Raw genomic sequence first — 115,343 nt, 5'->3', positions numbered from 1 at the left:
GGTCGCCGGGGATGAGATCGGTCTCGAGCAGGGCCTCACGGGCGCGCATGCGGTTACGGTTGCCGCGCACCGTGTTGATCTCGCCGTTGTGCGCGACGAACCGGAACGGATGCGCGAGGGGCCACGACGGGAACGTGTTCGTCGAGAACCGCGAATGGACGATCGCGATGGCGCTCTGGCACCGGTCGTCGCGCAGATCCGCGTAGTACAGCGGCAACTGCATCGTGGTGAGCATGCCCTTGTAGACCATGGTGCGGCTCGACAGCGACGGGAAGTACAGGCCGGTACCCGTCTCCTCGACCTCCGGCGTGACCCGCTCGGCCTGCTTGCGGAACGGGTAGATGAAGCGGTCGAGGGCCACGCCGCCGATGCGTTCATCACCCGGTTCGGGATCGACCGTGACGAAGATCTGCATCATGTACGGCATGCACGCGACGGCGGTCCCGCCGATGTCGGCGTGTTCGTGGTCGACGGGCACATCACGCCAGCCGAGGACCGTGATTCCTTCGTCGGCGGCGAGCGCCTCGACCCGCGCGATCGCCCGCTGTCGCAGGTCCGGGTCCATCGGCAGGAAGCACGTGCCCGCCGCGTAGGTGTGGGAGCCGTCGGCGGCCGGCGCGGGAAGATCGAAGTCGGCGGTGGCACGCAGCAATTCGTCGGGCAGTTGGATCAGGATCCCGGCGCCGTCACCGCTGTTGGTCTCGGCTCCGGCGGCCCCGCGGTGCTCGAGGTTCTCCAGTGCCAGAAGACCGTCGGCGACGATCGAATGCGAACGCCGGCCGTGGATGTCGGTGACCATCGCGACGCCACACGAGTCGACTTCGGCCTCCGGGTCGTACAGGCCCTGCTTGGCCGGGAGCGCGGAAAACAGCATCACTACCTCCACTCGATCCGAAACGGATCGCTGCTGAGTGTCCACTGGGACAGCACTGGCCCGAGGAGTATTGCGCGGCGAGCGAGTGACCGTGCCGAGATCGGTACCGGGCTGATTCGAAACCGTCGCGACCCCGAGGGTCGTTTGCGAGGGTCATGGTGGTCGGTACCGGGCGGTCGGAGATCGCGCGTCGTGAGATTCGATCGTATCCGAACACCACGGGGCACGCCGGTGCTCGAGTCCTGTGATCCTCACGACCGGAATCCGCCCCGGAGAACCACCCTCGACAGAGGCGCCGACGAGAATATGTCGTTGGCTGCTCTCTGGAGGGCGCTTTACCGGGGTCTATTTCAGGGGCGGCGGCGACCGAATCTGGAGGCGACCCGGCGGCGGAAACTGCTCGTGGAGTCGGTCTCCCCGGCGTCTGGTCGGTCTGCGTCGGTCGCTTCCACGTCGGCTTCATCTGGGGCAGCAGACTCTGCGTCACCGGTTTCGGCGGCAGACGACGTCACGTCGCTGTCGGCGACGTCGCTTGCTGCGTCCTCGGATTCGGCGACGCCGCCCGCCTCGGATTCCGTGACCCCGGACCCGGTGATCTCGGAGTCGGTGATCTCGGAGTCGGCTGCATCGGTCTCCGGCTCGGGTGCGTCGGACTCCCCTGCGTCCGAGTCGACCGTGTCCGACTCAACCGTGTCCGACTCAACGGTGTCCGATTCGACGGTGCCCGACTCTTCCGCGTCAGACCCGACGGCCTCCACATCAGCTGAGTCCGAATCAACTGTGTCCGACGCAGCTGTGTCCGGCTCAGCTGTGCCAGGCGCCGTGTCGCCGGTTGGCTGCACGTCAGCGGACTCAGCGTCGGTGTCCGCGACCGCGGTTTCGTCGACCGCGGATTCCTCGAGCGCGGTTTCGTCGACCGCCGATTCGGCAGCCTCGGTGCCGTCGCCGTCCGCGGTCTCGGTGTCGGCCTGCGAGTCGTCCACCGCGCTCGGCTCGGCGTTATCGGCCGCCTCATCGGCGGATTCACCGTCCTGTGCTGTCGCTGTCTCGGCCACCGCCGGTTCGGCACTTTCGGTGGTCTCGGTCGTCTCCGCGCCCTCCGCCGCCTCGGCCTCCTTTGCCTCCGCAGCGATCTCGTCGTCGAGGACGTCCAGGGTGGTAGAGCCTGCTGCCGACTCGACCTTCTTACCGTCCAGGTCGTCGAGATCTTCGTCGTACCAATCGTCGACGTATCCGGCGACGCCCTGCTCCTCGAGTTCGGCGGCACGTTCGGGGTGGTACATCTCCAACCCTTGTTCACGTCCCTTGGGCGCGACCACGAAGTAGACGATCGCGCACACGAACACGAGCGCGGCCGTGAAGAGGTTCGGACGGATCCCGGCGATGTCGTTGGCGACGGCGGCACGGTCGTCGCGCAGCATCTCGATGAAGAACCGGCCAAGGCAGTAGCCCGCGATGTAGAGCGCGAACAGGCGACCGTGACCGATGCGGAACCTGCGGTCGATGACCACCAGCAACACCACGATCAGCACGTTCCACAGGAGTTCGTAGAGGAACGTCGGCTGGACGATGGCGACGACGACGCCGTTGGACTTGCCGTCGATCAGGCCCGCGTCGGAGTAACCGGCCTCGTTGACGCGCTCATAGATCTTGAGACCCCAGGGCAGCGTCGTCTCGCGGCCGTACAACTCCTGGTTGAAGTAGTTGCCGAGCCGGCCGATGGCCTGCGCCAACAGGATCGGCGGGGCGATCGCATCGCCGAAGGCGGGCAACCGGATGCCGCGGCGTCGGGCGCCGATCCACGCTCCGACCGCACCGAGCGCGACCGCACCCCAGATTCCCAGACCCCCGTCCCAGATTCGCAGGGCGTCGAGCGGTTCTTTGGGGGCGTCGGCCCCGAAGTAGGTCTTCCAGTCGGTGATCAGGTGGTAGAGACGACCGCCGAGGAGACCGAACGGCACCGCCCAGATCGCGACGTCGAGGACCTCGCCTTCCTGTCCCCCGCGGGCGATCCACCGGCGATTTCCCCACCAGACCGCGACGATGATCCCCGCGATGATGCACAGCGCATAGGCGCGCAGCGGGAACGGTCCGAGATCCCACACGCCCTGGGGCGGACTGGGGATGTAGGCGAGCATCGTCGAGGTCGGCGCGTTCACGGTGCAACCCTATCCGACCGGGCCACTCACGCCCGTCGGTCCGGGTGCCGGGTGGCGCGCCTGGCCTCGATACGGGCCCTCTGGTGGCCCCCCGGCCTCACTCGACCAGCAGGACACGCAGGAGCCGCAGGAGACGCCGGCGAACGACTCGCGCAGCAGGGCCGGCGTCAGACGGCGGCGTGGCGCGACCGCACGCCCTCGGCGAGTTCTGCGGTGAGCGAAGCCAGTCGGTCCTGGCCGGCCTTGGCCGCGGTCACGAGTGCCGACCCGACGATGACGCCGTCGGCATAGGACGCGATCTGGGCGGCCTGTTCGCGGTTGCGGACACCGAGGCCGACGCCGATGGGGATGTCGGAGTACTCGCGGACGCGGGCGCACAGCTCGGGAGCCATGTCCGACACCGCGTCACGCGCACCGGTGACACCCATGGTGGATGCGGCGTACACGAATCCGCGCGATGCGTCGACGGTGTATGCGATGCGTTCCGTGGTCGACGACGGCGCGACCAGATAGATGCGGTCGAGCCCGTGCTCGTCGGAGGCCGCGTGCCATGCGGCCCCTTCCTCGGGGATCAGGTTCGGCGTGATGAGACCGGCGCCGCCGGCGTTGGCGAGATCGCGTGCGAACTTGTCGACGCCATACTGCAGCACCGGATTCCAGTAGGTCATCACGACCGCGTTGCCGCCCGCCGCGGTGATCGCCTCGACTGCCGTGAACACGTCATGGACGCGGACGCCGTTGGTGAGGGCGAGATCGGCGGCTTCCTGGATCGTCGGACCGTCCATCACCGGGTCGGAGTAGGGCACGCCGACCTCGATGATGTCGCAACCGGCGTCGACCATCGTGCGGAAGGACGTCAGCGAATCGTCGACGGTCGGATAACCCACCGGGAGGTAGCCGATCAGGGCGGCGCGGTTCTCCGCGCGGCACTTGGCGAACACCGGTCCGGTTTTCGACGGGATCGTGTCTGCGCTCATGCCTGCTCTCCCGGTTGCCCGCTGGTGGTCTTCGCCTCGTCCTGTGACGGTGGGGGATCGAAGAGGCCGAACCAGCGCGCCGCGGTGTCGACGTCCTTGTCGCCGCGTCCGGAGAGGCTGACGACGATGATCGAGCCCTCGCCGAGTTCCTTGCCCAGCTTGAGCGAACCGGCGACCGCGTGGGCCGACTCGATGGCCGGGATGATCCCTTCCCGACGGCTCAACAGCGCAAGTGCGTCCATCGCCTCGGTGTCGGTGATCGGACGGTACTCCGCCCGGCCGGTGTCCTTGAGATAGGCGTGCTCGGGGCCGACGCCCGGGTAGTCGAGACCGGCTGAGATCGAGTGGGATTCGATCGTCTGACCGTCCTCGTCCTGCAACAGGTATGAGTACGCGCCCTGGAACGCCCCCGGCGTCCCGCCGGTGAAAGTCGCTGCGTGACGGCCGGATTCGACACCCTCACCGGCTGCCTCGAAACCGACCAGGCGAACGTCCTTGTCGTCGATGAAGGGGTGGAATATCCCGATCGCGTTGGAACCACCACCGACACAAGCGGTCACCGCGTCGGGCAGGCGTCCGGCCTTGTCCAGGATCTGGGCGCGAGCCTCGAGACCGACGACGCGTTGGAGGTCACGGACCATGACCGGGAACGGGTGAGGTCCCGCGGCGGTGCCGAAGCAGTAATACGTGTTGTGCGCGTTGGTGACCCAATCGCGCATCGCCTCGTTGATCGCGTCCTTGAGGGTTGCCGAACCGTTGTCGACGGCGATGACCTCGGCGCCGAGCAGGCGCATCCGAGCGACGTTGAGCGCCTGACGGTCGGTGTCGACGCGACCCATGTAGATCACGCACTCCAGACCCAGCAGCGCACACACGGTGGCGGTGGCGACACCGTGCTGACCGGCACCGGTCTCCGCGATGATGCGGTTCTTGCCCATCCGCTGAGCCAGAAGCGCTTGTCCCAGAACGTTGTTGATCTTGTGCGAGCCGGTGTGGTTGAGGTCCTCGCGTTTGAGGAAGATGCGCGCTCCCCCCGCATACTCGGCGAGACGCTTCGCTTCGTACAGCGGCGACGGCCGTCCGGCGTAATCACGCTGCAGACGGTCGAGTTCGGCGAGGAAGTCGTCGTCGGAGCGGATCTTGTAGAAGGTTGTGGTGACCTCGTCGATGACGGCCATCAACGCCTCCGGCACATGCCGTCCGCCGTAGACGCCGAAGTGACCGCCCTCGTCGGGTTCGATCGACGTACGCGTGGTCAGTCCGGTGCTGGCGGGCGGAAGCACCGTGCTGGCGGAAGAATCAGGATGGGCCGAATCAGGATGGGCGGTCACTACATCTCACAGTCGATCGGGCCGACGACGACATGGACCGAACACGGCCCGAAGGCGTATGTCAGCGAACTGGTTTCGGGCACGACGGATGGGTACCCGCGGTGACCAGCTCACGCACCGCGGCGCGGGGGTCACCACTTGTCACGAGTCCCTCACCCACCAGGACGGCGTCGGCGCCCGCGCCGGCATAGGCCAGCAGGTCGGCGGTTCCACGAACGCCGGATTCCGCGATGCGGATGATCTCGGTCGGCAGGCCGGGGGCGATCCGCGAGAAGGTGTCCCGCTCGACCTGCAGGGTCTTCAGGTTTCGGGCGTTCACGCCGACCACCGACGCACCGGCCTCGAGGGCACGGTCGGCTTCTTCCTCGGTGTGGACCTCCACAAGGGCGGTCATGCCCAGGCTCTCGGTGCGGTCGAGCAATGAGGCGAGGACGTTCTGTTCGAGGGCCGCCACGATGAGCAGGATGACGTCGGCGCCGTGGGCGCGGGCCTCGTGGATCTGATACGGCCCGACGATGAAGTCCTTGCGCAGGACCGGGATGTCGACCGCTGCACGAACGGCGTCGAGGTCGGCGAGTGATCCGTGGAAGCGACGCTCCTCGGTCAGCACGCTGATGATGCGGGCGCCGCCCTGTTCGTAGGCCTTGGCGAGTTCGGCGGGATCGCCGATCGAGGCGAGCTCCCCCTTCGACGGACTGGCGCGCTTGACCTCGGCGATCACACCGATGCCGGGCTGGCGGAGCGCCGCCATGACATCCCGGGGAGCGGGAGCCTTCGCCGAGGCGGCCTTGACAGCAGCGAAGTCGACCACCGCTTCACGTGCGGCGACGTCGGCTTTGACTCCCTCGATGATCGACTCGAGAACGTTGGGCATGCTCACAGCGACTCCGCTCCCTTCCGCTCGTCGTGTGGTCTCAGGGTAGACCGATCGTCTCGGCGGCCTGTCGTCGGGTTGGCCGAATCTCCACAAACCCGCAACGGTCCTCGACTGTTACGCATGTCTCAGTACGCATATCTCCGGCCTGTCGGGTGCGTCTCCCGGAGAACTCCGGTTCGGGTCATTGCTCGCCCGGAGGGTCAGCGCTCGTCCGGATCGGACGACTCTGTCGGGTCGATCCCGGTGTCGAGTGCGTCCCACATCATGCGCTCGTTCGCGTCGGGATCGTCGCCGGGCCGGCCGTCCTTCCCGCCCGTCTCGACCTCGCCCGTGGCCGGGGTGTCCCCGGTCGTGGCGTCCGCCGCGGCCGCCTTCTTCCTTCGCTCGTAATCGGCGAAGATCTCGGTCTCGAGCTCCTCCCGCCGGGCGGCGGGAGTCTTGTACTTGGACGACATCCTCGCACCCTTGGCCACCCGGAGCAGCACCACGGCGGCGACGACCGCGCACACCGTGCCGAGCAGCACCAGCGCGGCAGGCGGCCACTTGGTGTCGGTGTAGAGCACGATGTACCGGTCCGGGATGTCGCCCGCGTCGGCGGCGTACTCGGAGTCGGTGCCGCCGGTGATGAGTGAGATCGCCGGGAACGCGGCCAGCACACCGCCGGCGGCGACCAGCAGAGCGACGAGGCGCAGGCCCCAGCCCCGCACGGACAGCACCGCGGCGATACCGGCGAGATAGACCAGGGCGAGCGGCGTCAGCCAGGGGCTCCAGTCCGATCCCTTGACGTCGAACGCGCGCTGGGGTGAGAGGCCGTCCTCGGCCGAGACCGTCGCCCACGTCAGCCGGCTCGCACCCCAGAACGCGGCGGCGGTGGCCGCCATCAGGATCGCGGCGATGATCTGCGGACGGCGCGACGACTTCGGCCGGGACTTCGGCGCGGCGCCACCGGCCGGCTGCTCGGCTGAGGTCACGACGTCTCCCCTCCAGGTGTCTCCCCGACCCTGCTCATCGTCGACGCGGCGGCCACGGCATTGAGCACCGCGGTGGCCTTGTTGCGTGCCTCGTTGTACTCGTATTCGGGTTCGCTGTCGGCGACCACGCCGCCACCGGCCTGCACGTAGGCGTGCCCGCGTGCGAGAAGCGCGGTGCGGATGGCGATGGCGGTGTCGGCGTTGCCGGCGAAGTCGAGGTAGCCGACGATGCCGCCGTACAGGCCGCGTCGTGTCTTCTCGTGTTCGTCGATCAGTTCCATCGCGCGCACCTTGGGCGCTCCGGTGAGGGTTCCCGCCGGGAAGCAGGCGGTGACCGCGTCGAGCGCGTGCTTGTCCGTTCGGAGGGTTCCCGAGACCGTCGACACCAGGTGCATGACGTGGCTGTACCGCTCGATGTGGCGGTAGTCGCTGACCTTCACCGTGCCCGGGACGCACACGCGACCGAGATCGTTGCGGCCGAGGTCGACGAGCATGAGGTGTTCGGCGTTCTCCTTCTCGTCCTCCAGAAGGCCCTTGCCGAGCAGCTGGTCCTCTTCCTCGGTGGCGCCCCGCCAGCGCGTTCCCGCGATGGGGTGCGTGGTCGCGACCCGGTCGGACACGGTGACCAGCGCCTCCGGGCTGCTGCCGACGATCGTGAACGGCTTACGTGCGATCGCATCGGGAGCAGCGGTGTCGCTGTTCGCCTCGGTCCCCGGCATCCGCAGCAGGTACATGTACGGGCTGGGGTTGGACGCGCGGAGCACGCGGTAGACGTCCAGCGGATCGGCGTCGGTGTCCATCTCGAACCGCATCGAGGGGACGACCTGGAAGGCCTCGCCCGCCTCGATCTCGCCGACGAGGCTCGTGACGATCTCGCTGTACTCCTCCAGGGAGCGCTGCGCGGTGAAGTCCGGCTTGGGCCGGTCGAAGGTCGAGACGGTCGAGGACGCCGGTGCGGCGAGCGCCTCGGTCATCCGGTCCAGCCGCGCCACGGCGTCGGCGTAGGCCTCCTCGACGCGTTCGTCGGAGCCGTCCCAGTTCACCGCGTTGGCGATCAGAGTGATCGTGCCCTCGTGATGGTCGACGGCGGCGAGGTCGGTGGCCAGCACCATCATCATGTCCGGCAGGCCGAGGTCGTCGACGGTGGTCTCCGGGAGGCGTTCGAGACGCCGGACCATGTCATAGGCCATGAACCCGACGAAGCCACCGGTCAGCGGCGGCATACCCGGAAACGGGTCGGTCCGCAGGACGCGCAGCGACTCGGCCAGCACCTCGAGCGCGTCTCCACCTTCGGGCGCGCCCACCGGCACCGATCCCCACCAGTGCGCCTGACCGTCGACGACGGTCAGCGCCGATGGCGCTCCGGCCCCGATGAAGGACCAGCGCGACCAGGAGCGGCCGTTCTCCGCCGATTCCAGCAGGAAGGTGCCGGGACGGTCGCCGGCCAGCTTGCCGTACGCCGACAGCGGTGTCTCGGAATCGGCGAGCACTTTACGGGTCACCGGCACCACGCGATGGTCGCGGGCGAGGTCGAGGAATTCGGTGAGGGACGTCGTATGCGCCACGGCCGCCGAGTTCACGCCGCTCATCCGAGGGGCTCGCCGCCGACGCCCCACTGGGTGCGCGGTACCTCGGTGATCGTCACCCAGACGGAATCCGGGTTCTTGCCGGTTGCCTTGGCGTACGCCTCGGTCACCGCCGCGATGGTCTCGCGCTTGACGCGGTCGGAGAGTCCGGGGGTCTGCGAGATCTGGATGAGGGGCATGCAGCGTCACCGCCTTTCGGGTGTGATCACGATGGAAATCTACTGTGCGGAATCGACCGGACGGGCTTCTGTTCCGAAAGGCAGCGAGTCGGTGTCGAAACAGCTGTGGTTGCCGGTGTGGCAGGCCGCGCCGACCTGGTCGACGACGAGCAGCACCGTGTCGCCGTCGCAGTCGAGGCGTGCGTCGTGCACGTACTGGGTGTGGCCGCTGGTCTCGCCCTTGACCCAGTACTCCTGGCGCGAGCGCGAATAGTAGGTCGCCGTGCGCGTCGCGAGGGTGCGCTCGAGGGCGGCGTCGTCCATCCACGCGACCATCAGTACGTCACCCGTCGAGCGTTCCTGGGCGACCGCACTGAACAACCCGTCGGCGTTGCGCTTGAGACGTGCGGCGAGCTCCGGATCGAGTGCCATCAGCGTTCTCCTGCCTGTGTCATCGGACGGTGATCCCGGCGTCCCGCATGGCCGCCTTCACGTCGTGGATGGTGAGTTCACCGAAGTGGAACACCGAGGCGGCCAGCACCGCGTCCGCACCGGCCTCGACCGCGGGGGCGAAGTCCTCGACACGGCCGGCACCGCCGCTGGCGATGACCGGGACCTGCACGGCCTCGCGCACCGCCTTCAGCATGCGCAGGTCGAAACCCTGCTTGGTGCCGTCGGCGTCCATCGAGTTCAGCAGGATCTCGCCGACCCCGAGTTCCTGACCGCGCCGGGCCCACTCGATCGCGTCGATACCGGTGCCCTTGCGGCCACCGTGCGTGGTGACCTCCCAGCCGGACGGCGTCGGCTCGGAACCCTCCGGCACGGTCCGCGCGTCGACCGACAGGACGATGCACTGCGAACCGAACCGCCGGCTCATCTCGGCGAGGACCTCGGGACGTGCGATCGCGGCGGTGTTGACGCTGACCTTGTCGGCGCCCGCGCGCAGCATCGTGTCGACGTCCTCGACGGTGCGGATGCCGCCACCGACGGTGAGCGGGATGAACACCTGGTCGGCGGTCCGCTTGACGACGTCGATCATCGTCGAACGTCCCGAGCTCGACGCGGTGACGTCGAGGAAGGTCAGTTCGTCGGCACCCTCGCGGTCGTAGCGTTCGGCCAGTTCGACCGGATCCCCGGCGTCACGCAGGTTCTCGAAGTTGACGCCCTTGACCACTCGACCGTCGTCGACGTCGAGGCACGGGATGACCCGGGTCGCCAGCGTCATCGTCGTGACTCCTTCAGCTCGTTGACCTGTGGTGCTTCCATGGGATGCTCTCGCACCTCTCTCATCGGTGGCTGCCTCATCGGTGGCTGCCACGTCTCGGTTCTGCGGGGTCACGCCGACCAGTCCTCGACCGTTTCGTCGATCACCGCCATCAGCCCTGCGTGCACCGTGGGTGCGCCGGCCACCAGCGACGGGGACGCGACCGTCCAGCGCTCCCCCGCCAGGTCGGTGGCCACGCCACCCGCGGCGCGGACCAGTGCGGCGCCCGCCGCGTTGTCCCAGGGATGACGTCCGAAGGCAACAGCTCCGCCGAACACGCCCGAAGCGGTGAACGCCATGTCCACGCCGGTGCTGCCGGTCATCCGGATCCGTGCGACACGTGAGCTCAGCGCGCGCAGCAGGTCGGCCCGCTTGGCTCCCGCATAGCGACCGCGCCCGGCCGCGTTGAACGGCCCGAAGGCGATCGCCGACTCGTCGAGCGCCGGATCGGGCAGTGATTCCACGGCCGCACCGTTGACCATCAGTGGTCCGTCCGCGTGGGCGGCGTACTTCCGGTCCAGGAGCGGCAGCCACGTCAGACCCAGCGTCGCCTCACCGTCGACGACGAGACCGAGCAGGATGCCGGTCAGCGGCATGCCCGCCGAGTAGTTGAAGGTCCCGTCGACCGGGTCGAGCACCCACACCGGGCCGTCGATCGGGTCGGCACCGCCGAACTCCTCCCCGTGGACGGGGATCTGCGTCCGGTCCTCGAGTTCGGCGGAGATCTGCCGTTCCAGGTCGAGGTCCACCTGGGTGGCGAAGTCCGTCCCGCCCTTGTGCACGGCGCTCGGCGCCCCCAGCCCTTCGACGAAGGTCTCCACGGCGGCGTCGAGGACCGATCCCGCGGTGTCGAGCAACCGCGGGAGGTCGAGCGAACTCTGGGCTGCGCTCATCAGACCCCGGCGACGGCCGTGAGCGCCTCGGGCAGGGTGAAGCGGCCGGCGTAGAGCGCCTTGCCGACGATCGCGCCCTCGACGCCCTGGTCGACGAGACCGGCGATCGCGATCAGATCGTCGACCGCCGAGACCCCGCCGGAGGCGACGATCGGTGCGTCGGTGGCCGCGGCGACCTCGGCGAGCAGTTCGAGGTTCGGGCCCTTGAGGGTGCCGTCCTTGGACACGTCGGTCACGACGTAGCGCGAGCAACCGTCGCGGTTGAGGCGCTCGAGGACCTCCCACAGGTCGCCGCCGTCGGTGACCCAGCCGCGGCCGCGCAGCCGGTAGGACTGGCCGTCGCGGATGACGTCGAGGCCGACGGCGATGCGGTCTCCGTGGTCGGCGATCGCGCGGGCGCACCATTCCGGGTTCTCGAGGGCCGCGGTACCGAGGTTGACGCGGGTACAACCGGTGGCCAGCGCCGCGGCGAGCGACTCGTCGTCGCGGATGCCGCCCGACAGTTCCACCTTCACGTCGAGTTCGCCGACCACACCCGCGAGGAGCTCACGGTTGTCACCACGGCCGAACGCGGCATCGAGATCGACGAGGTGAATCCACTCCGCACCGTCGTTCTGCCACGCCAGCGCCGCGTCGCGCGGCGAGCCGTAGGAGGTCTCGGTGCCGGCCGCGCCCTGGACCAGGCGGACCGCCTGCCCGTCGGCGACGTCGACGGCGGGAAGGAGTTCGAGGGTGCTACCCATGGGTGGAGTTTTCCTGTCTGTTCTCGGGTCGGACTGTTGTGTCCTGGCTGTCGTGGGAGAGGGGTCAGGCCGGCGGGTGGTCGTCACGGGCTGCGATCAAATCGGCCCGCGCGCGGTTGACCATGCGGTTTGCCACCGTACCGATCGCCGCGATCATCGCGACCACCGCCGCCAGCGCGGCGATCAGACCGGCGACCGGCGACCAGTTCGCCAGCAGGACGATGATCGGGATGGACACCGCCAGAACCAGCACACCGGCGCCGAGAGCGTAGAACGCGAGCTTGGCGATCGAGAAACCGCCGCCCGCCGACGGGGTGTCGGCAGAGTTCCCGCCGGCCCCACCGCCTGCATCGCCGGCCGGCGTGCCGCCGGTCATGAGAGACCCTTCACCCAGTTCTCCAGGAGTTGGGCTCCGGCATCGCCGGACTTCTCCGGATGGAACTGCGTGGCCGAGAGCGGTCCGTTCTCGACGGCGGCCAGGAAACGTCCGCCGTGTTCGGCCCAGGTCAGCTTCGGGGCCGCGAGCGGCGAACCGACGTTGTCCATCTCCCAGCTCTGTGCGGCATACGAGTGCACGAAGTAGAAGCGGGTGTCGGCGTCGAGTCCGGCGAACAGCACCGACCCCTCCGGGGCCTCCACGGTGTTCCAGCCCATGTGCGGCAGGACCGGCGCGGGCAGCTGGGTGACGCTGCCGGGCCACTCACCGCAGCCGTCGGCCTCGACCCCGAACTCCACACCACGTTCGAAGAGGATCTGCATGCCGACACAGATGCCCAGAACCGGGCGTCCGCCGGCGAGACGGCGACCGATGATCCGGTCGCCCTTCACCGCACGCAGGCCTTCCATGCACGCGGCGAACGCGCCCACACCGGGGACGACCAGGCCGGTCGCCTCCAGCGCGGTGTTGAAATCGGAGGTCACCGTCACCTGGGCGCCGGTACGTTCGAGTGCCCGCTGCGCCGAGCGCAGGTTGCCCGAACCGTAGTCGAGGATCGTGACGTCGGTTTCGCTCACAGGGCTCCCTTCGTCGACGGGACGCCGCTGACGCGGGCGTCGTATTCGGTGGCGGTGCGCAGTGCGCGCGCGACGGCCTTGAACTCAGCCTCGGTGATGTGGTGCTGGTCGCGGCCGTAGAGCACCCGCACATGCAGGGCGATGCGGGCGTTGAGGGCGATGGACTCGAAGACGTGCCGGTTGATGATCGTCGAGTACGGAACACCTGGATAGCCGCCGATCACCGCGGTGAGCAGGTGTTCCGGTTCCCCGGTGTGCACGCAGTACGGGCGACCGGAGACGTCGACGACGGCCTGCGCGAGGGTCTCGTCCATGGGGATCCAGGCGTCGCCGAAGCGACGGATGCCCCGCTTGTCGCCGAGGGCCTGACCGAGCGCCTGGCCGAGCACGATGGCGGTGTCCTCGATGGTGTGGTGTCCCTCGACCTCGATATCGCCCTCGGCCTTGACCGTGAGGTCGAAGCTGCCGTGCTGACCGAACGCCGTCAGCATGTGGTCGTAGAACGCGATGCCCGTGGAGATGTCGGTGATCCCGGTTCCGTCGAGGTTCAGTTCGACCGAGATCGAGGATTCCTTGGTGGTCCGTTCGACCTTCGCGATGCGAGGCGCGGGGATGCTCACTGAGAGTTCTCCAGATCTGTTGTTGCGAGCGTGCGGCTGACGTCGAGGAAGGCGTCGTTCTCGTGCGGGAGTCCGATGGTCACCCGCAGGTGGCCGGTGATCCCGACGTCCCGGATGAGGACACCGGCATCGAGGTAACGCTGCCACGACGCCGGAGCATCCCGGAAGCCGCCGAACAGGACGAAGTTCGAGTCCGAGTCGACGACGCGGTAGCCGAAACCGGTGAGCGCGGTCACCACGCGTTCGCGTTCGGCGATGATCGCGGCGACACCGGCGAGGGTGTCGTCGCTGTGCCGCAGTGCGGCCCGCGCTGCGGCCTGCGTGAGCACCGACAGGTGGTAAGGCAGGCGGACGAGCTGGATGGCGTCGACGACGGCCGGGGCGGCGGCCAGGTAGCCGAGGCGTCCGCCGGCGAAGGCAAAGGCCTTGGACATGGTGCGGCTGACGACGACCTTGGTCGGGAACTCGTCGATCAGCTCGGTCGCGCTCGGTGCGGACGAGAACTCGGCATACGCCTCGTCGACGATCACGATGCCGGGTGCGGCCTCGACGATGCGCCGCAGATCGGCGAGCGGGATCGAGCCACCGGTCGGGTTGTTGGGCGAGGTCACGAAGACCACGTCGGGTTCGCGGTTGGTGACCTCGGCGACCGCGTAGTCCATGTCGAGACCGAAGTCGGGTGAGCGCGCGGCGACGAGCCAGGCGGTGTCGGTGCCGTCGGAGATGATCGGGTGCATCGAGTACGACGGCACGAAGCCGAGCGCACGACGCCCGGGACCGCCGAACGCCTGCAGCAGTTGCTGCAGAATCTCGTTGGAACCGTTTGCGGCCCAGAGGTTTTCGGCACCGAGCTGCACTCCGGTGGCTCGGGTCAGGTAGGCGGCGAGGTCGGTCCGCAGGGCGATCGCGTCGCGGTCGGGGTAGCGGTGCAATTCCGCCGCGGCGTCACGGGCCGAGGCGGCGACGTCGTCGATCAGGGCCTGCGACGGCGGGTGCGGGTTCTCGTTGGTGTTGAGGATCACCGGCACCTTGAGTTGCGGTGCGCCATAGGCGGACTTACCGCGCAGGTTCTCGCGCAGCGGCAGGTCGTCGACGGTGATCCCCGAGCCCGGGACGTCGCTTCCCGTGAGGTTCGTGACAGGCGCCTCCGATGCCGTCACGAGCGCACGCTCCCCGCGAAGCGCTGCTTGACCGCGTCGCCGTGACCGGGCAGGTCCTCGGCGTCGGCCAGGGTGACGACCTTGTCGGCGACCTCACGCAGTGCGGCCTCGTCGTAGTCGATGACGTGGACACCCTTGAGGAAGGTTTGCACCGACAGGCCCGACGCGAAGCGCGCCGAACCCGAGGTCGGCAGAACGTGATTGGAGCCCGCGCAGTAGTCGCCAAGACTGACCGGCGCATACGGGCCGACGAAGATCGCACCCGCGTTGTGCACGCGGTCGGCGATCGCGGCGGCGTCGCGGGTCTGGATCTCGAGGTGTTCGGCGGCGTAGGCGTCGACGACGGCGAGACCGGCTTCGAGGTCGTCGACGAGGACGATGCCGGACTGCTCCCCCGACAACGCGGTCGTGACGCGCTCGCGGTGCTTGGTCGCGGCGACCTGCTGGTCGAGTGCGACGTCGACGGCATCGGCGAGCTCGGTGCTGTCGGTGACGAGCACCGAGGCGGCGAGGACGTCGTGTTCGGCCTGGCTGATGAGGTCGGAGGCGAGGATGCCCGCGTCGGCCGAGTCGTCGGCGAGGATCGCGATCTCGGTGGGTCCGGCCTCCGAGTCGATGCCGACCACGCTGCGGCACAACCGCTTGGCGGCGGTGACGTAGATGTTGCCCGGGCCGGTGATCAGGTCGACCGGGTCGAGGACGGCGCCCGGCTCGTCGGCGGCATCGGTATCGGTTCCTCCGTAGGCGAGCAGCGCGACGCCCTGTGCACCGCCGACCGCCCACACCTCGTCGACGCCGAGAAGCGCGCAGGCGGCGAGGATGGTCGGGTGTGGCCAGCCACCGAAGTCCTTCTGCGGAGGCGACGCGACGACCAACGAGCCGACGCCGGCCTCCTGCGCGGGGACGACGTTCATGATCACCGAAGACGGATAGACCGCGTTGCCGCCGGGAACGTAGAGCCCCACGCGACGCACCGGAATCCACTTCTCGCTGACGACACCGCCGTCGACGACCTGGGTGTGGGTGGTCTCGCGCCGCTGGTCGGAGTGCACCTTGCGCGCACGGGTGATGGATTCGCGGAGCGCGTCGGCGACCTGGGGGTCGAGACCGGCGAGGGCATCGGCGATGACCTGGGCGGGGACCCGCACCGAGGCGGGCCGCACACCGTCGAACTTCTCCCCGAATTCCAGCGCCGCGGGCGTGCCGGTCTCGGCCACCGCATGCACAACCGGCGTCACCGTGTCGAGTACGGCATTGACGTCGGTACCCCCGCGGGGCAGCGCGCGACGCAATTCGGCGAGCGTCGGCGTGCTACCGCGCAGGTCAATTCGGGCGAGCATGATCTCTCCTGGTCGGTGCGGGAATTTACCCGTCCAGGATACGGGTCGGTGGCCAGCGGGTTTCTGGTGCGGGTGGGGAGGGTGTGCCGACGTCTCGCGTACTCGTCGTTCCCGACCACCGCCGACCGGCGAGAGACACGCGACAACCCATCATTCCTCGTACCGTGGGATGTGGGTGGAGGGCTCACATTCCCGCAACCGGACCGAACGAGCGGACCGTCGAGGGACGGCGGGGTGAGTGGACAGAGAGGTGAGAGAGTGTGCCAATACTGCGGTTGCCGGGACATGCCGCTCCTGCGGGATTACACCGCCGAACACGAGCGGGCCGTGAACCTCGGCGGCGATGCGGTCCGCGCACTCGATGCGGGTGACGTGGATCGTGCACGTGACCTCGCCGGAAGGCTGACAGTCGAACTCCGGTCGCACTGGCGTGGCGAAGAAGACGGCCTGTTCTCCCAGCTGCTCGACTCCGAACACGACCTCTTCGCCGAATACATCGACCCGCTCGTCACCGAGCATCGCGAACTCGGCACCTTCCTGGACTCGATGGACCTGTCAATCCCGGAAGACCGGGACCGATTCCGACGCGAGGTCTTCGCCCTGCACCGGCACATCGCGAAGGAGGAGGACGCCCTCTTCCCCGCGTCGGTCACCACCCTCGACGGCGACCAGTGGGACGCCGCGATCGCCGCGTGGGAAGCCGCCCACCCCGGTGAGCGACTACTGGGCACCGGGATCTAGGCGGCCGGGACCCTTGACCGGCCGCGGGAGCCGCATGAGTACGGAGGCACCTCCGATCAGGGGTTCTTGTCGATCGGCGACCGCTGGAACCAGCTCTCGAGGTCGAAGTCGGACTTGATGCTGCCCTGCTCGACGAGGAACGCCTTGGTGCCGGTGAGCAGTTCGACGGCATCCGCGGGGAACGGTTCTTCGGAGTACCCGTCGGGATTCGCTGCGGCACGGACCGCCGCCTCGGGAGCCTTGGAGTTGCCGAGTTCGAACTGCAGATACTCGTCCCAGTGGTCCTTGGCGTAGTCGACCGCGGAGGCGTGCAGCTTCTGCCAGATGGGCGCGAACTCTGGGTTCTTGGTGAGGAACTCCTCGCTGCTGACGGTCACACTGGTCCCGGCGAGATTCGGACGGTCCCGGTAGACGGAGTCGACGAGGTGGAACCCCTTCCCTTCGAACGTCTGCAGGGCGACCGACGGGATGACGCCCGGGAGGGCCGCTGCATCGATCTCGCCCGAGTTGAGTGGCGCCTCTTGATCTGCCGGGTACAGATGGATCAGGTTCGCCGAGATCCCCTCCTCGGCCAGGGCTCCCTGCAGGTACCGGTCGATGTAGGACCCCTTCGGGACTCCGATGTTCTTGCCCGCGAGGTCCGAGAGTGTCTTGATGGACGGGTCCTTCGCGACGACGCCGGCGTCGTTGTTGAACTGCTGAACCGCGACCAGTCGCGTCTGCAGGCCGGATCCGCGGGCCACCAACGCGGGCGTGTCGCCGTAGTTGGCCACGTCGAGTCGCCCCCCGACGAGGGCCTGGTTCAGATCGGGACCGTTCGGGAAACTGAACACCTCCACCTTGCTGACCCCGAGAGGCGCGAACGCCTCGAGGAGTTCGCCGCGGCTGTGTGCGAACCCGACCGGGCCGGCGATGACGTTGCTGGAACCGATGACACCGATACGGAGGGTGTCGATGACGTCGCGCTGGGCCGAGGACGTGTCGTCGGATCCGCATGCGGCGACGGCCATGACCGCAGATGCGGCCGCAAGGACGGCGACCGTGCGCGTGAATCGGCGGATCGGATGACGGCGGTCGATGTTCATGGGTGAGTTCTCTGTTCGTGGCGCGATCCCGGCAAAGGCATGACGAGAGCGCGCGGGTTCGGTGAACCGGTTGCGGTTCAGGTGATTTCGACTGAGGTGTGTTCAGCCGATGGAGGGAGAGGGTTCGTCGAGGATTCGCTCGACGAGCCGTGGCGGCGGATCCCCGTGCGGAATGGGCGGTCCGACGGCCGTTCGGCTTCCCGGCTGACGCCCCTTCCCCCAGCCCAGCTTCTCGCGGTAACTGCCGATCAGTTCCTCGCGGACCGTGTCATCGGAACCGATCGGCGTCGATTGAGGACTGACATAGAGCGCGTCGGTCGGGCAGTACGCCTCGCACATGAAACACGTCTGGCAGTCCGACTGTCGCGAGATCACCGGGATACCGTCTGTGCCCGTGTCGAAGACGTTCGTCGGGCAGACGTTCACGCACTTGTCGCAGGCGATGCAGGCGGACGCGACGACGAGTTCGATCATGCCGGAATCCTCGCGAGAGTCCCGGTTCCGACGTGGCCGGTCGGGCGAGGGCCGGAGACCCACACCTCGTCGAGTCCACCGGTACGCACATGTGCCTGCTGGGCGGGATCGAGACCCGGGATGTCGTCGCGCTTGCTCATCCCGCGGGATTCGGTGCGCGCCAGCGCCGATCGATAGATCCAGCGTCCGACGGCGGTGATCGCGGCGGCCTCTCTCGTCCGGATGCGACCTGCCGGCGTCGGCGCTCCATAGGAGCTGTCGGCGACGCCGTCCCACAGGGAATCGAGCCCCCGCAGAGCAGCGGCCATCCGATCACCGGTGCGAATGTAGTTCTTGTCGAACGGAGTCAGCTCGGCCTGCGCCGCTGCCACGACCTCGTCGGCGCTGAGCGAGCCGTGGGTGAGCGACAACCCGACGGTCCCCGCGCCGCGGAGCCGGTCGATCGGCACCGCGCCGCCCGCGCTGCGGGACGCTCGGGCGGCCGCCGCACCGGCGAAGCTGCCGGAGGACATCGCCCACGCCGAATTGTGGCTGCCACCACCGGTGAAGCCGCCACAGATGCGCTCGCGGGTCGCCGCGTCGCCGGCCGCGTACAGGCCGGGTACTCCCGTCCAGCAGTCGTCGTCGACGACGTCGATGCCGCCGGTTCCCCGCACGGTTCCCTCGGCGAGCAGGTCGACCTCGAAACGCTGTGTGAACGGGTCGATTCCACGGCGATCGAACTGCAGGAAGAAGTTGGGTTGCCCCTTCCGCATCTTCGCTGCGACCGTCTCGTCGGCACGGTCGAGTTGGGCGAAGACGGGTTCGTTCAGCAACGTCCGGGCGATCATCGACCTCCCCTTCATCGACCCCGCGCCCTCGACGATGCGTCCGTCGGCGTGGAAGAAGGTCGCGTACCCGTAGTACGCGGTCTTCGTTACCGTCGAGCCTTTGGGGACGATGGCGTAGGCGTTCGCGAACTCCATGCCGGAGAACGACGCCCCGACCTCGGCTGCCATGAGTGCACCGTCACCGGTGTCGACGTTGGTGCCCAGCGCTGTGGACAAGAACGCGCAGCCACCGGTGGCGAGGACGACCGCCCCTGCCGTGACGCGGAAGTCGCGATCGGCCTGGCGCTGGTAGCCCACCGCGCCGCCCACCGCGCCGGACGCGTCGGTGAGGAGTTCGAGAACCGGCGAATGGTCCAGGATCTGCACACCGCGGCGCTGGACCCAGGCCCGCATCCGTCGCATGTACTCGGGGCCCTGGACGCCGGTACGGATGGGTTCGCCGGTTCGGTCGTCGACCGGGAACGGATACCGGCCCTCGGTGCCCAGCCGGTGCATATTGGCGTAGGTCTGGTCGAGCACCCGGTCCATCCACGCGTGGTCGGCGAGGTTTCCGCCCAGCGTCTCGCGGCTCGCCTTGGCCTTGGCGCGCTCGTCAGGATCGGGAGCCACGTACCAGACACCGGTTCCGGCGGGCGCCGTCGTGCCCGAGGTACCGCAGTATCCCTTGTCGACGATGATGACCTCCGCACCCGCGTCGCGGGCATGGATGGCCGCCCAGGTGGCCGCCGGCCCGCCGCCGATCACGAGCACATCGGTGGACAGCGTCAGTTGCTCAGACATGTGTGTACTCCTGATCAGTGGTGGTCGTTCGGATGGGTTCGCCGTCGCCGACACCGAGTCCGGCGAGCAGACGCGAACGTAGGGCGACGAACTCGGGATCGGTCACCCGGCGAGGACGGGGAAGGTCGACGACGATCTCCTCGTCGATGTGGCCGCCCCGCAGGATCAGGGCGCGATCGGCGAGCAGCAACGCCTCTTCCACGTCGTGGGTGACGAGAAGAGTTGCCGGGCGATGTGTTTCCCACAGTCGCGCGACGAGCTTCTGGGCGTTGATCCTGGTCAGTGCGTCCAGTGCACCGAACGGTTCGTCGAGCAACAGCAGTTCGGGCTCGCGGACGAGGCCGCGGGCCAGTGCCGTCCGCTGCGCCTCGCCACCCGACAGGGTCGAGGGCCACGCGTCGGACTTCGAGGCGAGACCGACCTCCTCGAGCGCGCGTCTTGCACGGTCCCGCGTGTTGCCGCCGCGTAGGCCGAGAGCGACATTGCGCCATACGGACAACCACGGCATGAGCCGGTGTTCCTGGAACACGATGGCCTTGGCGGCCGGGGCCTCGATGATGCCGGTGAATCCACGGTCGAGGCCACCGATCCCCCGCAACAGCGTGCTCTTGCCCGAGCCACTCGCCCCGAGGAGGGCGACGAACTCTCCCGGTTCGATGGTCAGATCGACGTCGGCCAGGACCGTCCGCCCGTCGAACTCGCGGCCTGCTCCGGCGACCACAACCCTGTTCTCGTTACCGATGACCATCTGTCACCGACCTTCGAATCCGTTGCGCCAGGACAGGAACCGGCGTTCGAGCACACGCACGGCGATGTCGGTCAGCAGACCGAGGATCGCGTAGATGACCAGCACCAGGAAGATCTGGTCGGTGCGGAGGTATTCCTTCGCGTCGTTCATCAGGAAGCCGAGACCGACGGGCGTCGTCTGCATCTCCGCGACGACGAGCACCAGCCAGCCGATACCCAGCGCCTGGCGGAGGCCGACGAAGATCTGCGGCAGTGCACCGGGAAGGACGACGTATCGGATCAGCTCGAACCGTGTCAGTTCCAACGACTCCGCGGCCTCGATCAGTTTCTGGTCGACCCCACGGATGCCGGCGACGACATTGAGATAGATCGGGAAGATCGGCGCCACGATGATGAGTGCGATCTTGAACTCGTCGCCGATCCCGAACCAGATGATGAACACCGGCACCAGTGCGACAGCCGGCATCATGCGCAGTACCTGGACGGGCGCGTTGACCACATCCTCGGCGACCTTGAACAGTCCGGCGGCGGCACCCAGGACGGCACCGATGACGATACCGATGGCCAGGCCGATGGCCACTCGACGCCCGGAGGCGGCGAGGTGGGTCCACAGTTCACCGGTGCGAACGAGTTCCCAACCGGCGGTGACCACCTCGGTCGGCGCAGGCGTGGTGGCACCCAACCAGTCTCGTGCTCCGAGCTGCCAGACACCGACCACGAGGATCAGGCCGATGGACTGGCGCAGGACACGAATCGAATTGGTACGCAGGAGCGGGAGTCGGCGCGAGCGCGACGTGGACCGCACCGGCGTCGCCGCGGTCGCTGGTGCCGCGGGCACGGCACCGACGACACCCGGAGGCGTCGAGAGCTCGAGAGTCATGAGAGATCCGCCTGAGAAGTGGGCTGGCCAGGACGTTTCGGACGCTACTGACACGTCCCACCGTGAGGGACCCTTTGGCCCAGAGTGATTCAGAACACCCCACCGCCCGAACGACAGAGTGATCTGCGGTCATCATGCACCGAAGTCCCGCGCGTCCTAGCACGCCGTACCGACAATTCGCGACGGATAACTGATGATCGGTTTTCATTGCACGGCAACGCGATAGCGCGTACTGTCGAACATACATTCGCAGGGCGGACGGGGGTGTGCAGCATGTCCAGCAGTGAAGCCATCATCACTTCAGACGTGCCGCCGTCGCGGGCCACCGAACTCGTTCGCAGTCTGCACGCCCTCATTGATGGGATCCAGACTGTCGATCTGGCCTCGTGCACCGATTCCGAACTCGTGGAGGTCGCCGCGGAGACCGAACGTGCCGTCGCGCGACTGAGTTTCGCCGGGGACCGTCAGGTCGTCGAAGCCACCGAACGTGACCTACCCCGTAAGACCGGGCACCGCAGCGTCATCCAGTTCATGACCCACCGCCTCCGGATCGCCGAACCCATGCGGCGCCGCGACCAGATGTCGGCCACCGCAACCTTTCCCAGCCCTACCGGCGAACCACTCCCACCCCAGCACCCCACCCTGGCCGACGCCTTCGCCGACGGACATGTCGGCCCCGCCCATGTGCGTGCGGTCATCGACGTGCTCGACCAGATCCCGCACGCCGTCGACCACGACGTGAAGATCGCCGCCGAACGACAGATGACCGAAATCGCCGTCGACCACACCCCCGCCGACATCACCAACCTCGGCGCACGCCTGTTGGCCCACCTCGACCCCGACGGAACACTCGCCGACGACACCGACCGCAAACGCCGTCGCAAACTGTCGGTCAACCGGCAACGCGCCGACGGCACCGCCAAGATGTCCGCCGACCTCACACCCGAACTCCTCGCGCGGATCACCATGCTGCTCGCGGTCTGGGCCAAACCCGGCATGAACAACCCCGACGACCCCGAATCACCGCACGGGTCGATCGAGAATGCCGACCCCGAGATGGTCGAAGCCGCGGCCGCACGTGATGATCGCAGCGATGCGCAGCGCAACCACGACGCGTTCAACGCCTTGCTGAAGGCTGTGCTCGAGGACGGCCTGCTCGGCAAGAGTCACCGCGGGTTGCCGATACAGGTGATCGTCAAAGCCGACCTCAACGATCTGATCCGCGAAGCCGGGTTCGCCACCACCGCCACCGGCACTTTGATCCCCATCCCCGACCTCATCGACCTCGCCGCCGACGCCCAACACTGGCTGGCCGTGTTCAAAGACGCCACCGCGATACCGCTGTACTTCGGACGCGGCAAACGCCTGGCCACCCGCGAACAACGACTGGTGTCCTTCGCCCGACCCGACGGCGAGGTCTGCTCCACACCCGACTGCGACCTATCCGCAGCACACGTGGAAATGCATCACGCCCAACTCGATTGGGGCCTCGGCGGACTCACCGACATCACCGACCTCGCACCCGCGTGTCCGAAACACAATCGGATGGTCGGAGGGCAACCCGGCCAATACACCACCCGCATGGTCCGCGAGGGCCCCGACGCGGGCCGTTGCGCCTGGCGGCTCAACGCCGAACCCGGCGCGCCTCCGAATCCCGAACGCATCAACCGGCGACCCGACATACCCCGACGCTTCGCCGAGCACCTTGAACAGGTGCGCACCGAAATCCACGGACCCGACCCGGCGTCCGGCGATCAGCCACGCCTGCACCTGCGCCAAGTCATCGACCTGCGCAACGCCTCCGACGCCGAAGCCACCCTCGCCTCGATCCTCCTCGCAACCTTGTGCCCACGACCTGCGGGTACTTGGACCTCAATGATCCCGGAGTAGCTGCGGACGAACATCTCCCGCAGTACCGTGAGGCACATGCCAGCCTATTGGGTCATGTTCGTCGTCGCGCTGATCTCGTGCATCATCATCGGGGTCGGATTCATGGTCGGAATCCCCGGCAACAAGGACTGATTTCCGGTCCCTGATTCCGCGGCCGCGCCCGAGTGCGCGCCGTGATGATCGCGCGCGCAGATAAGTCTCCGCTTCATCGCCACTTCGGGCACACCGGCGCTACTCCCAAGCAGCGCTGTGCCGGAAGTGGCGATTCTACGTGTGTAGCGGGGTGTCGCACCTCACACTTCCCTGTTACTCTCTCGATACTTCAGGTCATCTGACCTGAACATGTGGTCGATACTCTCGCGCCACCAGGAGATCGGGGGATCACATGAGCACACACCTCTCACGCCGGAACTTCCTCGGCGGAACGCTGGCGGTGACCGGCGCGGTGGCGGGGGCTTCGCTCGTCGGTTCCGGACGGGCATCGGCGGCACCGTCGGGGATCGTCGACGTCATCGTCGTCGGAGCAGGACTGTCCGGACTCGCTGCTGCGAAGGCTCTCAAAGCCGCGGGAGCCTCGGTCACCGTGCTGGAAGCCCGGGAACGCGCGGGCGGCCGCGTGCACAACATCGCCTCGCCCAGGCTGGGTGCCACGCTCGACGCCGGGGCCGAATTCATCGGTCCGACACAGGGTCACATCGCCGGACTGGCGCGCGAGTACGACGTCCGAACCCTGCGCACCTACAACGCCGGCGACAGCATCTTCGTCAGCCGCACCGGCACGACGCGCGTACCCGCCGCCCTGCCGGTACCGGCCGTCGCCGACCTCGGACAGGCGGGTGCCGCCCTGGCCCGGGCGCAGGCCGATGCACTGGCCGGATTCCCCGTCGGCGAACCGTGGAAACACCCGAACGCCGCCTACCTGGACTCGATCACGTGGGGGCAGTACACCCACCAGATCGCCGACACCCAGACGGCGCGCGACCTGGTGCAGATCGCGATGTCGGCGCCACTGTCCGTCCGGCCCGACGAGGTGTCCGCGCTCTACTACCTCAACTACATCGCGGCATCCGGTGACGAACAGAATCCCGGGACCCTCGTCCGACTCCTGAGCACCGACGGCGGGGCGCAGGAGCGGCTCTTCGAAGGGGGCGCCGCACTCATCCCGCTGCGGATGGCCCGCGAGCTCGCCGCGAACGTGGTCTACCACGCGCCCGTCCGGTCGATCTCGTATTCCGACGGCATCGCGACCGTCACCGGCGACGCCGGAACCCACCGCGCCCGCCGTGTCATCGTCGCCATGTCCCCCGCCATCGCCGGCCAGATCGACTACCGCCCAGGGCTTCCCGCCGCACGCATCGGGATCCACCGCGGCTACCGGATGGGTGCGGTCAGCAAGTTCGCGGCGATCTACCGTCGACCGTGCTGGCGGGACAAAGGTCTGTCCGGGCAGGTCTACGGGTCCGGACGCCCCATCGATGTCACCTTCGAGAGCTACGCCGACAACCAGCACATCCTGATGGGCTTCATCTCGGCCGACGCGATGCGACGCCTCGACCACGCACCCGAATCCACGCTGGTCAGGGAGTGCATCGCCAACTTCGTCGAGTACTTCGGTCCCGAGGCACGGGATTTCATCGACCACGGTGTGTTCAAGTGGGACCTCGAACCGTGGTCGCGCGGCGGCCCGGTCGCCGTCAGCCGACCGGGGACACTAACCAGATACGGCCCCGCACTCCGCGAGCCCGTCGGCCCCATCCACTGGGCCGGGACGGAGACCTCGGACCACTGGACCGGTTACATGGACGGCGCGGTGCGCTCGGGCCGTCGTGCGGCACGCGAGATCCTCGATGACCTCAGATGACCCAACTGCGGTGACGGTGCCACGACCATGAGGATGCCTGTCGAGGAACGGCGAGAACTACTGCTGGAGTCCGCATTTCGGGTGATCGCCCGACGCGGGGTCGACGGCGCGACCACGCGAGCGATCTGCGCGGAGGCCGGCGTCACGCTGTCGACCTTCCATTACGTGTTCGCCACCCGTGACGAACTCCTCGCCGCACTCGTCGAGCACGGAACCGAGAAGGAGCTCAGCGCCGTGGGTGCGGCGCTCGGCGAGGGCACCCAGGACATCTTGCCGGGACGGGCCGGCGTGCTGGCGATTCTCCAGACCGCGCTCTCTGCCTACATCGACGGAGTGCAGGCCGACCCCGACCGTGAGCAGGCGATGATCTCGCTCAACCAGTACGCCAGGCAGACCGACGGTCTGAGCGACCTCGGCGCACAGATGTACCTCCGGTATTACGAGGCGATCGCCGGAGCACTCGACGGCGTCGCCACGGTCACCGGCACCGGCTGGGACCGGCCCACCACCGAACTGGCACCGCTCATCCTCGCCGCCACCGACGGAATCACCCTGTCGTACCTCAACATCCGCGACCGCACCGTCTGCGACCTCATCGCCGACGCCACGGTCACCAACCTGTCGACTCACATCGTCGACGCCCCAGAGAACGCCGGAAAGGGACCCACTACGTGAACGTGACACGGAGACAACTGATCGCCGGTGCGGCGGTGACCGCCGCGGGCGCCGGCCTGGCGCTGAACACGGGCCGGGCCGGTAAGGCGTCGGCGGCTCCGGCCGATTCGACGGACTACCTCGTCGGCTGCGGCATCGGCGACGTCACGGGTGCCGTCGCCGGACAGGGCATGATGGGCTACTCCAACCCCGAGCAGGTCGCGGCCGGACTTCTCCAACGATGCTGGGCGCGTGCCTACATCATCGTCGACCAGGCGACCGGCAAGCGCGTGGTCTTCCTGACCGCCGACATCGCCTGCCTTTTCCAGTCGCACCACATGGGGCTGATGGAGAAGCTGAGCAAGCGTTTCGGCTCGATCTACACCGAGGCGAACGTCAACCTCAACGCGCAGCATTCTCACGCCTCCTGCGGCGGAACCGCCTGGGACCACGCGTATTCGCTCGCCGCCTTCGGCTTCAAGAAGAACTCCTACGACGCCGAGGTCAACGGTATGTTCGCCGCCATCGTGCGGGCGCACGAGAACCTGGCCCCCGGTACGATCACCATCGGCCGCGAGGAACTACACAACGCCAGCGCGAACCGGTCCAAGGTCGCCTTCGACGCCAACCCGTCGTCGGAGAAGAAGCTGTTCCCCAATGCGATCGATCCGCAGGTCACCGTCCTGCGCCTGCGGCACACCAGCGGCAAGGACGTCGGGGCCATCACCTGGTTCTCGACCCATGGCACCTCGCTGGCCGACCACAACGTGCTGATCGCCGGCGACAACAAGGGGTACGCCAGCTACCTGTGGGAGCGCACCCGACCGGGCTTCGTCGCGGCTTTCCCACAGACGAACTCGGGTGACATGACGCCGAACCTCTCCCTCAAGTGGTTCACGCCGAGTGGGCCGACCACGGACAACAAGCGCAACTGCGAACTGATCGGTGAGCGCCAGTACATCGCCGGGCGACGCGCCTTCGACGCCAGCCGTCCGATGACGCGCGGCGGCGTCGACTCGGTCACCCGCTATGTCGACATGTCCGCGGTGCGGGTGTCCGGAACCTTCACACCCGACGGGAAACCGGCGTCGACGACGCCGGCGATGATGGGTGCAGCCGCCGCGGCGACCAGCAGCGAGGACAACTACGAGCAGCCGCTCCCCCTCCTCGTCGAGGGCATGACCAACCCTCTCGTCACCGCGCTCGGCGGTGACAAGACACCGCCGATCGCCCCGTGGGTGCGGGACATGCAGGCGCCCAAGCTGATTCTCTTCCCGCTCGGACTCATGCCGCCGTCGGGCTGGATTCCGTCCGTGGTCCCGCTGCAGATCATGCGGATCGGCGAGCTCGTGCTCGTCGCGGTCCCGGCCGAGGTGACCGTCGTCGCCGGACTCCGGCTGCGGCGGGTCGTCGCCGATGAACTGCGCGTCGACATCGACAACGTGCTCGTCCAGGGTTACGCGAACGCCTACACCCAGTACGTCACCACCCCGGAGGAATACGACCTCCAGCAGTACGAGGGCGGCGAAACCCAGTACGGCCGTTACACACTGCCGGCGTACATGCAGGAGTTCGCGAAGCTCGCCGGTGCCATGGCATCGGGTAGGGGTCTCGATCGCGGTCCGGCGCCGGTCGACAAGTCCGGCCTACAGCCGGATCTGGTCCCGCCGGTGCCCGCCGACCGGCCCATCGCCGGTCACGCCTACGGCGACGTGCTGAAGCAGCCCGGCGGGTCCCACCGTCCGGAGCAGACCGTGACCGTCGACTTCGTCGGCGCCCATCCCAACAACGACTTCCGCCATGGCGGAACGTATCTGGAGGTCCAGCGGCGCGACGGCGGGACCTGGAAGACGGTTGCCGACGACAACGACTGGTCCACCGAGTTCCGCTGGGCACGTCCGGCCGGCAGCACCGACACCTCGCGCATCACGATCACGTGGCGACCGCCCGCCGGGACATCGGGAACGTACCGGATCAAGTACAACGGCAACAGCCGTGACGGGGGTGGGCGCATCCGGCAGATCAGCGGTACATCGCGGACGTTCGAGGTCGGCTGAGCATCGGTCAGCGGATGCGCGCCCGCATCAATGAGACGTTGTAGTCGGTCCAGGTCGACATGGTGAAGTACAGATCCTCACCGCTCGACCATGGGTGCATGAAGCCGCCGTAGAGCTGGGCGTATTTCGACGAGTGGACCAGTTCTGAGGGCTCGGACCAGAGTCCTTGTGGCTCACGGGCCTTGCGCAACATGATCGCCCCGCGGAAGGCATCGAGGTAGGTCAGCTGCCAGCGCTGCGACTTCTCGTCGTACCGGGCCGACACCTCGCCCGCGGGGCCGGCGAAGATCACCGAGGCGACATTGCCGTCCCGGGCCGGAACCCATCTTCCGTCGCGCCAGTACTGGTAGGCGGTCTTGTTCAGCACGTGATCGCGGTGGACCCGCGCCAGGCCCACGGAGCCGATCCGCGAGTTGGGCGTACCGAACATGTACACGTACTCGCCCTGCGGCACCATCGACGACACCTGGAACTGGCTCACGCCGAAGATGTTGTCCCATCGGGCGTACGGGTCCTTCGTCCACGTCGACCCGCCGTCGTCGGAGTAGGCGAGCCCGCCGTGGTTGGTGAGCCACACCCCCGGGATCTCGCCCCACGTCCGCACCGACATGTAGGTCATGAACTGCCGGTCACCGACCGCGAAACCGGACGTCGGGATGACGGTCATCTCGTAGCGGTCGATGCGCCGTGCGCTGAGGAGTTCCGCGGCGTGGCATCGGCTGTCCTGGATCATCGTGTCGATGCTCATCCCGTCGGACAGCTTCTTGTCGCTCGAGAACCCGAGCACGTTGGAGCGCCAGTCCCGACCGTTGGCTCCCGGCGGACGGAACCCCTTGCCGAACGTGTCACCGAAGACGACGGCGACCTTGCCCGGCGTCGACTCCCACATGATCCCGAGGTCGGTGCCGTGGATCTGCCAGCGCTTGTCGGTGCGGCTCGTGGAACCCTTGCCGGTGAGCGTGCTGACGAGATCGACGTCGGACACGCGCGGACGCGCCGGCCTGGATGCGACCGGACCGGCGTCGACGCCGGGGGCGATGGCCGCGGGCGGTGGCGGGACCGGCGGCGGATTCGGGTTGGGCACCGGGACCGGGATGTCCTTCGGCGCCGGATCGAAGGTGATCTTCGGGAACTCGATGCTCAGGGCGGGCCCGCCGGTGCCGGGCTTCGGCTTGGGCGGGTCGGTGATGTCCGGGCACGGATCCGAGCACGGATCCTTCGGCGGTTTCTCCGACGGGATGCGCACCACCGGCTTCTCCGGGGCCGGCTCGGGCACCGGCACGATTCGCGGATACGGGAGCGGGATGCTGAACCGGTCGGGCAAGCGCGGGATCAGATCACGCGGATCGACCGGGCCCTTCTTCGGCTTCGGTGGCAGGTCCGCCTCGCACCCCGAGCTCGGCAACACGATCGACGGTGCTGCGTGAACCACTGCAACCGAACCCCCGAGCGCGGTGCCGGCAACCACCACCGCACAGGCCGGGACGATCCACCGGAGCCCTCCGCTCCTCAGCAGGCCCATGCGAGATCCCGGCGAGCGGGTCCCGGACAGATGAGTCATGGATCAGGAGTCGTCCGCGTTGCCCTTGCGCCACTCCGACCACGGGATGTTCCAGTCACCGAGCCCGTCGGTGCCCGAGAGGGTGCCGCCCGTGGTGTTCTTGACGACCACCGGGTCGCCGCGCAGCGTGTTGTTCATGACCCAGAGCGCGTTCTCCGGGCTGAGGTTGAGGCAGCCGTGGCTGGTGTTGGTGTTGCCCTGGGCCCACACCGACCACGGCGCCGAGTGGAAGAAGATGCCGCTGTAGGACATCCGCGTCGCATAGTCGACGGGTGTGCGGTAGCCGTTGGACGAGGTGATCGGCACACCGTAGGTCGACGAGTCCATGATGATGTGGTCGTGCTTGTCGGCGATCAGGTAGACACCGTTGTCGGTCTCGTCACCCGGCTTGCCCATCGACGTCGGCATGCTCTTGATGACCTGGCCGTCACGCTCGAAGACAACCTGCTTGGTGTTGTCGTCGGCGGTGATGATCATCCTGCGGCCCACCGTGAAGTTGGTGCGTACGTTCTCCTGGCCGTACAGGCCGTCGCCGAGGTCGATGCCGTAGGTGTTGACGGCGACCCGCACCTTGGTACCGGGCTTCCAGTACTCCTTGGGACGCCACCGGACCTCGCTGTCGCTGATCCAGTAGAACGCGCCCTCGACCGGCGGATCGGTGGTGACCCGGATGGCCTTCTGCGCGGCGCGACGGTTCGGGATCGGCTCGTCGAACTTCACCGCGATCGGCTGACCGACGCCGACGGTCTCACCCGGGTTGGGGGTCAGGTAGGCCTGCGTCAGGTTGTTGGGGCTGCTGGTCGTGAAGGTGACCTTCTTGGTGACCGCGCCGCCGATGCCGACCGCGTCGGTCTCCAGCGTGTAGGTGCGGTTGTAGCCGAGCGCCTCGTTGCTGACCCAGACGGTGTCGTTGTCGCTGAAGGAGCCCTTGAGCGGGGTCCCGTCCGACTTGGTGATGAGCACGCGACTGAGAGTGCCCTCGCTCGTGGCGACCTTGATCGGGGCACCCGGCTGCACGCCGACCGTGTTGTCACTCAGCGGCCGATTGTTCAGTTCGGTGATGTCCACAGCGGGCTTGAGCAGGTCGTCGAAGAGGCTCGAGCTGGTCACGTTGTCGGAGTACGACGCCTCCTGTGAGCACGACGTCACGAGCGCGATGATCGCGAGCAGCACACCACTGATGATCAGCGGCATCCGTCGAGAAGAACGACCGATCCCCATCTCTCTCCCACCTGTCTCGACCGACTCCGATGACCGGACGGCCGAATGCGTCCCCGAATCTCGCACCAGTGTACGAGAACCCGCCTGCAGAACTCCGTCTGTGTCGTCCGTTCGGCGGCGTGTCCTGCATGGTCCGGGCGACGATGCCCGGAAAATCCTCGGCACGCCACAGACCCCGACGTCCCGCCGACCCGAGATACCACAAAACGCCCCGCAGTTTCTGCGAGGCGTCTTGTGACACTCTGTGCGCCATCAGGGACTCGAACCCCGAACCCGCTGATTAAGAGTCAGCTGCTCTGCCAATTGAGCTAATGGCGCTTGCCGGTTTCGCCTCCGGTTTGCCTCCCGGCGGCGAGAAGGAACATTACAGGACACCGTCGCCAGTTGTGAAATCGCCTGGTCGGGACGGGTTTGTGTGAGTCGGCGAGACTATGTTCCCGGGGGGGCCGGCAGCGGCGCGGATCAGCTCCCGATCCTGCGGACCACGAGGACGAGCACGAGCGCGCCCACACCGGCGATCGAGTACATGACCGCGGGCTTCTGCAGCGTCGCCAGCGCTTTGGATCTGGCGTCGTCGGCGAGGCGCTGCGGGTTGGCACGTTCGGCGAGCGCGTCGAGCGTGTTGGCAAGGTCCTCACGGGCCCTGGCGATGTCCTGCTCGATACGTTCGGTGTCTCCGGCCACGTTGCATCCTTCCGGCGCTTCTCGCTCTGTCACGCGTCGTCACTGCTCACGCGTTGTCATTGACTTCCAGATCGCCGCCAGACGGCGGCGATTCGATGCTACGACATCCCCACCTCGCGACATGTGACCATGCACTAGCCTGGCTCTCATGGCAGAGGTCACTCCCCCCGCGGAGGCACAGCGTTTGTCCGTCGGTGATCGCGCTCCCGCGTTCACCCTGCCCGATGCGAACGGGAATCCGGTGTCGTTGTCCGATTACGCCGGCCAGAAGGTCATCGTCTACTTCTACCCGGCGGCGTCGACGCCCGGTTGCACCAAGCAGGCGTGCGATTTTCGCGACAACCTCGCCGAGCTCGACGATGCGGGCCTCACTGTGCTCGGCATCTCCCCCGACAAGCCGGCCAAGCTGGCCAAGTTCGTCGAGGCGGAGGGACTCACCTTCCCGCTGCTGAGCGACCCCGAGAAGAAGGTGCTGACCGAGTGGGGCGCCTTCGGCGAGAAGAAGATGTACGGCAAGACCGTCACCGGTGTCATCCGCTCCACGTTCCTCGTCGACACCGACGGGACCATCGCCCTCGCTCAGTACAACGTCCGGGCGACCGGGCACGTCGCCAAGCTGCGCCGCGACCTGTCCGTGTGAGACACCGCGATGACCGAGTCCGCCCAGCCTCTGGTGCCGCGTAAGCGGCCCACCCAGGAACGCAGCAAGCGCAAGTTCCAGGCGATGCTCGAGGCGGCGCGCGAACTGCTGATCGACGTCGGATTCGAATCCCTGACCTGCGAGGAGATCGCGACCCGCGCCGAGGTCCCGATCGGCACGCTGTACCAGTACTTCGCGAACAAATACGTCATCGTCTGCGAGCTCGACCGGCAGGACACCGTCGACGTGCGCGAGGAGCTGACCGCGTTCGCCAGCGAGGTGCCCTCGCTCGAGTGGCCCAGTCTTCTCGAGAAGTTCCTCGACCACCTCGCGGCGCTGTGGCGCACCGATCCATCGCGGCGTGCGGTGTGGCTGGCGGTCCAGTCGACCCCGGCCACCCGCGCGACGGCGTCGGAGAACGAACGCGTCCTCGCCGAGCAGGTCGCACGAATCATCGCGCCGCTCACGCCTTCTCAGCGTGAACGGCGCGAGATGATGTCGCAGGTGCTGGTACACACGGCGTACTCGCTGCTCAGTTTCTCAGTGCAGGACGGCCACGACCACGCCGAGACCGTCGCCGAGCTCAAGCGCATGCTCGCCGGCTATCTGCTGCTCGAGGAGTCGACGGCGGTCTGAACGCCCGGTCGTCGCGTACTGCGGGGCGCTATCTGCCCTCGAGAATCGCAACCGCCGCAGCCGTGTCCCCGTCGTGGGTCAACGACACGTGGACGACGGTGTCGCGCAGATGATTACCGATCTCACCGGACAACCGGATCGCCGGCCGGCCCCAGGTGTCGGTGACCACCTCGATGTCGCTGTGCCGGATCAGCGGCAACAGCGGGGAACGCGAGAACCGGCTCACCGACCACGCCTTCACCACGGCCTCCTTGGCCGCCCAGCGCGCGGCGAGATGCCGTGCATCGTCGCCGGTTCCGGCAGCCGAGTCCCGACGCTCGCCGACCGTGAACCGGTCGGCGAACGTCGTACCCGGCTGCCGGAGCTGCTCGGCGAACTCCGGGATCGACACGATGTCGATGCCCACTCCGAGAACGCTCATCTCCCCCGGCTTCGCCTCACTTCCCGAATCCACTGCGGTCAACGGTTTTCCGGCACCCGACCGGAACCGTACACATCCGCCTCGTCGAGACGCACCGACGGATCGAGCAGCATGCCCGCCTCGGCGTCGTGCTCGTCGACCGACTCGTCGAAGCGGCGGTTCGGCGGACGCTGGTAGGCAGGCTCGCCCCCGCAGATCGACTGCAGGAAGCGCTGGCTGCCCAGACGTGCACGCTCGTCGGCGCGCTGCCGGTAGGTCTCCCGCTCCTCGGGTGCCAGGGAGGCGATGAACGCCTCCGGATGGACGACCGCGATGAGCCCGGACACGTGGCCGAAGCCAAGGCTGGTCAGGAGACCGGCCTTGAGCGGGAACCGCTCGCCCAGCTGCAGGGTCTCGCGCGGCCAGACCAGGTGCGGGTACTCCTTCATCTTCTCGTCGACGCAGTCCAGGCTGCGGTTCGGCGGGATGACGCCGTCACGGAGCATCTGGCACAGACCGATCAGCTGGAAGGCGGCAGCGCCACCCTTGGCGTGACCGGTGAGCGACTTCTGCGACACCACGAACAGCGGGGCGCCCGTACCGCGTCCGATCGCCTCGGCGAGCCGTTCGTGCAGCTCGGACTCGTTGGGATCGTTGGCCTTCGTCGACGTGTCGTGCTTGGAGACCAGCGCGACGTCATCGGCGCCGACCCCGAGCACGCTCAGGGCGTTGGCCAGCGGGGAGGACAGTGCGCCGCGGGCGGCGCCCAGCGCACCGAGTCCCGGAGCCGGGATCGAGGTGTGCACGCCGTCGCCGAAGCTCTGCGCCCACGCCACCACACCGAGAACCGGCAGACCCATCTGCGCCGCGACATCGCCGCGGGCGAGCAGGATCGTGCCACCACCGGCCGACTCGACGAACCCGCCGCGTCGACGGTCGTTGGCTCGCGAGAACCGGCGGTCGTCGATGCCGCGTGCGGTCATCTTCGCCGAATCAGCGGTCGCCGACATCGCGCCGAAGCCGACGATGCCCTCGATGCCGAGATCGTCGAATCCACCGGCCACTGCGAAGAGCGCCTTGCCGAGGCGGATCTTGTCGACGCCCTCCTCGACCGACACCGCCGCCGTGGCGCACGCCGCGACCGGGTGGATCATCGCGCCGTAGCTGCCGACGTAGGACTGGACGACGTGTGCCGCAACGATGTTCGGCAGCGCCTCCTGCAGGATGTCGTTGGCGTTGGCCTCACCGAGCAGGGTGTTGACGTACAGGTCTCGCATCGACGCCATGCCGCCCATACCGGTGCCCTGGGTGTTGGCCACGAGGCCGGGGTGCACCCACCGCATCAGTTCACTCGGTGTGAAGCCGGACGACAGGAACGCGTCGACGGTGGCGACCAGGTTCCACAACGCGACCCGGTCGATCGCCTCGACCATGTCAGGGCTGACGCCCCAGCGCGTCGGGTCGAAACCGGTCGGGATCTGACCGCCGACCGTACGGGTCAGCGAGAACTTGCGCGGCACACGGATCTCCGTGCCGGCCAGGCGGGTGACCTGCCAGTCGCCGTCGGGGTTCTGCGTCACCCGGGTCTTCTCGGGGTCGGCACTGGCGAACGCACGGGCCTCGGCCTCCGAGTTGACGGTGAAGGTCAGATCCCCGTCGAGGAATACCGAGGTGAGCAGCGGCGAGGTGTTGTCGACCATCGCGCCGTCATCGGCGTAGCGGCGGATGCCGCACCGCGAGACGACCTCGTCGTGGTAGCGCTCGGCGATCTCGCTCTCCGGCACCGGATCACCGGACTCGGTGTCGTACCAGCCCGGCTTCGGAGCCGAATCCCAGTGGATCAGACCGGTGTTCCAGGCCAGCTCGAGAACACCTGCCGCCGAGAGCTTCTCGTCGACCTCCATCTCGAAACGGGTCCGTGCCGAACCGTACGGTCCGAGCTCGCCGGCACCCACGATGACCACCAGGTCCTCGGGACGAGCGTCGATCGACGGCCAGTCCGGACGCATGCCGCGCGGTGCGCGGGCAGGTGCCGGGAGCGCGGCGACGGTGGTCGACGCCGGTGCCTCGTCGGAGTCCTCGGCGCCCTCGGCAGCGGCTGCAGCGGTGGCCGCGAGCGCCTTGAGGTCGGTCGAGGCGTCGAGCCCGCCGGTGAAGTCGGCCAGGACGGGCGCGCCGACCGCGGACGCACGCTGCTCGGGCGTGCACAGCGTCAGCAGGTTGGCGGCCATCTCCCCGGTGCTCCAGGTGCGGACACCGGCGGCCTCGACCGCGTCGACCATGCCGTCGTTGTGGCCCATCAGCCCGGTGCCGCGCACCCAGCCGATGAGAGCGTGGGCCAGGGTGGTCTTCGACCCCCACGACTCCTCCGCCGACCAGCGCGTCACGAGCGCGTCGAGGGCGGCCTTGCTCTCGCCGTAGGCGCCGTCGCCACCGAACATGCCGCGGTTCGGGGAACCGGGCAGGACCACGTGGAGGCGGGCCGCGATGTCGTGGTCGGAGTGGACCTCCGCCAGACCGGCGATGAGCCGCTCGACCGACCAGAGCAGGACCTTCATCTCGAGCTCGGCGCGAGCACCGGCGTCGGTGAGATCGCCGGCCACCCGCGGGGCGGCAAACGGGAACAGCATCGTCGGCTTCATGGCCGGCTTCACCACCGCGGTCGTGCCGCCGAGGTTCTCGGTCTGTTCCGTCGCGACCCACTCGACCAGGTCGTCGACGTCGTTGTACGACGCCATGTTCGCCGGGGCGATCCACAGCGCGGCACCGGTGCGGGCGTTCTCGCGGTAGAGCTTCTTGTAGAAGGCCAGACGCTCGGAGTTCAGTCGCGAGGTCGTCGCGATGACGGTCGCGCCACCGGCGAGGAGGCCGGCCACCACACCCGCGGCGATCGAGCCCTTGCTGGCGCCGGTGACGACGGCGATCTCGCGGCTGTAGATGCCCTTCTCCGGGTTCTCGGCAGCGTGCGCGATCGCCCCGAAGACGCGGCCGTGCACGGCGTTTCCGCTCGCGAGGGCCTTGCCCTGCCACCAGGTGGCGTGTTCGGCGACGGTGTCACCGGCTCCGACGAACCCGTCGACGACCTTCTCGAAGTCGGCGTCGAGCTCGTGCTCGTCGGTCAGCCAGAGACGGACGAGATCCTCACGGGCGGTTGCCCACCGGTCGTCGATCAGGACGATCTTGGCGTCGTCGAACGCCGGTGCGACGGTGCGCGCCCAGTCCGATCCGAGTTCGGCACTGACGAGTTCGGCGAGCTCGGCGTTGGGGTCGGCCGCGGCCTCGGCGAGATCGGCGACCTCGGCGAGTCCCAGCTTCTCCAGCACCGTGTAGGCCGCCGAGGCGAGCGCTCCCGAGCGACCGGTGATCTGCTCGGTGAACTCACCGAGAGCGGCCGCGTCGACCGTTGCGCCGCCGCCGGATTCGCCGGCGGGCTTGCTCACCGCAATGCCCTTCTCGGCACCCACGGCGGTGACCGCCTTGTCGATCAGCGCGTCGAGCGCGTCGGCGTTGGCGACCGGGCCGTCGAGCAGGTTGCCCAGTGCCTCGCCGCGGACCGAGGCACCGTCCCGGGTACCGAGGGCGAGCGCCACGGTCGCGTGCAGGCCCCAGCCGGGTCCGAGCTGCCACACGTTGGCGACCCGGTCGGTGATGTAGTTCTGGCGCTTGCCCACTGGGCCGAGGACCTTGCGGATCTGGTCGCTGACGGCGTCGGTCAGGACCGGACCCAGCGGCCGGTAGCCGCGCGCCAGGGTCTCCACGGTCGATGCCAGCGCGACCATGTCGGCCTCGGCCGCTCCGTCGATGGCGCCGAGTCCGAGCTCGCCGCCGATGTCGAGCAGGAGCTGGTTGCGACGTGAGGACACACCGTCACACAGCGCCTCGATGGTGTCGGCCGCACCGATCTGGTCGACGCGCATCTTGGTCCACAGCGCGATCACGGACTTCACCGCATCCGACGGGGTGAAGGCGATGTCGTCGGGACGCGGGCCGCCGGCGGGGGCAGCCGGAGCTGCCGCCGGAGCCGGTGCCGCCGCGGCGGGAGCCGCCTCCGCCGGAGCGTCGGCCGAGGCCGCGGGGGCGTCGATCTCGTCCTCGTCCGGCTCGTGGCCGGCGTCCTTGGCCAGGATCACGTCGGAGTCGCGTTCGACGTTCACGACCTCGGTGGTGGCCGAGGCGTAGTCGTCGAGCTTGAGGGTGTTGTTCGCCAGACCGGTCAGGGTGGGGGCACCCTTCAAACCGATCTCGACGAAGCGCTGCACGCCGAGACCGTTGCGCTCCGGACCGCTGAACAGCAGGTCCTGGGTCTCGATCCAGCGCACCGGGCTCGCGAACTGCCAGGCGAGCAGCTCGATCAGGAGGACACGGGCCAGCTCGGCGGGCTTCGCGGTCCAGGAGTCCCAGTCGGCGAGAACGGCGTTCAGCGGATCGGACGGCACGAGTGCCGCGATCTCCTCGACGAAGTCGCGTCCGAGGTTGAACAGGCGCGGCACCAGGTTCGGGATGTAGCGACCGATCAGGATATCGATGTCGATGTCGGTGGGCAGCAGTTCCTCGAGCTTGCCGCGGAACTCCGGCACACCCGCGCGCAGCACGCTGGAGTGGAACGGGACGTCGATACCCGGGATGACGATGAAGGCCCGCTTGCCGCCGAATTCCGCACGGCGACGGTCGATCTCGGCCTCGAGGTGTTCCAGGCCGCGGACCGTTCCGGCGATCGCGTACTGCGAACCGAGCAGGTTGAGGTTGACGACCTCGAGGAACTCCCCGATCTCCTCGCCGAGGCCGGCCACGAAGCCGGTCACGTCGGCGTCGGCGAGTCCGAACTGGCTCGGCCGGATGGCGGCCATGCGGTAGTCGCTGCGACCCTGCTCATCTCGGGGAACGAGATGGTGCATGGCCTCGCCGCGCTGGAACACGACCTCGAGGACGGCCTCGAGCGGCAGGACACCGGCGCAGGCCGCGAGTGCGTTGTACTCACCGACCGAGTGACCACAGGTGATGGCGCCCTCGACAAACCCGCCGGCTTCCTTGAGCTCGGCGATCTGCGCGACACCGAGCGTCGCCATGGCGACCTGGGTGAACTGCGTCAGGTACAGCACGCCGTCGGGGTGGTTGTAGGTGGTGCCGTTGGCGACCAGGGTCGTCGGGTTGTCCCGCACGACGGCCAGGATCGAGAAGCCGAGCGCCTGGCGGGTGTGCTTGTCGGCGCGGTCCCAGATCTTACGGGCGGCCTTCGAGCGCGACCGTGCGTCGAGACCCATGCCCTTGCTCTGGATGCCCTGGCCCGGGAACGCGTAGACGGTGCGCGGGGCGGCCAGCAGGCCGGTGGCGCTCATGACCAGGTTGTCGCCGACCTTGGCGCTGACCTCGACGACCTCGCGGCCGTTGTCGAGGCCGACGCGGTCGACGCGCACGGTGATGGTGTCGCCGAGGCGCACCATGCCCAGATAACGTGCCGTCCAGCCGATCAGCGGACGCGGCGACGGTGTCGGGTTCTTCGAGTCGGTGGCGGTGACCACCTGCTGAGCGGCGGCCGACAGCCACATGCCGTGCACGATCGGCTCACCGAGTCCGGCCAGCTTGGCCGCCGAGGCGTCGGTGTGGATCGGGTTGCGGTCACCGGAGACGACGGCGAAACCGTGCATCCGGTTCGGCGCGGTGATGGTGGCCGAGCGGAGCAGTTTGCGGGTGGCCGACTGCTCGGCCGTCGGTGCACCGCCCGCCCGGAGGGGGTCGGTGAGTTCGGCCGCACCGAGGCGTCCGCGGATCGCGAACCGCTCCTCGAGGGTGGCGATCGGTCCGGCCGGTCCGGCGATCTCGACCGAGACCTCGACGACACGGCCCACCTCGGAGTCGCGCACCGCCCCGGTACGCGCGGTGATCGTCAGTGCGGCGGTCTCCGTGGGGATCTCACCGGTGAGGGCGATCGCATGGTCGAGATGGACCAGGTCGAGCAGTCCCTCGACGACCGGTGCGCCGTCCTCCGTGCGGGCCGCACCGATGACGCTGAACACGCTCGGCCAGCAGGCGCCGACCAAGGTGTCGGGGACGGCGAAGCCGAAGGGTTCCGTCGGTGTGGTCGGGCGCAGGTTCGCGGGCAGGGAGAAGCCGGTCACCGACGCGTGGTCGGCCACCGAGTCCGGCTGCCAGGTGATGGAGGTGGTCGCGGTGCCGTCGGTCACCTCGGCGAGGTCGCCGCCCGCGGCGACGGTGAGGATCTCGGTCATCGCGCCGGCCGCCTCGTCGAGTCCGACGACGGGCGAGCCGCCGTCCCGCACACCGAGGCCGGCGAGCAGCGGGATACGCACGGCCGCACCGGAGATCGGGACCACGAGATCGAAGCGGGTCACGCCGTTGTCCGAACCGACCTGCTCGATCACCGCGCCGGTGGGCTCGTGCTCGGCACGTTCGGGGGCGACCACCGACCAGGCGTCGCGGTCACCGAGGAGCGCGACCGGACTCGGGACGATCCGCCCCGCCCAGCTCACGTCATCGGACTCCAGGACCGCGGTCAGGACACCGGCGTCGGGGACCAGTCCCGCGCGATGTCGCGAGGCGACCTGCGCCGAACGCACCCCTGCGGTCAGCAGATCGGTGACGACCCGGGCCTCGAAACGGTCCAGCAGTTCGCCGACCGGCTCGTCGACGCGGGTGATGCCGGCGACGGCGACCGGGCCCGGGATGACGCAGACGGCGTCGGCGCCGTAGCGCGCGTCGTGGGCCTGCCACAGCGAGTCGCTGCGCCACCAGCGGCGCACGTCCTTGTCGATGACCGGCACGAAGTTGACCGGCTTGCCCGGGGTGCGGCAGAGCTCCAGGAAGAACGCGACGTCGGCGGGATGCAGGATGTCGGTGTCGATCTCGCGGTAGACGCTGCCCAGCGCGTCGATCGCGGCGTGCGGATCGTCGGTGGCGGACAGGTCGGCGAACATCGTCGGGATCGGGCCCGAGTCCTGCGGGTGCATGCGGGCCTCGGTGCGCTGCAGCATCTCGACGAAACGCTGCTGCCAGGTGATGTCGGCCCAGGGATGCTGATCGCCGTGTGCATCGCCGACCGCGAGGGTGGCGTAGCGGTCGAGCCATTCGCGGTAGGTCATCGTGGCGACGTCGCCGAAGTACGGCTTGGCGGTGTCCGCCATCGCCGCGATGATCTCGTCGCGGCGGGCGGCGACGGCCTCGGCGTCACCGGCGACCTCGTCGAGCAGACGGCCGCAACGCGAGGCGGTGTTGTCGACCTCGTGGATGTCGGCGCCGAGCTGCGAACGGCCGGAGGCCATTCCGGCGGTGGCGTGGCCCGCACCGATCCACTCGTCGATACCGGCGGTCTCGACCAGCAGCTGCTTGACCTCGGGCGTGGTGGTGGCCTCCTTGGTGGCCATCGCCGCGGTGCCGACGAGGATGCCGTCGAGCGGCATCAGCGGGTAGCCGTAACCGGTCGACCAGACGCCGGTCAGGTATTCGCTGGCCCGCTCCGGGGTGCCGATGCCGCCGCCGACGCAGATGACGACGTTGGGCCGGGCGCGGAGTTCGCCGTAGGTGGCCAGCAGCAGGTCGTCGAGGTCCTCCCACGAGTGGTGGCCACCGGCGCGGCCGCCCTCGATCTGGACGATGATCGGGTGGTGCGGGACCTCCGCGGCGATCCGGACGACCGAGCGGATCTGCTCCACGGTGCCCGGCTTGAAGGCGACGAAGCGGAGTCCGGCCTCGACGAACTCATCGACCAGGGCGACCGCATCCTCGAGCTCGGGGATGCCGGCCGAGACGATGACGCCGTCGAGCGGCGCGCCCTGGGCGCGGGCCTTCTGCACCAGGCGCTTGCCGCCGAGCTGCAGCTTCCACAGGTAGGGGTCGAGGAACAGCGCGTTGAACTGTGCTTCCCGTCCCGGCTCGAGCAGATCGGTGAGGGTGGCGATGTTGCGGGCGAAGATGTCCTCGGTGACCTGCCCACCGCCGGCGAGCTCGGCCCAGTGGCCGGCGTTGGCGGCGGCGGCGACGATCGCCGGGTCGACGGTGGTCGGGGTCATGCCCGCGAGCAGCATCGGCGAACGCCCGGTGAGACGCGTGAACGCGGTGTCGACGACGGTGCGACCGTCGGGCAGCTCGACGAGGGTCGGGGTGAACTGCGACCACGGTGCGGCGACCTCGGGAACGCCGCCCGGGCTGAAGAGGTTGCGCTGCCCGACACGCAGCGCTGCGGGGACGAGGCCGACGCCCTGACCGCGGACGAGCGAGGAGGTGAGACGGGTCGCGATGTCGGCGGGACCGAAGTCGAGGATCCACTTGGCGCCGCCGGCGACGACCTCGTCGACGGAAGAGACCCAGTCGACGTGCGCGACGAGGATGTCGTGGGCGTGGCGGGTGGCGAGGTCGCGGTCGATGCCGCAGCGGTCGGCCCACTCACCGACGAGTTCGACGGCCTCGGCCATGTTGGGGTGATGGAAGGCGACCGACACCTGCAGGTGGTCGAACTTCGGGGCGAACGGCGCGCCGCCGGTCAGCTTGCGCTTGCGCTCGTCTGCCTCGGCGGCGGCGATACGCTCGCAGAGGGCGACGAAGCCGGCGAGGTGACGGGGGGCACCGGAGAGCACGAGTGCGTTGCGGCTGTTCTTGATCGACACCACGGGCGCCGTGGCCAGGTCGCTCTCGGCCAGACCGGCGCGGTACTGGTCGAGGATCTCGTCGACGCGCGCCGGGGTGACGTTGTTGACCGCGAGCATCGGCGTGCCGTCGGTGGTGACACCGAGTCCGCGCCGGCGCGCGATCAGCGAACCGGCGGCGCCGATGAGGTGGGCGACGGCGAGCAGCAGGCCCTGGCCGGCCTCCGCGGCGCTTCCCTCGGCTCCGACCGCGTCGGTGGCCAGGGAGCCCTGTGAGTGTCCGATGACGGCGTTGGGCGGGAGAGCGGCGGTGTCGAGCCCCTGCTTGCGCAGCGCCTCGATGGCGGCGAGCTGGGTCAGCAGCACTCCCGGACCCGAGAGCGTGAAGTCGGCGAGTGCGGCCTCGGTCGGCACCCCGTCGCCTGCGTCGTGTGCGTGAACCCACGCGAGCGGGTGGAAGCCCTCGGCGCGGGCGACGACGAGGTCGTCGGCGACCGGCGCGACGAGCTGTTCCGCGGCCTCCACGATGGCGGCGATCCGGTGTTCGAGGTCGGCGTCGACCACCAGCTCGGCCAGCGTCGGCAGCCACGCGCCGCCCTGACCGCCGAAACTGATCGCGTAGGGCTCACCCTGGGCGAGCCGGTCGATGAGGGTGGTGGTGGGGCGCTCGGCGTTGGCGGCGCCCTGCGAGCCGGTACGGAACTGGTCGACGGTCACGAGTACTCCTCTGTGGTGGTCGGTCTCGGTGGTCGGCGGAGTGTTGTGGTGCAGGCGGGAGCGCGGCGAATCCTCGTCGATGAGAACGGGGTCGTCCACGACACTCGGGGGCATCGCGGGCGAACAACGACCTCGGCAGCCCTGCCTGATCGGAACTAACAGGTACAACGGATGAACACGCCTGCCACACATGGACATTGACAATCCCCGGCTCGTTGAGGAGTCGTCTGGGACGTGAACGTGACACCCATGATGACACACGAAAGTGAGGGATTCCTCATGTTTGCGGGTGACCTACCGGTATACCCATCAGTAACCCCGCGGGTAACTTGAAACACCATGTCAACGACCATCCGAAGGGTTGCGAAACCGCCAGGCCAGGCAACGTACCCGGGCGGGGGTCGACGGCCGAGCGCGCGCTCGGTCAACCGTTATGAAACCGTGATGTGATCCGGGCCACGCCAGGCGTTCCGACGGTGAGCATGCGTCCGTCGCGAGGTGCCCCGGCGCACAGCGCCCGTGCCCTACAGTCGGGCGCATGAGCAGTTGCATCTTCTGCGCCATCGTCGCGGGCACGGCTCCGGGCCGGATCGTCTACTCCGACGACGATGTCATCGGTTTCCTCGACATCCGGCCGGTCACACGCGGGCACACCCTGCTGGTCCCCCGCGTCCACTCGTCCGGCCTCGACGACCTCGACCCGTCCCTCGGGGCGGCCCTCTTCGCCGCCGGCCAGCGGGTCGGGTCGGCCATGAGGTCCGGACCGATGGCCGCGGACGGGGTCAACCTGGCCCTCAACGACGGCCGGGCCGCCTTCCAGACCGTCTTCCACACCCATCTCCACGTCGTGCCCCGCCGCGACGGCGACAAGCTCAGCTTCGCCAAGGGGCTCGTCGTGCGCCGCGATCCGAATCCCGACAAGACCGCCGACCTCGTCCGCGCATCCCTCGAGGCCGCGGGATGACCGGCCTGATCATCCCCGAGGCGGTGATCGATCTCGTTCGGGGCGCCGAGTGGATCACCGTCTTCAGCGGGGCCGGCATGTCCGCCGAGAGCGGGATCGCGACCTTCCGCGACGCGCAGACCGGACTGTGGGAGACCTTCGATCCGGCCGAACTCGCCACCCCGGAGGCGTGGGAACGAGACCCCGCCCTCGTCTGGGGCTGGTACCGCTGGCGCGCCCGCGAGGTCCTTGCCGCCGAACCGAACGCCGGACACCGCGCACTCGCCGAACTCGGCGCCTCCCGCACCGTCATGGTCGTCACCCAGAACGTCGACGACCTGCACGAGCGCGCCGGAAGCGACGTGGTCAGCCACCTCCACGGCAGCCTCTTCGCGCCGCGCTGCTCGGTGTGTCACACCCCCTACGACGGCCCGGACGCACGGCCCTCACCGACCGATCCCGACACCGAACACCTGCAACCCCGGGTGACGCCGCCGACCTGCCCGCGCTGCGGCGGCGACGTCCGCCCCGGTGTCGTCTGGTTCGGCGAGGCACTGCCGACCGACGACTGGCAGCGCGCCGATCAGGCGTTCCGCGCGGGTGAGGTGGTGATCGTCGTCGGCACGAGCGGCATCGTCTATCCGGCCGCGTCACTACCCGAACGTGCTGTACGCGAAGGCATCCCGGTCATCGAGTTCAATCCCGCCGAATCGTCGGTGTCCGAATTGGTCACCCACAGTCTGCGGGTCCCGGCCGCCGAGGGGCTGCCGGCCCTGCTCCGCGCGCTGGACTGACGACCCGCGTCACTTCCCCGCGGTCAATCACCCACGGTCAGGTCGATCGGGGTCCACGTCGGCGCGTCCTCCGCGGCCGGCCGCTGGGTGAGCGAACCGGGCTTGCAGCCGCGCGCTTCGAGGGCCACGGCCACCGCGTCGATCACCCGGTCCGGATCGAGTTCGAACTCCGACTCGCGGACCCGCGCGAATTCCCATCCGCAGCGCCGCAATTCACGCTCGCGCTCCAGATCCGAACGGGCCTGACGCCCGGTTCCCGGGAACGCGTCGGGATCGCATTCGACGGCCATCCGCGCGTCGGCGCCGAGTACCACCAGGTCGATGATGCGGTTGTTGACGGTCACCTTCGGGGTGACGTGATAGCCGAGTGCCGCGAGACGGTTGAACACCCGCTGTTCGAGCAGGTTGTCGAAGGGTTCGACACGACGGTCGTCGGGGACGTCGGTCGGCATCGGGCTGATCGCGAGACCCTCATGGGCGGTGAAATACGACAGCAATGAGTACCGGAGATCGTTGTGCCGCAGGTCGTCCAGACCGATCGAGTGGAACAGCCAGACCTGGTCCATGGCCCGGGTGGCCGCGACGTTGATCCGTCGCTGCGACTCGGCGCGGGTCAATGCCGAGATCGCCGATGGGTCGGAGACCACCATCGACAGGAAGACGACGTGGCGCTCGTCGCCCTGGAAGTCCGGCGGGGTGCCCACCCGGATGCGCCGGGCGCGCCACGCCTGCGCGTCGAGTCCCTCACGCAGGGCCCGCTCGAGGGCCTCGGCCTGCTTGGTGCCCTGTAGTGCGATCACGCCGAAATCCCGGCCATCGTAGGCAGGATCGCCCAGACACCGCCGGAGGGCCTCGACGATCGCCTCCACCTCGGCGTCGTTGACCAGTCCGGAGCCGCTTCCGGTGGCCTGACCGTCGACGGCGACCGTCCTCAACGGCTCGAGCCGGTCCGAACCGTACTGCCGCACCGGGATCAACGGCGCGTTGCCGTAGAACTGCTGCGACGAGAACTCGATGATCTCCGGCATCGACCGGAAATGCTCGCGCAGCCCGACCACGTTGCCGAACCGGCTGCGGAGCAACGAGAACAGACTCGACCGCGGGGTGAGTCCGTCGCGGAGGTAGGTCGGCAGATCCGGGAGCGCCGCGTCGAGTTCGGCGAAGGCGTCGTCGAGCGTGGTGCCCGCGAGTCCCACCGGCGCACACTGCTTGTCGTCGCCGACGACGATGATCCGAGGCGCCAGCCACAGCAGGAAGGAACTCGTGATGTCGGCCTGCGACGCCTCGTCGACGATGACGACGTCGAAGGAGTGCCGCCGCGGCGGAAGCGTCTCCGCCACCTGGCTGATCGACATGATCCAGGCCGGGATCGCGTTCTGCGCCACCGACATCGCCTCGCGCGCCGCACGTCGGAAACGGTTCGCGTGCTTACCCGATCCCTTGCCGAGGTTGATCATGTGGTCGCGGTAGGACTGCAGCGCCTGGATCTCGCCGGTCGTGGTGCGCACCAGCAACTCCCGCCAGGCACGTGCCGAGGCGAGCCGGGTGGTCAACTGGGCGATGTCGACCTCGATGGCATCCAGGTCGGCCTGTATCCGGGCTTCGGAATGCGGATCGCTGCGCTCGGACACCCAGGTGTGGGCGTACCTCCACGCCCAGGCGGCGGCCATCTCCCGCGCACGATCCGACCAGACCGGATCGGAGGGCGTCGCCCACATCGTCCGGGCCAGTTCCGGGGCGCGACTCTTCAGACGCAGTTCGAGCAGATCGAGGGCGGTCTCCGCGTTCGCCTGCTCCCGGGCCCGGAGGAATGCCCTGCGCGCCGAACGGATCGCGTCGGCATCGGCGGTACCGAGCGCGGCGAGCAGCGCGTCCCCCTCGGGCGAGGGACCTTTCTCCAGCTCGGCGGCGAGCCCGTAGGCGCAGTCGGCGAGCTCACGTTCGGCCAGGGCGGCGTCGTTGGCGGCCGCGATCGACCCGGCCTGCTCGGCCACCTCGGCGATCTCGCCGACGCTGCGGGGTCGCGGGCCGCCGGGGCTGATGGCCTCGAGTTCGTGGACGAGGCGGTCGCGGCCGGTGACCAGCCGCGAGATCCACGCCAGCTGGAAGTCGAGTCGGACGAGCTGATCGACCTGCGCGGACCGGGACCCGGAGGCGTCGACGGGTACATGGAGATCGGCCAGGATGCGATGAACCTGGTGGACGGCGTCGACGACCGTCAGGTGGTCGGCGACGCGCCGCAACGATGCCTCGTCGGTCGGGACACGACCGTCGACCGTCGCCCGCACCGGCGATTCCTCGACCGCTCGCTGCTGCGGAGATCGACGTAGCCGGCCCCGCCACTGGCCGCCGTCCGCCAGATGGTCGGCCGCCGCGTCGAACAACGCCGCATCGCCCGGTCGGTCTCCGTCGACGAGGACCGTGTGGGCGCCCAGCTCGCGGTCGCGCCGAGCGGCCTCGGCGATCACCGGGGACAGCGTCGTCACCCGCGACCACAGGTGGGCTGCGCGGCCGGCCAGCAGACGGTCGGCCATGTCGACCATCGGGGCGGGGAACGACGACACCTCACCGGCGGCCACGCCCAGCTCCTCGCAGAGCTGCTTGATGGAGAGCAGTCGTTCGCTGTCGACGCCGTCGAGAGACGGCAGCAACGATTCTGCGCCGTGATGGGGCTCGTGGGGGCGGGCGGCGATCCGCGCGCAGATGGTGTCCATCTCGGCGGGCTCCGGCAGACGGCCGGCGAGGTCGGGGAACCGCTGGGTCAGCCGGCCGGTGTCGCCGCCGGTCACCTTCAGCAGTTCGACGAGCCGGGAGAACTCGCCGGAGTCGAGCGGCGGGACCGCACCGTCGAGTCCCGGTGGCATCCAGTCATAGCGCTCGGCGTCGCGCTTGACCTGGCGCACGATCTCGGCCGGGGTGCCGCGGTAGTCCCCCGCCACCCACTCGTGGACCTCGGTCTCTCCCGCCCGGAGATCCCAGAGCGCACGCATGATCTGGTCGCGCTGGTGCAGGGCGTGGTCGCGGCGGGCCTCGAGGTCGGCGATCTCGGCGTCGGCGACGGACATCGAGAACGCCGACTTGCGTGCCGCGAGGTTCTCGACCACCGACACGATGGTCTCGGCACGGTCCTGGGAGATGTCGGCGATCGACACCGTGAGTTCCCGCAGCGCGGGCGGGAGCATGTCCCGCAGCACGTGGAGCGCGTGCGCCTTCTCACTGACGACCAGCACGCGCTGACCCTTCGCCAGCAGCGCCGACGTCACGTTGGCGATGGTGTGCGTCTTGCCCGTCCCGGGCGGTCCCTCGACCACCACCCCGCTGTCGTTGCCCAGCCGGACCAGCACGTCCCGCTGCTCGACGTTCGACGGTAGCGGGAAGAGCGCGTCGGCGATGAGACGTCGGGGCGAGAGCACATCGGGGTCGTCCAGGGCGGCGAGCCGGTCCTCGGCGTCGATCGGCCTGACGAGCTGGGCCAGACCGACGGGCACGCTCGAGCCCTCGTCGCGCAGGTCGTCGATGATCGCGTCGTAGAAGGCGAGCGAGTTCTCGACGCCGCGGCGCCGCAGGACGATCGCCGGCCGCATGTCGAGCGCGAGGGTGGCGCGGTCCGCGTCGATCTCGATCTCGCCCAGCCACTCACCCACGAGGTCGGTGACCTTCTTCACGACCACGGACGGCTGCTCGGCGAGTCTGGTCCGGGTCTTCACCGCTCCCGCGAGTTCCAGTCCGTCGACCGCGGCGAGGAGATGGGTGTCGTGCATCGTCGGCGCGGATCCCGCGCCGAGTGACAGCCGGATGGCGCCGGACCCGTCGCGGTCGGCGACCACGGCCTGGGTGAGCAGATGCTCGCGGACCAGGGGTTCGGCGCCGGCATCGTCGTGAACCGTGACCAGAGCGTTGGCCAGGACGAGTTCGAGCGTGTCGGGACTCGCGGACAGTTCGTCAACGAGGCGTGCGACATCGGCGTGGACCGCGTCGGCGGAACCGATCTCGACGACGACCTGCCCCGGCGCGGCCGCGGGCCGTACCGGGACCGGCGTCGAGGCGCCGACCCAGACGTGGCCGGCGTGGTCGTCGATGTCCCGGACATCCCCGGAGCGCGAGCGGACGACGTCCCGCAGGAACGCCATCAGCCGGGCGACCTGGTCTCGCAGCGTCTCGCGAGTGTCATCCTGCATCCGATGGGTTCCTCTCGTAGCCGGCGTTCCTACGCTACCAAGCCGCTGGTCAGAGGAACGGTGGTGGAACCTCTCAGGTGGTCGAGCGGAGCGCGCGGTACCCGCCGTCGACGTAGCGGACGTTGGTGTACCCCAGGTCGGCGATCTGCTCGGCGATGCGCGGCGCCTCCGAACTCACCGACACCACGGCGATCTCCGTGTCGCGCGCGATCTTTTTGCGTCGCGCCTCACCGGCGTCCCGGATGACCGGGAAGGTTCCGGTCGGGGTGGGACTCAGGAGGTCGGGAAGCTCGCTGGGTTCGACCACGAAGGCACCGGGAAGACTGCCCTGGTGGCGCACCACCTGCGGGCGGGCATCCACCATGACCGCGTTCCCTGCGCGGCTGTGGTCAATTGCTTCGGCTGCTGAAATTGCACTCACCACTGACACTGGTGACTCACCAATCCTGTGCTCACTCGTAATCGTCTGTCACATCCACCGGCGTATCCGCCGATCGGGATGGACACCTTGAAGACCCCCGCTTCAAGGTTACGGAATGATCTCGGTTTGACAAGTTCCGTCACTGCCATTGCGGCACGCCGAGCGAAAACCCCCGCTCGGCTCAGTGCGGTATCAGGACCGGCGACTGCGACCCGCGACCCGCGGAGACGGCCGCTTGCCCCAGTTGTCACGCCCACCCTGCGGTCCGCCGCGCTTGCCGCCGCGGGTGCGCGGGGAGCCGAGGTCCTTCCGGATGTCGATCGGGTTCTTACCGATCTTGGTGTGGCGGAGCGACGACAGGGTCTCGTTGTCGAGGTCGTCGGGCAGCTCGACGAGACTGAAGTCGTCGCGGATGCTGATGTTGCCGAAGTCCGCGCGGGTCAGGCCGCCCTCGTTCGCGATCGCGCCGACGATCGCACCCGGGGACACCTTGTGCTTGCGGCCGACCGCGATGCGGTAGGTGGCGAAGCTCGCACCGGGCCGGCGCGGGGTGCGCTCCCGTTCACGGTTCGCCCGCTTCTCCGACTCCGGCGGATCGGGCGACAGGAGGAACCCGCCGTCGCGTGTCTCGAGGGCCAGCGCGGCAGCGATGTCGGCCATCGCCACGTCGTTGTCGCGGGCGTAGTTCTCGATGAGACCGCGGAACAGGTCCAGGTTGTCCGAGGACAGGTTCTGGGTGATCGACTCGCCGAACTTCGCGACACGCTGCGCGTTCACGTCGTCGACGCTGGGCAGGCCGATCTCGGTCAGTTCCTGACGCGTCGCCCGTTCGATCGCACGCAGCAGGTGGCGCTCACGCGGCGAGACGAAGAGCAGCGCGTTGCCCGAACGTCCGGCGCGGCCGGTGCGTCCGATCCGGTGCACATACGACTCGGTGTCGTGCGGGATGTCGTAGTTCACGACGTGGGAGATCCGGTCGACGTCGAGACCGCGAGCGGCCACGTCGGTGGCCACGAGGATGTCGATCGAGCCGTTCTTGAGCTGGTTGATGGTCCGCTCGCGCTGCGCCTGAGCGAGGTCGCCGTTGATCGCGACCGCGGACAGTCCGCGCGAACGGAGCTTCTCCGCGAGCTCCTCGGTCGCCTGCTTGGTGCGGACGAACACGATCATCGCATCGAATTCCTCGACCTCGAGGAATCGGGTCAGCGCGTCGAGTTTGCGCTGGTGGGACACCTGCAGATAGCGCTGCGTGATGTTCTGCGCGGTCGCCGTCTTGGACTTGACGGTGATCTCCTGCGGCGACTTCAGGTAGCGCTGGGCGAGCCGGCGGATCGAGCTGGGCATGGTCGCGGAGAACAGCGCGACCTGCTTGGTGTCCGGAGTCTCGGCGAGGATGCGCTCGACGTCCTCGGCGAAGCCCATCGTGAGCATCTCGTCGGCCTCGTCGAGCACGAGGAACTCGAGTCCGGAGATGTCGAGGGTCTTCTTGTCGAGGTGGTCGATGACACGACCGGGCGTGCCGACGATCACCTGCGCGCCGCGCCGCAGGCCCGCGAGCTGCACACCGTAGGACTGCCCGCCGTAGATCGGCAGGACCTTGACCTCGGGCATGTGCGCGGAGTAGCGGCCGAAGGCCTCCGACACCTGCAGGGCGAGCTCACGGGTCGGCGCGAGGATCAGCGCCTGGGGCGTGCGGGCCGAGGTGTCGAGCCGCGAGAGGATCGGGATCGCGAAGGCGGCGGTCTTGCCGGTGCCGGTCTGCGCCAGGCCGACGACGTCGCGGCCGTCCATCAGCGGCGGGATCGTCGCCGCCTGGATCGGCGAGGGGGTCTCGTAGCCGACGTCGGTGATCGCGGCGCGGACTCGCGGCTCGATGCCGAGATCGTCGAACGAACCACCAGGGGCGTCTTGTGCGGAGGTGTCAGCCGGCGCGCCGTGCTCGCCTTGTTCGGAAGTGCTCATGCGCGGGTCTCATTCATCGGACTCAACTGTAATCGCACCACCCCGGAATGTCGGCATCGTGCCACGATCGCGTCACATAGCGCACCTGAACAGCGAGTAAGGCACTGTTGGCGGCACGTGTGATGCATCACACCGATACTGGTACTGTCAGTGCCACTCAAAGGCGTAGTGCCCGGTCACCGCGGACCTGACGCCGGAAATGTCCAGATATAGTTGCCGTCACAGGAGTGCCATGCAGCAGCAGTACGCCACCCCGTCCGATCTCACGATCGACGAGAAGGCGAACCTCGTCGACTCGATCCTTCGTTATCGGACCGAGCGGCCCACGATGCCCCTCTTCCGCAAGCGCTCCCACAATCAGTGGATCAACGTCACCGCGAAGCATTTCGCCGACGAGGTCGACGCGGTCGCCAAGGGACTCGTCGCGTCGGGCATCGAGCCCGGCGACCGCGTGGCGATCCTGTCGTCGACGCGGTACGAGTGGACCGTTCTCGACTACGCCATCTGGCGCGCGGGCGCATGCACCGTCGCCATCTACGAGACCTCGGCCCCCGATCAGGTGCAGTGGATCCTCGAGGATTCCGGAGCCAAGCTCCTCTTCGTCGAGGACCAAGGCCATTACACCAAGCACATCCGGGTGATCGACGAGACGCCGACACTCAAGGAAACCCTGGTCATCGACGAGCACGCGCTGCCGACGATCACCAAGCGCGGCGCGAAGACGGCCGACGACGAACTCGACCGCCGCTACGCGAATTCGCTGTCGTCCGATGCCGCGACCCTCATCTACACCTCGGGCACCACCGGTCGCCCGAAGGGTGTCCTGCTCACCCATGCCAACTTCATGGCCGAGTGCGCCGCCACCCGCGACGCCGTCGGCGCCGGTCTGGCGGAGGGCAAGACCACTCTGCTGTTCCTGCCCCTCGCCCACGTCTTAGCCCGCGTCATCGCGGTGGCGAGCGTGGAGAACGGCGTGATCCTGGGCCACACCAACGACATCACGAATCTCGTCAACGACTTCGCGGCCTTCAAGCCGCACTACGTGCTGTCGGTCCCGCGCGTCTTCGAGAAGGTCTACAACTCGGCGAAGCAGAAGGCCTACGACGGCGGCAAGGGTTCCATCTTCGAGAAGGCCACCGACACCGCCATCGAGTACAGCACGGCGATGGAGGCCGGCAAGATCGGCCTCGGCCTGAAGCTCCGCCACGCGTTGTTCGACAAACTCGTCTACGGCAAGCTCCGTGCAGCACTCGGCGGTCAGTGCGAGGGTGCGATCTCCGGCGGTGCACCGCTCGGCGCCCGCCTCGGTCACTTCTTCCGCGGTGCCGGCATCCCTGTCTACGAGGGCTACGGATTGTCGGAGACCACCGCCGCCGTCACCGCGAACAACGAGGAGAACCAGAAGGTCGGTTCGGTCGGCCGCCCGGTCCCCGGTGTGACGATCGCGATCGCCGACGACGGCGAGATCCTGCTCAAGGGACCGGTCGTCTTCGGCGGCTACTGGCGCAACGAGGCCGCGACCGCCGACGCGATCCGCGACGGCTGGTTCCACACCGGTGACATCGGCACCCTCGATGACGGCTACCTCTTCATCACCGGCCGCAAGAAGGAACTGATCGTCACCGCGGGCGGCAAGAACGTCTCCCCGGCCCAGCTCGAGGACTCGATCCGCGCCCACCCGATGGTCAGCCAGTGCCTGGTGGTCGGCGACAACAAGCCGTTCATCGCCGCACTGATCACCATCGACCCGGAGGCCGTGCCGGGCTGGCTCGAGCGCCACCACCTGCCCGCCGACACCCCGCTGTCGACGCTGATCGAGAACGCGGACCTGAAGGCCGAGATCGACGCCGCGGTGAAGGACGCCAACAGCAAGGTCTCCAACGCCGAGGCGATCAAGAAGTTCACCATCCTCGACACCGACTTCTCGATCGAGACCGGTGAGCTGACGCCGACGCTGAAGCTCAAGCGCAACGTCGTCCACGACGCGCACAAGCAGGCGATCGCCGACCTCTACACGTAGGCGCCCGCGTCAGATACACACAGGCGTCCACGCGTAGGCGATTTCCGTCACGACTCACCGCGGCCCGGGATGACTCCGGGCCGCGGTGAGTTCTATCTTCAGATCAATGTCTCAAAAACGAGGGTCTGGGAACCGAGATCTCGCCATCGACGCCACCCGCGGGGTGGCGATCTGGAGCATGGTCACCGCACACTTCGCCACCGACGCTCCGCTGGCGTCGCCCACGCACGCGTTTCCCTACGTCGACGGCATGTCGGCGTTCGTCATGCTCTCGGGCGTCGTGCTGGGCCTCGTGTACCAGCGCTGGGCGACGCGTCACGGGCTGCGGTACGCCTACGTCCGGCTGGCCAAACGGATCGCGGTTCTCTATGCGTGTCAGCTGGTCATCGCGCTGGTCGCCGTCGCGGCAGCACTCGCGGGGCACCGCTGGCTGACGCTCCTGCTCCCGGTCGACGGCTGGATCGACGGCATCTGGCTCTCGGTCACGATGCAGTACCTGCCGAGCGGCGGGAACATTCTGCTCCTCTACATGGTGCTGATGGTCTCGGCGTTCGCCCTGTTCCCTCTCCTCCAGCGTGGCTGGCGGGCGTGGACCGTCGCCGCTTCCCTGGCGTTGTACGCACTCTCGCTCGTCTGGTCCCCGGACTGGTTCTACGTCAGCGCCTACCAGGCGGCCCCCCACATCCAGAACGTGGCGGGATGGCAGATCATGTTCATCCCGTCGGTGGTCATCGGCTGGAACTGGTCCCGCTGGCGTGTCCCGGAGTTCATCGACCGCTGGCTCGTCGTCATCGTCGCGGTCGCGGCGACGGTCGCGCTGTTCTTCCACTACGGAGTCGACGTCGGGCCATGGGCGCACCTCGAGCCCGCCATCGCCGACAAGCTGGACTTCCGGCCCGCACGCGCCATCGGCGCCTATCTGGCGATCCCGGCCATCTACGGAGTGTTCCGGCTGCTGCTCCGGTGGTGGCATCACGACTGGCTGCGTCCGCTGGTGATGACGGGAACCCGGAGCCTCGACTCGTACGTCATCCAGGCGATCGCGCTGGTCGTCGTCCCCATTCACATCGCTCACCGCCCGTGGGACACGATCACGATGCAGGCCGTCGCGCTACTGGTCTTCGGCATCTGCTGGGCGTGGGCGGAGTTCCGGTATTTCACCCACATCGACAAACTGCACAAGGTCCCCGGGCGAGTCGTGCGTGGCGTCCTGCCACACCGTGACGCAGCCGAGCCGGGTCCCGTCGCCGACGACGCCCCTGGTGTCGAGACCTATCTCGAACCCGGAGTGCCGGCCGACGATCAGCCGCAACCGACAGGAGCACATGCATGACCAGCGAGACCATCCCCGGTGACATGACACGCAGCGTGCATGCCGGGAACGACTCGTCGGGTCCGTCGGTCCGCACGCCCATCACGATGGCGAACTCGTATCACCTGCCGCCCGAACCGGAACAGATGAGCTGGTCGGGTACCGAGCAGCTGTTCTACACGCGCAACACCGGTGCGAACCAGGTCGCGCTTCAGGAGAAGCTCGCCGCGCTCGAGGAGGCCGAGGACGCCGTGGTCCTGGCGTCCGGCGTCGCGGCGCTGCATGCGGTGTTCTTCACCTTCCTCTCGACCGGCGACCACGTCGTCGTCTCGGACACGACCTACGAGGCGACGTGGAAGCTGTGGGCGGAGCTGTTGCCGGACAAGTACGGGATCGAGGCGACCTTCGTCGACATCACCGATCCCGAAAACGTCCGGGCGGCACTGCGTCCCACCACGCGGCTGGTGGCGGTCGAGACGATCGCGAATCCGACGACGAAGGTCGGGGACATCGCGGCGCTCGCCGACATCGCGCACTCCGCCGACGCCCTGCTCCTCGTCGACTCGACCTTCACCCCACCTCCCCTGTACCGGCCGCTCGCCGACGACGCCGACCTCGTCGTGCATTCGCTGACCAAGTACATCAACGGTCACGGTGACGCGATGGGTGGCGCGGTGCTCGGTCGGTCCGAACTGATCGGACGGATCAGAGAGCAGGCGATGGTCGACGTCGGCGGCGTGATCTCTCCGTTCAACGCGTGGCTGATCGCCCGAGGTGCCATCACCCTGCCGCTTCGACTGGCCCAACATCAGCGCAACGCCGAACGCGTCGCCGCCTTCCTCGACGCCGACCCGCGCATCGCCTTCGTGCGCTATCCCGGTCTCACCTCCCATCCCGAACACGAGCTTGCGGCACGCCAGTTCGGCGGACGTGGGTTCGGCGCGATGATGGCCTTCGCCGTCCGCGGGGACTCGGCGACCCAGAACCGTTTCGTCGGAGCCCTGAAGGTGATCACGTCGGCGGTGTCGCTCGGCCACGACGAGTCGCTCATCGTCCACGTCGGACCCGAAGGGCCTCGCGTCGCCGCCTATCCCGAGCCGTTCCGGAGATGGGGGCACCTGAGATTCTCCGTCGGCCTGGAAGACGCCGACGATCTGATCGCCGACCTCGCCCAGGCTCTCGACGCAACCTTCCCGAGCGCCGGCTGAGCGCGCGTATCGTTCGAGGCGCCGGCCTTTCGTTCACCCCCCGGCGAAAGGCGGCGGCAATGTCAGGCAACCCGGTCACCGGCGCGGTCGATCGCGCCACCGAGAGCCCGTGGTTCGAGCATGTGGCGCGTGCCGGCCACGCCGTCAGCGGGCTCCTCCACCTGCTCATCGCCTACATCATCGTGCGACTCGCATTCGGTGACACCGGGACGGCCGACCAGTCCGGGGCGCTGGGGATCTTCGCCGGCAACCCCGGGGGCCGGCTCGCGCTGTGGGTGGCCGCCGCGGCTTTCGCCGGCCTTGCCCTGTGGCGGATCGCGGAGGCGATCCTCGGGCCGCACCCGACGGAGCCCGGCAAGGAGAACGACGGTGCCCAGGACTGGCTGGACCGCGGGAAAGCACTGTCGCTGGCCGTCGTCTACGTCGGATTCGCCTGGACGGCCGTGCAATTCGCTCTGGGTAGCGGCCAGTCGAGCGGAAAGCAGAACGCCGGACTCACCGCACGCCTGATGGAATCCGGTGGTGGGAAGTTCGTGGTGGTGGTGGCCGGTCTGATCATCATCGGCGTCGGCGTCTACCACGTGTACAAGGGCGCGAGCCGCTCGTTCCTCGATGACCTCAAACCCCCCATCGGTCGCTCGACCTCCGATGACGTCACGACATCCCGGGCCGGGGCGGCGTCCGGCGACCGGGCGCGACCATCGCCGGGGTGGTCGGCTACTGCGGCAAGGGACTCGTGCTGATCGGTACCGGCATCCTGGTGATCGTCGCGGTGGCGACCGCCGACCCGTCGAAGGCGAGCGGGATCGACGGCACGGTCAAATCACTGGCCGAGCTGCCCGCCGGACAGGTGCTGATGATCCTCGCTGCGATCGGGATCGCCGCCTACGGCGTGTACTGCTACTGGCTCACCCGTTACGCACGGATGTGACCGACCCTGACAGTTCTCCGTCGGCCTCGTAGAGAATCCCGCGTCCGATCGCCTCGCGGACCACTGGCAGTGCCGCGGCGGCCAACGCATCGGCGTCGACACCGTGGAAGCCGGCGAGCAACTCGATCAGGGCCTGGAGCGGAACCTGCCCGCGACATCCGGCGAGCAGTGCGCGTGACACCTCGTCGACGCCGAGAACCGCGGCGGGACCGCCGGGGCGGCGGACGGCGGCCCCGACCTGTTGCCAGCCGTCCGCGCCGGGCAGCGAGTGTTCCTCGAGCATCACCGGCGCGACCGAGAGTCGCTTGTCCAACAGTTCCGCGTCGGAGGTCTCGCGCAGGTATCGCCTGCGGGCCAGGAACGCCTGGGCCTCCGGGCCGGTGACCTCTTCACCGGCACCGGTGATCTCCTCGATCACGACGTCGGGTTCCCGGTCCTCCCCCGCCTCCGGCGCGCGGACGGTGATGGAACCCATGCCGATGGCCACGATGTCGTTGTCGTCGAACCACTCGAGCCACTGCTCCCCGCGGCGGGCCGCGGCCTGTTCGTCCTCCCCGGCGTCGGAGAGCCACAGGGACACGTAGCTGATCGGATCGGCGGCCTCCCGCTGGACGACCCAGGCATCGAGGCCGGTTCCGTCGAGCCATCCGCGGACCCGGTCACGCCAGTCCGCACCGTCGCGGATGATCCAGTTGGCCAGGATCTGGGCGGTGCCGCCCGGGTTGAGGTGCGCCGGCAGCTCGCGGATGAGCTGCTCGCACAGCGCATCTCCGACGACGCCGGAGTCCCGGTAGATGTAGTCCTGAGTGCCGGTCCCGACGACGAACGGAGGGTTGGAGACGATGAGGTCGAAGCGCTCTCCGGCCACGGGTTGGAACATGCTTCCGGCGCGCAGATCCCACGACATCCCGTTGAGGCGGGCGGTCGCCCGCGCCAGCGCGAGCGCCCGTTCGTTGGTGTCGGTCGCGACGATCTCCGCGCAGTGCGAGTTCAGGTGCAGCGCCTGGATGCCGCACCCGGTGCCGATGTCGAGGGCCCGTCGCACCGGTTCGCGAATGATCGCGCGCGCCAGGGACATCGAGGCCCCACCGATGCCGAGCACGTGGTCGCGGGCCACGGGACCGGGCCGCATGGCGGCGTCCTGATCCGCGACGACGAGGAAGTCGTGGGTCTCGTCGGCGTGCGGGCGGATGTCGAGGCTCGCGCGTATCGCTCCGCCGTCGAGCCGGGTGAGGACGCCCTGGGCGACGAGTGCGTCGACGCCGACGGACGGGAACGCATGGGCGACGACGTCTTCCGGTTCGTCCGAGCCGAGCAGGAAGAGCCGGATGACGGTCGCGAGGCGCGACTCACCGGCACCGCCGTCACGCTGTTCCGCCGCGGTCGCGGCCACCGCGGGCCACCACACCCCGCGCAGCAGTGCGGCGTGGACATCCTCCCCGAGGAGTTCGGTGACGCCGTCGGTTGTGTAACCCGCAGCGCGGAGGTCGGCACCCAGGGCGTCGACGACCGTGTCGTCGGTGAGCGGATGAGAGGAGGGATGACGCGCTGTCACCTCGTTGAGGCTACTCATCGTGCGACGCGCGACGATCGTGGAGACCCTTGTCGTCAGCAGGCAACAATTCCGGCGCGGCAACGATTCGGTTCCATTCGGGATGACAACGCCTGTATTCAGTATGATCACCCCTACGGCCTGGTCAAACGTGCCACTTCGGTGCGTTCGGCCATCCGGAGAGCACATTCCCTGACCGGAAGGACGGCAACGCGATGAGCGCACCGGAGAACAGCGGCGATCGCGCGAGCGACGCGGTGGACACGGAGAAGGACGTCATCGACGCCGACCTGCCGGCCGATGACGAGGACGCAACGGTGGAGATCGCCCCGGAGGTGCTCCTCGCCGAAGACAGCAGCACCGACGACGCGGCCCCGGTCGAGGAGGCCCCGGTCGAGGAGGCCACTGCCGAGGACGCTCCGGTTGACGAAGCGACCACCGAGCAGTCCGAGGAGTCCGACGCGGACGACCTCGCCGACGCCGCGGATCTGGAGGGTGTGCACGTGTCGTCGCGGGTGCGGGTGACACTGGAGGACGGCACGACGCGCGAGGGTGAGATCGTCGACGACTTCGCCGACCTCGCTCCCGGCGACCAGACCGTGGAGGCGCGCATTGACGAGGATCACACCGCCCGGCTGCGGCGCTGGGCGATCTCGACCGACGACCACGACATCGTCTTCGCCGACGACGACGCCGTCGAACTCCTGAACGTCTCGTAGCAGCAATGCGCGCCACGGGGCGCGCATCCTCTACGAAATCCGGTGCGCGAGGGGGGACTTGAACCCCCACGTCCGTAGACACTGGAACCTAAATCCAGCGCGTCTGCCAATTCCGCCACTCGCGCTCGGTGCGTTCCCGGTGTGGAACCGGGCTCTGCACTGTAACGGCGACCACCCTACCGGCCGCGTTCTGATCATCGCAGGCCAGGTACCTTGAAAGGTATGTCCTCGTCCCCCCGTCGCACGCACCGGCCTGCTCTCGTGGTGCTGACCGTGGTCGCCGCGGCGGCGTGTCTGATCCTCGCCTGGTGGCAGTGGTCGCGCTTCGAGTCGTCATCCGGCAGCGGCCAGAACCTCGGTTACGCCTTGCAGTGGCCCGCCTTCGCGATCGCCGTGATCTACGCCTACCGACGCTTCGTCGTCCTCGAGAGCGACCCGGAGGAAGCACGTAAGGCCGCGGCGGACGCGCGTGCCGCGGCCGAGATCCCCGAGGGCATCCTCCCCGAGCGCCCGACCACGCCGAGCGCGTCGTCTCTGGCGACCGACCACGATCCGGTCAAGGACGCAGCGCTCATCGAATACAACCGCTATCTGGCCGAGCTCAGATCGGCCGACACCACCGACGCCCCGTCATCGAAAGGCCCGCAGTGACCGAGACCGCATCCACCGCTTCTGCCCGCACCGCCCCGGTGGAGAAGGTCCGTGGGGCCCTGTTGAGGTACCGCGTCCTGGCCTGGATCACCGGCGTCTGGCTGCTGCTGCTCGTCGCCGAACTGATCCTGGCGTACGGCTTCGACAACAAGGCGCTCGACTTCGTGCCGATCGTCCACGGATGGGTCTACTTCGTCTACCTGATCATGGCGGTCGACCTGGCGATCAAGGTGCGTTGGCCCGCGGGCAAGACGATCATCACCGCGATCGCCGGCACCATCCCGTTCCTGTCGTTCTGGTTCGAGCACAAGCGCACCCGGGAAGTGAAGGCGCAGTTCAACCTCTAGCGGCCAGCTCCCGCAGGGCGGGCACCAGCTGTGCCAGTGCTTTGCCGCGGTGACTCAGCGAGTCCTTCTCCTCCGGGGTGAGTTCGGCCGACGACCGGCCCGCCGCCGGCTCGTCATCGGGCGCGAACAGCGGGTCGTAGCCGAAACCGTTCGGTCCGCGCTCGGCCCGCAGCACCCGCCCGCGCCACTCCCCGCGCACGACCGTCTCGGTCCCGTCCGGCAGCACCAGCGCGCATGCCGACACGAACGCCGCACCGCGTCGTTCGTCCGGGGTGTCCGACAGCTGGGCCAGTAGCAGGGCATTGTTGGCATGGTCGTCGCCGTGCCTGCCCGACCAGCGCGCCGACAGCACCCCGGGCATACCGTTCAGCGCGTCCACCGAGATCCCGGAATCGTCCGCGAGACAGGGCAACCCGGTGGCGCGCACGCCCGAGCGTGCTTTGATCAGCGCGTTCTCCTCGAAGGTCGCACCGTCCTCGGGTTCCTCGGGGTACTCGGGCACATCGTCGAGACCGAGGATCTGCAGTCCGGTGATCCCCGCGGCGTCGACGACGCGCTGCAGTTCGGCGAGCTTCTTGCGGTTACGGCTCGCGAGCAGGACCTTCGACATCAGGCGTTGCCCGGAAGCTGACCCGGGTACGGCTCGGCGAGCACCGCACGCTGCGCCTCGAAGAGCTTCTGTGTGCCGACCGCGGCGACGTCGAGGAGCGCATCGAGCGTCGACCGTGCGAAGGTCGCCCCCTCTCCGGTGCCCTGCACCTCGACGAGGGTACCGGCGTCGGTGGCGACGACGTTCATGTCGACCTCGGCCCGCGAGTCTTCTTCGTAGGGCAGGTCCAGGCGGACACGGCCGTCGACGACACCCACGCTCACCGCGGCGATGGCACACGAAAGCGGTTGGGGGTCAGACAGTTTGCCGGCTGCCCGGAGGTAGGTGACGGCGTCGGCGAGAGCCACGTAGGCACCGGTGATCGCGGCGGTGCGGGTGCCGCCGTCGGCCTGCAGGACGTCGCAGTCGAGGGCGATGGTGTTCTCCCCCAGGGCGGCGAGATCGATGCAGGCCCGCAGGGACCGCCCGACGAGTCGGCTGATCTCGTGGGTCCGGCCGCCGATCGAGCCCTTGACCGATTCGCGCTTGTTCCGCTCGTGCGTCGCCGCCGGGAGCATCGAGTACTCGGCGGTCAGCCAGCCCAGTCCCGATCCGCGGCGCCACGGCGGCACGCCCTCGGTCACGCTCGCGGTGCACATCACGCGGGTCTGCCCGAACTCCACCAGCACCGATCCCGCGGGATGGCTGGTGAAGCCGCGGGTGAAGGAGATGGGACGCAGTTCGTCGTCGGCTCGGCCGTCAGCTCGTGTGGTCACGGGTCCAACTGTAACGACCACGGTCGGACGCCTCATGACCCACTCGACTGTGACCCACTGACGCAGGGCGCCCTAGAGCAGGTCGATGACCTGTCCCTGCCGGACCAGATCGACCGGCCCGAAGAACGTACGGCGCGCCTCGGCGAGGATCTCCGCCGAATCCGTCCACGGCGCCACGTGAGTGATCGCCAGCGCCCGCACATTCGCCTTCGTCGCGGCCTCCCCCGCCTCGATCCCCGACAGATGGAGATCCGGTGGGCGTTCCGATGGCGAGTGCGTCCACGACGCCTCGCACAGGAACAGGTCGGCGTCGGCGGCGAGGTCGATGAGTTCGTCGCAGGGAGCGGTGTCACCGCTGTAGGCGATGACCTGACCCTCCGGCCCGGTGATGCGCAGCCCGAATGTGGACGGGGGGTGGTTGACGTTCATCGCCTTGATCCGCATGCCCCCGAGGGTCACCTCGAGACCGTCGTGCCACTCCTGGACGTCGAAGGTGTCGGTGATGTCGTCGACCTGGCCGGGATACTCCGACGAGCCGTAACCGATCCGTAGCGCGGTGCCCGGTGGGCCGTAGAGAGGCGCACGTTCCTTCGCCGGCGACGGTGCATAGCGTCGCCAGACGAGCATCGCCGGCAGGTCCAGACAATGGTCGGCGTGCAGGTGGCTGAGCACCACCGCGACGCTGTTCGGATCGGTGACCCGCTGCAGCTCGCCGAACACCCCCGGTCCGCAGTCCAGCAGCACCGGCTGCTCGCCGGGGACGGAGAGCAGGTAGCCCGAGCACGCCGCCCCCGGACCGCCCACACTGCCCGAACATCCGAGGACCGTGAGACGCATACGCCCTACTGTGCCATGCCCGCGCCTTCTGCTGTCGGGTTACCGGGTCACAAGTGAGCCGCGAAGATTGCCCGAGTCGGCTAAAGGTGCTGCACGGCACCGACGACCGGCCCGAGGAACCGTCGCGACAATCTCGCGAACATCTCCGGGTCGCCGGTCGCCTGGAATACGCGCGACGCCTCCCGGCCGGTGTGCGGATGCAGCAGGTCTTTCTCGGTGAGGACGCGGAAGAGGTCCTTGGCCGTCTCCTCGGCGCTGGACACCAGCGTCACCTCGTCGCCCATCGCGAGCTGCAGGACCCCGGTCAGCAGCGGGTAGTGGGTGCAGCCGAGTACGACCGTGTCGACGCCGGCCTGCTGGAGGGGTTCGAGGTAGCCCTGCGCCAGACCCAGGATCTGCCGCCCGCTGGTGATCCCGCGTTCGACGAAGTCGACGAAGCGCGGGCAGGGTACGGCGGTGATCACCGCGTCACGGGCGGCGGCGAACGAATCCTCGTATGCGCGTGAGGCGATCGTCGCCTCGGTGCCGAGCACACCGATCCGGCCGTTCTTGGTGGCGACCACCGCACGACGCACCGCGGGGAGCACGACCTCGATCACCGGGATCGGCGCGTATCGCTCACGCGCGTCGCGTAGGCATGCGGCCGATGCGGTGTTGCAGGCGATGACGATCGCCTTGACACCCCGCTCGGCCAGATCGTCGCCGATCGCGAGGGCGTGCTTGCGGATCTCGGGGATCGTCAGCGGCCCGTATGGGCCGTTCGCGGTGTCGCCGATGTAGACGATGTCCTCGTCGGGCAGCAGGTCCATGATGGCGCGGGCGACGGTCAGACCGCCTACGCCGGAGTCGAAGATCCCGATGGGTGCCTCGGGATCGGCGGCCCAGACGGGCGCCGTGGGTTGTGCGGCTATGACGCCACCCCCGGGGTCACGGTGCGCTGCCGCTTCTTGCGGTCACGCGCGGCGAGGAACCAGGCGGCGAGCACGCCGGCGATCGCGCCGAACAGATGCGCCTGCCACGAGACGAGCGGATTCGTCGGCAGCACGCCCCAGAGGATCGAGCCGTAGATCAGGAAAAGCACCACGCCGCCGAGGATCTGCCACAGGTCGCGGTTGAACAGTCCGCGCACGACGAGGAAGGTGAGCCAGCCGAAGATGATGCCCGACGCGCCCACGGTGATCGAGTAGGGCGCGGCGAAGAGCCACACTCCCAGACCGGAGATCACCCAGATGATGCCGGTGACGACGAGGAACCGCTGGGTCATCAGCACCAGGAAACAGAGCACCGCCCCGGGCATGAGGTTGGCGAACAGGTGCTCCCAGTCGGCGTGCAGCATCGGCGCCCAGAGGATGCCGTCGAGTCCGTCGACCTGGCGGGGCTCGATCCCGTTGGAGTCGAGGTCGTACCGGGTGGCCGCGTCGATCAGCTCGATGACGAACAGCGCCGCGATGATGCACACGGTGGTGATCAACGAACGCAACCAGAGCGGGCGGGAGCGCCGCTGCGGCTCCTGCCCGACCGGTGAGGTGTACGACGTCATGGCCATTTTCTCTTCGGGTCTCGACTCTTGTGGATGGCGTCCCGGGGGCCGGTCACGCCCAGAGCTGACCTTCGAGTGCCTGCTCCGCGTCGTCCAGGCTACCTTCGTAGACCCCGGTCGACAGATACTTCCACCCCGCGTCGGGCACCACGAAGCCGATGTCGGCGCGCGAGCCCTCCTTCATGGCCCGCCGGCCGATACCGCGCGCGGCCTGCAGGATCGCGCCGGTGGAGATGCCCGCGAAGATTCCCTCGAGGTCGATCAGTTCACGCACCCGGGCGACCGCGTCGACGCCGGTGACCGAGAACCGGCGCGTCAACACCGATTCGTCGTAGAGCTCCGGGATGAATCCCTCGTCGATGTTGCGCAGGCCGTACACCTCGTCGCCGTAGCGGGGTTCGGCCGCGACGATCTCGATCTCCGGATTGCGTTCACGCAGAAAGCGTCCGACGCCCATCAGCGTCCCGGTGGTGCCCAGTCCCGCGACGAAGTGGGTGATCTCCGGGAGGTCGGCGAAGAGCTCCGGGCCGGTCCCCTCGTAGTGGGCGGCGATGTTCGCGACGTTGCCGTACTGGTACAGCATCACCCAGTCGGGGTTCTCCGATGCCAGCTTCTTGGCCACGGCCACCGCGGTGTTCGATCCGCCCGCGGCCGGCGAGGAGATCATCTTCGCGCCGAACATGCGCAACAGCGACCGACGCTCCTCGGAGGTGTTCTCGGGCATCACGCAGATCAGTTGGTAGCCCTTGAGTTTCGCGGCCATCGCCAGCGAGATCCCGGTGTTGCCACTGGTGGGTTCGAGGATCGTCGAACCCTCGTGCAGCAGCCCGTCGCGTTCGGCCTGCTCGATCATGCGCAGCGCGGGGCGGTCCTTGATGGAGCCGGTCGGGTTGCGGTCCTCGAGTTTGGCCCAGAGTCGCACGTGGGGCCCGTCGGCCGAGTCGTCCCAGCGCGGGGACAGCCGCGGGAGGCCGATCAGCGGGGTGTTGCCGACCGAGTCGATGAGCGAGTCGTAGCGGGTCACGCTCAGCAGCCGCCGGCGACCGCGGGCAGGATGGTCACCTCGTCACCGTCGTCGATGGAGGTGTCGAGACCACCGGAGAACCGGACGTCCTCGTCGTTGACGTAGATGTTGACGAAGCGGTGCAGTTTCGCGGTGCCGTTCTCAGCCGGGGCGACGAGTCGCTCCTTGAGCCCGGGGTTGCCCGACTCCAGGTCGTCGATCAGCGTGGCGAGCGTCGTCCCGGACCCCTCGACGCGCTTGGCGCCGTTGGTGTGGGTCCGCAGGATCGTCGGGATGGACACGGTGACGGGCATATTCAGCTCCTGATCTCGATCTCTTCTTCGGTGACCGTGCCGTCGACGATGCGATAGCTACGGATCTCGGCGGTCTCCGGGTCCCGGGTGGACACCAGCACATAGTGCGCGCCGGGCTCGCCGGCGTAGGAGATGTCGGTGCGGCTCGGGTAGGCCTCGGTCGCGGTGTGCGAGTGGTAGATCACCACCGGTTCCTCGTCGCGACGGTCCATCTCGCGCCACACGGACAGCTGCTCGGCCGAATCGAACCGGTAGAACGTGGGCGACCGTTCCGCGTTGATCATCGGGATGAATCGCTGCGGGTCCTCGGAACCCTCCGGCCCCGCGATCACCCCGCACGCCTCGTCCGGATGATCGGCGCGCGCATGCGCGACCATCGCGTCGACGAGTTCCTGATCGATCTTGAGCATCGGTGTCCCGTTCTCCTTCGCAGACGCGGGCCCCGGTGGGCAGGGCACGGAGGGGTCGGCGACAGGTCGTCGCACATGTCCCGAGAGGGAACGCCGCGGCGCGAACGCCTATTCCGCATTCACCTATGACCGGTGTCACCGTCGGTGAGTCCGGGGCGGGCCGTTCAGACGAACGCCGACGGCGCAGCCTGCGCGTAGGTGGGGATGGACGCCACCGTCTCGGCGGCGAGTACGGCGTCGACGATGGCTCGCTGAACGACGCCGGCCGCGCATCGGCAGATCTCGGCGATGACCGCCGCGTCCGGATGCATGCCGGGCGGTGAGGCGAACGCCGGGTCGATCGACTCCGGCCGCACCGCACCGGTGGAGACGGCGAAGATGGTGTCGCCGTCGAGCGGTGAGTGGGCCGGGCGGATGGCGCGGCCGAGACCGTCGTGGCCGGCCATGGCGATTCGCTGGGTCATCGCGGCATCGAGTGCGGCATCGGTGGCGACGACTCCGATCGTCGTGTTGAGCACGGTGTGTTTCTCCGCGAGGTCGGCCAGCCGTGCGATGTCGCCGGCCTCCGGACGCCTCAGGCCCAGGCGGTCGAGGTCATCCTCACCGAGATCCCACGGCAGGCCGCTCTGCGGGTCGATGACGGCGCCGACCGGGTTGGCGACCATCAGCGCGCCGACGGTGACACCTGCGGCCGGACCCGTCGGGATCGTCACCGATGCGCTGCCCACACCACCTTTCAGCGCGCCGGCACGTGCACCGGCGCCGGCCCCCACACTGCCGACCGCGAAATCGGCACCGGCGGCGCGGACCGCCTCGGCGCCGAAGTCGGCGTCGGGCCGGTGATCCCACGCGCCGACCGGGAGATCGAAGATGACCGCGGCCGGCACGATGGGCACCAAATGTCCCCGGGTGTCCATCGGCAGCCCGACCCCCTCGGCCTCGAGGGCGCGCATCGCGCCGTCGGCGGTTGCGAGACCGTAGGCGCTGCCGCCGCTGAGCACGATGGCGTGCGCGGTCTGCACGGTGTTCGACGGATCGAGGAGGTCGGTCTCACGGGTGCCCGGACCACCGCCCCGCACGTCGACGGCGGCGATTGCAGCGGATCCCGAGATCCGCACGACCGTCGTCCCGGTCGCCCAGCCGTGGCCGTCGGGTGTGTCGGCGGTACCGGAGACCTGCGCGTCGGCGTCGACACGATGACGGTGCCCGACGGTGATCCCGGCGACGTCGGTGATGCGGTCGCCCGGGCGGGCGGGTCGTCCGATGGTGGTCACGTACACCTCTGCTCTCATCTGTCCCGACCCGCAGCACGGAGAACTCGGACAAAGCTCCCGAATGGAGCGGTGTCACCGTGGATCGTAGGTCACATCACCGCTTCGACGAGCAGATCCTGCATCACCGTCAGCCAGTGATAGACGCCGAGATGCGCGGCGTGCGGATGATCGGGCGGCAACCGGTCGGGGGTGTCCTCGGAGATCCCGAGCATCGCCCCGAGGGCGAGGCGGACGTCGTTGAGGGCGGTCAGCCAGGCGGTCGCCTGCTCGACGGTGAGTGCGAGGTCGCCGCCCCCGTCGGGCAGGGTGTCGAGAAGAACCTGCGCCGCAGCGAGTTTGGCGTCGATGATCTTCGGCTCGTTGACGCTGCGCAGCGCCGAGTTGAGGCGACCGTTCACCACCTCGGCGGAGAGTTCCCGGTCCTGATCGGGGCGATGGAAGTCCGGCAGGAGACGCCCGAGCGTGGCGTCGTCGGGTGTGTCGGCATGGCCGACCCGGATACCGGTGACGTCCGACAGCGCATCGCGCGGTGCGGTGTCGGCGCGTTCGGTGAGCAGCTCGCACATCGAGGAGACCAGCGACGCGAGCAGCTCGACCTCGTGCGCGTCGAGCTGGGAGGTGATCCGAATCGACGCGCCGCGGCCCTTGCGTTTCCAGGTGCGCACGCTTCAGTGTCTCCCCACCGTCGACCCCGTCAGCACCGTCGAACCCGGTCCGCGCTCGGGCGGCAGAAATGCGAACCCGGTCATGAATCGCGCTGCATGGTGGCCCACAGGCCGGCCGCGTGCAGTTTGCGCACGTCACCCTCGACCTTGTCGCGGTCGCCGCTGGAGACCACGGCCTTGCCCTCGGTGTGCACCTGCATCATCAACTGATTGGCACGTGACTCCGAGTAGCCGAAGATCTTCTGGAAGACGAAGGTCACATACCGCATCAGATTGACGGGATCGTCCCACACGACGGTCATCCAGGGTTTGTCGAGATCCGCCGCGCCGTCCGCCACCGCGGGTTCGGCAACCGCGGTACCGCCGGGGGTAGCCTCGTGCGCACGAGTTTCGTCAGGCGCCATGGAGACAAGGGTAACGCGACAGTGAGCATCGACAACACCGCGCTGCTGACCGATCAGTACGAACTGACCATGGTCGCAGCGGCTCTCCGCCACCCGGTCGCACACCGGTCGTGCGTGTTCGAGGTGTTCGCCCGACGACTCCCCGACGGCCGCCGGTACGGCGTCGTCGCGGGCACCGGACGCGTCCTCGCCGAGCTCGCCGAGTTCCGTTTCGGCGACGAGGAGATCGCCGTCGTGGAGAAGTTCCTCGACGCCGAGACCGTCGCGTGGCTGCGCGACTACCGGTTCTCCGGGGACATCGACGGCTACCGCGAGGGCGAGCTCTACTTCCCCGGCTCTCCGATCCTCACCGTCCGTGCGCCCTTCGCCGAGGCCGTACTGCTCGAGACGCTGATCCTGTCGATCCTCAACCACGACAGCGCGATCGCCTCGGCCGCCGCCCGGATGGTCAGCGCCGCCGGGTCCCGGCCGATCATCGAGATGGGTTCCCGACGCACCCACGAGCGCGCCGCGGTCGCGAGCGCCCGTGCCGCGTACCTGGCCGGCGTCGCCGCGACGTCGAATCTCGAGGCGAACCGCCGTTTCGGCGTCCCCAGCGCGGGAACCGCCGCGCACGCCTTCACCCTCGGCTTCTCCGGACCGGACGGTCCCGACGAGAAGGCCGCGTTCACCGCACAGATCGAGGCGCTCGGCGTCGGCACCACCTTGCTGGTGGACACCTACGACATCACCCAGGGCGTGCGCAACGCCATCGAGGTCGCCGGCCCCGGACTCGGTGCGGTTCGCATCGACTCCGGAGATCTCGGCGTGCTCGCCCGGCAGGTACGCACGCAACTCGACGACCTCGGCGCCACCGACACCAAGATCGTGGTGTCCGGCGACCTCGACGAGTACGCGATAGCCTCGCTGCGCGCCGAACCGGTCGACACCTACGGCGTCGGGACCTCGCTGGTCACCGGCAGCGGTGCACCGACCGCGGGCATGGTCTACAAGCTCGTCGAGGTCGACGGGCTTGCCGTCGCGAAGCGGTCGAGCCACAAGGAGTCGCGTGGCGGAGCGAAGGCGGCGGTGCGAGCCGCACGTGCCAGTGGGACGATCGTGGAAGAGATCGTCTACCGTGCCGAGGGACCACGCCCCGACGCCGAGGGCGGTCTCCAACTGCGGGACCTGCAGATTCCGCTGGTTCGCGGCGGGGAGCCGGTGGCATCGCTGCCTTCGCTGACCGACGCGCGCGCCCATCTCGCCGCAGGGCTGGTGAGCCTGCCGTGGGAGGGCCTCGGCCTCTCGCACGGGGACCCGGCGGTGCCGACCCGATACCAGCTCCGCTGACGAGCAACACGATTCGATCCGCCAGGGGGTAGCAGATGAACAGCGAACGCAGCGACGGCACCAAACCGGCCGACGCCTTGGTCGTCGTCGACGTCCAGAACGACTTCTGTGAGGGCGGTTCCCTCGCGGTCAACGGTGGTGCGGCGGTGGCCCGGGCGATCACCAAGATCCTCGACGAGTACCGGACGGTCGTCGCGACACGCGATCACCACATCGATCCGGGTGATCACTTCTCCGACGAACCCGACTACGTCGACACCTGGCCGCCGCATTGCGTGGTCGGCACCGACGGCGTTGCCTTCCACCCCGAATTCGATTCCACCGCAGCGCGAGAGACATTCTCGAAAGGTGAGTACGCCGCTGCGTACTCCGGCTTCGAGGGTGTCACGGACGACGGCACGAGCCTCGAACAGTGGCTGCGCGACCACAAGATCTCCAGCATCGACATCGCGGGACTGACCACCGATCACTGTGTCCGCGCGACGGCACTCGATGCGGTGGCGGCCGGATTCACGACGCGGGTGCTGCTCAATTTCACCGCGGGCGTCGGGGCGGCGACCACCTCCGACGCACTGAAGAGCATGCGCGAGGCGGGGGTCGAGCTGGTGGGCGACCTGCTCTACGACGGCTCGAGCGGCACGGGTTAGTCCCGAGGGAACCGTCGAGCCCGCGGATCCGTCTGAAACTCACACACCCCATCTCGCACCATCTCGAACGAGGACCCCGGAACACCACATGCCGAACACTCCCCCGGTGACCGAACTGCTCGACACCGCGGTCTCCGCGCTCGGCGGTCGTCGCCGTGACGGTCAGGTAGCCATGGCCTCGGCCGTCGCACACGCCATCGACACCGGCGAACATCTCGCCGTACAGGCCGGGACCGGCACCGGAAAGTCGCTGGCGTACCTCGTGCCGGCCATCCGCCATGCGGTCGAGACCGGACGGACCGTGGTGGTGTCGACGGCGACGATCGCCCTGCAGCGGCAGCTGATCGAGCGTGACCTCCCCCGTCTCGCCGGCGCCCTCGCGAAGCCCGTCGGCCGCAAACCCACCTTCGCGATCCTCAAAGGTCGCGGAAACTACTTGTGCCTCAACAAGATCCATTCGGGGGCCGCCGACGAGCCGGACACCGAGCTGTTCGATCCGTTCGAGTTGTCCCGCACCGGACGCGAGGTCACCCGGCTGCGCGAGTGGAGCAGCGACACCGAGACCGGTGACCGCGACGACCTCGTGCCCGGTGTCGCCGACCGCGCCTGGCGACAGGTCAGTGTGTCCGCGCGTGAATGCCTCGGTGCCGCCAACTGTTCCTACGGCGAGGACTGCTTCGCCGAACAGGCCCGCCGCCAGTCCGGCAAGGTCGACGTGGTGGTCACCAACCACGCCCTGCTGGCGATCGACGCGACGAGCCCGGCCAACGTTCTGCCCGAGCACGACGTCGTGATCATCGACGAGGCCCACGAACTCGTCGACCGGATGACCTCGGTGGCGACCGACGAACTGTCGGCGGCCTCGATCACCCTCGTCTCCCGGCGCGTCGGCAAACTCGTCGACGAGGAGACCGCCGACGCCCTCCTCGGTGCCGGTGAGCAACTCGGGGAACTCCTGGAGACGGCGCCGAAGACACAGTGGACGCAGCTGCCGCCCGACGCCACGTCCGTTCTGGTGATGCTGCGTGACCGGTTGTGGCAGACCCGGACCGCGATCGGCCCGGTGCGCGCGCCCGGTGCCGGCGACGACGGCGCGGCCGCCGCACGGTCGGCGGCCCTCACCTCGCTCGACGACATGCACGACACGGTCGTCCGCGTCCTCGGCGCCTTCGACGAACCCGACGAGTCCAAACGCCGCGACGTGGTGTGGGTCGGCCTCGACACCTCCCGACGCGGCGCCGAACCCCGTCCGGTGCTGCACATCGCGCCGCTGTCGGTCGGCGGGCTGCTCCGCGCGTCGCTGTTCGCCAATTCGACGGTCGTCCTGACCTCCGCGACCCTGACCATCGGCGGTTCCTTCGACGCCCTTGCCGCGACCTGGGGTCTACCCGCCTCCGGGCGGGGCACCGACCGTCCCGCCGCCGACGAGCCGGGCGACGAACCGGGCCCCGACCCGACGGCCGCCCGCAACGTCACGGCCAGTGGCAAGGCGGTTCCCTCCGATTCGGGTTCGGCGCGCTGGACGGGTCTCGACGCGGGCTCCCCGTTCGACTATCCGAAGTCGGCGATCCTCTACGTGGCCCGGCACCTGCCCCGGCCCGATCGCTCGGGTATCGCTCCGCGGACGATGGACGAGATCGCCCAGCTCGTGGATGCCGCCGGCGGGCGCACGCTGGGGCTGTTCTCGTCGATGCGCGCTGCCCGCGAGGCGGCCGAGGCGATCCGGGAGCGCTGCGAGTACCCGGTGCTGTGTCAGGGCGACGACACCACCTCGACCCTCGTCAGACGCTTCGCCGAGGATCCCGAGACCTGCCTGTTCGGCACACTGTCGCTCTGGCAGGGCGTCGACGTGCCGGGGCCGTCGCTGAGCCTCGTGCTCATCGACCGTATTCCGTTCCCCCGCCCTGACGATCCGCTGCTGACCGCGCGGCAGCGCGCGGTCGACGCCCGGGGCGGCAACGGCTTCTTGTCCGTGGCGGCGAATCATGCCGCGCTGCTGCTCGCGCAGGGCGCCGGCCGACTGCTGCGTTCGGTCGACGACCGTGGCGTCGTCGCGGTGCTCGACTCCCGGCTGGCGACGGCCGGATACGGGGGCTACCTACTCGCCTCGCTGCCTCCGATGTGGCGGACCACCGATCCCGCCGTCGTCCGGTCCGCCCTCAGCCGGCTCACCGCCGCACCGCGTCCGGTGGGCTGAGCACGCCCGACGCGAGACGACCGGCACGGCGACCGTGTACGACGAGACAATCGCCCACGCGGGGCACTAGGTTGGGTAGCGGTGATTCCAACGCAGGCGAGACCGACAACGCACCCTGACCAATCGCGGGAGCTGACGAGAGGAGGCTTCGAGTGATCGGGCGCATGGGTATCGATGACATCGCACCCCTGGTCTCGGCCGGGCAGCAGCCCGCGAAAGCCGTTGTGGGAGAGTTCTTCCCGATCAGCACCACGGCGTGGCGCGAAGGGCACGACGCGATCGGCGTCACGCTCCATGTCGAGGCACCGCGTCGCGGCGTCCTCGACATCCGGATGACCCCGTCACCCGAACCGGACACCTTCAACGCGGCGTTCGTCCCCGACGCGGTCGGATTCTGGTCGTATCGCATCGAGGCCTGGAGCGATCCGTACACCACCTGGCGTTCGGCGGTCACCAAGAAGCTCGACGCCGGTCAGGGCGCCGCCGACCTCGCCAACGACCTGGAGACCGGCGCCCGCATCCTCACCCGCGCCGCCGAGGACATCGCCGACGAGTACCGCGAACTCCTGCTCGACGCCGCGCGTCTGCTCCGCGCACGACGCCGCCGGGTCGAGAACCGGGTGAGTCTGGCGATCTCCGAGGAGGTCGTCGAACTGCTCCACGACAATCCCGTCCGGGAACTGGTCACCAAGAGTCGCACCTACCGCGTGTGGGTGGACCGAACCCGCGCCCTCTTCGGGTCCTGGTACGAGTTCTTCCCCCGCTCCACCGGCGGTTGGGACGGCGAGGGCAACCCGGTGCACGGCACCTTCCTCACCGCCGCCGAGGACCTCCCGCGGATCGCCGGGATGGGCTTCGACGTCGTCTACCTCCCGCCGATCCACCCGATCGGCGAGGTCAATCGCAAGGGGCGCAACAACACCCTGGTCGCCGGTCCCGACGACGTCGGCTCGCCGTGGGCCATCGGGTCGAAGGACGGCGGCCACGACGCGATCCACCCGCAGCTGGGCTCCGAGGAGGACTTCGAGTACTTCGTCGGGCGGGCGCGTGAGCTGGGACTGGAGGTCGCCCTCGACCTCGCACTGCAGTGCGCACCCGACCATCCCTGGGCGACCGAACACCCCGACTGGTTCATCATCCAGCCCGACGGCACGATCGCCTACGCGGAGAACCCGCCGAAGAAGTACCAGGACATCTACCCGCTGAACTTCGACGAGGACCGCAACGGCATCTATCGGGCCGTGCTGCAGGTGGTCCTGCACTGGGTCGGCCTCGGCGTGAACATCTTCCGCGTCGACAACCCGCACACCAAGCCGCCGAACTTCTGGGAGTGGCTGATCGTCGAGGTCAAGAAGCGGAACCCGGACGTGCTGTTCCTGTCCGAGTCGTTCACCCGCCCGGCTCGTCTGTACGGTCTCGCCCGCCTCGGATTCACCCAGTCCTACACGTACTTCACGTGGAAGACGGCCAAGTGGGAACTCGAGCAGTTCGGCCGCGAACTGGCCGATCATGCCGATGAGGCGCGTCCCAACCTGTTCGTCAACACCCCCGACATCCTGCACGCCAGCCTGCAGCACGGCGGCCCGGGCATGTTCGCACTCCGCGCTGCCCTGGCCGCGACCCTGGCCCCGACCTGGGGCGTCTACAGCGGCTACGAACTCTACGAACACGTCGCGGTCGCCGAGGGCAGCGAGGAATACCAGGACTCCGAGAAGTACGAGCTGCGTCCCCGCGACTACAAGGCGGCGACGAGCCGCGGTGAGTCGCTGGAACCGTGGATCACCTCGCTCAACGAGATCCGCCGTCGGCATCCGGCGCTGCAGCAACTGCGGAACATCCACTTCCACCACGTCGAGAACCCATCGCTGATCGCCTATTCGAAGATCGATCCGGTCTCGGGCGACCGCGTCGTGGTGGTGGTCAACCTCAACCCGTTCGCCGCCGAGGACTCCACCGTCTGGCTCGACCTGCCCACACTCGGATTCGAGTGGTACGACCACTTCCCGGTCCGCGACGAGGTCACCGGGGAGGAGTACTGGTGGGGACAGGACAACTACGTCCGGCTGGAGCCGTGGCGCGCGGTCGCCCACATCCTGGCCCTCCCGCCGCTCGACCCCGCCACCGCAGCGCGACTCGCCTACCGAATCCAGTGAGGTGCCCGTGACCGATCGTCGAGATCCCGAGTCCCCCACGACCCCCGGCACCGCCGCCCCGGGAACACCCCTCGCCGCCGGGTCCCTCCCCGCCCCCGAGGCGTCCGATCACGACCTGCGCCGGCTCGACGCGCTGACCCATCCCGACCCGCATGCGTTCCTCGGGGCGCACGACGCCCCGGGCGGCAGCACGATCCTGCGCACACTACGACCCGACGCCCTGTCGGTGTCGGCGGTCATCGGCGGCGTCGACCATCCCATGACCCGCCAGACCGACGACCTGTGGGTCGTCACGGTGCCGATCGCCGACCTGATGGACTACCGCTACCGGATCGTCTACCCCGACGGTGCGGGCGGCACCGCCGAGTTCGTCGTCGCCGACGGCTATCGATTCCTGCCGAGCCTCGGCGACATCGACATCCACCTGTTCAGCGAGGGCCGGCACGAGACGCTGTGGGAGGCCCTCGGGGCCCGCGTCGTCTCGTACACGACCGCCGACGGCGAGGTCTCCGGCACCGCGTTCTCGGTCTGGGCGCCCAACGCCCACGGCGTGGCCGTCATCGGGGATTTCGACCGGTGGACCGGCCGCGTGGCCCCCATGCGCAAGGTCGGGGTCAGCGGTGTCTGGGAAGTGTTCATCCCCGACGTCGGCGACGGCGCGCACTACAAGTTCCGGGTGCACGGCGCCGACGGCGTGATCCGTGACAAGGCCGATCCGATGGCTTACCGGACCACACCCCCACCGTCGACGGCGTCGGTCGTCACGCGATCGCAGCACGTCTGGTCCGACGACGCCTGGATCGCGCGCCGGGAGCGCTCCGCGCCCGAGCGCGAACCGATGAGCATCTACGAGGTGCACCTGGCGTCGTGGCGTCAGGGCCTGGGCTACCGCGAACTCGCCCACCAGCTCGCCGATTACGTCGTGGAGAAGGGCTTCACGCACGTCGAGTTCCTCCCGGTGGCCGAGCATCCCTTCGGCGGTTCGTGGGGCTACCAGGTGACGTCGTACTACGCGCCGACCGCCCGGTTCGGTACCCCCGACGACTTCCGGTACCTCGTCGACCATCTGCATTCGCGCGGGATCGCGGTGATCGTCGACTGGGTGCCCGCGCACTTCCCGAAGGACGAGTGGGCTCTCGCCCGCTTCGACGGCACCCCGCTCTACGAGCACGCCGACCCGATGCGCGGCGAGCAACTCGACTGGGGCACCTACGTCTTCGATTTCGGACGCCACGAGGTACGCAATTTCCTCGTCGCCAACGCATTGTTCTGGTTCGGCGAGTTCCACATCGACGGACTGCGCGTCGACGCCGTCGCCTCGATGCTGTATCTGGACTACTCACGTCCCGACGGGCAGTGGCGGCCCAACATCCACGGTGGCCGCGAGAACCTCGAAGCGGTGCAGTTCCTGCAGGAGACCAACGCGACGGTGCACAAACACTTCCCCGGCGTCATCACCGTCGCCGAGGAATCCACCGCGTGGCCGGGCGTCACCCGGATGACCGATCTCGGCGGCCTCGGTTTCAGCTTCAAATGGAACATGGGCTGGATGCACGACAGCCTCGACTACCTGTCGCGGGATCAGGTGCACCGAAGCTTCCATCACCACGAGATCACCTTCTCGCTGATGTACGCATGGAGCGAGAACTTCGTGCTGCCGCTGTCGCACGACGAGGTGGTCCACGGCAAGGGCACGCTCTGGACGCGTATGCCGGGCGATTCGTTCACCAAGGCGGCCGGCGCCCGCGTGTACCTCGCGTACATGTGGTCGCATCCCGGCAAACAGCTGCTGTTCATGGGCCAGGAGTTCGGTCAGACCGGCGAATGGGCCGACAACCGGAGCCTCGACTGGCACCAGCTCGAGGGCTGGGAGGGCGAACTGCACTCCGGCATATCGGCGCTGGTCACCGACCTCAACCGGATCTACCGGTCATCCCCCGCGCTCTACACGCAGGACATCACCCCCCTCGGCTACGAGTGGATCGACGCCAACGACACCGCGAACAACGTGATCAGCTTCCTGCGGTTCGGGGAGGACGGATCGGTTGTCGCCTGCATCTTCAACTTCTCCGGGTCGGACCGGGTCGACTACCATATCGGGCTGCCGCAGGGCGGGGTGTGGGAGGAGATCCTCAACACCGACGCCGACGCCTACAGCGGCGCGGGCAAGGGGAACCTGGGAGCGGTGACCGCCGACGGGCCGTCGTATCACGGACGCCCCGCCTCGGCGCGGGTCATGTTGCCGGCCAATTCCGCCATCTGGCTCGCTCCCCGCTAACGCGCACACCCACCCTTTTTCGGCAAAGTCACCACCCCGGAGGGTGCTGGATTTGCCGAAAAAGGGTGGGTGTGCGGATCAGTAGAGCGCGCTCGCCAGCTTCCGTCGAGCAGTCACGACGAAGGGCTCCGCCGGGTCGAAGAGCTCGAACAGTTCCAGCAGCCGTGTCCGGGCCCGGGTGCGTTCCTCGCCGTTGGTGACCCGGACGACGTCGATGATCCGGTCGAAGGCCGCCTCGGGCTGCTGGGACAGCAGCAGGACGTCTGCGGCCGCGAGCTGTGCGTCGACGTCGCGCGGGGACGCGGTCTCGACGATGTTCGGGTCGTGGGCCTGCGCGCGCAGGATGAACTCGAGGTTCCGTGCCGCCGACGCCGCCTCGACGTTCTCGGGTTCGGCTTCGGCGACGGCGCGATATGCGGCAAGTGCCCCGTCGAAGTCGCCGTCGTTGAGCTTCTCCTCGGCGGCGATCATGCGCGGATCGGACTGCTCCGGCTCGGGGGCCGCAGCACCCGCGGGTGCGTCCGGGAGCGCGTTGCCGACCTGGGCGAAGATCTCGTCGATCCAGCTGGTGATCTCGGCCTCGGAACGGACGCCGTTGAACGCGGTGACCGGCTGCCCCTGCACGATCGCGACGACCATCGGGATCGACTGCACCCGGAACGCCTGCGCGATACGGGGATTCGCGTCGACGTCGACCTTGGCGAGCACCCAGCGACCGCCGGACTGCGCGGCGAGGCGTTCGAGGACCGGCGACAGCTGCTTGCACGGCCCGCACCATTCGGCCCAGAGGTCGACGACGACGAGCTGCTGCATCGACCGGTTGAGGACCTCGGCCTCGAAGGTCTCCTCGGTGACGTCGATGACGCTCGCACCGGATGCCACGGGCGGCGCACCGGGAGGCGGTGTCCCGGGTTGGGCACCGTCGGATCGATCGGACTGGGCCGGGTCTCGCTGTGCCTGCGCGCGCTGGGCTTGGGCGCGTTGAGCTTCGGCCCGGTCCTTGATCCCGCCGAGATCGACGGCACCGGTCATGGCCATGGCGGCAGCAGCCTGCTGACGGGCCGCCGCGGCGGCCTGCTGACGATTGGTTGGTCGCGTCACCCCTCTAGTGTGGCACGACCACCCGGGTGCGACGACCGAGGTTCGCCCAGCGCGGACACCGGTCGTTGCGGCGGACGGACGACCCCGGCGAGGCACACGGCGAGCAGCAGCGCGGCCAGTGCCGCGAGCAGGCCGGTGTTCAGAGATGTTCGGCTGCTGATGAACCCGACGACGGCGGGTCCGGCGAGCATTCCCAGGTATCCGCAACCGACCACGATCGAGATCGTCCGGCCACCCGCGGAGTCGGTGAGATTTCCCGCAGCGGTGAAGATCTGCGGGATGAGCCCGGCGAGTCCGACACCGAAGACCGCCCAGCCGACCACGGCGAGCGCAGGCACCGGCGAGACGATCGCGATCGCCATGCCGACGATGCCGACGAGTGCGCCGACCCGCACCACGCGGACCGCACCCACCGAGGCGACCACCGGATCGATGACGAATCGCGAGACCGTCATGGTCGCGCTGAAGGCGCCGAAGGCGATCGCTCCGATCGCCTCACCGGTCCCGTAGCTCTCGACGACGTGCAGGGCGCTCCAGTCGTAGGCGGTGCCCTCGGCGAGCATGAGCCCGAAGGCGACGATCGCGAGCAGGACGAGCCGTCGCCGGTCGATGCCGTCCCACCACGTCGATCCCGACGACGAACCAGACGAGTTGTTCGTCGACGTCGTCGGCCTCTCGTCGCGCCCGGCGAGACCGCGCGCGACCGCGGCGACGACCACCAATCCGGCGACGGCGGCACACGCGACGGTCGGCACGACCCCGACGTCGGCCCACAGCGTCGCCGCCACCACCCCGGAGCCGACGAGGCTCCCCGAGGAGAACCATCCGTGGAACGACGACATGATCGGCCGGCGGTAGGCACGCTCGACGGCCACCGCCTGGGCGTTCATCGACACGTCCAGGCACCCGTTGGCGAAACCGAAGGCCGCGAGGGCGGCGCCGAGAGTGAGCGTGTCGACGGCCAGCACCGGGGTGACGATGACGGCCGCGAGCACAACCGCAGCGGCGACGGTGAGCGGCCGGGAACCCCAGCGGTCGATCAGCGGACCGCACACCTGCATGCCGACGAAAGCGGAGCCGCCCAGGAGCAGCAACAGGCCGCCCAGTTCGTCGTGGCCGACGCCGGTGCGGTCGCTGATGACCGGGATGTGCGCCACCCACATGGCGGCGAGAAAGCCGTTGAGGGCGAAGATCGAGGCGACCGCCCGCCGGGATCGGCGAGGTTCGGTCGTCTGGGGCACCTGCACTCAGGCGCCCGAACCCAGGTGGCGTTCCACCCGTTCGACCTTGCCGGTCAGTTCGTCGGTGTGGCCGGGACGGATGTCGGCCTTGAGCACGAGGCCGACGCGCGGCGCATGGGCGGCGACGGCCTCGGCAGCGGCCTTGACCACCGCCATCACCTCGTCCCAGTCGCCCTCGAGATAGGTGAACATCGAGGTGGTCTGGTGCGAGAGTCCAGAGGCCCGCACCACCTCGACGGCGGCCGCGACCGCCGCACTCATCCCGCCGTCGGCGTCGACGGCGGTTCCGCCCGAGGGCGTGAGGCTGAATGCGACGATCAATGGATCACGTCCGGATCAGGCGGTCGCCTGCTGGGGTGACCGGCCGGCCGAGAGTTCGGCGAGGTGGCCGTTGCGCTTGGCCCACCACTCGAAGACGATCGTGCCGAAGGGCGGGACGCTCGATGCGAGCGCCAGCAGCGTCACGATGGGGATCCCGATGCGGCGTCCGCCCAGGGGCAGTTCCCACTTCACGGCATTCCACTTGAGCTGGAACGCCGTGATCAAGGCGACGATCACGAAGATCACGAAGACGGCGCCGTGGGTGGCGCCGGGCAGCGCGATGGCCTCGGGGTCGTCGTTGACACGTTTGAGGATCATCCCGACGATCAGCCACGCCCAGGTGATGGCTTCCGCCACGGCGACGAAGCGGAAGCGCTTGGCGGGTGTGGTCAGGTCGAAGAAAGACAGCATGTTCCCCATTGTGCCTGCCGGCGGAGACTTCTACGACAATGTGTCGTAGAAGTCTCCTTCAGCGGATCTCTCAGGCCTTCGGGACGCGGATGATCAGCGCATCGCCCTGGCCGCCGGCACCACACAGCGCGGCTGCGCCGACGCCGCCACCGCGACGCTGCAGCTCGAGCGCGAGGTGCAGGGTGATACGGGCGCCGGAGGTGCCGATCGGGTGGCCGACGGCGATGGCGCCACCGTTGACGTTGACCTTGTCCGCGTCGACGCCGAGCTGCTGGGTCGAGGCCAGGCCGACCGCGGCGAACGCCTCGTTGATCTCGATGAGGTCGAGGTCGGTGGGGGCGATGCCCTCGCGGTCGCAGGCCTTGGCGATCGCATTGCCCGGCTGCGCCTGCAGGCTGGAGTCCGGTCCGGCGACGACGCCGTGGGCACCGATCTCGGCGAGCCAGGTCACGCCCAGCTCCTCGGCCTTGGCCTTGCTCATCACCACGACAGCGGCAGCGCCGTCGGAGATCTGCGACGAGTTGCCCGCGGTGATGGTGCCGTCCTTGCGGAACGCCGGTCGCAGGCCCGAGAGCGACTCGGCGGTGGTGTTGGCGCGGATGCCCTCGTCCTCGGCGAACTGGATCGGGTCACCCTTGCGCTGCGGGATGGAGACCGGCACGACCTCGTCGTCGAACACGCCGTTCTTCCAGGCGGCGGCGGCGAGCTGGTGGCTGCGGGCGGCGAATTCGTCCTGCTGCTCGCGGGTGAAGCCGTCCTTGTCGTTGCCCTGCTCGGTCAGCGCCCCCATCGGCTGATCGGTGAAGGCGTCGTGCAGGCCGTCGAAGGCCAGGTGGTCGACGAGTTCGGTGTTGCCGTACTTGAAGCCGCCGCGGCTGCCCGCCAGCAGGTGCGGGGCCTGGGTCATCGACTCCTGGCCACCGGCGACGACGACGTCGAACTCCCCGGCGCGGATCAACTGGTCGGCGAGCGCGATGGCGTCGATACCCGACAGGCACATCTTGTTGATGGTCAGGGTCGGGACGTCCCAGCCGATGCCGGCCTTGATGGCAGCCTGACGAGCCGGCATCTGACCCGCCCCCGCGGTCAGCACCTGGCCCATGATGACGTACTGGACCTCCGAGGCCGGGACCCCGGACTTCTCGAGTGCACCCTGGATCGCCACCGCACCGAGGTCGACGCCGCTGAAGTCCTTCAGCGAGCCCAGGAGGCGGCCGAAGGGGGTGCGTGCGCCGGCGACGATGACCGTGGTGTTGTCGGCATTCGGGGACATGAAACGAACCTCCGGGGGGTGTGTTGCGGGGGAGCTACCGAGCGCCCGCTCTGTGCGCTCTTGGGCTCAACGCTACCGTTGTCTCATGTCTTCCCCAGCAACTGACCCCAGCACTCCCGCCGCCGCTCCCCAGGGCGCGACCGCACTGATCTCCGATCTGGTCGTGGCCATCGACCACGTGGGCATCGCGGTTCCCGACCTCGACGCCGCGAAGAAGTGGTACGCGACGCATCTCGGCTTCGAGACGCTCCACCAGGAGACCAACGAGGAGCAGGGTGTCGAGGAGGCCATGGTCGGCCCGGCGGACGGCGGCACGCTCATCCAGCTGCTCGCCCCGCTGAACGAGTCGTCGACCATCGCGAAGTTCATCGACCGCAGCGGCCCCGGCCTGCAGCAGCTGGCGGTGCGCGTGACCGACGTGGACGCCGTCATGGCCCGCCTCACCGAGGCCGGTGTCCGCGTCCTCTACCCCGCCGCCAAGCGGGGCACCGCGAACTCCCGGATCAACTTCGTCCATCCCAAGGATGCGGGCGGCGTCCTGCTCGAGCTCGTCGAGCCGGCCGCCGACGCCGCGCACTGAGAACCGACCGCCCGGCCCGAACCGAAAGCCGTTCGGGCGCTTACTGAATCCCTCCTCGTTCGCTCGCGGCCGGCACGCCGGGACGAACGCCGGCGCCGGCGCGTGGACGCCCTGGTGGATGTCCACGCGCCGCCGCCGGAGGCCGTGTCGCCGAGAACGCCGGCACCGGCACCGGCACCGGCACCGAGCCTGAGTCCGACCGCGCTTCAGGGTCCGGCCGTCTCCGATACACTGGCCCGCATGCCAGGTCCCGCACGGCAATTGCCCTTCGCGATCGTGATGCGCGGTTATGACCGTGAGCAGGTCGCCGACCATCTCCAGCGACTCGACGCCGAGCTGCGGGTTCTCGCCGCGGATCGCGACGCCGCCACCGCCAACGCACACGAACTCGCCGCCCATCTGGAAGAGGCGCGCGAGGAGATCGCCGAACTCCGGCGCGAGATCGACAAACTCTCGGTACCGCCGACCACCGCACAGGGTATGAGCGAACGTCTCTCGCGCATGCTGCAACTCGCATCCGACGAGGCCTCGGAGATGCGTGCCGAGGCCTCGGCCGAAGCCGCCGAGACGCTGTCGATCGCCCGTCAGGAGGCCGCCGACATGCGATCGGAGGCGGCCGCCGAGGCCGAGCGGATCCGCAGCGAGGCGCAGGCTGCGGCGAAGAAGCTCGTCGACGAGGCCTCTGCGCGCGCCCGACAGGTCAAGGAGACCGCCGCGGCCAACGAGTCCGAGTCGGCGCGTCTCATCGCTGAACGCACCGCGGCGATGGAGGCCGAGCACACCAAGACGATGAAGGCGGCCGCCGACGAGGCCCGCCGCATCGTGGAGAAGGCGAAGTCCGAGGTCGCCGAGCTGGAGGCGATCAGCTCCCGCGAACGCGCCGACGAACGTGAACGCCACGACGCCGAGCTCGCCGACCAGCGCGAACGGGCCCTCGACGAGGCCAATCACATCCGTCAGACGGCGCTCGACATCGCCGGCGAACGCCTGAGCCGATCCCGCGAGATGGCCCACGCGGCCGACCGTGCCCGTCAGGAGATCGCGGCCAACCTGGGTCAGCTCCGCGACAAGCTCGACGAACTGCCCGAGTTGCTGGCGCAGCCGGAGGACTCCGAGTACACCGTGCTCTCCGACACCGACGACCTCGAACTGCTCAATCGCAAGCTGTCGCCGGAAGCCCGCGCCAACGCCTGACCGGAGCTCAGATCGGCACTGCTCCGAGCGGAGCTCAGAAGAGTCGGAACTCCGTGCTCTCCGCACCGCGCAGGGCTTCGTAATCCAGCACGACGCAACGGATTCCACGATCCTCGGCGAGCGTCCGCGCCTGCGGCTTGATCTGCTGTGCGGCGAAGACGCCGGCCACCGGGGCCAGAGTGGTGTCGCGGTTGAGTAGTTCCAGGTAGCGCGTCAGCTGCTCGACGCCGTCGATCTCGCCGCGGCGTTTGATCTCGACGGCAACGGTTCCGCCCGCGGCGTCGCGACACAGCAGATCGACCGGCCCGATCGCCGTCATGTACTCGCGGCGAATGAGGGTGTGGCCGGCTCCCAGCGTCTCCACGTGTTCGGCGAGCAGTTCCTGCAGATGTGCCTCGACGCCGTCCTTGACCAGACCCGGGTCGATGCCGAGTTCATGGTTCGAGTCGTGCTCGATCGATGCGATGGTGATCCGGAGTTCCTCACCGGCCTTGTTGGTGACGACCCAGTACGCCTCCGCCGCGGTGCCGTCGGGCACGGCGGCCTCGGTGAGCCAGCACGGCGGGCTCATCCAGTTCAGCGGTTTGTAGGCGCGGTCGTCGGCGTGCACGCTCACCGAACCGTCCGACTTGATCAGCAGCAGGCGCTTGGCCAGGGGCAGATGGGCGGTCAACCGCCCGACGTAGTCGACCTGACACTCCGCGATGACGAGACGCACGAGCCCACCCTAGGGCATCGGCCGCGGCGAACTCACGCGCCCGCGCCGCTCACTGATCGCAGTAGTGCTTCAGCCTCAACGTCTCCGCGTCGATGACGGCATCTTCCCCCGGCATCGACGTGGAACTCACTGATCGTAGTAGTGCTTCAGCATGAACGTCTCCGCGTCGATGACGGCATCTTCCATCGTCGCGTGCACGTGTGGCAGTGCCGGATCGAAGCCCTTCAGGTCCGCCGGGGCGTCGAGGTCGGGCGCGGTGCCGTCCGCGCGGTGGCGGATCACGCTGGCGCGCACCACGCCGTCGGGATCGACGAGTGCGGCTCGGCGTCCACTGTCGTCGAGTAGCCGCTTGATGCTGAGGACCATCGTCCGCGCGACCGCATCGATGACACCGATACGCGAGATCTCCACGATGACCACCGTGTAGCGGTCGATGTCGGCCTCGAGGCGGCGCTGCACGCTCTCGGCTCCGGCGAACGTCAGGTCGCCCTGGAGTTCGTAGACACGGATCTTGTCGCGGCAGGTCCGGAGGTAGCTGCGCTCGCGTTCACTCCATTCGGCACTCACCGGGGTGTCGGCCAGGTCGTAGACCGAGCGGATCGTCACCCGGCTCTCGCGGGTCACGTTGAACATGTGCAGACCGAGGTCCTTCGATAGGTGCCGGCACGTCTCGACGCCGCGGACGCTGTTGCCATGCTCGTCGAGTCGCGGCGAGTACACGCCGATGCCCAGCTGTCCGGGGAGGACTGCGAGGATCCCGCCGCCGACGCCGCTCTTGGCCGGCAGTCCTACCGAGGTGACCCAGTCCCCCGCCCCGTCGTACATGCCGCAGGTGGTCATCACGCTGAGCAGACGCTGCGCGATCTCGGAGGAGAAGACCATGCGGCCGGTGCGTGGGTTCAGGCCACCGTTGGCGATGGTTGCGCCGATACCGGCCAGATCCTCGGTGGTCACGCGGATCGAGCACTGCCGGTAGTAGAGGTCGATCGCGGCGTCCGGATCGGTCTCGAGCGCACCGAAGCTGTCGAGCATGTAGGCGATCGCGCGGTTGCGTGAACCCGTGGCCGACTCGGAGGTGTACACCTCTTCGTCCATCGTGAGCTGCCTGCCCGCACAGCCCGAGTAGAAGTCGAGGATCTCGGCGAACGCCGCCTCGACGTCTACGCGACCCACGTCGCGGGAGGCCGGGAGCAGCATCGACGCCGCGAAGATGGCACCGGCATTGATCATCGGGTTCTTCGGACGGCGGCGATCGTCGACGCTGATCTCGTTGAAGGCCTCACCGGACGGTTCGACGCCGATCTTGGCGTCCACCGCGGTCACGCCGTGCTTCCGCAGTGCCATCGCATAGGTCAGCGGCTTCGACACCGACTGGATGGTGAAGGTCGCGGAGGAGTCCCCGTGCGAGTACGTGTATCCGTCATGGACGCACAGAGACAATCCGTATCCCTCGGGGTCGACCACGGCCAGTTCGGGGATGTAGTCGGCGACGTTGCCGGACCGGTCGTCGCGGACTTCGTCCATGATGTGACGGAGATAGCCGTCGACGAGGGATTCCATGGCCCAATCTAAGCGTGTCCTGCGGTGATCGGGTAGCCGACGCGATGGGGAACGCCACGAGGAACACAACAACCGTGAATCGGGCACGGACGTGACTAGGCTGGGCCCAGTGAGATCGCCCCGAGACAGTTGGGAGCACCGATGAAGCTGCTCGTCGCATACATCGCCACCTCCGGGGGCGAGGACGCGGTGTCGTTGGGTGCGTGCCTGGCACGCACATTCGACGCCGACCTCGAGATCTGCATCGTCATCCCGCCGGAACCGGCCGGTGCCGACGACGCGGTGGAGAGACTCTCCGACGCCCTGGACAGCGCGGCACGCCGCTGGCTCGACGAGGCGGCCGCACGTCTCCCCGATGACATCGAGACCACGACGACGATCGCCGAGCACGCCAATCCCGCCGAGGGACTCATCATCGAGGCACGACGCACCGCCGCCGACATTCTCGTGATCGGCGGAGCCGGCGGAGGGATCCGGGGCCGCCACACGCTGGGGACGGTCGTCAACGACATCCTGCATGCGTCGCCGATCCCGGTGGCGGTCGCGCCGCCCGGGTTCGCGCATCTGGGCGCCGACGAGGTTCGGGAGATCACCGTGACGATCGGAGACCGGCCGGGAGCTCCGCTGTTGTTCGAGACCGCGATCCGCAGCGGTATCCGGGCGCACCGGCCCATCCGGCTGGTCTCGATTCTCGCGATCGACGACATGCAGCCCTGGCGGAACGTCCCCGAGGACGCCGCGATCGAATCTGCCCGACGACATGCTCAGCGCACTCTCGATGAAGCGAGAAAGCAATTGCCGGAGCATTTCCCGGTGACCTCGACCGTCGCCCAAGGCGCCACGATCGAAGAGGCGATCGGGACGCTCGAATGGCACGACGGTGATCTGGTGATGGTCGGGTCGAGCCGGCTGGCCGCCCCGAACACGTTGTTCCTGGGCACCACCGCCGCGAAGATCTTCCGAGCGGTCTCGGTCCCGATGATCGTCGTGCCCAAGGGCTCTGACTGACACCGCTGCCCGAGCTGACTCTTCTGCTGCGCGAGTTCGTGGCATGTCCGCGAAATGCACTGTGGCCCTTCACGAACGGTGTCGTGAAGGGCCACAGTGGAAGTTGTGTTCGGCGGTGTCCTACTCTCCCACACTGATTAAGGTGCAGTACCATTGGCGCTGGAGGGCTTAGCTTCCGGGTTCGGAATGGGGCCGGGCGTTTCCCCTCCGCTATGGCCGCCGTAACATTGTGAAACAACCACAAACCGCTGGTGTTTGTTTGTTCGTGTGTTGTCTCAGAAGATGCATAGTGGATGCGAACACACCAAAACAGAATGTTTTTGTGGTGTGTGGGTGTTGTTGGTAAGTCCTCGGCCGATTAGTACCAGTCACCTGAACACATTGCTGTGCGTACAGTTCTGGCCTATCAACCCCATGGTCTGTAGGGGGCCTTAACCCCGCAAAGGGGGTGAGAAACCTCATCTTGGAACAGGCTTCCCGCTTAGATGCTTTCAGCGGTTATCCCTTCCGAACGTAGCTAACCAGCGGTGCCCCTGGCGGGACAACTGGCACACCAGAGGTTCGTCCGTCCCGGTCCTCTCGTACTAGGGACAGGTTTCCTCAAGTTTCTTACGCGCGCGGCGGATAGAGACCGAACTGTCTCACGACGTTCTAAACCCAGCTCGCGTGCCGCTTTAATGGGCGAACAGCCCAACCCTTGGGACCTACTCCAGCCCCAGGATGCGACGAGCCGACATCGAGGTGCCAAACCATCCCGTCGATATGGACTCTTGGGGAAGATCAGCCTGTTATCCCCGGGGTACCTTTTATCCGTTGAGCGACACCGCTTCCACTTGCCGGTGCCGGATCACTAGTCCCGACTTTCGTCCCTGCTCGACATGTACGTCTCACAGTCAAGCTCCCTTGTGCACTTACACTCAACACCTGATTGCCAACCAGGCTGAGGGAACCTTTGGGCGCCTCCGTTACCTTTTAGGAGGCAACCGCCCCAGTTAAACTACCCACCAGGCACTGTCCCTGAACCCGATCAGGGTCCGAGGTTAGAAGTCCAATACGATCAGAGTGGTATTTCAACAACGACTCCATGAACACTGGCGTGCCCACTTCACAGTCTCCCACCTATCCTACACAAACCGAACCGAACACCAATACCAAGCTATAGTGAAGGTCCCGGGGTCTTTTCGTCCTGCCGCGCGTAACGAGCATCTTTACTCGTACTGCAATTTCGCCGAGTCTGTGGTTGAGACAGCAGAGAAGTCGTTACGCCATTCGTGCAGGTCGGAACTTACCCGACAAGGAATTTCGCTACCTTAGGATGGTTATAGTTACCACCGCCGTTTACTGGGGCTTAAATTCTCAGCTTCGCTCCCCGAAAGGAACTAACCGGTCCTCTTAACCTTCCAGCACCGGGCAGGCGTCAGTCCGTATACATCGTCTTACGACTTCGCACGGACCTGTGTTTTTAGTAAACAGTCGCTTCTCTCTGGTCTCTGCGACCCACACCAGCTCAGAGAGTAAATCTCGTCACCAGGATGGGTCCCCCTTCTCCCGAAGTTACGGGGGCATTTTGCCGAGTTCCTTAACCACAGTTCTCTCGATCGCCTTAGTATTCTCTACCTGACCACCTGTGTTGGTTTGGGGTACGGGCCGTGTACCAACTCACTAGAGGCTTTTCTCGGCAGCATAGGATCATGGAATTCACCGCAACGGCTACGCATCACCTCTCAGGCTCACTGTGTTCCGGATTTGCCTAGAACACGCCCTACAGGCTTACACCAGTACAACCACTGACTGGCCCCACTACCTTCCTGCGTCACCCCATCGCTTGCCTACTACCAGCCAAGGTCCCATGCATCACCCCACCCGGCACCCGAAGGTGCTCCTGGGGGATCTGGATGGTTAGTACAACTGATTCAGCATGGGCGCGGATACACGGGTACGGGAATATCAACCCGTTGTCCATCGACTACGCCTGTCGGCCTCGCCTTAGGTCCCGACTCACCCTGGGCGGATTAGCCTGGCCCAGGAACCCTTGGTCATTCGGCGGCAGAGTTTCTCACTCTGCTTTCGCTACTCATGCCTGCATTCTCACTCCCACACCCTCCACCACTAGATCACTCTGTGGCTTCCACGGATGCAGGACGCTCCCCTACCCACCCACACACCTGGTTCACCATCCGTAAACGGAGAACGGGCTATTGTGTGAGTGCCGCGGCTTCGGCGGTGTACTTGAGCCCCGCTACATTGTCGGCGCAGGATCACTTGACCAGTGAGCTATTACGCACTCTTTCAAGGGTGGCTGCTTCTAAGCCAACCTCCTGGTTGTCTTCGCGACCCCACATCCTTTTCCACTTAGTACACGCTTAGGGGCCTTAGCCGGCGATCTGGGCTGTTTCCCTCTCGACTACGAACCTTATCGCCCGCAGTCTCACTGCCACACTCTCACTTACCGGCATTCGGAGTTTGGCTGACGTCAGTAACCCTGTGGGGCCCATCGGCCATCCAGTAGCTCTACCTCCGGTAAGAAACATGTGACGCTGCACCTAAATGCATTTCGGGGAGAACCAGCTATCACGGAGTTTGATTGGCCTTTCACCCCTACCCACAGCTCATCCCCTCCATTTTCAACTGAAGTGGGTTCGGGCCTCCACGACGTCTTACCGTCGCTTCACCCTGGCCATGGGTAGATCACTCCGCTTCGGGTCTAGACCCGGCGACTCAAACGCCCTATTCAGACTCGCTTTCGCTACGGCTACCCCACACGGGTTAACCTCGCCACCGAGCACTAACTCGCAGGCTCATTCTTCAAAAGGCACGCCATCACCCACCCCGAAGGCGCAGGCTCTGACGGATTGTAAGCGTCCGGTTTCAGGTACTATTTCACTCCCCTCCCGGGGTACTTTTCACCTTTCCCTCACGGTACTTGTCCGCTATCGGTCACCAGGAAGTATTCAGGCTTACCGGGTGGTCCCGGCAGATTCACAGCAGATTCCACGAGCCCGCTGCTACTTGGGAGAACATCACGCAAGACCATGTGTTTTCAGCTACCGGACTCTCACCGTCTACGGCAGACCATTCCAGGCCACTTCACCTAACACACGATTTTCTGACTCACGCTTCCACAGGCAGATGGAAGAAGATGAACCCCACAACACCACACACACAACCCCTACCCGGTATCACATGCGCATGGTTTAGCCTCATCCGCTTTCGCTCGCCACTACTCACGGAATCACTTTTGTTTTCTCTTCCTATGGGTACTGAGATGTTTCACTTCCCCACGTTCCCTCCACACCCCCTATACATTCAGAGGTGGGTAACACGACATCACTCGTGCTGGGTTTCCCCATTCGGACACCCTCGGATCACAGCTCGTTTGACAACTCCCCGAGGACTATCGCGGCCTACCACGTCCTTCATCGGCTCCTGGTACCAAGGCATCCACCGAACGCCCTTACACACTTACAACAACACCTACAAACCACCCCCACCACACAACCCGAAAGCTGCACACAACCCCAAAGGATCATGTTCGGCGAGGATCGAATGTAGACAACACAAAACATTCTTTCTGCTAAATCACAGACCAACAAAAAATTGTTGATTTGAAATAAAGATGCTCGCATCCACTATGCACTTCTCAAACAACACACACCATCCCACCACCCACACCTCCGCGCCCCATCACAGGACACCTCACCAGCATGATTGGCCGAACAGTTAGGTCAGAGACAACCCGTTGCACACCCGAAAGCATGCCGCGTGTTCTCTCAGAACCCCGATAGTGTGCGATGAACCCGCCGGCCTCACGACCCAGCAGCAACCCCCCAAACTTCCACAGGTGTGGAAGCGGTGAGCCTGTCTGATGTTTCACCCTCGAACACACACGCGCCGCAGAACATACGCCTGCAGAAACACGTGATGTTGTGTGCTCCTTAGAAAGGAGGTGATCCAGCCGCACCTTCCGGTACGGCTACCTTGTTACGACTTCGTCCCAATCGCCGATCCCACCTTCGACAGCTCCCTCCCACAAGGGGTTAGGCCACCGGCTTCGGGTGTTACCGACTTTCATGACGTGACGGGCGGTGTGTACAAGGCCCGGGAACGTATTCACCGCAGCGTTGCTGATCTGCGATTACTAGCGACTCCGACTTCATGGGGTCGAGTTGCAGACCCCAATCCGAACTGAGACTGGCTTTAAGGGATTCGCTCCACCTCACGGTATCGCAGCCCTCTGTACCAGCCATTGTAGCATGTGTGAAGCCCTGGACATAAGGGGCATGATGACTTGACGTCATCCCCACCTTCCTCCGAGTTGACCCCGGCAGTCTCCTGCAAGTCCCCGGCATAACCCGCTGGCAATACAGGACAAGGGTTGCGCTCGTTGCGGGACTTAACCCAACATCTCACGACACGAGCTGACGACAGCCATGCACCACCTGTACACCAACCACAAGGGGGGCTATATCTCTATAGCTTTCTGGTGTATGTCAAACCCAGGTAAGGTTCTTCGCGTTGCATCGAATTAATCCACATGCTCCGCCGCTTGTGCGGGCCCCCGTCAATTCCTTTGAGTTTTAGCCTTGCGGCCGTACTCCCCAGGCGGGGTACTTAATGCGTTAGCTACGGCACGGAACTCGTGAAATGAGCCCCACACCTAGTACCCACCGTTTACGGCGTGGACTACCAGGGTATCTAATCCTGTTCGCTACCCACGCTTTCGCTCCTCAGCGTCAGTTACTACCCAGAGACCCGCCTTCGCCACCGGTGTTCCTCCTGATATCTGCGCATTTCACCGCTACACCAGGAATTCCAGTCTCCCCTGTAGTACTCAAGTCTGCCCGTATCGCCTGCACGCCTACAATTGAGTTGCAGAATTTCACAGACGACGCGACAAACCGCCTACGAGCTCTTTACGCCCAGTAATTCCGGACAACGCTCGCACCCTACGTATTACCGCGGCTGCTGGCACGTAGTTGGCCGGTGCTTCTTCTCCAGGTACCGTCACTTGCGCTTCGTCCCTGGTGAAAGAGGTTTACAACCCGAAGGCCGTCATCCCTCACGCGGCGTCGCTGCATCAGGCTTGCGCCCATTGTGCAATATTCCCCACTGCTGCCTCCCGTAGGAGTCTGGGCCGTGTCTCAGTCCCAGTGTGGCCGATCACCCTCTCAGGTCGGCTACCCGTCGTCGCCTTGGTAGGCCATTACCCCACCAACAAGCTGATAGGCCGCGGGCCCATCCTGAACCGCAAAAGCTTTCCACCAAACACCATGCGATGTAAGGTCATATCCGGTATTAGACCCAGTTTCCCAGGCTTATCCCAGAGTCCAGGGCAGATCACCCACGTGTTACTCACCCGTTCGCCACTCGAGTACCCGCAAGCGGGCCTTTCCGTTCGACTTGCATGTGTTAAGCACGCCGCCAGCGTTCGTCCTGAGCCAGGATCAAACTCTCCATGAAAAAATAGCGAAACAAAACCAACACCCAAAAGGTGCCAGCGTTTCAACACAATCAGGAAAGCAAAACCTGACCAATCCAAAACTAGCAAAAACATGTGACACCCAGACGGGGCCGAGCGCCACACACAATAAACATCTACATCCATAAAGAATGCACGATGCCACAATATGGCATCAGACAATTCATCATCACACTATCGAGTTCTCAAAGAACACACACCCACCAGATACTCACCCCCACAAGGGCTTTCACCAGCAGACTTTGTTCTGACTTTCCACGTCAACCCCGTCTCCGGGGCAACTCTTCCAGCCTACCAGACCCGATCCTCAGTCCGCAAATCCGAAGTTTCTCGAACTCAGGGGATCTGGCAACCCCGCACACCTCATCCAAGACACCAAGTCTCGAACTCGAAGTTCGGGGGCGGTCTGCGCGAAGCCCGGTCTCCACTCCCCGGCCGGACCCTCTCAGGCCTTCCGGGGCGGCGCCGTGGCGCGCTGACTTGAAGAAAGTTACGCAACCGGATCGTCAGGGTCAAATCGCCTGGTCACCCTCGCCCGAGTCGGACATCGCCGCAGGTCACAGGTCGCCAGGCGACACCGAAACGCTCTGTCGCGTGTAGTTTTTCGCCGGGCCGGTCACTGTGACGTGCGCCGCAAACCGTCCGTTCGGACAGGTGCTCACCCCCGCTCGGACAGTTATGCGCAGGTCAGGATGTTTCTACGGTCGATTCATGACGACCATCGATCAGTCGACGACCTTCCCGGCTGCGGTTCTCGACCCATCCCGCGTACGCGGGCGTGTGCCTCGGATAGTCCGATCCGCGCTCGTCCCCAGGGGATTCGCCCGCTGCGGGCTCCTGTCGTGGCGTCGAGTGGCCGGCGTCCTCCAGATCGCTCATCCCTTCGACGAGGAGACGATCTCCGACTCGGTGGTCGTCGACGGGCTGGTCTCGCTGGTGGAAGCCGGCGTGTTGTCGGGTCAGGAGAACTTCGAATCCGCGGCGGTGGGCATCATCGGGACCTCCGCAGCCACCTCGGCGGACGCTTGGTCGGCGTTCTACGACAACTCGATCCGCGAACTTCGTTGCGGGGCTTCGGCCTTCGCTCCCGTGCACCGGCGCGCACGCTCACTCGCGACCGGTTCGTCGATCCTCGAGGTGGGCTCCTGCTTCGGATTCTTCGCGCTGGCCTGCGCGATGGACGGGTACGACGTGTCGGCCTGCGACATCTCACCGGGCGCGGTGTCGCTGCTCGCGTGCGCGTCGCGGCGACTCGGTGTACCGGTCGACGCCGTGGTCGGCGACGCGACCGCGCTCCCCTATGACGACGATTCCGTGGACACGGTCTCGCTCATCCACCTGCTCGAGCATCTCGACGCCCACGGTGTGGAGGCGGCGCTGTCCGAGGCGCTGCGGGTGGCGAGGCGCCGGGTGGTCGTCGCGGTGCCCTTCGAAGAGGAGCCCAGCCCCCACTTCGGTCACCGTCTCCGGCTGACCGAGGAAGATCTGCACAGCTGGGCGAACAGCGTCGCCCACTCCGGGGCCGAGGTGTTCGTCGACCACGGCGGCTGGCTGGTCCTCACCCCCGCGGACCCGCCGCTCAGATGAGTCCCCGCTTGCTCGCCGTGTAGACCGCATCGGTCCGCTTGGTGACCCCGAGCTTGCGGATGATGTTGCGGACGTGGAACTTCACGGTCGACTCCGAGATGAAGAGCGTCTCTCCGATCCGCTTGTTGGACATGCCATCGGCGAGCAGCCGCAAGACCTCGCGTTCCCGGTCGCTGAGGGTTTCGGTGGTCTCGGCCTCCCCGGAGACGGTCCGCAACACCACCGCCGCGCTGCGCGGATCGAAGGCACTGCCACCCGTCGAGACGGCCTGGATCGCGCGCACCAGTTCGGTGGTGTCGACATCCTTGACGACGTAACCCCGCGCGCCGGCGCGAACCGCCCGCACCACCAGGTCGTCGTCGAGGAATGTGGTGAGCACCAGCGCCGCGACCTCCGGGTGACGCTGTGCGATGTCCTTGATCAGGCGCAGTCCCTCGTATTCGGTACCCGCGGACAGCTTGAGATCCACGACCACCACATCCGGTCGGCACGCGTTGACCTCCGCGAGCGCGGCGTCGTGCGAGCCGGCTTCGCCGACCACCTCGACGACGTCCTCGCGTTCGAGGAGCGAGCGCATCCCCTCGCGGAGCAGGGCGTGGTCGTCGACCAGCAGTGTGCGGATGGGCCTGGCCTGCTTACCGGTGCTCGTCTTGTCGGTGCTCACGGCAACTCCCTGGTCGTGGTTCCGGGATCGGACGCGGACGGCGATCCCGCGCCCGTCGGCAGGGTCGCGGTCACTCGGATGCCACCCGCCCGTGACCGGCGGATTCGGATCTCGCCGTCGAGCTCGGCGGCCCGCGAGGCCATGTTCGCCAGGCCGCGGTGGCGTCCGGCGGCGAGGTCGCCGAGCGAGGCGGTCCGCAGGACGCGCCGTAGATGTTCGGGGTCGCCGACCCCGTCGTCGTCGACCGACAGCGACACCTGCTCCGGCGCATAGGTGAGAGTCACCGTGACCTCGTCGGCCCGAGCATGGATCGCGGCGTTGAACAGTGCTTCCCCCGCGATCCGGAGCAGCGCGTGCTGGACGTCGCCGGTCAGGTCGCGGGCGCGTCCCCGGATCCGGACCGCGGTGGTCAGGTCGGGCGGCATGTGCAGGGAGCACAATTCGGTCAACACCTCCCGGACACTCGGCGACGGGACGCTCGCGGCGTTGTTGAGCGTGTAGATGAACGTCCGCAGCTGCTCGACCGCTTCTTTCGTGAGACGGCCGGCCATCTGCAGCCGTTCGAGTGCCGCACCGTCGACGAGGTCGCGACACAGCTCGATCTGCACGCCCGCCGAGAGCACCGACTGGGTGACCGAATCGTGCAACTCGCGCGCGATCCGCGACCGTTCCTCGTTGAGGACGGTGGTGCGCATAGCGGCGGACAACTCACGCTGGGCACGCTCGAGCTCATCGTTTCGTTCGGCCAATTCCGCTGCGTGCCGGTGCGTTTCGGAGAACAGCTCGGCGTTGAGCAGGGCGACGATCGCCTGGCTGGCCAGGATCCGCAGGACCACGACGTCCGTCGGGTCGACGACGCGCTCGGACGGGGTCCACGCCGACAGGCCGCCGACGACGCTGCCGTCGAGTTCGACCGGGACATGGACGTGGTCGGTGGACAGGATCGGGCGGTGCAACAGCGGCTCGTGGCCGCGCAGGATGTCGTTGAGCCGGTTCAGCACCTGGTCGGGCAGCCCGTCGGGCGGAGAGGCGGTCGACGACCCCTCGAAGGCGTACAACCTGCCGCTGCCGGAGCTGATCAGGTGACGCGGGGCGGATCGCTCCAGGCGTCCGTCGGCGAGCCCGAACACGACCCACTCCGCACCCAGATGGTCACGCGCGGCCTCGACCACCGAGATGACCAGCGCCTCGGGCCCCTCGGCGGTGCGGACCAGCGCCCGCGAGATCCGTTCGAGAGCGCCGACCACCCGGCTCAGCCGGGCCTCGACCCCGCGGTACTGCGCGTAATGACTGCCCTTGACGCTGCGCAGACCGACGAGGCTGTCGAGATCGGACCGGTCGGGCTCCCGTTCGGGGTCGGGGCCCCGCGCGGCGCCGACCATCACAGTGCCGCCGCGTACAGGTCACGAATCCCCGCCGCCTGTGGTCGGCGCGGATTCGTGGTCATGCACGAGTCCGCGAGAGCGTGCGTGGTGAGACGATCGAGGTCGCCGGCGCGAACGCCCAACGGTTCCAGGGACTCCGGCATCCCGACCCGTGCACCCAGGCCCGCCACGGCATCGGCCAGTCGGTCGGCGACCATGCGCGCATTCCCGTCGGTGGACAGGCCGATCGCCCCGGCGAGGTCGACGAATCCGTCGGCGCACACCTCCGCGTTGTAGCGGATGACATGCGGCAGCAGCACCGCGTTGATCGCACCGTGGGGGGCGTCGCAATGCCCGCCGACCGGGTGGCTCATCGCATGGGTCGCGCCGAGGATCGCGTTGGTGAACGCCATCCCGGCCCGCAGCGACGCCAGTGACATCTCCTCCGCCGCGACCTTGTCGAGCGGGTCGTCGACCAGTCGCTCGAGATGCGTCCAGACACCGCTGATCGATTCCAGTGCAAGTGAATCCGTCATCCGGCCGTGCGCGAGCGAGACGTAGGCCTCGACGCAGTGGGTCAGCACGTCCATCCCGACCTGTGCGGTGACCTCGGCCGGCACCGTGGTGAGCAGTTCCGGATCGCTCACCGACAGGTCCGGCACCAGCGACCGGCCGATGATGGTGACCTTGGTGCGGCGCTGGCCGTCGTTGATGATGCAGAACTGGGAGACGTCGGCACCGCTCCCGGCGGTGGTCGGCACGGCGACGAGCGGCGGCAACGGCCGGCGGGCACGATCGATTCCCTCGTATTCCAGGATGTGACCGCCGTTGGCGGCGAGCACCGCGACCCCCTTGGCCGCGTCGATGACCGATCCCCCGCCGAGCGCCACGAGCCCATCCGCATCGTGCGCCTTGTAGGTCAGGAACGCCGCGGTGACCTCGCCGGCACGAGGGTTGGGCGACACGTCCACGAACGAGGTGGCGTCCAGCCCCGCCGCGGCCAGCCCCGACATCAGCTGCGAGTACCAGCGGGCGCCCTCGAGACCGCGATCGCTCACCACCAGCGGGCGGCGCATCCCGAGGCCCGAGGTGGCGAGCGGCACCTCGCCGAATGCGCCCGGGCCGAGCACGATCTCGGGGGCGTGGAACTTGGCGACATGACCGGGGCTGCGTCGGCGCGTGCCACCCTGCATCCGTTGTCCTCCGATCACCGCGGGCCGATGATGTCGTCCTGCGTCACCGGCGTTTTCGACGCTACCCACCTCATCTGAGCGCTGCACCCAGTTCATCACAGCGCGCAAGCATCTCGGCCCCGTCCCGGACGCTGACGACGCCGCTGCAGTGTTCGGCGTAGTCGGCCATCGCGCAGCCGGTCTGCGACCAGTAGCGCGACGGTTCGGGGGTCACCCAGGCGAGGCGGTGTGCGCGCCGGCCGATCTCGGCGACCAGGTCGGTGCGGCCGTCGAATCCGTTGCTGCGCGCGTCGCCGACGACGAGCACCGAGGTACGCGGAGTGACGAGGTCGCCGAACTCGCCGAGCAGTCCGGCGAACATCCGTCCGTAGTCGCTCGTCGCGGCCAGGTCGAGGCCGTCGGCGGCGAGCACAGCGGCCAGCGCGGCGTCGGCGGACGCCGCCCGGAGCGCGGCGGTGACGCGCACCGGCCGGTCGACGAAGGCGACGACCTCGCACCGGTCGCCGAAACGGTGCAGCGTCTGCGCGAGCCGCAGGATGAACCCGGTGACCGGCCGGACCGACAACGAGACGTCGACGAGGACCAGCAATCGCACGGGGCCGGGCCGCGGACGTCGACGCCACAGTTCGGCCGGCACCCCGTCGGTGGCCACCGCCGCGCGCAACGTGGCGCGGATGTCGAGGGTCCCGCGATCTCCGCGGCCGATCACCCGTCGCGGTGCTCCGCGCATGCGCTGGACGAGCCGGTGGCAGGCACGGTCGATGTCGGCCTGTTCGGTCCGCACCGGGGCCGATCGACCGGGTGCGTCGCCGTCGGTGAGCCCGGCCGCCTCGAGGCGCGCGGTGAACGCGTCGACGAACGCGGCCAGGGCACGTTCGAGCTCGATGCGTCGCGCGTCGTCGAGGTCGGCGTCCCCCTCCGTTCCGTACGCTCCCCGGGGGTCGTAGGCGTCGAGAGCCGCGAGGATCGCGGCGGCGCCGGTCATTCCCAGGGGTGTGCTCTCCACCCGGGCGGCGGCGCCGGTCAGCTCGCCGACCGACGCCGAATCGGCGGAGTCGATCTCGACCGTGTAGGTCACTCCGCCGCTGACCGATCCGCTGTCCGGGTCGACGCCGAGCTGTTCGGCGCCGGCCGACACGGTGAAGTCGTTTTCCTCGCGATGGGCGCTCTCCCCGTGTCGCTCGCCGGCATCGGGGTCGGGTGCCATCAGATCGCCGATCTCGTCGGTGTGCTCGTCGGCACCGATCCGGCGGGCCGCCCCGTCGAACTCGTCGTCCCAGACGACGTCGTCGGGCAGGTCCGCGGCGGCACCCCGCGGGCGGGGCAGGTCCTCCTCGCGATCGGGCCCCGTGTCGACATCCAGGAAGAAGACGTCGAAGGCGTGCTCGAAACCTGCTGTCTCGTAACCGTATTTGACGGAGACACTGCGCAGCGCGGCCCGCAGCACCGCGAGGTCGGCGGCCCCGACGATCGCCAGCGTCCGCCGGATCTCGATCACCTCCGCGGGCGACGCGGCGATCCCGGCACCGCGCAGGACCTGCCCGAACAGGACCGCGACCAGGTCGAGGATCTCGCCGCGGGCGGCCCCCGTCGGCGGCGTGCGCACGGTCATCGGCCCGCGCGCACCCCGGCGCTACGGGCGCGACCGGCGCCGAACGCCCGGGCCGTGACCGACCCGGACGGCGTCGAGCCGTCGACACCGACCTCCGCGGCGGCGGTGTCTGCGGTGGGCGTCGACAGCGCACGACGGGCGAGGTCGAGGTCGGTACCGAACTTGACCAGCAGGGAGAGCAACGCGGCGTCGGCCGGACCGGATCCGGGACGGGCGTTCCGTGCCGGTTCGGTGGTCCTGAGATACGACGCCGCGCGGGCAGCGTCGATGACCTCCGCGATCGAGGGACTCTTGCGCAGCGGCAGATCGCGGAGTCGGCGGGCGAGGTCGACGACCTCGCCGATCACTTCGTCCTCGATGTCGGGAGCCCGCACCGCGACGATGGCGCGCTCGGTGTCCGGGTCGGGGTAATCGACCTGGAAGTGCAGGCACCTGCGCTTGAGGGCCGGCGAGAGCTCACGGGTGTCGTTGGAGGTCAGGATCACCCACGGCGACGACCGTGCGGTGAAGGTCCCGAGTTCGGGTACCGACACCTGGCGTTCGGCAAGCACCTCGAGCATGACCGCCTCCATCGCCTCGTCCGTACGGTCGATCTCGTCGACGAGGAGCACGGTGGGGGTCGTCGAGGTGATCGCGGCCAGCAGGGGCCGGGCCACCAGGAAGTCCTCGGTGTAGACGCCGACCTCGGTACGTGCCAGAGCTGCCGAGGCAGCGGAAAGACTTGTCTCCGCGGCTAGTTCGGCGCTGATGCGGTCTCGCAGCATCTGCACGTGGAGCAGTTGGCGGGCGTAGTCCCACTCGTAGAGGGCACGCGAGTCGTCGAGCCCCTCGTAACACTGCAGGCGGATGAGCTCACGCCCCGACGCCGCGGCCAGCGCCTTGGCCAGTTCGGTCTTGCCGACACCGGCCGGCCCCTCGAGAAGCAGCGGCCGGTCCAGCAGCGTGGCGAGGTGCACGACGATCGCCAGTTCCGGTCCGATGAGGTATCCCTGCTCCCCGAGCGCAGTGGTCAGTTCCTCTGCGGAGGCGAAGCGGGCGGTCTCGTCGGCATCCGTGAGGCGGGCGAGGGCGGTGGAGGTGTGCGTCATCGGATCGTCAGACCTTCCGTCGACGGGGCGGTGGACTGGGACGGAACCCGCGCGCCCGGGAGGAGGTTCCCTTCCCGGGCACGGGTTCCGGCCGGGTGATCAGTAGCTGCCGGTGAAGGCGTGCGTCACCATGGGGATCAGCGATTCCACGGTGCTCTCCCGAGGGTTGCCCGGGGTGCACCAGTCGCCCATCATGTGCTCGGCGATGGCGCGGATCTGCTTCTCGGAGGTGTCGATGCTCTCGCCGCGCCCCTCGTACTTACCGGTGTTCATCCGGTTCTTCTCGTAACTGTTGGTCGACAGCTGTCCGAAGTTGTCCGGGATGCCGAGGTCCTTCGAGAGGCGGATGGCCTCCTCGACCGCGGCGTCGGCGGCCTGGACGGTGGTCATCTTGGAGGTGTCGACGCCGAGCAGGGCGGCGATCTCCGCGTAGCGCTCGAAGCGGGACGGCAGGTTGTACTCCCACACGCGCGGCAGCGCGATGGCGTTGTTGAGTCCGTGGTGGCTGTCGTAGAAGGCGCTCACCGCATGGGACAGGCTGTGCACCAGCCCGAGACCACCCGAGTTGAATGCCTGCGCGGAGATGTACTGGGCGTACATCATGCCGGTACGGGCCGCGAGGTTACGCGGGTCGTAGACCGCGGTGCGGAGGTGATCGCGGATGAGCTCGATGGAGTACTTGGCGTTGCCGAGCGACGGGGCGAAGTCCAGGCGCGAGACGTACGGCTCGCTGGCGTGGGCGAGCACGTCGAAGCCGCAGAAGGCGGTGAAGTGCTCGGGGCACGAGTAGTAGAGCAGCGGATCGTCCATCGCGAGGTCCACGAGACAGGTGTCGTCGAACGCCACCCACTTGTGCGGGTTGTTCATGTCCGAGGTGTCGGTGATGACGTAGGCCCAGGAGGTCTCCGAGCCGGTGCCCGCGGTGGTGGAGACCGCGATGTGCTTCGGGTTCTCCTTGTTGGTGGCCTTGGAGAAGCCCTCGAACTCGTTGATGTTGCGGCCGTCGTGGGCGATCACCATCCGGGCGCCCTTGGCGGCGTCGTGGCTCGACCCGCCGCCCACCGAGATGATGCCGTCGCACTTCTCCGACTGGTACAGCGCCGCGGCATCCATGACGTTGTAGTCCTTGGGATTGGACTCCACCTGGTCGTAGAGCACCACGTCGACGCCCTGGTACTCGATCTTGCCGATCAACTCCTCGATGATGCCCGAACCGCGGAGGCCGGTGGTCATCAGGAGGGCACGCGTGATGCCCAGTTCCTTGGCCTCGACACCGAGCATGTCGTGCGCACCGACGCCCAGCTTCGCCTTCGGGAACGGGTGGAACTCCTTGATCGGGAAATCCCAGATCTGGTTCAGCTCAATGGCCATGGGGGTGAACTCCTTGTGACGGTTGGGTCTGTCACAACGAGAATGTCGCTCAGATCACAACGCCCACAAGGGGTCCTGACCCTCGGCGGGCAGGGTCGGTCCATCGGGACGGGGGTGCCACCTGTCCGATCGGACAGGTCGGGGCCGACAAGTCAGTCGGTGACGCGCTCGATCTCGCCGCCGAGACTGCGGAGGATCTCGACGAAATGCGGGTAGCCGCGGTCGATGTGTTCGACGTCGTGCACCTCGGTGACGCCGTCGGCGACGAGGCCCGCGAGCACGAGGCCGGCGCCGGCACGGATGTCCGAACACCAGACGGGTGCGCTCGAGAGTCGCTCGATACCGCGGATGACGGCGTGGTGGCCGTCGGTGCGGGCGTCCGCGCCCAGGCGCACCATCTCCTCGACGAAGCGGAACCGGGCCTCGAAGACGTTCTCGGTGATGACGGACATGCCCTCGGAGATGGCGGCGAGTCCGATCGCCATCGGCTGCAGATCGGTGGGGAAACCGGGGAACGGCAGCGTCGAGACGTTCACCGCGACCGGCCGGCTGTCGTGGCGCACCCGGAAGCCGTCGCTGAAGGTGTCCACGCGGGCACCCGTGTCGACCAGCTTGTTGAGGACCAGCTGCAGGTGTTCGGGTTGCACACCGCGAACCGTGACGTCACCGCGCGTCATCGCGGCAGCGATACCCCAGGTCGCACCGACGATGCGGTCCCCCACCACCCGATGGGTCGTCGGATGCAGCCGGTCGACACCGTTCACCGTCAGCGTCGACGTGCCGGCGCCCTCGATCTGGGCACCCATCTGCTGCAGCATCACGCAGAGGTCGACGATCTCCGGTTCGCGGGCCGCGTTGTCGATCGTCGTCTGGCCCTCGGCCAGGACGGCAGCCATCAGGATGTTCTCGGTGGCCCCGACGGAGGGGAACTCGAGCGCGATGGGAGCACCGACGAGGGCGTCGGCTTCGGCCACCACGCAGCCGTGCTCGATCGAGCTCGTCGCTCCGAGAGCACGCAGACCCGCCTGATGCATGTCCAGGGGTCGCGAACCGATCGCGTCACCACCCGGCAGCGCCACCACCGCTCGATGACAGCGGGCCATCAGCGGTCCGAGAACACACACCGAGGCGCGGAACTGACGGACGGCGGCGAAGTCCGCGTGGAACTTCGGTTCGGCGGGGGCCGTGATCGTCACGGTGTCGCCGTCCATCTCCACGACGGCACCCAGACCACGCACGACATCGGCCATCAGCGGGACGTCGGCGATCTCCGGGGCGTTGGTCAGCACCGTCGTGCCCTCGGCCAGCAACGCTGCCGCCATCAGCTTCAGCACGCTGTTCTTGGCGCCACCGACAGACACCTCACCGGACAAACGTGCCCCGCCCGACACCAGAAACCGATCGCTCACGCCTGCCACCTTATCCGCCGCCGCCCGGCGCTCATCGCACGCAGTACATTCAACGCATGGCCGTTCATCTGACGAGGATCTACACCCGCACCGGCGACGACGGTTCGACCGGTCTGAGTGACTTCTCGCGCGTTCCCAAGACCGATCCGCGCGTGGTCGCCTACGCCGACTGCGACGAGGCCAACGCCGCGATCGGCATGGCACTGGCTCTCGGCGGCGACGTACCCGAGGACATCGCCGCCGTGCTGGCCACGGTGCAGAACGACCTGTTCGACGCCGGTGCCGACCTGTCCACCCCGATCGTCGACGACCCCGAATACCCGCCGCTGCGCATCGCCCAGGAGTACATCGACGCCCTCGAGGGCTGGTGTGACGACTTCGGCGCCGACCTACCGCCCCTGGACTCGTTCATCCTGCCCGGCGGCACACCGCTGGCGGCCCTGCTTCACCAGGCACGGACGGTGACCCGTCGCGCGGAGCGTTCGGCGTGGGCCGCGGTGACCGCCCACCCCGACGACACGAGCGTCCTGCCGGCGAGATACCTCAACCGGCTGTCCGACCTGCTGTTCATCCTGTCGCGGGTGGCCAATCGAGCACCCGACGGCACACTCGGCGACGTGAAGTGGGTACCGGGCGGCAACCGAGCACGGCCAGCCACTCCGGAGAACTGAGAGCGCGGAAACCCCGCTCCGACCGGCGGGATCAGGCGCTCTTGCGCCGTTCCGAACGCGCGGACTGCCGAGACTCCAGCCACGACTGGAACGCGGTGACCGCACCCGGGCCCATCGCGAGCTCGTAGCCGTCCTTCCCCTTACCGGTGATCGGGTTCTTGCCGGAGGGCTTCACCTGCAGGATCACCATGCCCTCGAGGATCTCGGTCTCCGTCCCCTCCGGGCGGCGTCGGCCGGTGATCTCGATGCCCTGCCGGACAAGGGTGACGTTCGGTCCGGGACGCAGGGACGCCAGGCGGTAGTAACGCAGCGAGTCATCGCTGTAATGCGCCGTGCCGTGACGCCAGCCGTGGTCGACCTCCGCCGGGATGGTGCGCAGCAGGATGGGGGTGCCGACGCGCCTGAGCTGCGCCAGGCGGACCGCGAGCAACACGCACACGATGACGGCGACCGCCAGCAGCACACTGAGCAAGACGACCGGCAGCGACATCACCTACTCCTTCGTGCAGTCTCCGCGTATGTCCGGACGACCGTCGGATTTCCAACGAGGAGCACCGACGGCGTGACACGACTTGCGAGACAAGGGCTGTGGAACACAGCATGCCAGATCGCACACACCCGACGCGAAACGACCTCGGCCGGCCACCGGATGGAAATCCGATGACCGGCCGAGATGACCGCCGCGAATGCGGGGTGTTACTTCGAAAGCTGCTGTGCCGCAGTCAGACGCGCGTGAGCACGGTGGTACTCCGGCGAATCCGCCTCAGCCTTCTCGAGCGCGGTCTTCTCCGCGTTGATGTCGACGTCGTCGGCCCAGTCGGCCGACTCCGCCAGCACCGTGACGGTCTCGCCGGTGACGGACAGGAATCCGCCCTCGACCGCGGCCGCGCGGCGATTGCCGTTCTCTTCGACGATCACCACGTAGCCACCCGGGACCAGTTGGCCCAACAGCGGCTCGTGGTTGGCCAGGACTCCCAGCTCGCCGACGGTCGTCTGCGCGATCAGGAACGTGGCCTCGCCCGAGTACAGGCTCGAATCCGCGGAGACAACCTCCACGTGGAAGGACTTCTCAGCCATGGATTACCGCTACTTTCCGGCGATCTTGGCGGCGGCGGCCTCCACGTCGTCGAGTCCACCGCAGCTGTTGAACGCCTGCTCGGGCAGGTGGTCGAACTCGCCCTTGGCGACACGGTCGAATGCCTCGATGGTGTCCGCGAGCGGGACGACCGAGCCCTTCTGACCGGTGAACTTCTCGGCGACGAGGAAGTTCTGGCCGAGGAACTTCTGGATACGGCGAGCACGCTGCACCGTGACCTTGTCCTCTTCGGAGAGCTCGTCCATACCGAGGATGGCGATGATGTCCTGCAGCTCCTTGTACTTCTGCAGGATTCGCTTGACCTCGTTGGCGACACGGAAGTGCTCGTCGCCCACGATCGAGGCCTCGAGGATGCGCGAAGTCGACGTCAGCGGGTCCACAGCGGGGTAGATACCCAGCTGCGAGATCGGACGCGAGAGCTCGGTGGTCGCATCGAGGTGCGCGAAGGTGGTCGCCGGAGCCGGGTCGGTGTAGTCGTCGGCGGGGACGTAGATCGCCTGCAGCGAGGTGATCGAGCGGCCCTTGGTCGAGGTGATGCGCTCCTGGAGCTCGCCCATCTCGTCGGCCAGGGTCGGCTGGTAGCCCACCGCGGACGGCATACGGCCGAGGAGGGTCGAGACCTCCGAGCCCGCCTGCGTGAAGCGGAAGATGTTGTCGATGAACAGCAGCACGTCCTGGTGCTTCACATCGCGGAAGTACTCCGCCATGGTCAGCGCCGACAGAGCCACGCGCATACGCGTGCCCGGCGGCTCGTCCATCTGGCCGAACACCAAGGCGGTGTCCTGGAGAACGCCCATCTCCTCCATCTCGAGGTGGAGGTCGGTGCCCTCACGGGTGCGCTCGCCGACGCCGGCGAACACCGAGGTGCCGGAGAACTCACGCGCGATACGCGTGATCATCTCCTGGATGAGGACGGTCTTGCCGACGCCCGCACCACCGAACAGACCGATCTTGCCACCCTTCACGTACGGGGTCAGCAGGTCGATGACCTTGATGCCGGTCTCGAGGATCTCGGTCTTGCCCTCGAGCTCGTCGAAGGCCGGCGGCTTGCGGTGGATGCTCCACTGCTCGCCGTCGCGACCCAGGCCGGGGCTGTCGAGGCAGTCGCCGAGGGCGTTGAAGACGTGGCCCTTCACGACGTCGCCGACCGGCACGACGATCGACTTGCCGGTGTCGGAGACGGACGCGCCGCGGACCAGGCCGTCGGTGGGCTGCATCGAGATGGTGCGCACCAGGTTGTCACCGAGGTGCTGAGCGACCTCGAGGGTCAGGGTCTTGGCGACCGAGGAGAGAGTGACCTCGGCGTGCAGGGCGTTGAACAGTTCGGGGATCGAGCCCCGCGGGAACTCCACGTCGACCACGGGGCCGATGATGCGGACAACCCGCCCATCGGCGGAACCCGCCGACTGCGCGGAGGGGGTTTCTACTGCTGCGGTCATGGTGCTTGGGTCACTTCCTCTTGATCGAAGTATTGGGTCTCGTCGTCGTGCTTGGTCGGCGCATCCGGCTAGTTCGCCAGGGCGCTCGAACCGCCGACGATCTCGCTGATTTCCTGGGTGATCTGAGCCTGGCGGAGCTGGTTGGCCTCACGCGACAGCGTCTTGGCCAATTCCTCGGCGTTGTCGGTGGCCGCCTTCATGGCGGTACGGCGTGCCGCAGACTCCGACGCGGCCGAATCCAGCAGCGCCGCATAGACCCGCGTGGTCACATACTTCGGCAGCAGAGCGTCGAGAAGGGACTCGGCGCCCGGCTCGAAGGTGTAGTTGCGCGACGGCTTGTCGTCGGAGGAATCGGTGTCCTCCGACACGACCAGAGGCGCCACGCGACGAACCTCCGGCACCTGCGACAGCATCGACTGGAACCGGGTGTACACCAGGTGCAGTTCGTCGACACCCTCGAGGCTGCCGTCCCCACCGGGACGCTCGACCTCGACACCAGAACCCGCCACGAACAGGTCCACGAGGAACCCGGTCGCGGTGGAGGCGTCGGAGTACTTCGGCGACTCGGAGAAGCCGGTCCAGGAATCCTCGACGTTGAGGCCGCGGAAGTTGAAGAATCCGACGCCCTTTCGGCCCATCACGAACAGGACGGCTTCTTTGCCCTCGTCGCGCAGCAGCGAGATGAGTTCCCGCGTCGCCTTGAGGACGTTCGCGTTGTAACCACCGCACATGCCGCGGTCGCTGGTGACCACCAGGATCGCCGCGCGCTTGGGGTTCTCACGCTCGGTCAGCAGCGGGTTGTCCAGTGTCCCCGCGTGACTCGCCAACTCGGAGAGGACCGTGGTCATCTCTTCCGAATACGGCTTGGCCGCGGCGACACGACCCTGGGCCTTGGTGATGCGCGATGTCGCGATCAGTTCCTGAGCCTTGGTGATCTTCTTGGTCGACTGGACCGACCGGATGCGTGAGCGCAGCTCACGAATGCTGGCCACGAGCCCTCACCCCTTCCTTAGCGCAATGTCCGTTGACGTCTGAGATCACTTGCGGATCTTGATCTCTTCGTTCTCGACGTCCTCGGCATCCATTGCCTCGGCCTCGGCCTCGTTGACCACGCGCTTGCCGTCGTGGGTGAGGTAGCTGTTCTTGAACTTGTTGGTCTCGGCGACGAGGGACTCCGCCTGGTCGTCGGACAGCACCTTGCCGCCGGCGATCGAGTCGTAGACACCCTTGGCCGCATGATGCAGGTGGCTGAGCAGCTGCGTCTCGAAGTTGCGGACGTCGTCGACCGGGACCGAGTCGTAGTGACCCTCACCGCAGAGGTAGATCGAGACGATCTCGTCCTCGACGGAGAAGGGGCTGTACTGGTCCTGCTTGAGCATCTCGACCCAGCGGGCGCCACGCTCGAGCTGAGCCTTGGACGCATCGTCGAGGTCGGAGGCGAAGGCCGAGAAGGCTTCCAGCTCACGGAACTGCGCGAGCTCCAGACGCAGCGAACCCGAGACCTTCTTCAGGCCCTTGGTCTGAGCGGCACCACCGACGCGCGACACCGAGGTACCGACGTTGATGGCGGGACGGACACCCTTGTTGAAGAGGTCCGACTCGAGGAAGACCTGACCGTCGGTGATCGAGATGACGTTGGTCGGGATGAACGCCGAGACGTCGTTGGCCTTGGTCTCGATGATCGGCAGACCGGTCATCGAACCGCCGCCCATCTCCTCGGAGAGCTTGGCGCAACGCTCCAGCAGGCGCGAGTGCAAGTAGAAGACGTCACCGGGGTATGCCTCACGACCCGGCGGACGACGCAGCAGCAGCGAGATGGCGCGGTAGGCCTCGGCCTGCTTGGTCAGGTCGTCGAACACGATGAGGACGTGCTTGCCCTGGTACATCCAGTGCTGGCCGATGGCCGAACCGGTGTACGGAGCCAGCCACTTGAAGCCGGCCGAGTCAGAGGCCGGAGCCGCGACGATGGTGGTGTACTCCATCGCGCCGGCCTCTTCGAGAGCGGTCTTGACACCGGCGATGGTCGAGCCCTTCTGACCGATCGCGACGTAGATGCAGCGAACCTGCTTGCTCGGGTCGCCGGTCTCCCAGTTGGCCTTCTGGTTCAGGATGGCGTCGATGCAGACCGCGGTCTTACCGGTCTTGCGGTCGCCGATGACCAGCTGGCGCTGTCCGCGGCCGATGGCGGTCATCGCGTCGATGGCCTTGATACCGGTGGCGAGGGACTCCTCGACCGGCTGGCGCTCGAGCACCGAGGCGGCCTGGAGCTCGAGGACGCGCTGCTCCTCGGCCTCGATGTCACCGAGGCCGTCGATCGGCGCACCCAGCGGGTCGACGACGCGGCCCAGGAACTTGTCGCCGACGGGGACCGAGAGCACGTCGCCGGTACGGCTGACCTGCTGGCCCTCTTCCAGCGACTCGTAGTCACCGAGGATGACGGCGCCGATCTCGTCCTCGTCGAGGTTCAGGGCCACGCCGAGCACGCCGCCCTCGAACTGCAGCAGCTCGTTGGCCATCGCGCCGGGCAGTCCGCTGACGTGGGCGATACCGTCCGATGTGTCGGTGACGATGCCCACCTCCTCGCGGGAGGCATCGGCATCGAACGATGAGACATACTGCTCGATCGCTCCCTTAATCTCGTCTGGTGAGATCGTCAACTCCGCCATTGGTACTCGTCTTTCTTGCTCAGTCCGGCTGGTGTTTGGGGGGTATTCGCTGGATGTGGTCGGTCAGGGTCTAGCTGGGCAGGCTCTCGGCCGCCTTCGCCAGGCGTGTGGCCACATCGGCCTCGATCACCTCGTCGCCGACGGCGATCCGGAGGCCGCCGAGGATGTCGGGATCGATCTCGGTCTGCACCGAGATGGTGCGTCCGTAGATGGTGCCGAGCACGGAGGCCAGACGCGTGGTCTGGGACTCCGACACCGGGGCTGCCGAGACCACGTGGGCCACGGACTCGCCACGGCGTGCCGCCGCCAGCTCGGCGAGCTGATCGAAAGCCACATCGGCCGGCTGGCCCTGTAGCAGTTCGACGGAGTGGGCCAGCAGGATCCAGGACAGTTTCCCGACCTTCTCCCCCACCAGCGAGCGCAGCAGCTCCGCGCGCTTTCCACCATCATGGCTGTGGTCGGAGAGCAGCGAGGCCAACTGCGGGTTCTGGTCGATCAGGCGAGCAACGGAGAACAGTTCGTTCTCGGTCTGCTCGATGACGCCATCACGCTCGGAGGCGGCCAGCACGATCAGTGCGTTCTGACGACGCAGAGCGGCGGAGAAGTCGGCCGACGAGGACCAGCGCTGCTTCACCGCGGCGCTCAGGACCTCGACCACGATCGGCGAGACCTTGCCGCCGAAGAGGTTCTCGACCAGCTTGACCTGACCGGTGGTGTTGTCCTCGTCCTCGGTGAGTCGCTTGCGCAGCACCGGGTTGGTGTCGAGCAGGCGGATGACCTCGGTCAGCTCGTCGCTGGCCTTCACCAGGGCGTCGCTGTCGAGCGACGACGCCGAGGAGTCGAACGCCGACGAGACGGCGAGAGCCGCCTCGCGGCTCGTGGCGCGCATCGAGTGCAGGCCGATCAGGTCCACGCTGCGGGTGACCAGGTCCGAGGGCCCGCCGGCCGACATGGACTCCAGTTCCTCGATGACCCGGTCGATGCTCTCCGACTGTGCCTTCGAGTCCGCGAGGTGGGACCGGACGAGCTTGGACGCCCCGTCGATCGCGGTCAGACCGAGATCGTTGCGCAGCGACCGAACCAGCGAAGCCCGGTTGAGCTCGGTCTGCGAACGACCGTGCTCGGTGATCCGCTTCACCTCGGAATCGATCTGGGCGACGAGATCCTGCTTGATGTTCTCGGCGTCCCGGACCGCGCCCTTGTGCAGCTCCTCGGCCTCGGCCTTGGCCTCTGCCAGCGCTCGCTCATGAGCGGCCTGTGCATCGGCGACCCGGGCCTTGGCTGCCTCGCTCTCGGTGACCTGCTCAGCGATGGCTTCCTTCTGCGCGGTCACCGCCTTCGAGAGCACGGGTCGCACGAACTTCCAGAAGAGGAAGACGATGATCGCGAGCCCGATCAGGTTTCCAATGACGACGTCCACTTACTTCACCGTTCCTGTCGACTCGTACGCCGCCGACTCCGAGGACGGCGACACATCGGTACCGAGCACACGGCTCGCGAGCACGGCCGACAACGAGTCGACGTCGCGACGAGCGGTCTCCGCGGCCCGCTCGCCTTCCGCCTTCAACTGCTCGGCGGTCTTGGCGATCGCAGCGTCGGCTTCTGCCGTGGCACGCTTCTTTGCTTCGGACAACTGCTCGTTGCCCTCGGCACGTGCCTGATCCCGAATACCGGTGGCGTCCGCCCGGGCCTCTTTGAGAGCGGCCCGGTATCCGGTGTCGGCATCCTCGTAGCTCGCCGCAGCGGCCCGGTTGTCCTCGGCGGTCTTCGCGACCAGGGCCTCACGGTCCTCGAGCACCTTGAGGATCGGCGGCACGACCATCGTCCGGATCACGAGGAAGACGATGACGAAGATGGCCAGGCACACGAAGAACGTGCCATTGGGGATGAGGAAGTTTCCTGCGGCGAGATTCATTGTGCGGATGTTCCCTTGATCCTTGGGACCCGGTCAGCGACCGGGATTAAGACTGGCCGGTGATCGGGGTGGCGAAGACGAAGAGCGCCATGAACGCCAGGTTGATGAAGTACGCAGCCTCGACCAGACCCACAGTGATGAAGAACGGGGTGAACAGGCGGCCCTGTGCCTCGGGCTGACGTGCGATGCCCGCGATCAACTGAGCGCCGGCGAGGCCGTCACCGATACCGGCACCGATCGCGCCGCCACCCATGATGAGGCCGCCACCGATCAACGCACCCAGACCAATCAGATTGGGATCCATTGAGAACTTTCCTTTCGGGTGAAACTGACACTGCACGTGTCAGGTCTTTGCTCCCGGCGCGGCAGACACCGGCCGGGTTCGTACTAGTGGTGGTCTTCGTCCAGCTCCATGGCCTGACTGAAGTACAGGACCGTCAGCAGCGAGAAGATGAACGCCTGGATCAGACCGACGAACAGGTCGAAGGACTTCCAGAGTGCATTCGGCGCCCACATGATGTAGGCGGGCATCAGCGCGATGAGCGCAACCATGATGCCGCCGGCGAACATGTTGCCGAAAAGACGGAGGGAGAGCGAGACGGGCTTGGCGATCTCCTCGATGATGTTCACCGGGGCGATGGCGACCGAGTGTCCCTTCACCAGCTTCACCGGGTGACCGATGAGACCGCGTCGCTTGACGCCTGCCGCGTGGTACCAGACGAAGACGAAGAGTGCGAGCGCGTAGACGAAGTTCGCATCGCTGGCCGGCGGCTTGAGCCATTCACTGGTGCCGTGCTCGGTCCCGTACTGCGAGGGGATGATCGACAGCCAGTTGGCGACCAGGATGTAGGTGAACAGCGTGACGGCCAGCGGCAGGACGAAGCCCGCGATCTTCATGCCGATCGCGCTCTCGATCTGGTTGCGCATCTGGACGGTGATGACCTCGAAGTACAGCTGAACAGAGTTCGGCTTGTTCGAGGTCATCTTGAAGCGCACGAAGAAAGCGAGGGCGATGACGATGACCGCCGCAACGGCACTGCCGATGACCGTGTCGAGGTTGACGGTCATCCCGAACCACTCGACCTCGATGTGGTGGCCGACCTCGATCGCCGACTCTGACGACTCCTCTGCCGACTCGGCCAGGTAAGACAAGACGGTCATAGCTGCTTACGAAGTCCTTTCATCACCGGAATCACCGTGTTCAGCACCAGGATGACCTGGCCGATGGCGAGTCCGAACATCGCGCCCAGCCCGTCGGGCCGGACCAGGAAGGCCGCCACCAATGCGAGGAGCGTGATAGCCCCGAGGCGGTATGCCGAATTGAGAGCGAGCAGTTTCTTACGGGGGTTCTCTGCGGTCGCCACGTTGTCGACCGCGCGGATGACCAGCTTGGTGTTGACGAACACCAGCACGACACCGGCGAGGAAGAACACGGCGAACCAGGGGTGGCCCAGAACGACGGCGAGCACACCCACCACGACGGTCGCAACCGCCGCGATGATCCCGGGCCGGACGAGACCGGTCGGGGCAGCGGGATAGTACGACGTCGAGTCGGGGACGGTGGTGCTCATTCGCCTCTCCTCAACTAGGGGATCCTGTAACCCGCAGGCACAGGGCAACGCGCGTGCGATCAGCTGGTATGGCCGAACGTAAGCTCGCGGTTTTCTGTGACACTACCAACACCGGATGACGCGCAGCCCAGGGGGTGCGCACCTCGCCGGGAGGTGGAGCGACGACGGCGTCACGGCGTTCGCCCTCCGGGGGTTCCGAAGTCCACCGCCAGACCGACGTCGACCTACTACACGAGATAGTACACGAGTTTTACTGTCCCCTTACCAAGGGGCGGTCAGTGCTGGATGCGCCTCGCGCACAGCAGCATACGCGCACGTCAGCGGAAGGCTTTCGTCGCGGTGCGAAGCTCCGCGAACCGGCGATGCAGACGAGGCGCCATGGTCACCAGCAGCGCCACCACCAGACCCGCCCCGAACATCGGCGCGACCACCGAGAGCGGGAACAGCGTGCTCGCCGCGGCGGAGAACGCCAGGACGCCCACCCAGAGATAGATGATCAGCGCGACACGCCGCTGGGAGTGTCCGAGCTCGAGCAGCCGGTGGTGCAGGTGCATCTTGTCGGGGGTGTAGAAACCGACGCCCGCCCGCGTCCGGCGGATCACCGCGAGGAGCATGTCGAGCATCGGGATGAAAACCACGGCCGCCACCAGGATCAGCGGTGACAGCAGGGTGAAGATGTCCGCCGGTCCGTAGGCGTTCACCGCGATGCGACCCGACGCGCTCGTCGACGCGGCGGCCAGCATCAGCCCGATCAGCATCGCACCCGAGTCGCCCATGAAGATGCGAGCGGGCGAGAAGTTGTGCGGCAGGAATCCGAGGCAGGCGCCGGCGAGGGCGACGGCGATGAGCGCCGGCGGATAGTAGCTGACGTCACCACCTTGGTCGCGGAGCAGACCGAGGGAGAACATGCAGATCGCCGACGCGGCGATGAGTCCCAGCCCCGCAGCCAGACCATCCAGGCCGTCGACGAAGTTGATCGCGTTGATCGTCGCCACCGTGACGGCCACCGTGAGCAGGCCTGCCTGCAGTGGATCCAGCACGAGGGTCCCGATGTCGGCGAACGGCACGGGCACCTGGATCCAGGAGATGCCGAGGAGCACCAGGACCCCGGCGGCGGTCAGCTGTCCGACGAACTTCGTCAGGGCATCCAGACCCCACCGGTCGTCGACGACACCGACGAGGACGATCACGGTCCCCGCGGTGATGACCGCGGTCAGGTCCGTGGTGTAGGCGAAGCCCCGATTGAGTGCGGGCAGGTTGGCGGCGAGCGCGATGCCGGCCACCACCCCGCCGAACATGCCGAGGCCTCCGAGTCGCGGGGTCGGGATGACATGGACGTCGCGCACACGGGGCACGGCGACCGCACCGGCCTTGATCGCGAACACCCGCACTGCCGAGGTCAGCAGATACGTCATCGCGGCGGCGGTGAGACCGACGAGCAGCAACTCGCGCAGCGGGACACCGGTCCCTCCCCCGTCGGTCGCGGTCGCGAGCACCACCGGGGCGGCCTCGATCATCGGCTCACCACCCGGTCTGTGGAGGTCGCTCGGGACGTCTCGGACACGCGGACAACGCTACCCGCATGCGAGGTCGCTGATCTCACGGTGGATCCGATCGTGCGTCGAGAGGTCCTCGGTCGACAGCGCTGCCAGCATCGCGTCGGCGACGGCCGGGATCATGTCCGCCGTCAGGCCCCGGGAGGTCGCCGCGGGGGTCCCGATCCGGATGCCCGATCCCTCTGAGACGGAACGTTCGTCGAACGGCAGGACCGCTTTGTCGACCACGATCCCGGACCTGTTGAGCCGATCCTGCGCCGCCGACCCCGAGATGCCGAGCGCGGACACGTCGACCACCGCGAGATGGATGTCGGTGCCCCCGGAGACGACGCGCAGCCCTCGTTCCGTCAGGGCGTCGGCGAGCCTGCGCGCATTGTCGGCGGTCGCCCGCACGTAGGACGCGAAGTCCGCGGTGCCCGCGTCGTGGAAGGTGACCGCCTTGGCAGCGATCGCGTGCATGGACGGACCGCCCTGGACGAACGGGTGAACGGCCTTGAGCAGCGCGTCGGAGTGCTCGGCGCGGCCCAGGATGACGCCGCCGCGCGGTCCGCGGAACACCTTGTTGGTGGAGAAGGTGACGACGTCGGCGTACGGAACCGGCGACGGGAGGAGACCGGCAGCCACGTGACCGGCGAGATGCGCCGCGTCGACCAGCAGGATGCACTCGGCTTCATCGGCGATCGCCCGCAGGAGCGGATAGTCGAAGGACCGCGAGTACGACGTGGCGCCCGCGACGAGGATCCGCGGCCGGTGCACCAGGGCGAGTTCCCTGACCTGGTCGTAGTCGATGTACTCGTCCTCGCGGCGGACCTCGTAGTGCAGGGGCGAGAACCATCGTCCGGAGAAGTTGGCGCGCGAACCGTGGGTCTGATGACCGCCGTGCTCGAGCCGCAGGGCGAGCACCGGATCGCCGGGCTGGGCGAATGCGGCGTAGACGGCGAGATTCGCCGCACTCCCAGACAGCGGCTGGACATCGACGTGACCGGCCCCGAAGAGGTCCCGCGCCCGGCCGATCGCGAGTTCCTCGAGTTCGTCGGCGACCTCGCATCCGCCGTGATAGCGCGAGCCGGGCCGCCCCTCGGCGTACTTCGCATCGAAGGCCGAGGCCATCGCGGCACGTACGCCCGGAGTGGGCTCGGTCTCGCTCGCGAGCAACTGCAGCCACGAGCGCCGGCGCGTCGACTCCCGGTCGATCAGCGCGTCGACCCGCGGGTCACCCGTCGAACCGGTGCCCGGCGGCATCTCACCCACGCAGCGAGGCGGGATCGACGTCGAGGACCTCGGCCACGGCCTCGGCCGTGATGGCACCTTCGCGCAGGATGCGCGGCTGTGCACCCGAGACGTCGACGATCGTCGACGCCTGTGCGACCGGCGCGGGTCCGCCGTCGAGGTAGACCGAGATCTCGTCGCCGAGTTGTTCACGGGCCTCGTCGACGGTGGTGGCGGGCGGGCGGCCCGACACGTTCGCGCTCGAGACCGCCATCGGCCCGACCTCGCGCAACAGCTCGATCGCGACCGGATGCAGCGGCATGCGCAGCATCACTGTGCCATCGGTGTCACCGAGATCCCAGGCCAGCGAAGGAGCTTGTCGGACAACCAGACTCAGACCGCCCGGCCAGAACGCCTCGATCAGGTCGCGGGCGGCCTGCGGGACGGACAGCACGAGTCCGTCGATCGAATGCCAGGAACCCACGAGGACCGGCACGGGCATGTCCCGGCCACGGTGTTTGGCCGCGAGCAGCGAGCCGACGGCGTCGGCATCGAAGGCGTCGCAACCGACTCCGTACAGGGTGTCGGTGGGGACCACCACCAGGCGTCCCGCCTTCGCCGCTCCGACGGCCGCGCGAATGCCCGCCGAACGGCTCTGCGGATCGTTGCAGTCGAAAACAATGCTCACCCGACCATCCTGTCATGCCGACGGTCGGGTTCCCCCGCGAGACGCGCCTCAGCCGATCCGGCGCGCGGTCACGAAGCGAGGACGCCCCGCCAGATCGGTGTGGGCGGTCACCTCGTCGAATGCGCCATGGGCGCGCAGACAGTCGACGACGGCGTCGGAGGTCGTGTCGTCGTGTTCGATCCCGACGACACCACCCGCGGTGAGCATGGTCGCGATGACCGGCACCATCGGGATGATCACGCTCATGCCGTCGTCGCCGGCGAAGACGGCCCGCTCCGGATCGTGGTCCACCTCGGGACCGACCGCCGACCGCCGCGGAACGTAGGGCGGATTGGTCACGACGACCGAGGCACTCCCCGCCGGTATGACCCGGCCGATCTGCGCAGCGTCGGTGACGTCGGCGGCGAACACGTCGATCCGCTCCCGGACCGCCTCCGGCGCATCGGACACGTTGCGCCGCAGCCACTTCAGGGCGTCATCAGATATCTCGACGGCCGCCACACGCGCGGACCCGACCATTGTCGCCACGGCGATGGCCAGGGCACCGCTGCCGCTGCACAGGTCGACGATCCGCAGCGGAGCCGCCATTGTCGCGGCGGCCGACACCGCCCATTCGAGCAGGAACTCGGTCTCCGGCCGCGGGACGAACACACCTGGCCCGACGGCGAGCTCGATCGGACCGAAGGCCGCGGTACCGACGATGTGCTGCAACGGGATTCGATGCGCCCGCTGATCGATTGCCGCCCGGAACTCGCGCACGTGCGCGTCGTCGATCGTGTCGATGACGATCAGCCGCCCGGGGTCACACGCGAGGACGTGCGCCATCAGCCATTCGGCGTCCCGCCGCGCCGAGTCGATCCCGGCGGTCGCCAGTTGTGCGGTGGCGCCGCGGATTTCGTCGGCCACCCGGACCGGCGCGTCCGACATCGGGGTTATTCGGCTTCCATGCGGGCCTGGCGCTCGGCGGTGACGAGCGCGTCGAGCAGGTTGTCCATGTCCCCGGCGAGTACGGCATCGAGATTGTTCGCCTTGTATCCGATGCGGTGATCGGTGATGCGGTTCTCGGGAAAGTTGTAGGTACGGATGCGCTCGGAACGGTCGACGGTGCGGATCTGCGCGGCGCGACCCTCGGCGGCCGCGGCCTCGGCCTCCTCCTCCGCCGCCGACTGGAGACGGGCGGCGAGGACCTGCATCGCGCGGGCCTTGTTCTGGAGCTGCGACCGCTCGTTCTGACAGGTCACGACGATACCGGTGGGCAGGTGGGTGATACGCACCGCCGAGTCGGTGGTGTTGACGCCCTGACCGCCCTTGCCCGACGATCGGTAGACGTCGATGCGCAGGTCGGATTCGTCGATCGCGACCTCGGCCACCTCTTCGGGCTCGGGATAGATGAGCACCCCCGCCGCCGAGGTGTGGATACGTCCCTGGGACTCGGTCACGGGCACTCGCTGCACGCGGTGCACGCCGCCCTCGAACTTGAGG

The 115,343-nt window shown here is 67.8% G+C and carries 96 protein-coding genes, 2 tRNA genes, 3 rRNA genes and 1 pseudogene (2 of these 102 only partly in view); 26 read left to right on the top strand and 76 right to left on the bottom strand.

Annotated elements, in window-relative coordinates; all coding sequences use genetic code 11:
- The 17 genes from gltB to hisD all read right to left on the bottom strand — a co-directional run.
- Positions 1–874 carry the 5' portion of a glutamate synthase large subunit gene (gene gltB / locus IHQ52_RS12750; protein WP_024498863.1) on the bottom strand. 3,698 nt of this gene lie to the left of the window's left edge, so only the first 874 of its 4,572 coding nucleotides appear in the window; its start codon is at positions 872–874; its stop codon lies beyond the left edge, outside the window.
- A 350-nt stretch (positions 875–1,224) separates the two neighbouring features.
- Positions 1,225–3,033 (bottom strand): prolipoprotein diacylglyceryl transferase, encoded by a 1,809-nt coding sequence (gene lgt, locus IHQ52_RS12745; protein WP_024498862.1) that lies wholly within the window; start codon positions 3,031–3,033, stop codon positions 1,225–1,227.
- A gap of 167 nt (positions 3,034–3,200) precedes the next feature.
- The gene (gene trpA, locus IHQ52_RS12740) at positions 3,201–4,010 is read right to left on the bottom strand and encodes a tryptophan synthase subunit alpha (protein WP_024498861.1); all 810 of its coding nucleotides are present in this window, start codon (positions 4,008–4,010) and stop codon (positions 3,201–3,203) included.
- Entirely contained in the window at positions 4,007–5,341 is a 1,335-nt protein-coding gene (trpB, locus tag IHQ52_RS12735) for a tryptophan synthase subunit beta (RefSeq protein WP_024498860.1), read from the bottom strand. Before trpB ends, trpA begins: the two co-directional genes overlap by 4 nt.
- Before the next feature lie 61 nt (positions 5,342–5,402).
- Complete coding sequence (gene trpC, locus IHQ52_RS12730) at positions 5,403–6,221, bottom strand: indole-3-glycerol phosphate synthase TrpC (protein WP_024498859.1); 819 nt, start codon at positions 6,219–6,221, stop codon at positions 5,403–5,405.
- Positions 6,222–6,418: 197 nt separating this feature from the next.
- Complete coding sequence (locus tag IHQ52_RS12725; protein ID WP_024498858.1) at positions 6,419–7,189, bottom strand: TIGR02234 family membrane protein; 771 nt, start codon at positions 7,187–7,189, stop codon at positions 6,419–6,421.
- Positions 7,186–8,778 carry an anthranilate synthase component I gene (locus IHQ52_RS12720; protein WP_024498857.1) on the bottom strand — a complete coding sequence of 531 codons (1,593 nt, stop codon included), beginning with the start codon at positions 8,776–8,778 and terminating at the stop codon, positions 7,186–7,188. Before IHQ52_RS12720 ends, IHQ52_RS12725 begins: the two co-directional genes overlap by 4 nt.
- Entirely contained in the window at positions 8,775–8,954 is a 180-nt protein-coding gene (locus IHQ52_RS12715; RefSeq protein ID WP_005196179.1) for a tautomerase family protein, read from the bottom strand. Before IHQ52_RS12715 ends, IHQ52_RS12720 begins: the two co-directional genes overlap by 4 nt.
- A 39-nt stretch (positions 8,955–8,993) precedes the next feature.
- Positions 8,994–9,365 (bottom strand): phosphoribosyl-AMP cyclohydrolase, encoded by a 372-nt coding sequence (gene hisI / locus IHQ52_RS12710; RefSeq protein ID WP_024498856.1) that lies wholly within the window; start codon positions 9,363–9,365, stop codon positions 8,994–8,996.
- Positions 9,366–9,384: 19 nt separating this feature from the next.
- Positions 9,385–10,158 carry an imidazole glycerol phosphate synthase subunit HisF gene (hisF, locus tag IHQ52_RS12705; RefSeq protein WP_024498855.1) on the bottom strand — a complete coding sequence of 258 codons (774 nt, stop codon included), beginning with the start codon at positions 10,156–10,158 and terminating at the stop codon, positions 9,385–9,387.
- 110 nt (positions 10,159–10,268) lie between these two features.
- Positions 10,269–11,090 carry an inositol monophosphatase family protein gene (locus IHQ52_RS12700; RefSeq protein ID WP_024498854.1) on the bottom strand — a complete coding sequence of 274 codons (822 nt, stop codon included), beginning with the start codon at positions 11,088–11,090 and terminating at the stop codon, positions 10,269–10,271.
- A complete protein-coding gene (gene priA / locus IHQ52_RS12695) occupies positions 11,090–11,833 on the bottom strand; it encodes a bifunctional 1-(5-phosphoribosyl)-5-((5-phosphoribosylamino)methylideneamino)imidazole-4-carboxamide isomerase/phosphoribosylanthranilate isomerase PriA (protein WP_024498853.1) in 744 nt (247 codons plus the stop codon). Before priA ends, IHQ52_RS12700 begins: the two co-directional genes overlap by 1 nt.
- 64 nt (positions 11,834–11,897) lie before the next feature.
- Positions 11,898–12,209: a hypothetical protein gene (locus tag IHQ52_RS12690; protein ID WP_024498852.1), complete on the bottom strand. Its 312-nt coding sequence runs from the start codon at positions 12,207–12,209 to the stop codon at positions 11,898–11,900.
- Positions 12,206–12,847, bottom strand: coding sequence for an imidazole glycerol phosphate synthase subunit HisH (gene hisH / locus IHQ52_RS12685; protein WP_024498851.1), 642 nt, complete (start codon positions 12,845–12,847; stop codon positions 12,206–12,208). The genes IHQ52_RS12690 and hisH overlap by 4 nt, the downstream gene beginning before the upstream one ends.
- Positions 12,844–13,467, bottom strand: coding sequence for an imidazoleglycerol-phosphate dehydratase HisB (hisB, locus tag IHQ52_RS12680; protein WP_005196188.1), 624 nt, complete (start codon positions 13,465–13,467; stop codon positions 12,844–12,846). Before hisB ends, hisH begins: the two co-directional genes overlap by 4 nt.
- Positions 13,464–14,627, bottom strand: coding sequence for a histidinol-phosphate transaminase (locus IHQ52_RS12675; protein ID WP_024498850.1), 1,164 nt, complete (start codon positions 14,625–14,627; stop codon positions 13,464–13,466). The genes hisB and IHQ52_RS12675 overlap by 4 nt, the downstream gene beginning before the upstream one ends.
- Positions 14,624–15,967 (bottom strand): histidinol dehydrogenase, encoded by a 1,344-nt coding sequence (gene hisD / locus IHQ52_RS12670; protein ID WP_024498849.1) that lies wholly within the window; start codon positions 15,965–15,967, stop codon positions 14,624–14,626. Before hisD ends, IHQ52_RS12675 begins: the two co-directional genes overlap by 4 nt.
- 285 nt (positions 15,968–16,252) lie before the next feature.
- Here hisD and IHQ52_RS12665 point away from each other — a divergent pair, with 285 nt between their 5' ends.
- Entirely contained in the window at positions 16,253–16,708 is a 456-nt protein-coding gene (locus IHQ52_RS12665; RefSeq protein ID WP_035760451.1) for a hemerythrin domain-containing protein, read from the top strand.
- 56 nt (positions 16,709–16,764) lie between these two features.
- On the opposite strand, the gene IHQ52_RS12660 is transcribed toward IHQ52_RS12665, so the two are convergent.
- The 5 genes from IHQ52_RS12660 to IHQ52_RS12640 form a co-directional block, all read right to left on the bottom strand.
- On the bottom strand, positions 16,765–17,793 hold the full coding sequence (locus tag IHQ52_RS12660; RefSeq protein ID WP_024498847.1) for an ABC transporter substrate-binding protein: 1,029 nt from the start codon (positions 17,791–17,793) through the stop codon (positions 16,765–16,767).
- 102 nt (positions 17,794–17,895) lie between these two features.
- Complete coding sequence (locus tag IHQ52_RS12655) at positions 17,896–18,267, bottom strand: 4Fe-4S dicluster domain-containing protein (RefSeq protein WP_024498846.1); 372 nt, start codon at positions 18,265–18,267, stop codon at positions 17,896–17,898.
- Complete coding sequence (locus tag IHQ52_RS12650; protein ID WP_024498845.1) at positions 18,264–19,877, bottom strand: FAD-dependent oxidoreductase; 1,614 nt, start codon at positions 19,875–19,877, stop codon at positions 18,264–18,266. Before IHQ52_RS12650 ends, IHQ52_RS12655 begins: the two co-directional genes overlap by 4 nt.
- On the bottom strand, positions 19,870–20,625 hold the full coding sequence (locus IHQ52_RS12645; RefSeq protein ID WP_024498844.1) for an ABC transporter ATP-binding protein: 756 nt from the start codon (positions 20,623–20,625) through the stop codon (positions 19,870–19,872). The genes IHQ52_RS12650 and IHQ52_RS12645 overlap by 8 nt, the downstream gene beginning before the upstream one ends.
- 3 nt (positions 20,626–20,628) lie before the next feature.
- Positions 20,629–21,504 carry an ABC transporter permease gene (locus IHQ52_RS12640; protein ID WP_024498843.1) on the bottom strand — a complete coding sequence of 292 codons (876 nt, stop codon included), beginning with the start codon at positions 21,502–21,504 and terminating at the stop codon, positions 20,629–20,631.
- A gap of 273 nt (positions 21,505–21,777) precedes the next feature.
- On the opposite strand from IHQ52_RS12640, the gene IHQ52_RS12635 reads away from it, so the two are divergent.
- From IHQ52_RS12635 to IHQ52_RS12620, 4 genes are all read left to right on the top strand, one after another.
- Complete coding sequence (locus IHQ52_RS12635; RefSeq protein ID WP_191834911.1) at positions 21,778–23,394, top strand: DUF222 domain-containing protein; 1,617 nt, start codon at positions 21,778–21,780, stop codon at positions 23,392–23,394.
- 385 nt (positions 23,395–23,779) lie between these two features.
- A complete protein-coding gene (locus IHQ52_RS12630) occupies positions 23,780–25,255 on the top strand; it encodes a flavin monoamine oxidase family protein (protein WP_024498979.1) in 1,476 nt (491 codons plus the stop codon).
- Positions 25,256–25,288: 33 nt separating this feature from the next.
- On the top strand, positions 25,289–25,930 hold the full coding sequence (locus tag IHQ52_RS12625; RefSeq protein WP_024498980.1) for a TetR/AcrR family transcriptional regulator: 642 nt from the start codon (positions 25,289–25,291) through the stop codon (positions 25,928–25,930).
- A complete protein-coding gene (locus tag IHQ52_RS12620) occupies positions 25,927–27,966 on the top strand; it encodes a neutral/alkaline ceramidase (protein WP_159406218.1) in 2,040 nt (679 codons plus the stop codon). The genes IHQ52_RS12625 and IHQ52_RS12620 overlap by 4 nt, the downstream gene beginning before the upstream one ends.
- 7 nt (positions 27,967–27,973) lie before the next feature.
- Here the strand turns inward: IHQ52_RS12620 and IHQ52_RS12615 are convergent, their stop codons facing one another.
- The 4 genes from IHQ52_RS12615 to IHQ52_RS12600 form a co-directional block, all read right to left on the bottom strand.
- On the bottom strand, positions 27,974–29,488 hold the full coding sequence (locus IHQ52_RS12615; RefSeq protein ID WP_159406217.1) for a DUF4185 domain-containing protein: 1,515 nt from the start codon (positions 29,486–29,488) through the stop codon (positions 27,974–27,976).
- Positions 29,489–29,530: 42 nt separating this feature from the next.
- Entirely contained in the window at positions 29,531–30,721 is a 1,191-nt protein-coding gene (locus IHQ52_RS12610) for a L,D-transpeptidase (protein WP_238063503.1), read from the bottom strand.
- Positions 30,722–30,993: 272 nt separating this feature from the next.
- A tRNA-Lys gene (locus IHQ52_RS12605) sits at positions 30,994–31,066 on the bottom strand.
- A 144-nt stretch (positions 31,067–31,210) separates the two neighbouring features.
- Positions 31,211–31,432: a DUF3618 domain-containing protein gene (locus IHQ52_RS12600; RefSeq protein ID WP_238063500.1), complete on the bottom strand. Its 222-nt coding sequence runs from the start codon at positions 31,430–31,432 to the stop codon at positions 31,211–31,213.
- A 148-nt stretch (positions 31,433–31,580) separates the two neighbouring features.
- On the opposite strand from IHQ52_RS12600, the gene bcp reads away from it, so the two are divergent.
- Both bcp and IHQ52_RS12590 read left to right on the top strand, forming a co-directional pair.
- Positions 31,581–32,072: a thioredoxin-dependent thiol peroxidase gene (gene bcp, locus IHQ52_RS12595; protein ID WP_006437918.1), complete on the top strand. Its 492-nt coding sequence runs from the start codon at positions 31,581–31,583 to the stop codon at positions 32,070–32,072.
- Between the two features lie 9 nt (positions 32,073–32,081).
- Complete coding sequence (locus IHQ52_RS12590) at positions 32,082–32,708, top strand: TetR/AcrR family transcriptional regulator (protein WP_238063499.1); 627 nt, start codon at positions 32,082–32,084, stop codon at positions 32,706–32,708.
- 28 nt (positions 32,709–32,736) lie between these two features.
- Here the strand turns inward: IHQ52_RS12590 and acpS are convergent, their stop codons facing one another.
- On the bottom strand, positions 32,737–33,129 hold the full coding sequence (gene acpS, locus IHQ52_RS12585; protein ID WP_006437916.1) for a holo-ACP synthase AcpS: 393 nt from the start codon (positions 33,127–33,129) through the stop codon (positions 32,737–32,739).
- Positions 33,130–33,167: 38 nt separating this feature from the next.
- Entirely contained in the window at positions 33,168–42,422 is a 9,255-nt protein-coding gene (locus tag IHQ52_RS12580; protein WP_238064287.1) for a type I polyketide synthase, read from the bottom strand.
- 538 nt (positions 42,423–42,960) lie between these two features.
- Here IHQ52_RS12580 and IHQ52_RS12575 point away from each other — a divergent pair.
- Positions 42,961–43,386 (top strand): HIT family protein, encoded by a 426-nt coding sequence (locus tag IHQ52_RS12575; protein WP_238063497.1) that lies wholly within the window; start codon positions 42,961–42,963, stop codon positions 43,384–43,386.
- Complete coding sequence (locus tag IHQ52_RS12570) at positions 43,383–44,159, top strand: SIR2 family NAD-dependent protein deacylase (protein ID WP_006437911.1); 777 nt, start codon at positions 43,383–43,385, stop codon at positions 44,157–44,159. Before IHQ52_RS12575 ends, IHQ52_RS12570 begins: the two co-directional genes overlap by 4 nt.
- A 23-nt stretch (positions 44,160–44,182) precedes the next feature.
- Here IHQ52_RS12570 and IHQ52_RS12565 read toward each other — a convergent pair whose 3' ends face one another.
- The 3 genes from IHQ52_RS12565 to IHQ52_RS12555 form a co-directional block, all read right to left on the bottom strand.
- The gene (locus tag IHQ52_RS12565) at positions 44,183–48,337 is read right to left on the bottom strand and encodes an AAA domain-containing protein (RefSeq protein WP_182154664.1); all 4,155 of its coding nucleotides are present in this window, start codon (positions 48,335–48,337) and stop codon (positions 44,183–44,185) included.
- Positions 48,338–48,410: 73 nt separating this feature from the next.
- Complete coding sequence (locus IHQ52_RS12560) at positions 48,411–48,701, bottom strand: rhodanese-like domain-containing protein (protein WP_006437908.1); 291 nt, start codon at positions 48,699–48,701, stop codon at positions 48,411–48,413.
- A gap of 249 nt (positions 48,702–48,950) precedes the next feature.
- Positions 48,951–50,720, bottom strand: coding sequence for a DEAD/DEAH box helicase (locus tag IHQ52_RS12555; protein ID WP_006437906.1), 1,770 nt, complete (start codon positions 50,718–50,720; stop codon positions 48,951–48,953).
- A gap of 232 nt (positions 50,721–50,952) precedes the next feature.
- Here IHQ52_RS12555 and IHQ52_RS12550 point away from each other — a divergent pair, with 232 nt between their 5' ends.
- The 4 genes and pseudogenes from IHQ52_RS12550 to IHQ52_RS12535 all read left to right on the top strand — a co-directional run bounded on the left by IHQ52_RS12550 (position 50,953) and on the right by IHQ52_RS12535 (position 56,191).
- Entirely contained in the window at positions 50,953–52,740 is a 1,788-nt protein-coding gene (locus IHQ52_RS12550; protein WP_182154666.1) for an AMP-dependent synthetase/ligase, read from the top strand.
- Positions 52,741–52,846: 106 nt separating this feature from the next.
- Positions 52,847–54,073, top strand: a complete 1,227-nt coding sequence (gene opgC / locus IHQ52_RS12545) for an OpgC domain-containing protein (RefSeq protein ID WP_182154668.1) — start codon at positions 52,847–52,849, stop codon at positions 54,071–54,073.
- Positions 54,070–55,260 (top strand): trans-sulfuration enzyme family protein, encoded by a 1,191-nt coding sequence (locus IHQ52_RS12540; protein WP_006437902.1) that lies wholly within the window; start codon positions 54,070–54,072, stop codon positions 55,258–55,260. The genes opgC and IHQ52_RS12540 overlap by 4 nt, the downstream gene beginning before the upstream one ends.
- 59 nt (positions 55,261–55,319) lie before the next feature.
- Positions 55,320–56,191: pseudogene (locus IHQ52_RS12535) on the top strand (DUF1206 domain-containing protein).
- On the opposite strand, the gene IHQ52_RS12530 reads toward IHQ52_RS12535, so the two are convergent.
- The gene (locus IHQ52_RS12530) at positions 56,169–57,764 is read right to left on the bottom strand and encodes a DUF7782 domain-containing protein (RefSeq protein ID WP_006437900.1); all 1,596 of its coding nucleotides are present in this window, start codon (positions 57,762–57,764) and stop codon (positions 56,169–56,171) included. The pseudogene IHQ52_RS12535 and the gene IHQ52_RS12530 sit on opposite strands and share 23 nt — an antisense overlap.
- 194 nt (positions 57,765–57,958) lie before the next feature.
- Between IHQ52_RS12530 and IHQ52_RS12525 the strand changes: the two genes are divergently transcribed.
- Complete coding sequence (locus tag IHQ52_RS12525; protein ID WP_182154671.1) at positions 57,959–58,462, top strand: hypothetical protein; 504 nt, start codon at positions 57,959–57,961, stop codon at positions 58,460–58,462.
- Positions 58,463–58,505: 43 nt separating this feature from the next.
- On the opposite strand, the gene IHQ52_RS12520 is transcribed toward IHQ52_RS12525, so the two are convergent.
- Positions 58,506–58,587: transfer RNA gene (locus tag IHQ52_RS12520), tRNA-Leu, on the bottom strand.
- Positions 58,588–58,684: 97 nt separating this feature from the next.
- Between IHQ52_RS12520 and IHQ52_RS12515 the strand changes: the two genes are divergently transcribed.
- Positions 58,685–59,113, top strand: a complete 429-nt coding sequence (locus IHQ52_RS12515) for a hypothetical protein (RefSeq protein ID WP_006437898.1) — start codon at positions 58,685–58,687, stop codon at positions 59,111–59,113.
- Entirely contained in the window at positions 59,110–59,460 is a 351-nt protein-coding gene (locus IHQ52_RS12510; protein WP_006437897.1) for a DUF3817 domain-containing protein, read from the top strand. Before IHQ52_RS12515 ends, IHQ52_RS12510 begins: the two co-directional genes overlap by 4 nt.
- Here IHQ52_RS12510 and rdgB read toward each other — a convergent pair.
- The 11 genes from rdgB to clpS form a co-directional block, all read right to left on the bottom strand.
- Positions 59,450–60,070, bottom strand: a complete 621-nt coding sequence (gene rdgB / locus IHQ52_RS12505) for an RdgB/HAM1 family non-canonical purine NTP pyrophosphatase (protein WP_006437896.1) — start codon at positions 60,068–60,070, stop codon at positions 59,450–59,452. The two genes, IHQ52_RS12510 and rdgB, sit on opposite strands and share 11 nt — an antisense overlap.
- Positions 60,070–60,825: a ribonuclease PH gene (gene rph / locus IHQ52_RS12500; RefSeq protein ID WP_006437895.1), complete on the bottom strand. Its 756-nt coding sequence runs from the start codon at positions 60,823–60,825 to the stop codon at positions 60,070–60,072. Before rph ends, rdgB begins: the two co-directional genes overlap by 1 nt.
- Before the next feature lie 72 nt (positions 60,826–60,897).
- Positions 60,898–61,662, bottom strand: coding sequence for a cyclic nucleotide-degrading phosphodiesterase (locus IHQ52_RS12495; RefSeq protein WP_238063495.1), 765 nt, complete (start codon positions 61,660–61,662; stop codon positions 60,898–60,900).
- A gap of 80 nt (positions 61,663–61,742) precedes the next feature.
- Complete coding sequence (gene murI, locus IHQ52_RS12490) at positions 61,743–62,471, bottom strand: glutamate racemase (protein ID WP_006437893.1); 729 nt, start codon at positions 62,469–62,471, stop codon at positions 61,743–61,745.
- 98 nt (positions 62,472–62,569) lie between these two features.
- Positions 62,570–63,202, bottom strand: coding sequence for a rhomboid family intramembrane serine protease (locus IHQ52_RS12485; protein WP_024498172.1), 633 nt, complete (start codon positions 63,200–63,202; stop codon positions 62,570–62,572).
- 52 nt (positions 63,203–63,254) lie between these two features.
- The gene (locus IHQ52_RS12480; protein WP_238063493.1) at positions 63,255–64,226 is read right to left on the bottom strand and encodes a PLP-dependent cysteine synthase family protein; all 972 of its coding nucleotides are present in this window, start codon (positions 64,224–64,226) and stop codon (positions 63,255–63,257) included.
- A 2-nt stretch (positions 64,227–64,228) separates the two neighbouring features.
- Positions 64,229–64,519 (bottom strand): MoaD/ThiS family protein, encoded by a 291-nt coding sequence (locus tag IHQ52_RS12475; RefSeq protein WP_006437890.1) that lies wholly within the window; start codon positions 64,517–64,519, stop codon positions 64,229–64,231.
- 2 nt (positions 64,520–64,521) lie between these two features.
- Positions 64,522–64,929 carry a M67 family metallopeptidase gene (locus IHQ52_RS12470; RefSeq protein ID WP_006437889.1) on the bottom strand — a complete coding sequence of 136 codons (408 nt, stop codon included), beginning with the start codon at positions 64,927–64,929 and terminating at the stop codon, positions 64,522–64,524.
- Between the two features lie 164 nt (positions 64,930–65,093).
- The gene (locus IHQ52_RS12465; protein WP_182154673.1) at positions 65,094–66,203 is read right to left on the bottom strand and encodes a P1 family peptidase; all 1,110 of its coding nucleotides are present in this window, start codon (positions 66,201–66,203) and stop codon (positions 65,094–65,096) included.
- 89 nt (positions 66,204–66,292) lie between these two features.
- Complete coding sequence (aosR, locus tag IHQ52_RS12460) at positions 66,293–66,868, bottom strand: oxidative stress transcriptional regulator AosR (protein WP_006437887.1); 576 nt, start codon at positions 66,866–66,868, stop codon at positions 66,293–66,295.
- A gap of 80 nt (positions 66,869–66,948) precedes the next feature.
- Complete coding sequence (gene clpS / locus IHQ52_RS12455; RefSeq protein WP_006437886.1) at positions 66,949–67,272, bottom strand: ATP-dependent Clp protease adapter ClpS; 324 nt, start codon at positions 67,270–67,272, stop codon at positions 66,949–66,951.
- Between the two features lie 21 nt (positions 67,273–67,293).
- Here clpS and IHQ52_RS12450 point away from each other — a divergent pair, with 21 nt between their 5' ends.
- From IHQ52_RS12450 to glgB, 5 genes are all read left to right on the top strand, one after another.
- Complete coding sequence (locus tag IHQ52_RS12450) at positions 67,294–68,601, top strand: nicotinate phosphoribosyltransferase (RefSeq protein ID WP_182154675.1); 1,308 nt, start codon at positions 67,294–67,296, stop codon at positions 68,599–68,601.
- A 35-nt stretch (positions 68,602–68,636) separates the two neighbouring features.
- A complete protein-coding gene (locus IHQ52_RS12445; RefSeq protein WP_006437884.1) occupies positions 68,637–69,248 on the top strand; it encodes an isochorismatase family protein in 612 nt (203 codons plus the stop codon).
- A gap of 88 nt (positions 69,249–69,336) precedes the next feature.
- Positions 69,337–71,445, top strand: a complete 2,109-nt coding sequence (locus IHQ52_RS12440) for an ATP-dependent DNA helicase (protein WP_182154677.1) — start codon at positions 69,337–69,339, stop codon at positions 71,443–71,445.
- Positions 71,446–71,597: 152 nt separating this feature from the next.
- The gene (locus IHQ52_RS12435) at positions 71,598–73,598 is read left to right on the top strand and encodes a maltotransferase domain-containing protein (RefSeq protein WP_006437882.1); all 2,001 of its coding nucleotides are present in this window, start codon (positions 71,598–71,600) and stop codon (positions 73,596–73,598) included.
- A 7-nt stretch (positions 73,599–73,605) separates the two neighbouring features.
- Positions 73,606–75,876: a 1,4-alpha-glucan branching protein GlgB gene (gene glgB / locus IHQ52_RS12430; protein WP_374978468.1), complete on the top strand. Its 2,271-nt coding sequence runs from the start codon at positions 73,606–73,608 to the stop codon at positions 75,874–75,876.
- A gap of 78 nt (positions 75,877–75,954) precedes the next feature.
- Here glgB and IHQ52_RS12425 read toward each other — a convergent pair whose 3' ends face one another.
- The 5 genes from IHQ52_RS12425 to IHQ52_RS12405 all read right to left on the bottom strand — a co-directional run bounded on the left by IHQ52_RS12425 (position 75,955) and on the right by IHQ52_RS12405 (position 80,223).
- On the bottom strand, positions 75,955–76,914 hold the full coding sequence (locus IHQ52_RS12425) for a tetratricopeptide repeat protein (RefSeq protein WP_006437880.1): 960 nt from the start codon (positions 76,912–76,914) through the stop codon (positions 75,955–75,957).
- Between the two features lie 59 nt (positions 76,915–76,973).
- Positions 76,974–78,224 (bottom strand): MFS transporter, encoded by a 1,251-nt coding sequence (locus IHQ52_RS12420; RefSeq protein WP_182154679.1) that lies wholly within the window; start codon positions 78,222–78,224, stop codon positions 76,974–76,976.
- A complete protein-coding gene (locus IHQ52_RS12415; RefSeq protein WP_006437878.1) occupies positions 78,225–78,539 on the bottom strand; it encodes a thiamine-binding protein in 315 nt (104 codons plus the stop codon).
- A gap of 15 nt (positions 78,540–78,554) precedes the next feature.
- Positions 78,555–78,950, bottom strand: coding sequence for a DUF3817 domain-containing protein (locus IHQ52_RS12410; protein WP_024499500.1), 396 nt, complete (start codon positions 78,948–78,950; stop codon positions 78,555–78,557).
- A gap of 70 nt (positions 78,951–79,020) precedes the next feature.
- Positions 79,021–80,223, bottom strand: a complete 1,203-nt coding sequence (locus IHQ52_RS12405) for an acetyl-CoA C-acetyltransferase (RefSeq protein ID WP_006437876.1) — start codon at positions 80,221–80,223, stop codon at positions 79,021–79,023.
- Between the two features lie 85 nt (positions 80,224–80,308).
- Here IHQ52_RS12405 and mce point away from each other — a divergent pair, with 85 nt between their 5' ends.
- Both mce and IHQ52_RS12395 read left to right on the top strand, forming a co-directional pair.
- The gene (mce, locus tag IHQ52_RS12400; RefSeq protein ID WP_006437875.1) at positions 80,309–80,803 is read left to right on the top strand and encodes a methylmalonyl-CoA epimerase; all 495 of its coding nucleotides are present in this window, start codon (positions 80,309–80,311) and stop codon (positions 80,801–80,803) included.
- Between the two features lie 240 nt (positions 80,804–81,043).
- Positions 81,044–81,997, top strand: coding sequence for a coiled-coil domain-containing protein (locus IHQ52_RS12395; protein ID WP_040004948.1), 954 nt, complete (start codon positions 81,044–81,046; stop codon positions 81,995–81,997).
- Between the two features lie 34 nt (positions 81,998–82,031).
- Here IHQ52_RS12395 and nucS read toward each other — a convergent pair whose 3' ends face one another.
- Positions 82,032–82,715 (bottom strand): endonuclease NucS, encoded by a 684-nt coding sequence (gene nucS, locus IHQ52_RS12390; protein ID WP_006437873.1) that lies wholly within the window; start codon positions 82,713–82,715, stop codon positions 82,032–82,034.
- Between the two features lie 126 nt (positions 82,716–82,841).
- Complete coding sequence (gene glsA / locus IHQ52_RS12385) at positions 82,842–84,275, bottom strand: glutaminase A (RefSeq protein WP_006437872.1); 1,434 nt, start codon at positions 84,273–84,275, stop codon at positions 82,842–82,844.
- 141 nt (positions 84,276–84,416) lie between these two features.
- On the opposite strand from glsA, the gene IHQ52_RS12380 reads away from it, so the two are divergent.
- Complete coding sequence (locus tag IHQ52_RS12380) at positions 84,417–85,283, top strand: universal stress protein (protein WP_006437871.1); 867 nt, start codon at positions 84,417–84,419, stop codon at positions 85,281–85,283.
- A gap of 107 nt (positions 85,284–85,390) precedes the next feature.
- On the opposite strand, the gene rrf is transcribed toward IHQ52_RS12380, so the two are convergent.
- The 3 genes from rrf to IHQ52_RS12365 all read right to left on the bottom strand — a co-directional run bounded on the left by rrf (position 85,391) and on the right by IHQ52_RS12365 (position 90,743).
- Positions 85,391–85,507, bottom strand: a 5S ribosomal RNA gene (rrf, locus tag IHQ52_RS12375).
- Positions 85,508–85,621: 114 nt separating this feature from the next.
- Positions 85,622–88,751 (bottom strand): 23S ribosomal RNA (locus IHQ52_RS12370).
- 471 nt (positions 88,752–89,222) lie between these two features.
- Positions 89,223–90,743 (bottom strand): 16S ribosomal RNA (locus IHQ52_RS12365).
- The 16S, 23S and 5S rRNA genes sit together here, the layout of an rRNA operon.
- A gap of 730 nt (positions 90,744–91,473) precedes the next feature.
- Here IHQ52_RS12365 and mftM point away from each other — a divergent pair.
- Positions 91,474–92,349 carry a mycofactocin oligosaccharide methyltransferase MftM gene (gene mftM / locus IHQ52_RS12360; protein ID WP_238063491.1) on the top strand — a complete coding sequence of 292 codons (876 nt, stop codon included), beginning with the start codon at positions 91,474–91,476 and terminating at the stop codon, positions 92,347–92,349.
- Here mftM and IHQ52_RS12355 read toward each other — a convergent pair.
- From IHQ52_RS12355 to murA, 7 genes are all read right to left on the bottom strand, one after another.
- Entirely contained in the window at positions 92,342–92,926 is a 585-nt protein-coding gene (locus IHQ52_RS12355; RefSeq protein ID WP_238064286.1) for a MadR family response regulator transcription factor, read from the bottom strand. The genes mftM and IHQ52_RS12355 overlap by 8 nt on opposite strands.
- Before the next feature lie 83 nt (positions 92,927–93,009).
- On the bottom strand, positions 93,010–94,395 hold the full coding sequence (locus tag IHQ52_RS12350; protein ID WP_006437307.1) for a MadS family sensor histidine kinase: 1,386 nt from the start codon (positions 94,393–94,395) through the stop codon (positions 93,010–93,012).
- Positions 94,395–95,570 carry an iron-containing alcohol dehydrogenase gene (locus tag IHQ52_RS12345; protein ID WP_238063489.1) on the bottom strand — a complete coding sequence of 392 codons (1,176 nt, stop codon included), beginning with the start codon at positions 95,568–95,570 and terminating at the stop codon, positions 94,395–94,397. The genes IHQ52_RS12350 and IHQ52_RS12345 overlap by 1 nt, the downstream gene beginning before the upstream one ends.
- A gap of 70 nt (positions 95,571–95,640) precedes the next feature.
- Positions 95,641–97,182: a MadC family VWA domain-containing protein gene (gene madC, locus IHQ52_RS12340; RefSeq protein WP_238063488.1), complete on the bottom strand. Its 1,542-nt coding sequence runs from the start codon at positions 97,180–97,182 to the stop codon at positions 95,641–95,643.
- Positions 97,179–98,270, bottom strand: coding sequence for a MadB family AAA-type ATPase (locus IHQ52_RS12335; RefSeq protein ID WP_238063486.1), 1,092 nt, complete (start codon positions 98,268–98,270; stop codon positions 97,179–97,181). Before IHQ52_RS12335 ends, madC begins: the two co-directional genes overlap by 4 nt.
- Before the next feature lie 99 nt (positions 98,271–98,369).
- Positions 98,370–99,641, bottom strand: coding sequence for an NDMA-dependent methanol dehydrogenase (mdo, locus tag IHQ52_RS12330; protein WP_238063484.1), 1,272 nt, complete (start codon positions 99,639–99,641; stop codon positions 98,370–98,372).
- Positions 99,642–99,793: 152 nt separating this feature from the next.
- Positions 99,794–101,050 (bottom strand): UDP-N-acetylglucosamine 1-carboxyvinyltransferase, encoded by a 1,257-nt coding sequence (gene murA, locus IHQ52_RS12325; RefSeq protein WP_006437302.1) that lies wholly within the window; start codon positions 101,048–101,050, stop codon positions 99,794–99,796.
- Positions 101,051–101,106: 56 nt separating this feature from the next.
- Here murA and IHQ52_RS12320 point away from each other — a divergent pair, with 56 nt between their 5' ends.
- Positions 101,107–101,721 carry a cob(I)yrinic acid a,c-diamide adenosyltransferase gene (locus IHQ52_RS12320; protein ID WP_024497346.1) on the top strand — a complete coding sequence of 205 codons (615 nt, stop codon included), beginning with the start codon at positions 101,107–101,109 and terminating at the stop codon, positions 101,719–101,721.
- 31 nt (positions 101,722–101,752) lie between these two features.
- Here IHQ52_RS12320 and IHQ52_RS12315 read toward each other — a convergent pair whose 3' ends face one another.
- The 15 genes from IHQ52_RS12315 to prfA all read right to left on the bottom strand — a co-directional run.
- The gene (locus tag IHQ52_RS12315) at positions 101,753–102,211 is read right to left on the bottom strand and encodes a DUF2550 domain-containing protein (protein WP_238063480.1); all 459 of its coding nucleotides are present in this window, start codon (positions 102,209–102,211) and stop codon (positions 101,753–101,755) included.
- Between the two features lie 206 nt (positions 102,212–102,417).
- On the bottom strand, positions 102,418–102,798 hold the full coding sequence (locus IHQ52_RS12310; protein ID WP_238063469.1) for a F0F1 ATP synthase subunit epsilon: 381 nt from the start codon (positions 102,796–102,798) through the stop codon (positions 102,418–102,420).
- A 9-nt stretch (positions 102,799–102,807) separates the two neighbouring features.
- Complete coding sequence (gene atpD, locus IHQ52_RS12305; protein ID WP_006437298.1) at positions 102,808–104,256, bottom strand: F0F1 ATP synthase subunit beta; 1,449 nt, start codon at positions 104,254–104,256, stop codon at positions 102,808–102,810.
- Between the two features lie 68 nt (positions 104,257–104,324).
- Complete coding sequence (locus IHQ52_RS12300; protein WP_238063468.1) at positions 104,325–105,248, bottom strand: F0F1 ATP synthase subunit gamma; 924 nt, start codon at positions 105,246–105,248, stop codon at positions 104,325–104,327.
- Between the two features lie 45 nt (positions 105,249–105,293).
- On the bottom strand, positions 105,294–106,922 hold the full coding sequence (atpA, locus tag IHQ52_RS12295; RefSeq protein ID WP_006437296.1) for a F0F1 ATP synthase subunit alpha: 1,629 nt from the start codon (positions 106,920–106,922) through the stop codon (positions 105,294–105,296).
- 70 nt (positions 106,923–106,992) lie between these two features.
- A complete protein-coding gene (locus tag IHQ52_RS12290) occupies positions 106,993–108,342 on the bottom strand; it encodes a F0F1 ATP synthase subunit B/delta (protein WP_238063466.1) in 1,350 nt (449 codons plus the stop codon).
- Positions 108,343–108,837, bottom strand: coding sequence for a F0F1 ATP synthase subunit B (locus IHQ52_RS12285; protein WP_238063464.1), 495 nt, complete (start codon positions 108,835–108,837; stop codon positions 108,343–108,345).
- Positions 108,838–108,883: 46 nt separating this feature from the next.
- Positions 108,884–109,141, bottom strand: coding sequence for a F0F1 ATP synthase subunit C (locus IHQ52_RS12280; RefSeq protein WP_006437293.1), 258 nt, complete (start codon positions 109,139–109,141; stop codon positions 108,884–108,886).
- 83 nt (positions 109,142–109,224) lie between these two features.
- Positions 109,225–109,998: a F0F1 ATP synthase subunit A gene (gene atpB / locus IHQ52_RS12275; protein ID WP_024497341.1), complete on the bottom strand. Its 774-nt coding sequence runs from the start codon at positions 109,996–109,998 to the stop codon at positions 109,225–109,227.
- On the bottom strand, positions 109,995–110,408 hold the full coding sequence (locus IHQ52_RS12270) for a hypothetical protein (protein WP_238063462.1): 414 nt from the start codon (positions 110,406–110,408) through the stop codon (positions 109,995–109,997). The genes atpB and IHQ52_RS12270 overlap by 4 nt, the downstream gene beginning before the upstream one ends.
- A gap of 317 nt (positions 110,409–110,725) precedes the next feature.
- A complete protein-coding gene (locus IHQ52_RS12265) occupies positions 110,726–111,925 on the bottom strand; it encodes an MraY family glycosyltransferase (protein ID WP_238063461.1) in 1,200 nt (399 codons plus the stop codon).
- A gap of 57 nt (positions 111,926–111,982) precedes the next feature.
- Positions 111,983–113,206 carry a serine hydroxymethyltransferase gene (locus IHQ52_RS12260; protein ID WP_238064285.1) on the bottom strand — a complete coding sequence of 408 codons (1,224 nt, stop codon included), beginning with the start codon at positions 113,204–113,206 and terminating at the stop codon, positions 111,983–111,985.
- A 1-nt stretch (position 113,207) separates the two neighbouring features.
- Complete coding sequence (locus IHQ52_RS12255) at positions 113,208–113,861, bottom strand: L-threonylcarbamoyladenylate synthase (RefSeq protein WP_238063459.1); 654 nt, start codon at positions 113,859–113,861, stop codon at positions 113,208–113,210.
- A gap of 48 nt (positions 113,862–113,909) precedes the next feature.
- Positions 113,910–114,788 (bottom strand): peptide chain release factor N(5)-glutamine methyltransferase, encoded by an 879-nt coding sequence (prmC, locus tag IHQ52_RS12250; protein ID WP_238063449.1) that lies wholly within the window; start codon positions 114,786–114,788, stop codon positions 113,910–113,912.
- A 5-nt stretch (positions 114,789–114,793) separates the two neighbouring features.
- A protein-coding gene (gene prfA, locus IHQ52_RS12245; protein ID WP_006437286.1) for a peptide chain release factor 1 crosses the window boundary here: on the bottom strand, positions 114,794–115,343 show its 3' portion. Its footprint extends 527 nt past the window's final position; the window shows 550 of its 1,077 coding nt (coding positions 528–1,077); its start codon lies off the right edge, out of view; it ends in the stop codon at positions 114,794–114,796.

Source organism: Gordonia amicalis (genome assembly GCF_022059885.1).
In the GTDB taxonomy this organism is placed as follows: domain Bacteria; phylum Actinomycetota; class Actinomycetes; order Mycobacteriales; family Mycobacteriaceae; genus Gordonia; species Gordonia amicalis.
This window is presented reverse-complemented; position numbering and strand designations above follow the sequence as displayed.

Excerpts from the sequence above, each read along its gene's own strand:
- trpA (WP_024498861.1), bottom strand. The coding sequence starts at position 4,010 with ATGAGCGCAGACACGATCCCGTCGAAAACCGGACCGGTGTTCGCCAAG.
- IHQ52_RS12720 (WP_024498857.1), bottom strand. The coding sequence starts at position 8,778 with ATGAGCGGCGTGAACTCGGCGGCCGTGGCGCATACGACGTCCCTCACC.
- IHQ52_RS12715 (WP_005196179.1), bottom strand. The coding sequence starts at position 8,954 with ATGCCCCTCATCCAGATCTCGCAGACCCCCGGACTCTCCGACCGCGTC.
- hisI (WP_024498856.1), bottom strand. The coding sequence starts at position 9,365 with ATGGCACTCGATCCGGAGCTCGCCGCACGTCTCAAGCGCAACGCCGAC.
- hisF (WP_024498855.1), bottom strand. The coding sequence starts at position 10,158 with ATGACGCTGGCGACCCGGGTCATCCCGTGCCTCGACGTCGACGACGGT.
- IHQ52_RS12700 (WP_024498854.1), bottom strand. The coding sequence starts at position 11,090 with ATGAGCGCAGCCCAGAGTTCGCTCGACCTCCCGCGGTTGCTCGACACC.
- priA (WP_024498853.1), bottom strand. The coding sequence starts at position 11,833 with ATGGGTAGCACCCTCGAACTCCTTCCCGCCGTCGACGTCGCCGACGGG.
- IHQ52_RS12690 (WP_024498852.1), bottom strand. The coding sequence starts at position 12,209 with ATGACCGGCGGCACGCCGGCCGGCGATGCAGGCGGTGGGGCCGGCGGG.
- hisD (WP_024498849.1), bottom strand. The coding sequence starts at position 15,967 with ATGCTCGCCCGAATTGACCTGCGCGGTAGCACGCCGACGCTCGCCGAA.
- IHQ52_RS12665 (WP_035760451.1), top strand. The coding sequence starts at position 16,253 with ATGCCGCTCCTGCGGGATTACACCGCCGAACACGAGCGGGCCGTGAAC.
- IHQ52_RS12660 (WP_024498847.1), bottom strand. The coding sequence starts at position 17,793 with ATGAACATCGACCGCCGTCATCCGATCCGCCGATTCACGCGCACGGTC.
- IHQ52_RS12655 (WP_024498846.1), bottom strand. The coding sequence starts at position 18,267 with ATGATCGAACTCGTCGTCGCGTCCGCCTGCATCGCCTGCGACAAGTGC.
- IHQ52_RS12650 (WP_024498845.1), bottom strand. The coding sequence starts at position 19,877 with ATGTCTGAGCAACTGACGCTGTCCACCGATGTGCTCGTGATCGGCGGC.
- IHQ52_RS12645 (WP_024498844.1), bottom strand. The coding sequence starts at position 20,625 with ATGGTCATCGGTAACGAGAACAGGGTTGTGGTCGCCGGAGCAGGCCGC.
- IHQ52_RS12640 (WP_024498843.1), bottom strand. The coding sequence starts at position 21,504 with ATGACTCTCGAGCTCTCGACGCCTCCGGGTGTCGTCGGTGCCGTGCCC.
- IHQ52_RS12635 (WP_191834911.1), top strand. The coding sequence starts at position 21,778 with ATGTCCAGCAGTGAAGCCATCATCACTTCAGACGTGCCGCCGTCGCGG.
- IHQ52_RS12630 (WP_024498979.1), top strand. The coding sequence starts at position 23,780 with ATGAGCACACACCTCTCACGCCGGAACTTCCTCGGCGGAACGCTGGCG.
- IHQ52_RS12625 (WP_024498980.1), top strand. The coding sequence starts at position 25,289 with ATGCCTGTCGAGGAACGGCGAGAACTACTGCTGGAGTCCGCATTTCGG.
- IHQ52_RS12615 (WP_159406217.1), bottom strand. The coding sequence starts at position 29,488 with ATGGGCCTGCTGAGGAGCGGAGGGCTCCGGTGGATCGTCCCGGCCTGT.
- IHQ52_RS12610 (WP_238063503.1), bottom strand. The coding sequence starts at position 30,721 with ATGCCGCTGATCATCAGTGGTGTGCTGCTCGCGATCATCGCGCTCGTG.
- bcp (WP_006437918.1), top strand. The coding sequence starts at position 31,581 with ATGGCAGAGGTCACTCCCCCCGCGGAGGCACAGCGTTTGTCCGTCGGT.
- IHQ52_RS12590 (WP_238063499.1), top strand. The coding sequence starts at position 32,082 with ATGACCGAGTCCGCCCAGCCTCTGGTGCCGCGTAAGCGGCCCACCCAG.
- acpS (WP_006437916.1), bottom strand. The coding sequence starts at position 33,129 with ATGAGCGTTCTCGGAGTGGGCATCGACATCGTGTCGATCCCGGAGTTC.
- IHQ52_RS12575 (WP_238063497.1), top strand. The coding sequence starts at position 42,961 with ATGAGCAGTTGCATCTTCTGCGCCATCGTCGCGGGCACGGCTCCGGGC.
- IHQ52_RS12570 (WP_006437911.1), top strand. The coding sequence starts at position 43,383 with ATGACCGGCCTGATCATCCCCGAGGCGGTGATCGATCTCGTTCGGGGC.
- IHQ52_RS12565 (WP_182154664.1), bottom strand. The coding sequence starts at position 48,337 with ATGCAGGATGACACTCGCGAGACGCTGCGAGACCAGGTCGCCCGGCTG.
- IHQ52_RS12560 (WP_006437908.1), bottom strand. The coding sequence starts at position 48,701 with ATGGTGGATGCCCGCCCGCAGGTGGTGCGCCACCAGGGCAGTCTTCCC.
- IHQ52_RS12555 (WP_006437906.1), bottom strand. The coding sequence starts at position 50,720 with ATGAGCACTTCCGAACAAGGCGAGCACGGCGCGCCGGCTGACACCTCC.
- IHQ52_RS12550 (WP_182154666.1), top strand. The coding sequence starts at position 50,953 with ATGCAGCAGCAGTACGCCACCCCGTCCGATCTCACGATCGACGAGAAG.
- opgC (WP_182154668.1), top strand. The coding sequence starts at position 52,847 with ATGTCTCAAAAACGAGGGTCTGGGAACCGAGATCTCGCCATCGACGCC.
- IHQ52_RS12540 (WP_006437902.1), top strand. The coding sequence starts at position 54,070 with ATGACCAGCGAGACCATCCCCGGTGACATGACACGCAGCGTGCATGCC.
- IHQ52_RS12530 (WP_006437900.1), bottom strand. The coding sequence starts at position 57,764 with ATGAGTAGCCTCAACGAGGTGACAGCGCGTCATCCCTCCTCTCATCCG.
- IHQ52_RS12525 (WP_182154671.1), top strand. The coding sequence starts at position 57,959 with ATGAGCGCACCGGAGAACAGCGGCGATCGCGCGAGCGACGCGGTGGAC.
- IHQ52_RS12515 (WP_006437898.1), top strand. The coding sequence starts at position 58,685 with ATGTCCTCGTCCCCCCGTCGCACGCACCGGCCTGCTCTCGTGGTGCTG.
- rdgB (WP_006437896.1), bottom strand. The coding sequence starts at position 60,070 with ATGTCGAAGGTCCTGCTCGCGAGCCGTAACCGCAAGAAGCTCGCCGAA.
- IHQ52_RS12495 (WP_238063495.1), bottom strand. The coding sequence starts at position 61,662 with ATGCGTCTCACGGTCCTCGGATGTTCGGGCAGTGTGGGCGGTCCGGGG.
- murI (WP_006437893.1), bottom strand. The coding sequence starts at position 62,471 with ATGGACCTGCTGCCCGACGAGGACATCGTCTACATCGGCGACACCGCG.
- IHQ52_RS12485 (WP_024498172.1), bottom strand. The coding sequence starts at position 63,202 with ATGACGTCGTACACCTCACCGGTCGGGCAGGAGCCGCAGCGGCGCTCC.
- IHQ52_RS12475 (WP_006437890.1), bottom strand. The coding sequence starts at position 64,519 with ATGCCCGTCACCGTGTCCATCCCGACGATCCTGCGGACCCACACCAAC.
- IHQ52_RS12470 (WP_006437889.1), bottom strand. The coding sequence starts at position 64,929 with ATGCTCAAGATCGATCAGGAACTCGTCGACGCGATGGTCGCGCATGCG.
- clpS (WP_006437886.1), bottom strand. The coding sequence starts at position 67,272 with ATGGCGCCTGACGAAACTCGTGCGCACGAGGCTACCCCCGGCGGTACC.
- IHQ52_RS12445 (WP_006437884.1), top strand. The coding sequence starts at position 68,637 with ATGAACAGCGAACGCAGCGACGGCACCAAACCGGCCGACGCCTTGGTC.
- IHQ52_RS12440 (WP_182154677.1), top strand. The coding sequence starts at position 69,337 with ATGCCGAACACTCCCCCGGTGACCGAACTGCTCGACACCGCGGTCTCC.
- IHQ52_RS12425 (WP_006437880.1), bottom strand. The coding sequence starts at position 76,914 with ATGGCCATGACCGGTGCCGTCGATCTCGGCGGGATCAAGGACCGGGCC.
- IHQ52_RS12410 (WP_024499500.1), bottom strand. The coding sequence starts at position 78,950 with ATGCTGTCTTTCTTCGACCTGACCACACCCGCCAAGCGCTTCCGCTTC.
- IHQ52_RS12405 (WP_006437876.1), bottom strand. The coding sequence starts at position 80,223 with ATGTCCCCGAATGCCGACAACACCACGGTCATCGTCGCCGGCGCACGC.
- mce (WP_006437875.1), top strand. The coding sequence starts at position 80,309 with ATGTCTTCCCCAGCAACTGACCCCAGCACTCCCGCCGCCGCTCCCCAG.
- IHQ52_RS12395 (WP_040004948.1), top strand. The coding sequence starts at position 81,044 with ATGCCAGGTCCCGCACGGCAATTGCCCTTCGCGATCGTGATGCGCGGT.
- glsA (WP_006437872.1), bottom strand. The coding sequence starts at position 84,275 with ATGGAATCCCTCGTCGACGGCTATCTCCGTCACATCATGGACGAAGTC.
- IHQ52_RS12380 (WP_006437871.1), top strand. The coding sequence starts at position 84,417 with ATGAAGCTGCTCGTCGCATACATCGCCACCTCCGGGGGCGAGGACGCG.
- mftM (WP_238063491.1), top strand. The coding sequence starts at position 91,474 with ATGACGACCATCGATCAGTCGACGACCTTCCCGGCTGCGGTTCTCGAC.
- IHQ52_RS12355 (WP_238064286.1), bottom strand. The coding sequence starts at position 92,926 with ATGCGCTCGCTCCTCGAACGCGAGGACGTCGTCGAGGTGGTCGGCGAA.
- IHQ52_RS12350 (WP_006437307.1), bottom strand. The coding sequence starts at position 94,395 with ATGGTCGGCGCCGCGCGGGGCCCCGACCCCGAACGGGAGCCCGACCGG.
- IHQ52_RS12345 (WP_238063489.1), bottom strand. The coding sequence starts at position 95,570 with ATGCAGGGTGGCACGCGCCGACGCAGCCCCGGTCATGTCGCCAAGTTC.
- madC (WP_238063488.1), bottom strand. The coding sequence starts at position 97,182 with ATGACCGTGCGCACGCCGCCGACGGGGGCCGCCCGCGGCGAGATCCTC.
- IHQ52_RS12335 (WP_238063486.1), bottom strand. The coding sequence starts at position 98,270 with ATGACGCACACCTCCACCGCCCTCGCCCGCCTCACGGATGCCGACGAG.
- mdo (WP_238063484.1), bottom strand. The coding sequence starts at position 99,641 with ATGGCCATTGAGCTGAACCAGATCTGGGATTTCCCGATCAAGGAGTTC.
- IHQ52_RS12320 (WP_024497346.1), top strand. The coding sequence starts at position 101,107 with ATGGCCGTTCATCTGACGAGGATCTACACCCGCACCGGCGACGACGGT.
- IHQ52_RS12315 (WP_238063480.1), bottom strand. The coding sequence starts at position 102,211 with ATGTCGCTGCCGGTCGTCTTGCTCAGTGTGCTGCTGGCGGTCGCCGTC.
- IHQ52_RS12310 (WP_238063469.1), bottom strand. The coding sequence starts at position 102,798 with ATGGCTGAGAAGTCCTTCCACGTGGAGGTTGTCTCCGCGGATTCGAGC.
- atpD (WP_006437298.1), bottom strand. The coding sequence starts at position 104,256 with ATGACCGCAGCAGTAGAAACCCCCTCCGCGCAGTCGGCGGGTTCCGCC.
- atpA (WP_006437296.1), bottom strand. The coding sequence starts at position 106,922 with ATGGCGGAGTTGACGATCTCACCAGACGAGATTAAGGGAGCGATCGAG.
- IHQ52_RS12285 (WP_238063464.1), bottom strand. The coding sequence starts at position 108,837 with ATGAATCTCGCCGCAGGAAACTTCCTCATCCCCAATGGCACGTTCTTC.
- IHQ52_RS12280 (WP_006437293.1), bottom strand. The coding sequence starts at position 109,141 with ATGGATCCCAATCTGATTGGTCTGGGTGCGTTGATCGGTGGCGGCCTC.
- atpB (WP_024497341.1), bottom strand. The coding sequence starts at position 109,998 with ATGACCGTCTTGTCTTACCTGGCCGAGTCGGCAGAGGAGTCGTCAGAG.
- IHQ52_RS12270 (WP_238063462.1), bottom strand. The coding sequence starts at position 110,408 with ATGAGCACCACCGTCCCCGACTCGACGTCGTACTATCCCGCTGCCCCG.
- IHQ52_RS12265 (WP_238063461.1), bottom strand. The coding sequence starts at position 111,925 with ATGATCGAGGCCGCCCCGGTGGTGCTCGCGACCGCGACCGACGGGGGA.
- IHQ52_RS12260 (WP_238064285.1), bottom strand. The coding sequence starts at position 113,206 with ATGCCGCCGGGCACCGGTTCGACGGGTGACCCGCGGGTCGACGCGCTG.
- prmC (WP_238063449.1), bottom strand. The coding sequence starts at position 114,788 with ATGTCGGACGCGCCGGTCCGGGTGGCCGACGAAATCCGCGGCGCCACC.